This is a genomic window from Pseudoalteromonas sp. JB197 (genome assembly GCF_002332205.1).
GTDB classification, from domain to species: domain Bacteria; phylum Pseudomonadota; class Gammaproteobacteria; order Enterobacterales; family Alteromonadaceae; genus Pseudoalteromonas; species Pseudoalteromonas nigrifaciens.
In genome coordinates this window covers 1,787,819-1,903,161 of record NZ_NRGZ01000001.1, presented here as the reverse complement: position 1 = coordinate 1,903,161, position 115,343 = coordinate 1,787,819, and the positions used below count along the sequence as shown (strand labels likewise).

At 40.2% G+C, this 115,343-nt stretch carries 104 protein-coding genes, 1 tRNA gene, 1 other RNA gene and 9 pseudogenes (2 of these 115 running past the window's edge); 74 read left to right on the top strand and 41 right to left on the bottom strand.

Features of this window, described 5'->3' with window-relative positions; translation table 11 throughout:
- Positions 1-258 carry the 5' end (the start) of a TonB-dependent receptor gene (locus tag CIK86_RS09005; RefSeq protein ID WP_086993525.1) on the bottom strand. It extends 2,331 nt beyond the left edge of the window, so the window shows 258 of its 2,589 coding nt (coding positions 1-258); its start codon is at positions 256-258; the stop codon falls past the left edge of the window.
- 366 nt (positions 259-624) lie between these two features.
- Positions 625-1,104: an SsrA-binding protein SmpB gene (gene smpB / locus CIK86_RS09000; protein ID WP_011327534.1), complete on the bottom strand. Its 480-nt coding sequence runs from the start codon at positions 1,102-1,104 to the stop codon at positions 625-627.
- 147 nt (positions 1,105-1,251) lie between these two features.
- Between smpB and CIK86_RS08995 the strand changes: the two genes are divergently transcribed.
- The gene (locus tag CIK86_RS08995; protein WP_011327535.1) at positions 1,252-1,692 is read left to right on the top strand and encodes a type II toxin-antitoxin system RatA family toxin; all 441 of its coding nucleotides are present in this window, start codon (positions 1,252-1,254) and stop codon (positions 1,690-1,692) included.
- Positions 1,689-2,012: an RnfH family protein gene (locus CIK86_RS08990; RefSeq protein ID WP_011327536.1), complete on the top strand. Its 324-nt coding sequence runs from the start codon at positions 1,689-1,691 to the stop codon at positions 2,010-2,012. Before CIK86_RS08995 ends, CIK86_RS08990 begins: the two co-directional genes overlap by 4 nt.
- Positions 2,013-2,077: 65 nt before the next feature.
- Here the strand turns inward: CIK86_RS08990 and bamE are convergent, their stop codons facing one another.
- Positions 2,078-2,437: an outer membrane protein assembly factor BamE gene (gene bamE / locus CIK86_RS08985; RefSeq protein ID WP_086993523.1), complete on the bottom strand. Its 360-nt coding sequence runs from the start codon at positions 2,435-2,437 to the stop codon at positions 2,078-2,080.
- A gap of 112 nt (positions 2,438-2,549) precedes the next feature.
- On the opposite strand from bamE, the gene CIK86_RS08980 reads away from it, so the two are divergent.
- On the top strand, positions 2,550-2,864 hold the full coding sequence (locus CIK86_RS08980; protein WP_086993521.1) for a GIY-YIG nuclease family protein: 315 nt from the start codon (positions 2,550-2,552) through the stop codon (positions 2,862-2,864).
- Here the strand turns inward: CIK86_RS08980 and CIK86_RS08975 are convergent.
- The 4 genes from CIK86_RS08975 to ilvC form a co-directional block, all read right to left on the bottom strand.
- The gene (locus CIK86_RS08975) at positions 2,851-3,765 is read right to left on the bottom strand and encodes a M20/M25/M40 family metallo-hydrolase (RefSeq protein ID WP_254910705.1); all 915 of its coding nucleotides are present in this window, start codon (positions 3,763-3,765) and stop codon (positions 2,851-2,853) included. The genes CIK86_RS08980 and CIK86_RS08975 overlap by 14 nt on opposite strands.
- A gap of 63 nt (positions 3,766-3,828) precedes the next feature.
- Positions 3,829-4,968 carry a hypothetical protein gene (locus CIK86_RS08970; protein ID WP_254910704.1) on the bottom strand — a complete coding sequence of 380 codons (1,140 nt, stop codon included), beginning with the start codon at positions 4,966-4,968 and terminating at the stop codon, positions 3,829-3,831.
- An 86-nt stretch (positions 4,969-5,054) separates the two neighbouring features.
- Positions 5,055-6,974, bottom strand: a complete 1,920-nt coding sequence (locus tag CIK86_RS08965; RefSeq protein WP_086993517.1) for a methyl-accepting chemotaxis protein — start codon at positions 6,972-6,974, stop codon at positions 5,055-5,057.
- Positions 6,975-7,134: 160 nt separating this feature from the next.
- On the bottom strand, positions 7,135-8,607 hold the full coding sequence (ilvC, locus tag CIK86_RS08960) for a ketol-acid reductoisomerase (RefSeq protein ID WP_011327542.1): 1,473 nt from the start codon (positions 8,605-8,607) through the stop codon (positions 7,135-7,137).
- 136 nt (positions 8,608-8,743) lie between these two features.
- Between ilvC and ilvY the strand changes: the two genes are divergently transcribed.
- The 5 genes from ilvY (at position 8,744) to CIK86_RS08935 (ending at position 13,080) form a co-directional block, all read left to right on the top strand.
- Positions 8,744-9,649 (top strand): HTH-type transcriptional activator IlvY, encoded by a 906-nt coding sequence (gene ilvY / locus CIK86_RS08955; RefSeq protein ID WP_011327543.1) that lies wholly within the window; start codon positions 8,744-8,746, stop codon positions 9,647-9,649.
- Positions 9,650-9,877: 228 nt separating this feature from the next.
- A complete protein-coding gene (locus CIK86_RS08950) occupies positions 9,878-10,729 on the top strand; it encodes a MipA/OmpV family protein (RefSeq protein WP_086993616.1) in 852 nt (283 codons plus the stop codon).
- 1 nt (position 10,730) lies between these two features.
- Positions 10,731-11,105: a DUF3019 domain-containing protein gene (locus CIK86_RS08945; RefSeq protein ID WP_176359654.1), complete on the top strand. Its 375-nt coding sequence runs from the start codon at positions 10,731-10,733 to the stop codon at positions 11,103-11,105.
- Between the two features lie 14 nt (positions 11,106-11,119).
- Positions 11,120-11,812 (top strand): response regulator, encoded by a 693-nt coding sequence (locus tag CIK86_RS08940; RefSeq protein WP_086993515.1) that lies wholly within the window; start codon positions 11,120-11,122, stop codon positions 11,810-11,812.
- Positions 11,813-11,838: 26 nt separating this feature from the next.
- On the top strand, positions 11,839-13,080 hold the full coding sequence (locus CIK86_RS08935; RefSeq protein WP_086993513.1) for an ATP-binding protein: 1,242 nt from the start codon (positions 11,839-11,841) through the stop codon (positions 13,078-13,080).
- A 147-nt stretch (positions 13,081-13,227) separates the two neighbouring features.
- Here CIK86_RS08935 and CIK86_RS08930 read toward each other — a convergent pair whose 3' ends face one another.
- The 3 genes and pseudogenes from CIK86_RS08930 to CIK86_RS08920 form a co-directional block, all read right to left on the bottom strand.
- The gene (locus tag CIK86_RS08930; protein ID WP_086993510.1) at positions 13,228-13,449 is read right to left on the bottom strand and encodes a DUF3820 family protein; all 222 of its coding nucleotides are present in this window, start codon (positions 13,447-13,449) and stop codon (positions 13,228-13,230) included.
- Between the two features lie 264 nt (positions 13,450-13,713).
- Positions 13,714-14,004 (bottom strand): annotated as a pseudogene (locus tag CIK86_RS08925) (NAD-binding protein); the annotation flags it as partial.
- 244 nt (positions 14,005-14,248) lie between these two features.
- Positions 14,249-15,549 (bottom strand): annotated as a pseudogene (locus CIK86_RS08920) (cation:proton antiporter); the annotation flags it as partial.
- A 309-nt stretch (positions 15,550-15,858) separates the two neighbouring features.
- Here CIK86_RS08920 and CIK86_RS08915 point away from each other — a divergent pair.
- Entirely contained in the window at positions 15,859-16,602 is a 744-nt protein-coding gene (locus tag CIK86_RS08915; RefSeq protein ID WP_011327550.1) for a sporulation protein, read from the top strand.
- Between the two features lie 169 nt (positions 16,603-16,771).
- Positions 16,772-17,221: a GNAT family N-acetyltransferase gene (locus CIK86_RS08910; RefSeq protein WP_086993505.1), complete on the top strand. Its 450-nt coding sequence runs from the start codon at positions 16,772-16,774 to the stop codon at positions 17,219-17,221.
- 52 nt (positions 17,222-17,273) lie between these two features.
- Here CIK86_RS08910 and CIK86_RS08905 read toward each other — a convergent pair whose 3' ends face one another.
- The 6 genes from CIK86_RS08905 to CIK86_RS08880 all read right to left on the bottom strand — a co-directional run bounded on the left by CIK86_RS08905 (position 17,274) and on the right by CIK86_RS08880 (position 22,995).
- Positions 17,274-18,629: a sodium-dependent transporter gene (locus tag CIK86_RS08905; RefSeq protein WP_086993503.1), complete on the bottom strand. Its 1,356-nt coding sequence runs from the start codon at positions 18,627-18,629 to the stop codon at positions 17,274-17,276.
- A gap of 199 nt (positions 18,630-18,828) precedes the next feature.
- Positions 18,829-20,127: an ATP-binding protein gene (locus tag CIK86_RS08900; protein ID WP_086993501.1), complete on the bottom strand. Its 1,299-nt coding sequence runs from the start codon at positions 20,125-20,127 to the stop codon at positions 18,829-18,831.
- Positions 20,128-20,133: 6 nt separating this feature from the next.
- Positions 20,134-20,838, bottom strand: coding sequence for a response regulator transcription factor (locus tag CIK86_RS08895; RefSeq protein WP_011327554.1), 705 nt, complete (start codon positions 20,836-20,838; stop codon positions 20,134-20,136).
- Positions 20,839-20,850: 12 nt separating this feature from the next.
- Positions 20,851-21,237 carry a DUF3019 domain-containing protein gene (locus CIK86_RS08890; RefSeq protein WP_041454364.1) on the bottom strand — a complete coding sequence of 129 codons (387 nt, stop codon included), beginning with the start codon at positions 21,235-21,237 and terminating at the stop codon, positions 20,851-20,853.
- Positions 21,227-22,084, bottom strand: coding sequence for a MipA/OmpV family protein (locus CIK86_RS08885; RefSeq protein ID WP_086993499.1), 858 nt, complete (start codon positions 22,082-22,084; stop codon positions 21,227-21,229). The genes CIK86_RS08890 and CIK86_RS08885 overlap by 11 nt, the downstream gene beginning before the upstream one ends.
- A gap of 92 nt (positions 22,085-22,176) precedes the next feature.
- Entirely contained in the window at positions 22,177-22,995 is an 819-nt protein-coding gene (locus CIK86_RS08880; protein WP_011327557.1) for a hypothetical protein, read from the bottom strand.
- 113 nt (positions 22,996-23,108) lie between these two features.
- Between CIK86_RS08880 and CIK86_RS08875 the strand changes: the two genes are divergently transcribed.
- Positions 23,109-24,254 (top strand): serine hydrolase domain-containing protein, encoded by a 1,146-nt coding sequence (locus CIK86_RS08875; RefSeq protein WP_011327558.1) that lies wholly within the window; start codon positions 23,109-23,111, stop codon positions 24,252-24,254.
- Between the two features lie 5 nt (positions 24,255-24,259).
- The gene (locus CIK86_RS08870) at positions 24,260-24,781 is read left to right on the top strand and encodes a histidine phosphatase family protein (RefSeq protein ID WP_011327559.1); all 522 of its coding nucleotides are present in this window, start codon (positions 24,260-24,262) and stop codon (positions 24,779-24,781) included.
- Positions 24,782-24,857: 76 nt separating this feature from the next.
- Here the strand turns inward: CIK86_RS08870 and yhbY are convergent, their stop codons facing one another.
- The gene (gene yhbY, locus CIK86_RS08865) at positions 24,858-25,154 is read right to left on the bottom strand and encodes a ribosome assembly RNA-binding protein YhbY (RefSeq protein WP_011327561.1); all 297 of its coding nucleotides are present in this window, start codon (positions 25,152-25,154) and stop codon (positions 24,858-24,860) included.
- Between the two features lie 88 nt (positions 25,155-25,242).
- Between yhbY and rlmE the strand changes: the two genes are divergently transcribed.
- From rlmE to CIK86_RS08825, 8 genes are all read left to right on the top strand, one after another.
- Positions 25,243-25,872: a 23S rRNA (uridine(2552)-2'-O)-methyltransferase RlmE gene (rlmE, locus tag CIK86_RS08860; protein ID WP_011327562.1), complete on the top strand. Its 630-nt coding sequence runs from the start codon at positions 25,243-25,245 to the stop codon at positions 25,870-25,872.
- Between the two features lie 66 nt (positions 25,873-25,938).
- A complete protein-coding gene (ftsH, locus tag CIK86_RS08855) occupies positions 25,939-27,876 on the top strand; it encodes an ATP-dependent zinc metalloprotease FtsH (protein WP_086993610.1) in 1,938 nt (645 codons plus the stop codon).
- A gap of 97 nt (positions 27,877-27,973) precedes the next feature.
- The gene (folP, locus tag CIK86_RS08850) at positions 27,974-28,819 is read left to right on the top strand and encodes a dihydropteroate synthase (RefSeq protein WP_086993497.1); all 846 of its coding nucleotides are present in this window, start codon (positions 27,974-27,976) and stop codon (positions 28,817-28,819) included.
- Positions 28,820-30,169, top strand: coding sequence for a phosphoglucosamine mutase (glmM, locus tag CIK86_RS08845; RefSeq protein WP_011327565.1), 1,350 nt, complete (start codon positions 28,820-28,822; stop codon positions 30,167-30,169).
- Positions 30,170-30,241: 72 nt separating this feature from the next.
- Entirely contained in the window at positions 30,242-30,991 is a 750-nt protein-coding gene (gene tpiA, locus CIK86_RS08840; RefSeq protein ID WP_011327566.1) for a triose-phosphate isomerase, read from the top strand.
- Entirely contained in the window at positions 30,992-31,345 is a 354-nt protein-coding gene (gene secG, locus CIK86_RS08835; protein WP_011327567.1) for a preprotein translocase subunit SecG, read from the top strand.
- An 85-nt stretch (positions 31,346-31,430) separates the two neighbouring features.
- Positions 31,431-31,515: transfer RNA gene (locus CIK86_RS08830), tRNA-Leu, on the top strand.
- 245 nt (positions 31,516-31,760) lie between these two features.
- On the top strand, positions 31,761-32,558 hold the full coding sequence (locus CIK86_RS08825) for an SDR family oxidoreductase (protein ID WP_086993495.1): 798 nt from the start codon (positions 31,761-31,763) through the stop codon (positions 32,556-32,558).
- 95 nt (positions 32,559-32,653) lie between these two features.
- Here CIK86_RS08825 and CIK86_RS08820 read toward each other — a convergent pair.
- The 3 genes and pseudogenes from CIK86_RS08820 to CIK86_RS08810 all read right to left on the bottom strand — a co-directional run bounded on the left by CIK86_RS08820 (position 32,654) and on the right by CIK86_RS08810 (position 34,560).
- A pseudogene (locus tag CIK86_RS08820) lies at positions 32,654-33,528 on the bottom strand (IS30 family transposase).
- 236 nt (positions 33,529-33,764) lie between these two features.
- Entirely contained in the window at positions 33,765-34,010 is a 246-nt protein-coding gene (locus CIK86_RS08815; protein WP_011327603.1) for a hypothetical protein, read from the bottom strand.
- A 106-nt stretch (positions 34,011-34,116) separates the two neighbouring features.
- Positions 34,117-34,560 (bottom strand): hypothetical protein, encoded by a 444-nt coding sequence (locus CIK86_RS08810; protein ID WP_176359694.1) that lies wholly within the window; start codon positions 34,558-34,560, stop codon positions 34,117-34,119.
- 104 nt (positions 34,561-34,664) lie between these two features.
- Here CIK86_RS08810 and CIK86_RS08805 point away from each other — a divergent pair, with 104 nt between their 5' ends.
- Positions 34,665-35,048: a response regulator gene (locus tag CIK86_RS08805; protein WP_011327605.1), complete on the top strand. Its 384-nt coding sequence runs from the start codon at positions 34,665-34,667 to the stop codon at positions 35,046-35,048.
- Between the two features lie 174 nt (positions 35,049-35,222).
- Here the strand turns inward: CIK86_RS08805 and rpsT are convergent, their stop codons facing one another.
- The gene (rpsT, locus tag CIK86_RS08800; RefSeq protein ID WP_002958225.1) at positions 35,223-35,483 is read right to left on the bottom strand and encodes a 30S ribosomal protein S20; all 261 of its coding nucleotides are present in this window, start codon (positions 35,481-35,483) and stop codon (positions 35,223-35,225) included.
- 253 nt (positions 35,484-35,736) lie between these two features.
- On the opposite strand from rpsT, the gene murJ reads away from it, so the two are divergent.
- From murJ to CIK86_RS08725, 15 genes and pseudogenes are all read left to right on the top strand, one after another.
- Positions 35,737-37,317: a murein biosynthesis integral membrane protein MurJ gene (gene murJ / locus CIK86_RS08795; protein WP_254910748.1), complete on the top strand. Its 1,581-nt coding sequence runs from the start codon at positions 35,737-35,739 to the stop codon at positions 37,315-37,317.
- Between the two features lie 85 nt (positions 37,318-37,402).
- Entirely contained in the window at positions 37,403-38,329 is a 927-nt protein-coding gene (gene ribF, locus CIK86_RS08790; RefSeq protein WP_011327607.1) for a bifunctional riboflavin kinase/FAD synthetase, read from the top strand.
- Between the two features lie 29 nt (positions 38,330-38,358).
- Positions 38,359-41,187, top strand: coding sequence for an isoleucine--tRNA ligase (gene ileS / locus CIK86_RS08785; RefSeq protein ID WP_086997373.1), 2,829 nt, complete (start codon positions 38,359-38,361; stop codon positions 41,185-41,187).
- A 10-nt stretch (positions 41,188-41,197) separates the two neighbouring features.
- A complete protein-coding gene (gene lspA / locus CIK86_RS08780; RefSeq protein WP_011327609.1) occupies positions 41,198-41,698 on the top strand; it encodes a signal peptidase II in 501 nt (166 codons plus the stop codon).
- On the top strand, positions 41,695-42,135 hold the full coding sequence (fkpB, locus tag CIK86_RS08775; RefSeq protein ID WP_011327610.1) for an FKBP-type peptidyl-prolyl cis-trans isomerase: 441 nt from the start codon (positions 41,695-41,697) through the stop codon (positions 42,133-42,135). The genes lspA and fkpB overlap by 4 nt, the downstream gene beginning before the upstream one ends.
- Entirely contained in the window at positions 42,135-43,064 is a 930-nt protein-coding gene (gene ispH, locus CIK86_RS08770; protein ID WP_086997376.1) for a 4-hydroxy-3-methylbut-2-enyl diphosphate reductase, read from the top strand. Before fkpB ends, ispH begins: the two co-directional genes overlap by 1 nt.
- A gap of 47 nt (positions 43,065-43,111) precedes the next feature.
- Positions 43,112-43,528, top strand: a pseudogene (locus tag CIK86_RS08765) (alginate biosynthesis protein); the annotation flags it as partial.
- A gap of 106 nt (positions 43,529-43,634) precedes the next feature.
- A complete protein-coding gene (locus tag CIK86_RS08760; protein WP_086993120.1) occupies positions 43,635-45,074 on the top strand; it encodes an IS66 family transposase in 1,440 nt (479 codons plus the stop codon).
- A 5-nt stretch (positions 45,075-45,079) separates the two neighbouring features.
- Positions 45,080-45,703 (top strand): annotated as a pseudogene (locus tag CIK86_RS08755) (histidine kinase); the annotation flags it as partial.
- Positions 45,700-46,400 (top strand): annotated as a pseudogene (locus CIK86_RS08750) (LytTR family DNA-binding domain-containing protein). The pseudogenes CIK86_RS08755 and CIK86_RS08750, both read left to right, overlap by 4 nt.
- 142 nt (positions 46,401-46,542) lie before the next feature.
- Positions 46,543-47,103: a type IV pilus modification protein PilV gene (pilV, locus tag CIK86_RS08745; RefSeq protein ID WP_086993273.1), complete on the top strand. Its 561-nt coding sequence runs from the start codon at positions 46,543-46,545 to the stop codon at positions 47,101-47,103.
- Position 47,104: 1 nt separating this feature from the next.
- Positions 47,105-48,100 carry a PilW family protein gene (locus CIK86_RS08740; protein WP_011327615.1) on the top strand — a complete coding sequence of 332 codons (996 nt, stop codon included), beginning with the start codon at positions 47,105-47,107 and terminating at the stop codon, positions 48,098-48,100.
- Positions 48,088-48,591 (top strand): pilus assembly protein PilX, encoded by a 504-nt coding sequence (locus tag CIK86_RS08735; protein ID WP_086993274.1) that lies wholly within the window; start codon positions 48,088-48,090, stop codon positions 48,589-48,591. Before CIK86_RS08740 ends, CIK86_RS08735 begins: the two co-directional genes overlap by 13 nt.
- Before the next feature lies 1 nt (position 48,592).
- Entirely contained in the window at positions 48,593-51,766 is a 3,174-nt protein-coding gene (locus CIK86_RS08730) for a PilC/PilY family type IV pilus protein (protein ID WP_086993275.1), read from the top strand.
- Between the two features lie 19 nt (positions 51,767-51,785).
- Entirely contained in the window at positions 51,786-52,211 is a 426-nt protein-coding gene (locus CIK86_RS08725; RefSeq protein WP_086993276.1) for a type IV pilin protein, read from the top strand.
- A 6-nt stretch (positions 52,212-52,217) separates the two neighbouring features.
- On the opposite strand, the gene CIK86_RS08720 is transcribed toward CIK86_RS08725, so the two are convergent.
- The 3 genes and pseudogenes from CIK86_RS08720 to CIK86_RS08710 all read right to left on the bottom strand — a co-directional run bounded on the left by CIK86_RS08720 (position 52,218) and on the right by CIK86_RS08710 (position 54,616).
- A complete protein-coding gene (locus tag CIK86_RS08720; protein ID WP_086993277.1) occupies positions 52,218-52,754 on the bottom strand; it encodes a GspH/FimT family pseudopilin in 537 nt (178 codons plus the stop codon).
- 141 nt (positions 52,755-52,895) lie between these two features.
- Positions 52,896-54,032 (bottom strand): ISAs1 family transposase, encoded by a 1,137-nt coding sequence (locus tag CIK86_RS08715; RefSeq protein WP_008466968.1) that lies wholly within the window; start codon positions 54,030-54,032, stop codon positions 52,896-52,898.
- 62 nt (positions 54,033-54,094) lie between these two features.
- Positions 54,095-54,616: pseudogene (locus CIK86_RS08710) on the bottom strand (GspH/FimT family pseudopilin).
- Between the two features lie 160 nt (positions 54,617-54,776).
- On the opposite strand from CIK86_RS08710, the gene glnB reads away from it, so the two are divergent.
- Positions 54,777-55,115, top strand: coding sequence for a nitrogen regulatory protein P-II (gene glnB / locus CIK86_RS08705; RefSeq protein WP_011327621.1), 339 nt, complete (start codon positions 54,777-54,779; stop codon positions 55,113-55,115).
- A 60-nt stretch (positions 55,116-55,175) separates the two neighbouring features.
- On the opposite strand, the gene CIK86_RS08700 is transcribed toward glnB, so the two are convergent.
- On the bottom strand, positions 55,176-55,940 hold the full coding sequence (locus tag CIK86_RS08700; protein WP_011327622.1) for an outer membrane protein assembly factor BamD: 765 nt from the start codon (positions 55,938-55,940) through the stop codon (positions 55,176-55,178).
- A 141-nt stretch (positions 55,941-56,081) separates the two neighbouring features.
- Here CIK86_RS08700 and rluD point away from each other — a divergent pair, with 141 nt between their 5' ends.
- From rluD to clpB, 3 genes are all read left to right on the top strand, one after another.
- Positions 56,082-57,059 (top strand): 23S rRNA pseudouridine(1911/1915/1917) synthase RluD, encoded by a 978-nt coding sequence (rluD, locus tag CIK86_RS08695; RefSeq protein WP_086997198.1) that lies wholly within the window; start codon positions 56,082-56,084, stop codon positions 57,057-57,059.
- Entirely contained in the window at positions 57,059-57,793 is a 735-nt protein-coding gene (gene pgeF, locus CIK86_RS08690; protein ID WP_086997201.1) for a peptidoglycan editing factor PgeF, read from the top strand. Before rluD ends, pgeF begins: the two co-directional genes overlap by 1 nt.
- A 97-nt stretch (positions 57,794-57,890) precedes the next feature.
- Positions 57,891-60,467, top strand: a complete 2,577-nt coding sequence (gene clpB, locus CIK86_RS08685; protein ID WP_086997204.1) for an ATP-dependent chaperone ClpB — start codon at positions 57,891-57,893, stop codon at positions 60,465-60,467.
- A 48-nt stretch (positions 60,468-60,515) separates the two neighbouring features.
- Here clpB and CIK86_RS08680 read toward each other — a convergent pair whose 3' ends face one another.
- Both CIK86_RS08680 and CIK86_RS08675 read right to left on the bottom strand, forming a co-directional pair.
- Positions 60,516-61,841: an IS4 family transposase gene (locus CIK86_RS08680; protein WP_096317096.1), complete on the bottom strand. Its 1,326-nt coding sequence runs from the start codon at positions 61,839-61,841 to the stop codon at positions 60,516-60,518.
- A gap of 125 nt (positions 61,842-61,966) precedes the next feature.
- Complete coding sequence (locus CIK86_RS08675) at positions 61,967-63,514, bottom strand: PAS domain-containing methyl-accepting chemotaxis protein (protein WP_086995312.1); 1,548 nt, start codon at positions 63,512-63,514, stop codon at positions 61,967-61,969.
- A 427-nt stretch (positions 63,515-63,941) separates the two neighbouring features.
- Here CIK86_RS08675 and gshA point away from each other — a divergent pair, with 427 nt between their 5' ends.
- Entirely contained in the window at positions 63,942-65,519 is a 1,578-nt protein-coding gene (gshA, locus tag CIK86_RS08670; protein WP_011327627.1) for a glutamate--cysteine ligase, read from the top strand.
- Positions 65,520-65,652: 133 nt separating this feature from the next.
- The gene (locus CIK86_RS08665; RefSeq protein WP_058372888.1) at positions 65,653-66,264 is read left to right on the top strand and encodes a hypothetical protein; all 612 of its coding nucleotides are present in this window, start codon (positions 65,653-65,655) and stop codon (positions 66,262-66,264) included.
- 59 nt (positions 66,265-66,323) lie between these two features.
- On the opposite strand, the gene CIK86_RS08660 is transcribed toward CIK86_RS08665, so the two are convergent.
- Positions 66,324-67,592, bottom strand: coding sequence for a CNNM domain-containing protein (locus tag CIK86_RS08660; RefSeq protein ID WP_140391177.1), 1,269 nt, complete (start codon positions 67,590-67,592; stop codon positions 66,324-66,326).
- A gap of 61 nt (positions 67,593-67,653) precedes the next feature.
- Positions 67,654-68,460 (bottom strand): cytochrome c biogenesis protein CcsA, encoded by an 807-nt coding sequence (ccsA, locus tag CIK86_RS08655; protein ID WP_086995309.1) that lies wholly within the window; start codon positions 68,458-68,460, stop codon positions 67,654-67,656.
- Positions 68,461-68,712: 252 nt separating this feature from the next.
- On the opposite strand from ccsA, the gene ffh reads away from it, so the two are divergent.
- The 5 genes from ffh to rplS all read left to right on the top strand — a co-directional run bounded on the left by ffh (position 68,713) and on the right by rplS (position 72,315).
- A complete protein-coding gene (ffh, locus tag CIK86_RS08650) occupies positions 68,713-70,092 on the top strand; it encodes a signal recognition particle protein (RefSeq protein WP_011327632.1) in 1,380 nt (459 codons plus the stop codon).
- Between the two features lie 260 nt (positions 70,093-70,352).
- Entirely contained in the window at positions 70,353-70,601 is a 249-nt protein-coding gene (gene rpsP / locus CIK86_RS08645) for a 30S ribosomal protein S16 (protein ID WP_011327633.1), read from the top strand.
- 17 nt (positions 70,602-70,618) lie between these two features.
- Positions 70,619-71,155: a ribosome maturation factor RimM gene (rimM, locus tag CIK86_RS08640; protein ID WP_011327634.1), complete on the top strand. Its 537-nt coding sequence runs from the start codon at positions 70,619-70,621 to the stop codon at positions 71,153-71,155.
- Positions 71,155-71,922 (top strand): tRNA (guanosine(37)-N1)-methyltransferase TrmD, encoded by a 768-nt coding sequence (trmD, locus tag CIK86_RS08635; protein ID WP_011327635.1) that lies wholly within the window; start codon positions 71,155-71,157, stop codon positions 71,920-71,922. Before rimM ends, trmD begins: the two co-directional genes overlap by 1 nt.
- Positions 71,923-71,955: 33 nt before the next feature.
- Positions 71,956-72,315, top strand: coding sequence for a 50S ribosomal protein L19 (gene rplS / locus CIK86_RS08630; protein ID WP_011327636.1), 360 nt, complete (start codon positions 71,956-71,958; stop codon positions 72,313-72,315).
- 548 nt (positions 72,316-72,863) lie between these two features.
- On the opposite strand, the gene CIK86_RS08625 is transcribed toward rplS, so the two are convergent.
- On the bottom strand, positions 72,864-73,697 hold the full coding sequence (locus CIK86_RS08625; protein ID WP_086995304.1) for a mechanosensitive ion channel domain-containing protein: 834 nt from the start codon (positions 73,695-73,697) through the stop codon (positions 72,864-72,866).
- Positions 73,698-74,003: 306 nt separating this feature from the next.
- Between CIK86_RS08625 and tyrA the strand changes: the two genes are divergently transcribed.
- Entirely contained in the window at positions 74,004-75,137 is a 1,134-nt protein-coding gene (gene tyrA, locus CIK86_RS08620) for a bifunctional chorismate mutase/prephenate dehydrogenase (protein ID WP_086995319.1), read from the top strand.
- A 167-nt stretch (positions 75,138-75,304) separates the two neighbouring features.
- Here the strand turns inward: tyrA and dapD are convergent, their stop codons facing one another.
- The 3 genes from dapD to map form a co-directional block, all read right to left on the bottom strand.
- Positions 75,305-76,135 carry a 2,3,4,5-tetrahydropyridine-2,6-dicarboxylate N-succinyltransferase gene (gene dapD, locus CIK86_RS08615; RefSeq protein WP_011328697.1) on the bottom strand — a complete coding sequence of 277 codons (831 nt, stop codon included), beginning with the start codon at positions 76,133-76,135 and terminating at the stop codon, positions 75,305-75,307.
- A 9-nt stretch (positions 76,136-76,144) separates the two neighbouring features.
- On the bottom strand, positions 76,145-78,763 hold the full coding sequence (glnD, locus tag CIK86_RS08610) for a [protein-PII] uridylyltransferase (RefSeq protein ID WP_011328696.1): 2,619 nt from the start codon (positions 78,761-78,763) through the stop codon (positions 76,145-76,147).
- Positions 78,764-78,831: 68 nt separating this feature from the next.
- Positions 78,832-79,617 (bottom strand): type I methionyl aminopeptidase, encoded by a 786-nt coding sequence (gene map / locus CIK86_RS08605; protein WP_011328695.1) that lies wholly within the window; start codon positions 79,615-79,617, stop codon positions 78,832-78,834.
- Between the two features lie 271 nt (positions 79,618-79,888).
- Between map and rpsB the strand changes: the two genes are divergently transcribed.
- From rpsB to CIK86_RS08535, 14 genes are all read left to right on the top strand, one after another.
- Positions 79,889-80,617, top strand: a complete 729-nt coding sequence (rpsB, locus tag CIK86_RS08600; protein WP_011328694.1) for a 30S ribosomal protein S2 — start codon at positions 79,889-79,891, stop codon at positions 80,615-80,617.
- A gap of 103 nt (positions 80,618-80,720) precedes the next feature.
- On the top strand, positions 80,721-81,572 hold the full coding sequence (tsf, locus tag CIK86_RS08595) for a translation elongation factor Ts (RefSeq protein ID WP_011328693.1): 852 nt from the start codon (positions 80,721-80,723) through the stop codon (positions 81,570-81,572).
- A gap of 157 nt (positions 81,573-81,729) precedes the next feature.
- Positions 81,730-82,479: a UMP kinase gene (gene pyrH, locus CIK86_RS08590; protein WP_011328692.1), complete on the top strand. Its 750-nt coding sequence runs from the start codon at positions 81,730-81,732 to the stop codon at positions 82,477-82,479.
- 14 nt (positions 82,480-82,493) lie between these two features.
- Positions 82,494-83,051 (top strand): ribosome recycling factor, encoded by a 558-nt coding sequence (frr, locus tag CIK86_RS08585; protein ID WP_041454498.1) that lies wholly within the window; start codon positions 82,494-82,496, stop codon positions 83,049-83,051.
- 165 nt (positions 83,052-83,216) lie between these two features.
- Entirely contained in the window at positions 83,217-83,996 is a 780-nt protein-coding gene (locus tag CIK86_RS08580; protein WP_011328690.1) for an isoprenyl transferase, read from the top strand.
- 20 nt (positions 83,997-84,016) lie between these two features.
- Entirely contained in the window at positions 84,017-84,883 is an 867-nt protein-coding gene (locus CIK86_RS08575) for a phosphatidate cytidylyltransferase (RefSeq protein ID WP_086995301.1), read from the top strand.
- Positions 84,880-86,085 carry a 1-deoxy-D-xylulose-5-phosphate reductoisomerase gene (gene ispC / locus CIK86_RS08570; protein WP_086995298.1) on the top strand — a complete coding sequence of 402 codons (1,206 nt, stop codon included), beginning with the start codon at positions 84,880-84,882 and terminating at the stop codon, positions 86,083-86,085. The genes CIK86_RS08575 and ispC overlap by 4 nt, the downstream gene beginning before the upstream one ends.
- 1 nt (position 86,086) lies before the next feature.
- Positions 86,087-87,445, top strand: coding sequence for a sigma E protease regulator RseP (rseP, locus tag CIK86_RS08565; protein ID WP_011328687.1), 1,359 nt, complete (start codon positions 86,087-86,089; stop codon positions 87,443-87,445).
- 96 nt (positions 87,446-87,541) lie between these two features.
- On the top strand, positions 87,542-90,013 hold the full coding sequence (gene bamA / locus CIK86_RS08560; RefSeq protein ID WP_011328686.1) for an outer membrane protein assembly factor BamA: 2,472 nt from the start codon (positions 87,542-87,544) through the stop codon (positions 90,011-90,013).
- 11 nt (positions 90,014-90,024) lie between these two features.
- Positions 90,025-90,543, top strand: a complete 519-nt coding sequence (locus CIK86_RS08555) for an OmpH family outer membrane protein (RefSeq protein ID WP_041454497.1) — start codon at positions 90,025-90,027, stop codon at positions 90,541-90,543.
- 7 nt (positions 90,544-90,550) lie between these two features.
- The gene (gene lpxD / locus CIK86_RS08550; protein ID WP_086995295.1) at positions 90,551-91,573 is read left to right on the top strand and encodes a UDP-3-O-(3-hydroxymyristoyl)glucosamine N-acyltransferase; all 1,023 of its coding nucleotides are present in this window, start codon (positions 90,551-90,553) and stop codon (positions 91,571-91,573) included.
- A gap of 27 nt (positions 91,574-91,600) precedes the next feature.
- Positions 91,601-92,053, top strand: a complete 453-nt coding sequence (fabZ, locus tag CIK86_RS08545; protein WP_011328683.1) for a 3-hydroxyacyl-ACP dehydratase FabZ — start codon at positions 91,601-91,603, stop codon at positions 92,051-92,053.
- A 2-nt stretch (positions 92,054-92,055) separates the two neighbouring features.
- Positions 92,056-92,826: an acyl-ACP--UDP-N-acetylglucosamine O-acyltransferase gene (lpxA, locus tag CIK86_RS08540; RefSeq protein WP_011328682.1), complete on the top strand. Its 771-nt coding sequence runs from the start codon at positions 92,056-92,058 to the stop codon at positions 92,824-92,826.
- Positions 92,827-92,979: 153 nt separating this feature from the next.
- On the top strand, positions 92,980-93,369 hold the full coding sequence (locus tag CIK86_RS08535) for a septal ring lytic transglycosylase RlpA family protein (RefSeq protein WP_086995293.1): 390 nt from the start codon (positions 92,980-92,982) through the stop codon (positions 93,367-93,369).
- Here CIK86_RS08535 and cydC read toward each other — a convergent pair.
- Genes cydC through CIK86_RS08510 form a run of 5 tightly spaced genes read right to left on the bottom strand, consistent with a single transcriptional unit; the run spans position 93,366 to position 99,759 of the window.
- On the bottom strand, positions 93,366-95,105 hold the full coding sequence (gene cydC / locus CIK86_RS08530; RefSeq protein ID WP_086995290.1) for a thiol reductant ABC exporter subunit CydC: 1,740 nt from the start codon (positions 95,103-95,105) through the stop codon (positions 93,366-93,368). The two genes, CIK86_RS08535 and cydC, sit on opposite strands and share 4 nt — an antisense overlap.
- Positions 95,098-96,873: a thiol reductant ABC exporter subunit CydD gene (gene cydD, locus CIK86_RS08525; RefSeq protein ID WP_086995287.1), complete on the bottom strand. Its 1,776-nt coding sequence runs from the start codon at positions 96,871-96,873 to the stop codon at positions 95,098-95,100. Before cydD ends, cydC begins: the two co-directional genes overlap by 8 nt.
- Positions 96,863-97,027 carry a cytochrome bd-I oxidase subunit CydX gene (gene cydX / locus CIK86_RS08520; protein WP_011328678.1) on the bottom strand — a complete coding sequence of 55 codons (165 nt, stop codon included), beginning with the start codon at positions 97,025-97,027 and terminating at the stop codon, positions 96,863-96,865. The genes cydD and cydX overlap by 11 nt, the downstream gene beginning before the upstream one ends.
- A 12-nt stretch (positions 97,028-97,039) precedes the next feature.
- Complete coding sequence (gene cydB / locus CIK86_RS08515) at positions 97,040-98,179, bottom strand: cytochrome d ubiquinol oxidase subunit II (RefSeq protein WP_011328677.1); 1,140 nt, start codon at positions 98,177-98,179, stop codon at positions 97,040-97,042.
- A complete protein-coding gene (locus CIK86_RS08510; protein ID WP_011328676.1) occupies positions 98,176-99,759 on the bottom strand; it encodes a cytochrome ubiquinol oxidase subunit I in 1,584 nt (527 codons plus the stop codon). The genes cydB and CIK86_RS08510 overlap by 4 nt, the downstream gene beginning before the upstream one ends.
- A 335-nt stretch (positions 99,760-100,094) precedes the next feature.
- Between CIK86_RS08510 and lpxB the strand changes: the two genes are divergently transcribed.
- From lpxB to CIK86_RS08480, 6 genes are all read left to right on the top strand, one after another.
- Entirely contained in the window at positions 100,095-101,252 is a 1,158-nt protein-coding gene (gene lpxB, locus CIK86_RS08505; RefSeq protein WP_011328675.1) for a lipid-A-disaccharide synthase, read from the top strand.
- Positions 101,242-101,844 (top strand): ribonuclease HII, encoded by a 603-nt coding sequence (gene rnhB, locus CIK86_RS08500; protein ID WP_011328674.1) that lies wholly within the window; start codon positions 101,242-101,244, stop codon positions 101,842-101,844. The genes lpxB and rnhB overlap by 11 nt, the downstream gene beginning before the upstream one ends.
- A gap of 2 nt (positions 101,845-101,846) precedes the next feature.
- Positions 101,847-105,338: a DNA polymerase III subunit alpha gene (gene dnaE, locus CIK86_RS08495; protein ID WP_086995284.1), complete on the top strand. Its 3,492-nt coding sequence runs from the start codon at positions 101,847-101,849 to the stop codon at positions 105,336-105,338.
- 16 nt (positions 105,339-105,354) lie between these two features.
- A complete protein-coding gene (accA, locus tag CIK86_RS08490) occupies positions 105,355-106,314 on the top strand; it encodes an acetyl-CoA carboxylase carboxyl transferase subunit alpha (protein WP_011328672.1) in 960 nt (319 codons plus the stop codon).
- A gap of 138 nt (positions 106,315-106,452) precedes the next feature.
- Entirely contained in the window at positions 106,453-107,760 is a 1,308-nt protein-coding gene (gene tilS, locus CIK86_RS08485) for a tRNA lysidine(34) synthetase TilS (RefSeq protein ID WP_086995316.1), read from the top strand.
- On the top strand, positions 107,760-108,110 hold the full coding sequence (locus CIK86_RS08480) for a hypothetical protein (RefSeq protein WP_086995281.1): 351 nt from the start codon (positions 107,760-107,762) through the stop codon (positions 108,108-108,110). Before tilS ends, CIK86_RS08480 begins: the two co-directional genes overlap by 1 nt.
- Positions 108,111-108,200: 90 nt before the next feature.
- Here the strand turns inward: CIK86_RS08480 and CIK86_RS08475 are convergent, their stop codons facing one another.
- The gene (locus CIK86_RS08475; RefSeq protein WP_086995277.1) at positions 108,201-109,097 is read right to left on the bottom strand and encodes a GGDEF domain-containing protein; all 897 of its coding nucleotides are present in this window, start codon (positions 109,095-109,097) and stop codon (positions 108,201-108,203) included.
- A gap of 129 nt (positions 109,098-109,226) precedes the next feature.
- Between CIK86_RS08475 and CIK86_RS08470 the strand changes: the two are divergent.
- Positions 109,227-110,131 (top strand): annotated as a pseudogene (locus tag CIK86_RS08470) (cation:proton antiporter); the annotation flags it as partial.
- 28 nt (positions 110,132-110,159) lie between these two features.
- On the opposite strand, the gene CIK86_RS08465 reads toward CIK86_RS08470, so the two are convergent.
- Positions 110,160-110,921, bottom strand: a complete 762-nt coding sequence (locus CIK86_RS08465) for an IS5 family transposase (RefSeq protein ID WP_096317075.1) — start codon at positions 110,919-110,921, stop codon at positions 110,160-110,162.
- Between the two features lie 87 nt (positions 110,922-111,008).
- Here CIK86_RS08465 and CIK86_RS08460 point away from each other — a divergent pair.
- Positions 111,009-112,076: pseudogene (locus tag CIK86_RS08460) on the top strand (NAD-binding protein); the annotation flags it as partial.
- A gap of 38 nt (positions 112,077-112,114) precedes the next feature.
- Here the strand turns inward: CIK86_RS08460 and CIK86_RS08455 are convergent.
- Positions 112,115-113,260, bottom strand: coding sequence for a patatin-like phospholipase family protein (locus CIK86_RS08455; protein WP_011328667.1), 1,146 nt, complete (start codon positions 113,258-113,260; stop codon positions 112,115-112,117).
- Positions 113,261-113,432: 172 nt separating this feature from the next.
- On the opposite strand from CIK86_RS08455, the gene CIK86_RS08450 reads away from it, so the two are divergent.
- The 4 genes from CIK86_RS08450 to CIK86_RS08435 all read left to right on the top strand — a co-directional run.
- Positions 113,433-114,302 (top strand): DUF3014 domain-containing protein, encoded by an 870-nt coding sequence (locus CIK86_RS08450; RefSeq protein WP_086999367.1) that lies wholly within the window; start codon positions 113,433-113,435, stop codon positions 114,300-114,302.
- Between the two features lie 138 nt (positions 114,303-114,440).
- Positions 114,441-114,537, top strand: an RNA gene (ffs, locus tag CIK86_RS08445) — signal recognition particle sRNA small type.
- Positions 114,538-114,670: 133 nt separating this feature from the next.
- Positions 114,671-115,300, top strand: coding sequence for a TnsA endonuclease N-terminal domain-containing protein (locus CIK86_RS08440; RefSeq protein ID WP_062569899.1), 630 nt, complete (start codon positions 114,671-114,673; stop codon positions 115,298-115,300).
- Positions 115,293-115,343, top strand: the beginning of a protein-coding gene (locus CIK86_RS08435; RefSeq protein WP_086999364.1) for a Mu transposase C-terminal domain-containing protein. 1,773 nt of this gene lie beyond the right edge of the window; the window shows 51 of its 1,824 coding nt (coding positions 1-51); its start codon is at positions 115,293-115,295; the stop codon falls past the right edge of the window. The genes CIK86_RS08440 and CIK86_RS08435 overlap by 8 nt, the downstream gene beginning before the upstream one ends.

Here is a 115,343-nt window from a genome sequence, read left to right as displayed (position 1 = left end):
AGTACCGCTACCTGCAACAGGCATTCTTTCAAGCAACTGCTGTAGGTTGTCATAACCCATGTTATCAATATCGGCTCTACTGATAGATTGAACCGGAGAAGGGCCTTCCATATCAGAACGTTTAATACGAGAGCCCGTTACTTCAATGCGTTCTACTTTTTTCACTTCATCAGCGGCGTATGCTGTTGTTGTAAAGCCAGCTGTTAATGCCAAAGTAGCCCCTGCAATTAAGCTAGGGGTAAATGCAAATTGCTTCATCCTTTAAGTCCTTGTTAGTTTTGTTGAATTTGGTAGCTAAAAAAGCCCTCTATATTAATACCATGTAACAAAGGTGTTAGCAATTGCGATGTGGTGTGACTTTAGTCTGGGTGTTGCTGGTAAAATAGTCAGTGTGTTTTATTTACTTGGAGATAGAAGTTCGACGTAAAGCGGGGTTTTAATATAAATCTTGCGTTGCAATTAGTGGTAAGAATTAAATAGTTTAGTGAGCACTTATTTTGTAATAATTTATTCTTTTATTAACAGCCACTAAGTTGCAGTATATTTATGCAGTTTGGTTTAAAATTGTGCGTTAAATTATTTTAAAATAAATAAAAAAACGCCTAATAAATTAGGCGTTTTTATTTATGCTTTATGCTTCATTAAGCGTTCTTTTTCACGCGACCAGTCTTTATCTTTACCGTCTTCGCGTTTGTCGTGTAATTTTTTACCTTTTGCTAAATGAAATTCAAGTTTCACCCAGCAATTCTTCCAATACATAGCAGTAGCGATTAATGAATAGCCATCGCGTTCAGTCGCGCCTACTAAGCGATCTAGCTCGCGTCTGCTTAATAGTAACTTACGATAACGTAAAGGATCACAAATTACATGGGTAGATGCACTGTTAAGAGGCTGAATTTGGGCGCCTAATAAAAATGCTTCACCGTTTTTAAGATGGATATAAGTTTCAGTGATGTTAACTTTGCCAGCTCGGATGCTTTTTACTTCCCAGCCTTGGAGCTCTACACCCGCTTCAAACTTATCGTGTAAAAAATACTCATGTCGCGCTTTTTTGTTAAGCGCGATGGTATTGCTTGTCGATTTTGATGATTTATTCTTAGCCATAGTGCCCTATATTATACGTAATACGAGATGTTTTACATCGATTTTTTAATAATGCATTTAAAAGCTTAGTAATTAATTTAAGCAGCGTGAAAGTTTGGGGAAACGCGTAAAGCTTGCTAAAATTCCACCACACAGTTGGGAGTGAGTATGCCACAAATAAAAAAAAGTGCGCTGGTTATGTACAGCACTAAAGAGATGTTTGACCTTATTAATGATGTAGAAGCCTATCCTCAGTTTTTACCTAATTGCTCAGACTCAAAAATTATTAAGCAACACAATAATAGCATGACCGCGAGTTTAGAAATATCAAAAGCAGGTATAAAAAAGTGGTTTACCACAGAAAATACCTTTGTTGATGAGCAAACCGTGGTATTAAATCTTGTAGATGGTCCGTTTAAAATGTTGCAGGGGCGTTGGCACTTTCAACAACTTGACGCAAATGCTTGCAAAGTAGAGTTACAATTAGACTTTGAATTCTCGAGTAAGTTGATTGAGTTAGCGTTTGGTAAAATATTTAATGATGTTGCAAAAAATATGGTGAGTGCGTTTACTCAGCGCGCGAAACAGGTTTATGGAGCGAGAGTATGATTGATGTTGAAGTTGTATTTGCACTACCCGAAACAGCAACAAGCTTAACAATAGAAGTTGTTAAGGGAACAACGGTAGAACAAGCTGTTATTCAATCAGGAATTATCGAAAAACACCCAGAAATAGATGCTACAGCACTAACACTCGGTGTTTGGAATAGAACTGTAAAGCCTAATCAAGAGCTAAAAGAGGGGGATAGAATTGAAATTTATCGTCCTTTAATTGCCGATCCTAAAGATGCGCGTAGAAAACGAGCTGAAAAAGCGAAAGAAGAAGGGCGAGCAAATAAAGTAACCGGTGGCCGTCCTATAGAGCGATAGCATAAGGTTTTAGCTATTATAAAGGTGAGCTTAACTCACCTTTATAATTTTATAAGCGAGGGTGCTTATTGTTCGAGTGGAGTAGTAAAGTTTTCTGGCTGTTCGTAATCACCTGAAATAGAAGCAAGCTTTTCATTTTCAAAGTTAATAACCAGTGATTTGTACTGCTCGTTACTACGGCCTTTATTAAAGCTATATACATAACGCCAAGTGTTATTATCAAATGCATTTTCGGCGATAGGCTTGCCTAATACATAAACAACTTGCTCACGAGTCATGTTTACACGCAGTTTATCAACATCAGATTGCTCTAAAAAGTTACCTTGAGGGATGTTGATTCTGTATACCCAGCTAGAACACCCAGCTGCTGAACTAAGCGTTAAAGCAACGATAAGCCAAAGAGAAAAAGTTTTTAACGACTGCATTGTTAGTTGTGATCCTTATTTTTTATAATCTGCATGATACCGATTAGTCACTGAAGGTAAAACCCTTTTAAGCAATTGTTTTTTGTTAAGGGCATTAAGTTAAGGTAGCGATTTGACCACGGATAATCAAAAAAGTTTAAAATGCAGTGATCAGAGCTGCTTAAAAAAGCCATCTATCTGGTATTTGTATATAGTACAAACCCGCTACGGCCATTGGTATACGGGTATAACCACTAATGTTGAGCAACGTCTTGCTACGCACCAAGCGGGTAATGGTGCAAAAAACCTTAAAGGTAAAGGCCCACTTTTACTTATTCATCAGCACAGTGTTGGCAATAAAAGTGCAGCAAGTAAATTAGAGTACCAAGTGAAAAAATTATCTAGGGCTAAAAAAGAAGCCTATGTAGCATCATTTAAGGCGGGCTAAGTGGGAGTGGTGTTTTAGCAAGCTGGTTAATAAAGGCTTCTATTAATAGTACTGCATCAGTAAAAAGTTTGCTGTTAATATTCTCGGCGGTGTCATTACTTGTATGATGGGCACTGTCGTAGCCCATGCCAAAGTAAACATAAGGTATTTTTTGCCTTGCAAACGAATAGTGATCGCTCGCTTTATGCCAGTTTATATTTTTAGATTTTATATATCGGCTCATTTGTGCAGCGGAGTAAACCGGTTTTAATTTTACATTATTATTTTCAACGGCGGAAAATACGCTATTTAAGGTGTTTTTTAACGACCTAGAGGTTAATACATATAAGTTGCTACGATGCTTTTTAACCCCTAGCATGTCTAAATTTATGTTCATAATAACGCTATTTGGCTGCAGTGCTTTGGCAAAATACTTACTGCCATGTAAGCCGTTTTCCTCTGCATCTGTGGCTACAAAGGTAAGAGAAAAAGGCAGTGGCTTATCATTAAATACGCTTGCTAAATAAATTAAAGCAGCAACACCGGTGGCATTATCATTTGCTCCAGGATGCAGTTTTCCGCCACGTTTACCTAAATGGTCATAGTGTGCGGTAATAATAATACGAGTGGCTTTTTGTAATGGGTCGGTTGCCTTTGTTGCTGCCTCTAGAGCCCCTATGTTGGAACTAATAATATTAATACCGCACGCTTGGCTAAATAGGCCCGATTTATAGCAAAATGGCTGCTCGACCACATTGTTATTAACTTGGCTTAATCTGCGTTTTATATAGCTTCTTGTAAGCTCTGCGCTTTGAGAACCTGTTTTTCTACCTGCAAGTTGCTGGTCTGCTAAGTAATATAAATCATCAATAAGTAGCTGCTGCGCCGTTTTACTATTAGCAAAAGGACTTAAAAGCAGCAAAATAATAACGACAGTTAATTGTTTAATGGGTACCTACCTTTGCGGTTAATGATTGCAGCGCTTTTAACTTTGCGTCATAACGTTTTTTGTCATGTGTAAAATCAGCATTTTTCCGGCTTTGCGTAAATGGTACTTTGCTTGCTTTGTATCGCCCCACTGAAAATAAACTCGCGCCAAGCCAAAATGACTTTCGTGAAGCGTGGGGGATAATGCATACGCCTTTTTAAAGTGTTTGAGTGCTTTAGTATAATATTTATGTACGTACTCGGTATTACCAAGTGATATATGGTAATAAGGATTACTTTGGCGCTGCTTATCAAGCTGATTAAGTATTTGAGCCCCTTGCATCTCTCGCTCTGTAAGTAAGTACAACATAGCAAGATTACCTTGTGCAGTGTTGTTGTTTTTATCAAGATGAAGGGCATAATTATAAGCTTGCTCGGCTTCATTCAAATAGTTAAATCGCCTAAATAAAACACCTAAGTTACCCCATGCAACGCTAAAATTAGGGGCTACCTTAGTTGCTGCATTAAAGTAGCTATAGGCTAATTCATATTGCTTATTTATTAGCGCAGTAGCACCTTTATTATTATAAAACATAGCGGTAACAGTACTCTTTGATAGCCGTGTTGTTTTAAAGCGTGCTTGTCGGCTATTAGAATCAAAGTCGATAATTAAACGCTGATCTCGTTGGTAAAATAAAGTGCCAGCATCTTTTATTAGAGGTTGGCTATTAAGGCTTAAATTTATGTGTCCGGTTAATAAATTAACGCCTTGATCAAGTGCCCAATATTCAGGAATGTGCACTTTTTGAAATTGCGCTTTTAAGCCTAAGTGCTCTGCTAAGCTATACGCTAATATAGATAATGACAAACAGTTAGCGTTTAGATTTTGATAGCTTTGTGCAGCGGTTAAAGTGGCAGATGAGCGATAGGCAAGTGAGTCATCACCATTTTTTAATAAAAAGCTAAATATGCCTTGTGCAATATGTTGGGCTGAATTTTGACTGTTTAAATGAGAATCTAATTGCCGCGTTAAGCTGGTATCTAATTTAAATATTTCTGCTGGAGTTTCGATCTGTTGTAGCTTAAAGTTTGCTGGCTCAATGAGTTGCGGCAGCGCTAACTTTGGCGGTGAGCTACACGCACACAAAAAAAGTATAAAGCTAAATGATAAATAATATTTAAGTTGAGTGGCTTTCATATAACACCTCTAAGCAAAACTACTTACCAGTTAAGTGTAGTTGTAATTTTACTCAGAGGTATAATTTAAATGTTACAAAAAATGAGTTAGCGATTTGCCTCAAAAGTGGCAACAAGTGACGCAAGCGTTTGTGCGCTATTTGCTAAATCCCGAATAGCCTGCTCAGTATTTAATTGCTCATTCATCGACTTGTCGCTAATTTCACTAATTTGCTCAATATTACGTCCTACATCGGCTACTACATTACTTTGCTGCTCTGTTGCTGTTGCGATTAAGGTTGCCATATCATTAATTTGATTTGCTGTTTCTGTAATTGTATCAAGCAGCTCAACTGAGTTTTGCATTGCCCCTACACTTTGCTGAGCTTTACTTTTAGACTGACTAATATCGGTAACAACATCATTCGATATTTGGGTTAATTCTTCAATCATCGACTGAATTTCAGTGGTTGATTGCGAGGTACGATTAGCCAGCGCTCGCACTTCATCGGCAACAACAGCAAAACCGCGACCATGCTCACCCGCACGCGCAGATTCTATTGCAGCATTAAGCGCGAGTAAGTTTGTTTGCTCAGAAATACCTCTAATTGAGTCAACAATACTAGCAATATCAAGCGTTTTTTTAGAAAGTAAGGTTACTTGCTCTGTAATACCATCTATGTCGCTAGCAAGGGCTGCAATAGTCGTTTGGCTTTGCAGTACCTGTTGATGGCTTTTATTGGTGTTTTCGCGGCTACTATTTGTTAACTTTGCCGTGTTAGCGGCACTTTGTGCTATTTCTTGTACTGTTGCGCCCATTTCGTTAATGGCAGCAGCAACCGATATTGTTTGCTCTTTTTGCTGATCAATTGCTTGTGAGTTATGTTTTGCTTGCGCAAATACATGATCAGAGCTTTGGCGGATCCCATGGCTTTCATGGGCAACTTGTTTAATTGCAGTGTCTATTTTTTCGATGAATTGATTAAAACCATCGGTTAAATTATTTAGCTCAGGTTGCGCAGAGTAAGGCAGTCTATATGCTAAATTAGCATCGCCTGTGCCTAAACGAGAGAATAGCTCGGCTATTTTCGACAGTGGCGACGACAATGAGCGAGCAAGCAAATAACTAATACAGCTCGCTATAAGGGCGATAATTATAGTGAAGGTTAAAATTTGCCATTCTAATTTACTCACACTCGAAAACACTTCGCTTTTAGGTACTTGGGCTACAACAAAAAGGTCAGTATTTTTTATTGGTGTTGCAGCAACCAGGGTGTCTTCACCTGCTAAGTTAATTTCTGCCAATGAAAAGCCATTACTATTTAATAATTTATTATGTATATTTTCGCCGTACAGGGCATCTATATTTACTTTAGCCACTTTATTGGCGTCTTTGTGTAACTGGATCAAGCCATTTTTATTGGCAAGAAAAACAAATCCAGATTGCTCAATCTTAAATTGCTGCAGTAGCTTTTGCATATCGGTAATGCTTTTAGCAAGCCCTGCCAAACCTAAACCATTGGGTTGCTGATGGTTAATAAACATTTTTACATCGTTAGCAGATTCTTGATAAATACTGATGTCATAAGGGCGCTTTGACTGTTTAAATGCGAAAAACCAGCCATCTGCGGCATCGTTTTTTAATACGCGTAAAAAGCCATTTTGGTTCCAGTATTGTGCGGTGTCTCTATTTGCCCATGATGCAGTAGCAAGATCGTACTGCTGTACTAATCTATTTAACTCATTAAGAAGTTGAGAGTCGTCCTCGGTGGCTGAATTTGCCCAATCAATCAGAAATACATTTGAAGAAAGTTGTTCTGCGGCGCCTAAAAGCTCGTTTATTTCGCCACCAATATGGTTACTAATAGTTTGTAACTTGCTTGGAAGTTCAGACTCTATCATGCGCTTTTCGATGATATCCTCTGCGTTATGTAACGATGTTAAGCCTATGAGCGCGGCAACACAGATTGCTATAACACTGCCTAAAGCGGTGATTTTTTGAGTAATAGAAAGGTTTTGTATCATCATAAGGGTAATTTTGTTTACAACTGAACCAAGTAGGTGATTATTTTAACACATTATATATTTTGAGCGAGTGATGAATAGCGCGCCATACAGGTACGAAAAAGCCCACCGCAAAAGCAGGTGGGCTTGGTTTCTAACAAGTGAAACTTAGATTAACTTGGGATTAAACTATTTTTTTCATTGCTGACATGTAACCGCGTAATGTAGCGCCTACTTTTTCAACAGGGTGTTCACGTAATGCTGTATTAATTTGAATTAGCGTTTGGTTGTCTACTTGATTACTATGCTCACCTAAGCCTTTACCAATTACGTCGGTGTCAATTTTTTGCATAAAGTCTTGTAGCAAAGGTAAACATGCGTGGTTATATAAATAACAACCATATTCAGCCGTGTCCGAAATTGTACGGTTCATTTCAAATAACTTTTTACGCGCAATGGTATTAGCAATCAGTGGCGTTTCATGTAATGACTCATAATAAGCCGACTCTGCAATAATGCCTGCGGCAGTCATGGTTTCAAATGCAAGCTCTACGCCTGCTTTAACCATAGCGACCATTAAAATACCGTTATCAAAAAATTCTTGCTCAGCAATTTCAACATTGCCCGCTGGGGTTTTTTCAAAGTGAGTTTCGGCTGTTTCTGCGCGCCATTTAAGTAAGTTTGCATCATCATTATTCCAGTCTTCCATCATGGTACGTGAAAAAGTACCATCGATGATGTCATCTTGATGTTTGTTGTATAGTGGGCGCATAATTTGTTTTAGTTCTTCGCTTAATTCAAACGCTTTGACTTTAGCTGGGTTTGAAAGACGGTCAAGCATATTGGTTACGCCGCCGTATTTAAGCGCTTCGGTAATTACTTCCCAGCCGTATTGAATTAGTTTTGAGGCGTAACCTGCATCAATGCCTTTTTCAATCATTTTATCAAAACATAAAATAGAACCGGTTTGTAACATGCCACATAAAATGGTTTGCTCGCCCATTAAATCTGATTTTACTTCAGCAATAAATGACGACTTAAGTACGCCGGCTCTGTGGCCGCCAGTACCTGCAGCATAGGCTTTAGCTTGAGCTAAACCATGGCCTTGTGGGTCGTTTTCTGGGTGTACAGCAATTAGAGTTGGTACGCCAAAGCCACGTTTGTATTCTTCACGCACTTCAGAGCCTGGGCATTTAGGTGCTACCATAATAACGGTAATGTCGTCGCGTACTTGCATACCTTCTTCAACAATATTAAAGCCATGAGAGTAGGCAAGGGTTGAGCCTTGTTTCATTAGTGGCATAATTGCGTTTACCACTGAAGTATGTTGTTTATCAGGCGTTAAATTTAATACTACGTCGGCAGTTGGAATTAGTTCTTGGTAAGTGCCTACAGTAAAGCCATTTTCAGACGCGTTTAAAAATGATTGACGACGTTCACTAATGGCCGAGTCACGCAGCGTATACGACACATCTAAACCAGAATCACGTAAGTTTAAGCCTTGGTTTAAGCCTTGTGCGCCACAGCCTACAATAACCAGTTTTTTACCTTTAAGAGCATCAACGCCGTCAGTAAACTCGTCTGCGTTCATAAATTCACATTGGGCTAATTGCGCCAATTGTTCGCGTAAGGGTAAGGTATTAAAATAATTCGCCATGTTAGTGTCCTATTGATTCAGTTTGTTAGATGCATTGCTGTTGCTTTGCTTAACTCAACCATATGAAAAATCTTTTCTTGCGTAAACTGATATATTTGCATTAGAGTGTTTCATAATATGAAATACTGAGTTGGTTATGGATCACAAGCATTTAAATTACTTTTTAGCGTTGGCAAAAACATTGCACTTTTCGCGTGCCAGTGAACTTTGTCATATTAGTGCGCCGACATTGAGCCGTAATATTAAGCAGCTTGAAAGCGAAGTGGGGGTAATGCTATTTTTACGTGATAACCGCAGTGTAAAACTAACCCGCGAAGGGCTGGCATTTATTGACTACGCCACATCCACATTGGCTAATTGGCAGCGCTTTAAAGCGAACCTAAAAGAGCCACAGCAGTATATTTATGGCAACGTGAGTATTTATTGTTCAGTAACCGCGTCGTACAGTTTTTTACATCATATTTTAGAGCAGTTACGCGCTCAACATCAGCATATAGAAATTACCCTAAATACCGGCGATCCTGCGCTGGCAATAAACCGTGTTTTAGATGGCCACGAATCTATGGCTATTGCTGCTAAGCCAAATAAGTTACCTGCACAAATTGCCTTTGTTGATATTGGCTATTCACCGCTGGTATTTATTGCGCCTAAAATTGCGTGCTCAATTACGCAAAAACTTGCTAGTAATACACCTAGTATAGATTGGTCAGAGCTTGAGTTTATTGTGCCAGAGCAAGGGTTTGCTAGGCAACGCTTGGAGCAGTGGTGGCGAAAAAATAATATTCAGGGAAAAATTTATGCACAAGTAGCGGGGCACGAAGCGATGGTATCTATGGTGAGCCTTGGTTTTGGTATAGCAATGATCCCTAAAATAGTTTTAGATAACAGTCCACTACAAGACAAAGTACACGTTTTACAAACAAATACACATGCACCTAAAGGTATTGATATTGGCTTGGCAGTATTACATAAGGAATTAAACGACCCGGCTATAAGTGCCTTGTGGAATATAGCGCAAAATATGGGTGAAAAAATAATTTAATGCAATACACTTACTAAGATTGCTCTTAGTATAAAAGCCCAGATAGCGTAAGCCTTTAATCTACCGCTCCTCTATTGCCTATCAATAGAGCTGTTAGGCTAAGTATATAAGCCGCAAAGTAATCATAATTGTATAAAAGTTGTTAATGATTGTAACTGCCTAGAGCTTGTTCTCAATGACCTTGCTACTATGGATAAATGGCCTTTTTATATATGTACGATGAACACAATGCGGTTTTATTTTATAATAATATTATTAATCTCTCTTTCGTTTAATGCTCAGGTATTAGCGCAAAGTGACGAGCCTGTAGATGCACATATATCTACAGAGCAACTGCATTTAAGTATGAGTATAGGGGCGGGAGTAATAACTAATCCATTATATGGTGCAGATAATATTCCGTTGGTGATCATTCCTCAAATAGCCTTTTATGGCCAACAGTGGTTTTTTGATAATGGCCGAGTTGGCTACTCGTTTAAACAAACGCAACAGCATAGCTTAAGCCTAGTAACAGAATTAAACCCAGAGTCGCGTTTTTTTATTGATTGGCACCCGCAAAATATATTCGCGCTAAAAAGTGCTAGTTCAAATAATCAATTTACCCAGTTAGAAACAAATACCTCGCCTCAGCAAATAAATATTAATAATATTAGTAAGCGTAAGCTCGTTTTAGATGCAGGTATAAGTTACTCCTTTGTAGCTGAGCAGCAGATGTTATCCGTGCAAGCATTGCACGATGTAAACTCTGCTTATAATGGTTGGCGAGCTGCAATCCAATGGCAGTACCATGGGCAAGTAGGTAATTTACAATTAAAGCCCACTGTGGGAGTTAATTATAAGTCTGCGCAATTAAACGACTATTATTACGGTTTAAACAGCGATGAAACACTGTTAGGTAAAATAGTAGTTGGTAGTAGTTGGCAACCTTATGCTAAAATCGATGCCCGCTGGCCCCTTAGCAAGGCCAACGCTCTTCGTTTTCATTTAGCATATTATGACTATTCGGCTATGGATAGTAGCCCGCTGTTTGAACGTCATTATTCAACGACTGCCTTTATAGGATTTGAACATACTTTTTAATATGAAGTATTTAATCTTTTTTGTGTTTATTTCTTCACTACTTAGTGGCGTTAGCGTGGCGCAAACAACTCTTGATGTATCTCCTAAAGTTTGTGTTGTCTCTGAACAGCATGATTTTTGCGATCTCAATTTGCAATTTAAATGGCAGCAGGCAGTGGTTAAAGATGTGTGTTTGTATCAACAAAATACGCAAATACGATGCTGGCAACAGCAAGGTTCTGGTCAGTTTAGCTATAAAGCGCGTGTTCAGGTGGAGACCATATACTCCCTGATCAATCCTCACACTGGTGACTCACTTGCGAGCGTACTCGTTGAAGTACAAAGTGCCCATACTAAAAAACAGTATCGGCTGCGTTCACCGTGGAGCTTTTTTTAATTTAGGAGTAGTAAATGCCAAAAATATTACTTGTTGAAGATGATCTTGGTTTACAGCAATTAACCAAAGATTACCTCGAACATAATGGCTTAGAAGTTGACGTACTAGATCGTGGTGATGAAGTATTTGCTTACCTTGAAAGTAACCCCGTCGATCTGATCATTTTAGATGTAATGCTGCCAGGTAAAGATGGCTTTAGTGTTTGCAGACAAGTACGTGATAAATACACCACTCCTATTTTAATGTTAACGGCCAAAGGTGAAGACTTTGATCAAGTAATAGGGCTAGAGCTTGGCGCTGATGACTATGTTATTAAACCGGCTGAGCCACGTGTATTATTAGCAAGAATTAGCGCATTATTACGCCGTGGGCAACCTAATTTAAAAGCCACCGAAGAGCTGCAATTTGGCGATTTATCTATTGATAAAACCAGCCGTATTGTTAAATTGTCGGGCACAGAAATAGTCCTAACCTCACATGAATTTGAATTACTTTGGCTACTAGCATCAAATGCTGGAGAAGTATTGAGCCGCGAACATGTGCACCAACATATGATAGGGCGACAATACGATGGCCTAGATCGCACCGTAGATGTACGCGTTTCAAGAATTCGCAAAAAACTGGGCGATAACAGCGACAAACCTTATCGGATTAAAACTGTTTGGGGACAAGGCTATTTATTTGTTTCTGACGCGTGGGATATGTAATTAATGCTTAGTGTTAAGCTGCATTAATGGGCAAACTGTTTATAAGCCTGTATGTGTATATTATTGTCTCGTTATTTATTGTCAGCGGGGTAATTGAACAACTTTGGCCATATGAAGAGTCGCAGCAGCAGGTGTTACTCGACGATGAGTTTGGCCAGTCTTTGTGGCTATTATCGCAAACCCCTAATGGGCTTACAAAGCTAAAAAACCATTTTTCTAGCCAAGTGATTACTCAGCGCGATTTAATATTACCCGCCGAGCAACAAGCTCAGCTATCTAAAAACCACTACCTTTATTTATATGACAAACAACAGCGCATAGTTTGGTATGTTCAACTTAACACCACACAACTATTACAGGTTGGCCCTATAGGGGGGGCAGCTAAGCCCGTTGGCTCTGTTTTACCCTACTTATTGCTGTTATTAATAGTAGGCATTCCTGTTGGTTTATGGAGTTTTTTACTGTGGCGAGACTTTGCTAAGCTGCGTAATGCATGCGAGGCCGTAGGTGGCTCACAGGATTTTCAATTAACCGATAGCTCTAAATCATTTTTTTTACCCATAACGGGCACCTTGCAAGTAATGCAGCAGCGAATTGAATTTTTATTAACCGCGCAGCAAGAGCTTACTTCATCGGTGTCGCATGAATTTAGAACGCCACTGGCACGGTTAAAATTTGCCATTGCAATGCTTCAAGACCGAATGCTTGATGATAAAGCCGAAAAATATTTAGCTAATATGCAAGTCGATATAAATGAACTTGAAGCACTGGTTTCTGAAATGCTTGAGTATGCACGTTTAGATTCACAGCAACCGAGTTTACAGCTAATCAATTGTAATTTAGTGGCAGTGGTTAAAACGGTGGTTGAAAAACTCAGTTTTGATACGCGAATAAAGTTAAGCACTACATTGCCCAGTGAACTGAATTACCGCTGCGACAGTCATTTTATGGCGAGAATAATGCAAAACTTGGTAGGTAATGCTTTAAAGCATGCCAATAAAAGTGTGCAAATAACCTTATTAGCGCAAGCTAATAATATAGTTTTTATTGTTGAAGATGATGGCAATGGTATTGCTGAAGTTGAGCGTGAAAACGTATTTAAGCCATTTACTCGATTGGATAAAAGTAGAGATAAAAAAACCGGTGGGTTTGGCTTAGGATTAGCCATTGTGAGTAAAATAATTTCTTGGCATCAAGGTCAGTGCACAATTGAAGATTCAAGCTTGGGTGGGGCTAAATTTATTGTCAGCTTACCGATTAATAAATAGCCGTTTTTAATACATAAATAAAAAGTACGCAGATAAAAAACACTCAATAAAAAAGCGCCCTTGTTAACAAGGGCGCTTTTTTGGGTTTTAATCAAAATCAACAAGTAGCAAAGTAATAGACAGCCCCTTTATAAAAAAGTTCTTAATTTAATTATTTTTCTTTTCTAGTAATGGCATTAACATTTGCTCTAGCCCATTGAGCTTTATCTCATACATCATGGCGAGTTGGCTGCCTAGCTTTGAGTCGGGAAACCCTTGTTGTTTAAACCATACTAAATAGGGCTCGGGTAAAAGCAGTAAAGGGCGGCCTGCGTACTTTCCAAAGGGCATAATAGTATTAACGGCAATTTTTAGCTGTGTAGGATCCATTGGCTTTAAAGGTTTTATAAAACATAGCTAAGTGTAAGGTATATTAAAGAGATAAAATAGGCTGTGACGGGCAAGTAACAGCCTATTTAACGAGGGAGCAGGCCCTCTGGATTAATATATTTTATTAGCAAGCCCTTCGTTAGCTGGAGTCTAATTAGGGGCAGGTGCTTGCGCTAATATTTACCAATAGTCTTTAGTTTACCTGCTTTTTTCTATGTTAGATAATTAGCTTGTAAAAGAATGTAAATTCAAATTAGTGCTGCTTTACGAAAATAATTTTTGTTTAACGTGCTCAGCAAAACCACTACCGGCTTCTAAGTAAAAGTTATAGGTAGAATTTACACCCATTTCTTCTAACTCTTTTTGCTGATCAGGGTAGTTAGCAATAGCGGTAACTTGCCCTTTATAACCCGATGCTTTTAATTGCTCTAACGCAAAAATATTTTGCATATGCTGTGGCATTGTTAGCATGACCATTTCAACACGAGAGTGATTTACGCGCTGCCAAAAGTCAGGGTCGGTTGCATCTGCTATTAGGGCCTGTTTATCTTTCGAGGTTAAATTTGCAGCAGTGTGTTTGGTATTTAGGCAAGGCAGAGCCTATGTAGTGTGGTTATTCCCCATAAATAGGCGATAACGCAGCATAAATACCAAACACGCGCTGCCTGAAGGTTCGTCCTAGGGACGATTAACTCTTTGTTGCTCGGCTTTTACTTAGCCCACTAGGTTACAAACCTCGCGCCACGATTAAATCGTCCTTAGTTAGAACAAATTTTAATCCTGAAAGGTCAACAGGCCCTAATACATTTCTTCCGCGTTTTATGTGCTTATCAACTACTTCAGGCTTTATGTCTATACCTGCAACTAGCTGTGGGTGCGTAGCATTTATTGTTTCATAAGCACCTGTGCCAATTCTGCCCATGCCAAATATAACAATTTTAGTGTCGTTAAGGTTAACAGGCAGTTCTTCGGATAAACGAGTTTTACTTTCAAACTTTAGTAGCCAAGGCTCTATTTTTGCGTAAATTTCGTTAGAACGCTTATTTAAAGGGGATGCAATAATAAAAGTAATTGATACGGCAATTGCAATAACGGCTAACCACTCAGAGGTGATCATGCCTGTAGAGGCGGCTACAGCGCAAACTATTAAACCAAACTCGCTATAATTAGCTAAACTAAAAGTGGTTAGCAATGAGGTGCGAGCACGTAAGTTAAACATGTTTGTTAGCACATAATATAAAAACGTTTTTATTGGTAATACTAACACCAATAATAATGCGGCAAGTAATGAGCTGGTGGTAAGCTCTGCGTTTAAACCTATTGTTAAGAAAAAGCCAACCAATAAAATATCTTTTAAATTAAGTAATGACTTAGAAAGTTCACTGGCCTTTTTATGAGCGCAATCATCATACCTATTATTAATGCCCCTAAATCACCTTTTAAACCAACTAGCTCAAATGCATGATAACCAGCCACAAGTGCAAAGAAAAACCCAAATAATGGCAGGAGTTCGCCGTGTTTAGAGCGGTTTAGTATCCACCCCATAACTGGGCGTACTAGCGGCAGTGAAATAATAAGTACCAAAGCCCAAATATTAGGGATTTTACCTGTGCTAATAGCTAAAAATACCACGGCAAAAATATCTTGCATAACTAAAATACCAATGGCTACTTTTCCGTGTAAGCTGCCCATTTCACCGCGTTCTTCTAACACTTTAACAGCAAAAACGGTACTAGAAAAACTCAATGCAAAGCCAACTAATAAAGCGCTTTGCCAGCTCAAATCAACAAATAATGGCAGTGCAAATAGGCTAAGTAATAGCATAAAGCCACTAAATAACGCACTACTCAAAATAATATGTAAAGTAGCAGAAGCCCACACTTGTGGTTTCATTAAACTATTTACTTTTAGCTTTAAACCAATACTAAATAATAAAAGCGTAACGCCTAAGGTAGCAATGGTGTTGAGTAATTCGGTGCTTTTATAGCCCGCTAAATTAAGCGCGAATCCCGCAAGTAAAAAACCGATAAGAGGAGGGAGCTTTAGCTGATAAACAGCAAAGCCAAACACAAACGCGGCGGCAAAGTAAATTAGTTCCATAATTATAAATATCACTTCATTGGGAGGTTTAGTGTAACGAAAAATCAATACCATTGAAAATAAATATACAAATACTCACCATTTTATTCATACAATAAGTCCTTCATAAAAGATTAGGCTTAAGCGCCGTTTAATCAAATACTTGCTCTGTTGCGTATGAAAAATGGACATTTAACACTTATTTAATCGTAAACAGCATGTAAATAGTAGTTTTTCACTGACAAGAGCATTTAAATGTGGTTAAGATGCGCTAACGACGAAGTTTAAGTTAGAGCACATTATAGAGCCGCTCAGCTTAAGGAGAAAAATATGTTTAAAAAGATTTTAGCATCGGTTGGTATTGGTGCCGCCAAAGTAGACACTATTTTAGAAACAGAGCACCTTCAGCCTGGGCAATTATTTAATGCGCAAATCGTTATTACAGCTGGTGATGTAAGCCAAGAAATTGCAGGGTTAGATTTACTATTAATGACGCGAGTTAAAGCATCAAATGAAGATGGTGACTATTTTACCAACCACGTTATAGAGCAGTGGCGCATTACAGATATAGGCACGGTAGAGCCAGGGGAAGTTAAAACGATTCCTTTTCAAGCACGGTTGCATTCAGAAACACCTATTACTGAAATTAATGCAGGGTATAACCAATCTTATGTTTGGCTTGAAACTGGGCTGGACATTGATTTAGCGCTTGATCCAAGTGATAAAGACCATTTACATGTGTACCCCAATGAAGCTGTTAAAACGTGTATGCAGGCCATGGAAAAGCTAGGCTTTAGCCTAACTAAAGCTGATGTTGAAAAAGGCCATTTGCGCGCATCAACGTTTCAATCAGTGTCTGGTTGTTATCAAGAGCTAGAATACAAGCCTAACAGCCGCAGTTTATTTGGAGTGAAAGAAATTGAATTATCATTCATTCCAGAAGCACATAAAACCCATGTGTTAATTGAGTTAGATAGAGCATTTAAAGGCGATGGTTATGTAGATTTAACCATAGAGCACGACCATGTAAATCTCTCGCAATTATGCGATCAGTTAGAGCGACTATTTACCTAAGGTAGATAATTACTTAAAACAAACCCAGCTTATGCTGGGTTTTTGTTTTAAGCCATTTTATTATATAGCATAGCGGTTAATTAAGCCCCTAGCTGCATTACTGCTATTATGCCTAGCCCTAATAACGTATAGGCTTTTATGTCTATTAGAGCCAACGACAGGAGTTACAATGGCGTTTAAATGTGAAACTTTTACTGCGCTCAATACGCAAACCTTATTCTCCATAATGCGTGGGCGCGTAGAGGTATTTGTAGTTGAGCAAATGTGCCCTTATCCAGAGCTTGACGATAATGATATAGCACCAAGTACCTTGCATATTTACACTGTGAAAAATAATACGCTACAAGCTTATGCTCGATGCTACGAAAAAAACGCAAAATACAGTGCGATCGGTCGCGTGTTAGTCACTAAAGAGGAGCGAGGCAGAGGATTGGCTCAGCAATTGGTTACAGAGGCCATTAATTGCTGTAAAAGCCAATGGCCAGAACGTGATATTTATATTGGTGCACAAACGTACTTACTGGAGTTTTATCGCTCATTCGGATTTGAAAGTATTAATGCTGAATATTTAGAAGATGGCATTGCTCATCAAGATATGGTTTTACAACTAGTACCTTGATTAAAAAAGCCCACAATGTGGGCTTTTTTGTTGTTAAGAGCAGAAACTAACTTTAGCTTAATAATGAATGTAAAAATACCAGGCCTATCGCCAGTGGGCATACAAACTTAGTGTACCAAGGCCATACTTTCCAAAATAAGGTATTGTGTACTTCAGGGTTACCTTCTTGAATGGCCTTTAGTAATGAGCCTCTTGACCAAATCCAGCCTACGTATATACAACACATAAGACCTAATAATGGCTGTGCCACTTTAGTGGTTAAGGTGATCACTAAGCCAAACAGTAACTCTAAGTTACACACTATCGTGATGCTCACTAGAGTGATTAATGCACCAATTACCCAAGTGGCCTGTAAGCGAGACATTGCAAAGCGTTCTACCGTATAAGATACCGGCGCTTCGAGCATTGAAATAGAGGAGGTGAGTGCTGCAATGCTCATTAGCGCAAAAAACGCAAAGCCAACAAATAACCCCATACCACCCATACCATCAAAAAGTGCAGGTAATACTTGAAATACTAATGTGTCTTCAGAGAGGAGCTTTCCGGTAGTCGGTGAGAAAATCTCAATCCCTTGTGCTTGTGCTACATACATAGCAGGAATGATTAATAACCCTGCGACAAAAGCAATAAATACATCAATAAGCGTGACATAAGCACCTAACGAAACTAAGTTCTCTTTTTTACTAATATACGAGCCATAAATAATCATCACACTGGTACCTAGTGATAATGAAAAGAATGCTTGCCCTAGTGCACTAACTAACAAGTTAGCATCAAAAATAGATGAGAAATCAGGTACTAAATACGCCTTTAAGCCTTCAATAGCGCCATCTTGGGTCATTACATAAATAATTAACGCAAATAAAATGCTGAGCAAAGCAGGCATTAAACGTTTTGACCATTTTTCGATTCCGTTTTCAACGCCACGACTAATAATAGCAACGGTTAGTACAATAAAGATCATAGTGAAAATGATGTTTCTGCTAAGTGACTGTTCACCTAGCCAAGCAGATGCAGAGTTTGCGCCCACTAACGTTGTAATAGGTTCTGCTGTTGCACTTAGCATCCAACCAGCAACAATGGCATAAAAGCTTAAAATAAAGCCAGCACATAAAATACCGCCAAAACCAACCGCAAAAGAAAAATGTTTTTGCCAAGGTTTATTAGATATTTTTCTAAGTGAAGAAACCGCATTTGCTTGGCCATGACGACCAATCATTAGCTCCGCCATTAAAGCAGGATAAGCCAAAAAGAATGCCAGTACTAAATACGCAATTAAAAATGCGGCACCACCATTACTTGCGGTTTGTGTAGGGAAACCCCAAATGTTACCTAAACCTACAGCAGATCCTGCGGCGGCCATTATAAAACCAAAGCGAGAGCTAAACTCGCCTCTTACTGCACTCATATTATTGTACTTCTCTATTTTGTGACGGCGCAGACAATCTACTGGAAATGTAAAAAAATAAAAAGTGCTAATTTGCTGATCTAGCACAATTACTTTATTAAACTCTGTGTTATGAACATAGATTTTAGTTTAGTAACTTAAAACTAAAAATTAACAGCTTGATATTGTTTAATAATTGTTAATTTACAGTGTGTAGCCTTTACTTTACACTAGGGTGTTGTTGAGCTATTTTCAGGGTAAAACAAGCTCCACCTAACTGCTTACTTTTGCCTGCATAAACACGGCCGTGATGCCAGTCAGCTACTTTTTCAACAATTGCTAATCCGAGGCCATAACTTTTATCAGCTCGATTGCGGTGATTGTTTTCGCGAAAAAAAGGGCTAAATACTTTGCTAAAGTTTTCAGCTGCTATGCCTGGGCCATCGTCCTCTACGGTAATAATAATATGTTGCTCATTGACAGTGGCACTTACATAAATATGTTGCAGGGCAAAGTCGCAGGCATTATTAATTAAATTAGTAACGGCTCTGGCAAGCCAATGTAAGTCGGCATAAATAACATCGTTACTACTATTAAGTTGCACACTGAGTTTGTGGGAGTCTAATTTAGGCGATAGCTGCGCTAAAATATCTTCAAAGTAGCTGCGCATATGGGTTGCAGAGTAGGTTAAGCGGTTGGCATTTTGTTCTAGCGTGGCAAAGGCTAGGTAGCTTTTTAGCATAGACTCCATATGGTCTAAGTCATTTTCCATGCGGGTTAAATATTGCTTCACTTTTGGCATGTCATTGCTATCTATTGCAGCATCTAAACCAAATCGCAGGCAAGCTATGGGGGTGCGAATGTCATGGGATAAACTCGAAGCCATTAGCTTATTTTCAGCAACCAGCTTTTCTATTTGACTCGCCATACGGTTAAAGGTGAGCTCTACATCTTTTATATACGTGAAATGAGAGACTTTGATACGAGTTTTAACATCACCCGATGCAAATTTTTTAGCTGCTTCATTTAACACGCTCAAGCGTTTGGCTAAGGGATAAATAATAAAGCCCATAAATACACACAGCCCAGCGTAAAATAATAAGGTTAGAATAATATCGTCGCGTTGCTCTGCTTCAAATGAGTTATCGAGGCGCATAGATAAATGATAAGGGCTTAATGCTTGGTTGCTATAAAGCATATGAAAACCCTGTTCGCCCTCTAAAATTAACCCACCATGGGTTTGCATTTGCATAAGTAAGGCTGAGCTAAGCGCTAAAGTGTCGTTTAGCTTATAGGTAAGCGGCAGGCTAAAGTCGTTGGCTAACTTTGTAACATAATTACTGCGCTGTGCAGGGGGGAGAGTAGTAAGCTGCTTGCTAAACCCTGCAATCATTTTACTTTGCATGCTAAATTCGTCTAAAGGGGCGTGTGTATTTTGACTAAAAGCGTCAATAAGCCAGCCTAAAACAATAATCGAAAGCAGTGCGCTGCTAAGCAGTGCAATATAAAACTTTTTCATTTGTAGCTACCAAGCAGTGGCAACGAGTAAATAACCTCGTCCCCAAATTGTTTTAATTTTTTCAGGGTTTTGCGGATCGTCATTAAACTTTTTACGTAGCGCAGAAATAAGCACATCAACACTTCTATCAAGGCCGTCGTACTCGCGTCCTTTGGTTGCTTTAAACACCGCATCGCGTGATACAACTTGCCCTGCGTTACTGGCTAAGTAATGCAGCAATAAATACTCAGCGCTAGATATATTTATATCGATATCGTTAAGTTTAACGCTTCGCGACTCACTATTAATGCTCAAAGCCCCTACATTAATAATACTATGCTGTTTATGAGATTGGCTGCTTTGGGTGGTGAGCCTAAGGGCTGACTTTATTCTTGCTAGTAATGCACGAGGGCGTACCGGTTTCATTATGTAGTCACTGGCACCTACCTCTAAGCCAATCACTTCATCCATTTCGTCATCACGAGCTGTTAGCATAATAATAGGAGCTTGATAAAAGCTACGTAGCTCGCGACAAACGCTTATGCCGTCTAACCCAGGAAGCATAATATCAAGTAGTATTAACTGCGGTTTCAAGGTTTTAACTTGGCCAACAACTTCATCACCGCGATGACAAACATGTACACAATAGCCTTGTTCTGTTAAATATTCAGCCACCCATTGTGCCAAAGAAATATCATCTTCAACGAGTAAAATAGTACCGTAATTATCCATAAGACTTCCTTATTAAAACAATCGCCAACGGCGTTTTTTCTGCCTGTTTTGATAAACCCACTGTAACTTTACTTCAGTGGTGGCTATGACTTTTGCAGTATTACTATCAAATAATTCAAATGATAAGCTCTGCTCAGAGTCAAATGCATAATTAAAAACGCCGTGTTGCTGCTTAAGCCAACATTGCATAATATATTTTGAGGTAGCGTCTCGTAAGCAGTAGTTACCTATTGTGGGCTGCTGCCATGATAAAACCACTTCAGTATAACAGTGGCGGCCTTCACGTAGTGCCACGCAGGTATTAGGTATTGCACTAAGTGCGGTTACCTCTTGGGGCACCTCGGCGAGTAAACTGCCAGGGTAAGCTAATAGTAAATAACACCAGCGTCTAAAATACATAACGCACGCCTAGCTTGGCTTTGTGTTGGTACCCTTGAGAAATAATAGGGCTGTCGTCAATTTCTTTAGAAAATAAAGTCGTTAACCAGCCGGCTAAAAACACCCAGTCTTGGTTAAGCGGGTACTCAGCATGAAACTCAAGCATAATGCTGCTGCTGGCATTGGTTTTATAGGCAGGACGCAGCAAGGTAACTTCACTTTGCTCAATACCAAAATAATAGTTAGTAAAGTCAGCAGAGTAGGCACTAAAGCCTATGCCTGAGCGAAACTCCCAGTTACGCCAAGGTTGTATTTTGCTAAAAAAAGAATTAAATACCCAGCCATTGTGGGCGTTTGAAATATCATGCAAAAATTCAATAGAAACCTGTGAGCCATCAAATCTGTGGGTAAATCTAAGGCCTGTATTAAAGTCATACTTACGCTTTTTAATGCCGCGTAATTCCTCAACCACACCATTGTTATAAAACCCCAAGCCTTTTTGACCAAACCCAGCTTGGGCGTTAGCACCGATTATATCGAGCTCCCAATTATATTTGTTAATTAGACTGTAGCCTATAACAAGGCCGCCGCTGAGTTGGTTATGGTCATAATCGAGATAAAAGTTATCAAAAGAAACCGCAAGGCTGAGATCTAATTCAATACCATCGTCATAGGAGTCCATGCCGATAAGGTAAGAGTCTTCAATATAATAACCAGTACCGGCGCTCCAGTCCCATGCAAAGCCTTGAATAGGCTCTAAGGTGTTATCAGCATAATAGCGGTTACTGGCAGTACTATGGGCACTAAATACACAGGCAAATAATAAGCAGGTGTAACATAAAAAATAGCTAAGTATTGAGTGCTTCATCCTTGGAACCTAAATAAGTAATGGTTATAAAGCGTAGTATATTGTTAAACGTTCCTTTAAACCTGTAAAAAAATGTAGTGTTTAACTTACGCTTATATCACTTTAATTTTGTCGATTAATATACTGCTTAAATAAAACTGCATCATTGGTGCTAAAGCACTTATTTCTGTGCGAGTACACGGGCCTTGCACTTTAGTCAGTGTGCTAAGCTTGCTCATTGTATTATATTTAGGAATAGTTACCTTTGTATTTGCCTCGGCACGTGCTAAACGTGCTTGTTCGGTATTTTGCTGGTGGACAAAGGCGACTACTTCAAGTTCATTAGTGATTTTTTGCTCTTCGGTAAAGCTATAAATCAGTGATTCACGATGAAAGCTAGTGCTATCTAAAGATGATTTTGCAAACCAAACAACATCACCAGAGGCTTTATGCGTTAAGCGCATGCTAACTTGCGCTAAAATAGTTGCACACTGCTGGGTTGGAAATTGCTGTGCAACTTTAGAGTATAGAGCATAAGGTTGTTTGGGCTGATTTAACGTGTATTTACTATCATCGGTAAACGACAGATCAACTTGATGAATAGCAAGTGTGTAATCACTATCGTTTTTAGTAGTTACTTTTAGTTGTTTGTCATTGAGCGCTTGGCTTATTTGCGCCAGTAAAGTGTCGGTTACACTTACTCTGTCGGTAACAATTTTAACCGTTTGGTTTTTCATTACTTTATGAGCTGGTAATTGCACTGACTTTACTTTAGGCGAGGTGTGTTGTGCCTCATACTCCAGTTGGTATGTCTGACTTTTTAACATTGGCTTTAAGGGCATTGCCAATGGCTCAGCAGGCTGATTTGTTGTTGTGGTTATAGCGCAACCCGATGAAAATAATATAAAAAGTGGTACAACTAAAAAACGCATAAATACTTCACACTCAGTAAAAGGCCAATAATCAACATATTGTACGTTAGTCTTGACAAAAGTTCATGATATTATATGCATAGAAGCAATTAAAAAAGAAAAAACAGCCACCGATGAAGTACCTTAATTACTCGATTTATTACCTGCTCGCCTTTTGTATTTTAATAACCCACTCAGAGGTTGCTGCAAATGTAGATCCAGATTGGCCTGCATTTGTAAAAAAATATGGGCGTTACGCAGAAAAAAAGCTTAAACGAAAAGGTATACCTGGCGCGGCTTTATCGATTGTTAATATGCAGTCGAGTGATTATATTCATACCATGGGCTTTACCAAAGTGGGTAGCTCTCAAAGGGTTAATCAACATACACGTTTTAGATTAGCATCAGTGTCTAAAACCTTTGCAGGATCGTTAGCTGCTAAGCTTGCAAGTGAAGGGGAAATAGATTTATACCAACCTATTAGCGACTATATTCCTGAATTTGCTAACACCGACTACAAAGATAATTTAAAGGTTTATCATATTTTAAGTCACTCTAGTGGCCTAGTTCCCAACGCCTACGATAACCTAATTGAATCACGAATGAGTTATCCAGATATTGTTGAAAAGCTACTTACGGTAGCGCCCATATGCGATCCTGGGCAGTGTTATGGCTATCAAAATGTGATGTTTAGTTTAATTGACGATGTAATTTTAAGGAGTACTCATAAAAGTTACTCTCAGTGGCTAAATGACGCTATTTTTACGCCCTTAAAAATGCATGACACTAGTTTAGGCTACGACGCTATGGTGCAAGATAAAAACTACGCATTTCCACATGTAAGAGGGAAAAAACGTTGGTATAGCGCTAAGCTGAAAAAAAATTATTATAAAGTAGCCCCCGCTGCAGGCATAAATGCCAGTGCCGCCGATATGGCAATATGGCTAAAGGCGCAATTAGGTCAGTACCCAAATGTATTATCGCTCGATGCATTAGCGGTACAAACACGTCCCTATACGCATACCAAAAAAGAGCAATACCGACGAGTATGGAAAGGTCATCTTAGTGAGGCTTTTTATGGGCTAGGTTGGCGAGTATATAACTACGATGATGAAACCCTTTATTACCATAGTGGTTGGGTACAAGGCTATCGCACCGATTTAGTGGTTTTTCCTCATTTAAATGTGGGTTTTAGCTTAATAATAAATGCCGAAACTGGGGTGATAAATGAACTTACAACAGAGTTTATAAATAGAGTGCTTAAATATAAGCGAGGCTAAAAATCATGATTAAAGATAAAAGGCTTTTAATCTTGGCGCTACTGGTTATGGTGTTTAATAGCCAATTTGTATTTGCCGCCCCAGATAAGATTTATTTATTTCGCCACAGTGAAAAACAAGCCGGTAAAAACCCGTCGCTTACAGTGCTTGGCGCACAACGTGCACAGTATTTGGTACAGTTAATAAAACAACATAAAAACGTGCAGCTATTTAGCAGCAATTATAAGCGTACATTACAAACAGCAGCGCCAATGGCTACTTACTTAAGCACTACAGTAAAAATGTATGATGCAGCTGATTTAGCTTCACTTGAAAGTAAACTACTAAAATTACAGGGTGTTGTAATTGTTGTAGGACACAGTAATACCACGCCTGAACTTACGGCACTGCTTTCAAAAGGTACGGTGAGTGCTATGTCTGAAGATGAGTTTTCGCGCTATTACATACTAGATAAAATACGCGATAAAGCCCCAAAAGATGCACCACAATATAGGGTCAGTGAACTCACTATGGATTTTAATCATTAATTTAAAAGTGACAGATAATAAAAAACCAGCGGGTGCTGGTTTTTTTATATTACCGGGTAAATCCTACAAGTAGTGTTTAGCCACGCGGTAATTTAATTTTTTTCTCTTCACTTTGGCGGTAAAGCACAATAGTGTGACCAATTGATTGTAATTTAGTTGCACCAGTTTCACGCACAATTGCTTCAAAAATGAGCGCTTTAGTTTCGCGATCATCAGTTGGAACCTTCACTTTAATTAATTCGTGAATTTCTAATGCGCTTTGAATTTCTACTACTACGCCTTCGGTTAAACCGTTAGAACCTAGTAAAACTACAGGCTTGAGGCTATGTGCCTGACCTTTTAAAAACTGCTTTTGTTTGTTTGATAATGTCATGTTTATACAAATTTTGCTGAATATGGCTTGAATTAAGGGTATTCTACCGCCATCTAAAGAATATTACTAATTAGTTGCGTGTTAATTTATGACAAATAAAAAACAGTCAGCCAGTTCACAGCGATGGCTGAAAGAACATTTTGATGATAAATATGTTCAAGAGGCGCAAAAAAAAGGTTGGCGTTCTCGAGCTGTTTTTAAATTAGATGAGGTCCAAAGTAGAGACAAGTTACTCCGCCCAGCAATGACTGTTGTTGATTTAGGGGCTGCACCGGGTAGTTGGTCACAATACTTGGCAGAAAAAGTAGGAGATAAAGGACAAGTTATAGCGTGCGATATCCTCCCTATGGATTCATTAGCGGGTGTTGACTTTTTACAAGGCGACTTTCGTGAAGAAGCAGTGTTAAGTGCATTGTTAAAACGTATTGATGGCAAAAATGTTGATGTGGTACTCTCTGACATGGCACCAAATATGAGTGGTAACAATTCAGTTGATCAAGCTGGTAGCATGTATTTGGTCGAGCTTGCACTGGATATGTGTAATCAAGTATTAAAGAAAAATGGTGCATTTATTGTTAAAGTATTCCAAGGTGAAGGCTTTGATCAGTTCTTGCAAGATGTACGTAATAGTTTTAAAACAGTGAAGATACGTAAACCAGATGCCTCGCGCGCCCGTTCACGGGAAGTATATATAGTAGCGACTGGATATAAACTGTAGTACAGTTGTTGGGCGTTTAGTTGAATTTAAATTAATTGGATACAAGAGGTTAACCCCTTGAGCGATATGGCAAAAAATCTAATACTCTGGCTGGTTATTGCAGTTGTGCTGATGTCAGTATTTCAGAGCTTTAATGGCGGCGATCAAGTAGATCGTCAAACAAGTTATAGTCAATTTGTTAAAGATGCCCGCAGTGGCTCTATACAAGAAGTGGCAATTGAAAGTACCAGTGGCACAATTACAGGTACTAAAACCAGTGGCGAACGTTTTCAAACGATTATGCCTATTTACGACAAAGACATTTTAAATGATTTGTTAAAAAGTAACGTCAATGTGAAAGGGGTTAAACCTGAAGAGCAGTCATTTTTAGCAAGTATATTTATTTCTTGGTTCCCAATGATACTGCTTATTGGTGTGTGGATATTTTTCATGCGTCAAATGCAAGGCGGTGGCGGTAAAGGCGCAATGTCGTTTGGTAAGAGCAAAGCGCGCTTAATGAGCGAAGATCAAATTAAAACCACTTTCGCCGATGTTGCTGGCTGTGATGAAGCAAAAGAAGATGTATCAGAATTGGTAGATTTTTTACGCGACCCATCAAAATTCCAAAAATTAGGTGGCAGCATTCCTAAAGGCGTGTTGATGGTTGGTCCTCCTGGTACAGGTAAAACGTTACTTGCTAAAGCCGTTGCTGGTGAAGCAAAAGTGCCGTTCTTTACTATTTCTGGTTCGGACTTTGTTGAAATGTTTGTTGGTGTGGGCGCATCTCGCGTACGAGATATGTTCGAGCAAGCTAAAAAAGCATCACCCTGTATTATCTTTATTGATGAAATAGATGCTGTAGGTCGTAAACGTGGTGCTGGTATGGGCGGCGGTAACGACGAACGTGAGCAAACGCTAAACCAAATGCTAGTAGAAATGGATGGTTTTGGTGGTAACGAAGGTATTATCGTTATTGCTGCAACTAACCGCCCAGACGTATTAGATCCAGCCTTACTTCGTCCGGGTCGTTTTGACCGCCAAGTTGAAGTTGGCTTACCTGATATTCGTGGTCGTGAGCAAATACTTAAAGTACATATGCGTAAAGTGCCATTAGGCGACAACGTTGAAGCGGCTGTAATTGCACGTGGTACACCGGGTTTTTCAGGTGCTGATTTAGCAAACCTAGTAAACGAAGCTGCACTCTATGCGGCACGCGGTAATAAACGTGTTGTTAGTATGGCTGAGTTTGACGCTGCTAAAGATAAAATCATGATGGGCGCTGAGCGCAAGACCATGGTGATGAGCGAGCAAGAAAAAGCCATGACAGCGTACCACGAAGCTGGCCATGCTATTGTTGGTCGTATGGTGCCAGAGCATGATCCTGTTTATAAAGTATCTATAATTCCACGTGGCCGTGCGCTAGGTGTAACTATGTACTTGCCTGAACAAGACCGTGTAAGCCATTCGAAAGAATTGCTAGAGTCGATGATCTCAAGCCTGTATGGCGGACGTATCGCAGAAGCACTTATTTATGGTGCAGATAAAGTAACCACGGGTGCTAGTAACGATATTGAACGTGCGAGTGATATTGCCCGTAAAATGGTAACGCACTGGGGTTTAAGTGAAAAACTTGGACCACTACTTTACGCAGAAGATCAAAACGATATGTACATGGGCGGTGGCCGCTCTATGAGTATATCGGACGAAACAGCTAAAATTATCGATAGCGAAGTACGCTTATTATCAGATCGTAACTATCAGCGAGCAGAAGCGATATTAAAAGAAAATATCGATATTCTACACGCAATGAAAGATGCGCTGATGAAGTACGAAACGATTGATGCTAAGCAAATTGATGATTTAATGGCGCGCCAAGAAGTTCGTGAACCACGCGATGCGCATGACCGCCATGAAAAAAAGCCAGTTAAAGAAGATGTTTCAGCAGAAAAATTAGTTGATGAAGATCAAAAACCAACTGATGAAGCTAAAAAAGATGGAACAAACCTTGATGACAAAGCTGAATAATCGTTAAAATAGCTAAACTAAAAGCCCCGAACCTCGGGGCTTTTTTGTATCAAACGTATAAAATAAACTTCAGCTAATTCAAACAAAAAAGGTCATCATGAATAATTTATTAAACTTGCCTCGCAAACGTACACTAAGTTTGGCAAATCCAGTAATTATGGGAATACTTAATGTTACTCCCGATTCTTTTTCAGATGGCGGGAAGTTTATAGACCCTGATATTGCGCTGCAGCGTGCGCTGCAATTGTTAGACGACGGGGCGCAAATTATAGATATTGGCGGAGAGTCGACTCGCCCAGGTGCTCCTGATGTGAGCCTTGAGGATGAATTAGCACGTGTAATACCAGCGATTAAAGCAATTCGTGAAAACAGTGATTGCGTTATATCTATTGATACCAGCAAAGCACAAGTAATGCACCAAGCTATTTTAGCTGGGGCCGATATTGTTAATGACGTACGTGCATTACAAGAAAGCGACGCACTGAACGTAGTGGCGCAGTTTCCTGATGTTGCGGTGTGTTTAATGCATATGCAAGGCCAACCTCGCAGCATGCAGGCAGCGCCACACTATGACGATTTATTTACAGATATAAAACAGTTTTTTAGTCAGCGTATTGCTGCGTGTAAAACAGCGGGGATTAAGCAAACACAACTTATTCTTGATCCTGGCTTTGGTTTTGGTAAAACACTCAGCCACAATTACCAACTACTGGCGCAGTTTAATGACTTTAATCAGTTTGGTTTACCGTTGTTAGCGGGATTATCGCGTAAGTCGATGATTGGCAACTTATTAAATAGAAATACAAATGAGCGATTGGCCGGCAGTTTAGCGGGCGCATTAATCGCAGCACAAAATAGTGCGCATATTATTCGTGTACACGACGTAAAAGAAACCGCAGATGTACTTAACGTACTACAAGCCTGCAAACAAGGAGTACTTTAAATGAAAGAAAGAAAATATTTTGGCACCGATGGTGTACGCGGGCTCGTGGGTGAGCATCCTATAAATCCTGAGTTTGCAATGAAACTAGGTTGGGCTGCGGGCCGTGTCCTATCAGAAAACGGCACTAAAAAAGTGATGATAGGTAAAGATACCCGCATTTCAGGCTATATGTTAGAAACCGCATTACAAGCAGGGTTAATTGCAGCAGGAATCGATGTTGTATTACTGGGCCCTATGCCAACCCCTGCGATTGCTTATTTAGCACAAACATTTAGAGCCGAAGCCGGCATAGTAATTAGTGCATCGCACAACCCGTATTACGATAACGGCATAAAGTTTTTTAACTGTCGCGGTTTAAAGCTTGATGACAAAGTAGAGCTTGAAATTGAAGCCATGCTTGATGAACCAATGACTTGTGTTGAGTCAGATAAACTAGGTAAAGCGAGTCGCTTAACTAGCGCTGATGGTCGTTATATCGAATTTTGTAAAAGCCAATTTCCACAAAGCTTGTCGCTTGAAGGATTAAAAATTGTACTCGATTGTGCCAATGGCGCAACTTACCATATTGCCCCATCAGTAATGCGCGAACTAGGTGCAAATATAATCACGCATGCGTGTGAGCCCAATGGTGTAAATATTAACCATGAATGCGGCGCTACTCACGTAGATACCCTAAAACGTAAAGTGCTTGAACATAATGCAGATGTGGGCATTGCCTATGATGGCGATGGCGACCGTGTAATGATGGTTGATCATAATGGTCGTGTGTTTGATGGTGATGACTTAGTGTATATTATTGCCTGCCAAGCAGCGCAAGATGATAATTTAGGTGGTGGTGTTGTTGGCACTGTTATGTCAAACATGGGCCTTGAAAATGCATTGAAAGCCAAAGGTATTGAATTTGCACGCAGTAAAGTAGGCGACCGTTATGTAATGGAATTACTACAACAAAAAGGCTGGACTATTGGCGGCGAAAGCTCGGGCCATGTATTAAACCTTGATTTAATTAGCACCGGCGATGGCATTATTTCAAGCTTGCAAGTACTAGCTGCTATGGTTGCGCAAAATAAAACATTACAAGACTTAGGTACTGGTTTTACTAAGTACCCAATGAAAATGATTAACGTACGTTACACCCCAGGTACAGATCCGACAAAAGCGCCTGCAGTATTAGCTGCAGTAGCAGAGGTTGAGCAAACTTTAGGTGAAAAGGGGCGTGTGTTACTACGTAAATCAGGCACTGAACCTGTTGTACGTGTTATGGTTGAGGCCGAACAAGAGAAGTTAGTAATCGACAGCGCAGAAAAAATAGCCGCGGTTGTTGAATCTATGAGCAAACAAACTGATTGATAACAATAACCTCTTGTAACTTTGGGCGAGTCGAGTTAATATCTCGACCGCTTTCTCATGTGGAGTGGAAAAATGGCAGCACGCAAGGCGATGGTCGCAGGCAATTGGAAAATGAATGGCTCTTTAGAGCTGGTTAAACAAATGTCTGATGCTATTAACAATGTTAAATCAAACGAGATAGACATTGTTTTATTTCCTCCGTTTCCGTTAGTGTCAGCAATGATAGCCAGCGGTGTTTCAACGGGAACTCAAACTGTGTCAGAAAATACCCCCGGTGCATTTACCGGTGAAGTTGATGCACAACTTATTAAAGAGTTGGGCGCCCAATATGTATTAGTAGGTCACTCAGAGCGCCGTAGTATATACAAAGAAAGCAATGATGTCGTAGCTGCAAAATTTGCTCGCGCACAACAAGTTGGTTTAACGCCAATTTTATGTGTTGGAGAGAGCGAAAGTGAGCAAGAAAACGGTAAAACAGAACAAATAGTTGCTGCACAAATTGATGCAGTAATTGAAAAATTAGGTGTAGCAGCACTCAAAGATTCTGTGATAGCATATGAACCCGTTTGGGCCATAGGCACAGGTAAGACTGCATCGCCAGAACAGGCACAAAGCGTTCATAAATTTATCCGTGACAAAATCGCTTCATTAAACAGCGATTTAGCACAAGGGCTAACCATCTTATATGGTGGTAGCGTTAACGAAAAAAATAGCGAATTATTATTTGCACAAACAGATATAGACGGCGGCCTAATTGGTGGCGCAAGTTTAAAAGCAGATTCATTTACTGCTATCTGCAACAGTGCAAAAGGGACCGTATAAATGTACGAAATTTTACTAGTAGTTTATTTAGTTGTAGCTTTAGCGCTTGTTGGAATGGTTTTAATCCAGCAAGGTAAAGGTGCCGATATGGGTTCTTCATTTGGCGCGGGTGCTTCGTCAACTGTTTTCGGATCATCAGGTGCAGGTAACTTTATGACTAAAACAACGACAGTTTTAGCTTCTGTGTTTTTTATATTAAGCATAGTACTGGGCAACCTTACTGCAAGTCATATTAAAAAGACTGATGAATGGGAAAACCTTGAAGCAGCACCCGCTTTAGAAACAGTTATTCCTGTTGAAGAAGATGTGCCAGTTACATCTTCGAAAGAGCAACGCTCTGACGTACCAAATTAATTTAGCGTAAAAGCTAAAACGTTAAACGATTTATACTCCTCAAATAAATCATAAAGTTTAACACCTAAGCGCAAGCTTAAAAAATGCGGATGTGGTGGAATTGGTAGACACGCCACCTTGAGGGGGTGGTGCTTTAGGGCATGGGGGTTCAAGTCCCCCCATCCGCACCAAATTTAAAACCCAGTAACTAACGTTGCTGGGTTTTTTGCTTTTAGCTAACGTTAACCTTTATTACCACAAAATCTCCTCACAAAATCACTTATTTAATCTAACAACAGATGCTTTTAGAACACACATTATTACTTGTGTAATCAGTTATGTAGCATTTTCATATAACAATAAAATCCTTGGTCCATTTAAACTATGCCGCAATGCTAAATTGATGCTAAGTTAAATAAAAAATAGGAGATAATTTGTGTCAAAAGTAGCGTTTATTTCAGGTGCAAGTAGAGGTATTGGTCGTGCAACAGCCATCGCATTTGCAAAAGCAGGCTATCGAGTAGCAATAACAGCTCGTGAATTAGATAGCGAGGTAGCACAGCAAAGTACGCAAGGGAGTTTAAAACAAACAGCCCAAATGATGGAACAATTAGGTTGTGAGGTCATTGCGCTAAAAATGGATTTACTTGATTTTAACTCCGTTGCTAGTGCTCTAAAGCAGGTGTTTGAACACTTTGGTAAAATTGACGTGGTTGTTAATAATGCTATTTATCAGGGGGCTGGCCTTAATGCTTCTTTACTAGATATAACGCAGCAAACGCTTGAAAAAGTTGCTAGAGGTTACATAGGCGCGCCAGTGCAAATAGCACAAGCTGTTTTACCAAGTATGTTAGCGCAACAAAGCGGTTGTATAATAAATATAACCTCGGGAGCGGGTGAAAAAGATCCGCCTATTCCTGCATCTAAAGGGGGCTGGGGTTATGCATACGGTGCAGGTAAGGCTGCAGTGTCGCGACTGTCGGGTATTATTTGCCGTGAACATGGTCATCAAGGTATTCGCGCTTTTACAGTAAACCCGGGAGTTGTTAACACTGAAACGCTAAGAGCGACTATTGGCGATCAGGGTATTAAAGGCTTGCAGCAGGCTGTAGCCGAACCGGATGAAATAGGTAATGTATTGTTATGGATTGCAGATAACTCTGCAGCAGATGAGCTGCAGTACAGTACCATCTCCGCACAAAAGTTAGCGCGCGAGTTAAACCTACCTAAATAATCGAACCTCATATAATCTTGCTGCTTTGTGCTAGGTCAATTAAGCGCAATTACAGCAAGGTTATAATTCTCGAATTCAAGTATTAAGTGCAATCATTATGCAGCCACCAGTATTTCTGATTGCCCCGTAAATAATTCATGAGGGGTTTTATACCCTCTTGTTTTTCTTGGCCGATGGTTGAGCTTATCAACTGCCGCCTGTATCTCTGCTTCACTTAGCGCCATAAAGTCAGTTCCCTTGGGGAAGAAGCGTCTAAGTAAGCCGTTGGTATTCTCATTTATGCCCCGCTCCCATGATGAATAGGGATGAGCGAAATACACATCAGCTTCTAATGCTTGTGCAACATGCTCATGGTGAGCAAACTCTTTTCCATTATCTAACGTCACGGTAATAACCCTATCTTTATATGGTGTCATACACTTGATCAGCGCATCGGCTGTTATTTTCGCATGCTTGCTTTCAATTCTGTGAACGACTGTATATAACGTTTTACGTTCAACCATTGTGACAAGCGCATTTTTACGCCCTTTACCTATCACTGTATCGCCCTCCCAATCACCAATCCTAGACTTTGAATCCACAATACTTGGGCGTTCATCAATGCTGACTCGATTAACTATCTGTCCACGTTTATCATAGCTTCCATAGCGTTTTTTATACTTTTTACATGCACGAGTGAGTGTCTTATGTAGCTTGCCACCACGAGCCTTGTCTCTGTAAATATATTAATCCAGTGAGTGACGTCCTCTGTTAACTTACTTGCTTTGAAAGATGACGTACGTCTTTGTACAGCAAAGTTATTGGCTTGGTTAGGCCGATAGCCTTTAAGTCCTTTATTGCGTTTTAGCTCTCTAGAAATAGATGACGGTGAACGAGTTAGTTCTTCAGCTATCTGCTTTTGGTTATTTCCTGCTTTTATTAACGCGTAAATCTGGTATCTTTCTTCTTGTGTCAGCTGTTTATATTTCATTAAAGCAATTTCCTTTGGCGAGAAAATGGCCGAATTATAACAGCTGGCCATCTAATCTGAGAAATTGCACTTATTATCCGAATTTAGGGTTGTAAAGTAGTAACTATACGGCGTTAATTCAGTTGCAGTTAACTATCGTAATGAGTTAGCAGTAGCTGCAATCAGCTTGGTTGTTAAATATTAGGCAAAAAAAAGCCCAGCTAAGCTGGGCTATAAAATATTCTAAGGAGAAGTGCTTAATTTTGGGTTACAGTAAATTGCCCAAAAGTATAAACTTTAAACAAATAAAATGTATTGATTAACACCAAACTCATATTCGAAACAATACTCGACGACATAAGATCTAAGCTAAATGATAAAAATAGCAAACCACAGGCACTAACCGCGGCAATACGCAGTAATGTGAGTTGGTTAATAAAGAAAGCACCTAAACCTAGTGCAAGTAATATCGTGTTTAAAAGCCAATCTAGCTCGTTTAGCATGGTAGTTTCAATAGTTCATTTGTTGAAAAAAGGAGCGCCATTATGTTGATCTTTTGCACACCTTTCAACCAAGTAATTTTAAATTTTCAGATTAGTTTTTTTAATGCTAAAAGAAAGCTTTTATTGCCGCAATAACGCCATTATCGGCAATTACTTTATATTTTTGACAGCTATTTGAATTAACCGTATCAGTACATAAATAAAGTACCTTACGCTTACTGTCTAGCTGTGGCTGTAAGTTTGAATCGAGGAGCCTTGCGCCGTAACCAAATACCCCCGGCCAATAAATGCTATTACTCACCATACCTAATTTATGATAACTAAGCAGTGTAGGCTTAGGGATTATAATTATTATAAATAGTAATAGTCCAAGCGTGGCCAGCAAGCTGCTTTTAGACTTTTGCGCTGCTTTATTGTTAGCGCTTGTATTAGCACTTTGTTTAATATTATTAGGCTTTGTAGTCGTACTGCGGTTTTGCTTGTTTTTTGTTGTTTTTGTACTTCTAGATGATTTACCTAGTAATGATTGTTTTTTTGTATTTGTAGACATAAAGCAAATCTGGCCTTTTTGGTGTAGTTCTCTATAATAAATAACTGTATTTAAAGCAAATGATAGCATTTGCAAACATTGCTTTTAGCCTATAAGGATCAAATATGAACACGCAGCTTGCAATTTTAATCGTTGACGATGTTAGTACTGTGCGCAGCTTTTTAAGCCAAACATTGATGCATTTAGGCATAGAAAACGTAAAAGAAGCATCAACTGCCGCACAATGTATTAATGAGTGTCGTGCTGCAAATTATAACATGATTTTTTTAGATATAGAGTTGCCTGATGGCGATGGTAAAGAGTTAATTGAGCAAATCAATCAACTGAACCCAGAAACAAACGTGGTTATGGTGTCGGCGCACTCAGGGGTTGAAAATGTAAAAGATGCGATTGATAAAGGAGCCAAGGGTTTTGTGGTAAAGCCTTTTTCTCCTAAAAAAATAGCAGCTATGCTGAAAAAGTTTTATCCCGAGCTAGAAGGGGTTTAATAACTTACGCACCATTTTATTAAAAGCGTTTATTTAAGCGCAACTGCTCTAAACAAGAATATGTGATGATTGTGCTGTGTGAATTGGCTACATACCTGTTTAATGCTGTAAATATTTAATATAAAGCAAAAAAAAACCGGCCAAGGCCGGTTTTTATATTCTTGCAAAAACAAATTATAGTGCTTTAATTTTAGCAGCTATGCGGCTCTTATGACGAGCAGCTTTGTTTTTGTGAATTAGACCCTTAGTTGCGTAACGGTCTAGGATAGGTGTAGCAACAGAAAAAGCTTGCTGTGCAGCTTCTTTATCACCAGCTTCAATAGCTACGATTACTTTTTTGAAGTAAGTACGCATCATTGAACGACGACTTGCGTTGTGCTGACGGTTTTTTTCGCTTGTAATAGCGCGTTTTTTTGCAGACTTGATGTTAGCCAAGGTTTGCTCCTAACAATCTTAAATAAAGCTTAAATTAAAGGCCGTGGAATATGCCTGTTTTTATCATGAATGTCAATTTAATTTTGACAATCCAAGAAAAACTGCTCCTTATAACGAACATCAATTTGCCGCTCTAGCAGTTAATATCGACATTGTAACAAAGCATGAGGATTCAGCCTAGTGCTTTAAAGCGATTTATAAAAAAGACTATGGCATAATTACTTATCTTAATGATTTTTAGTGTGGGTTTGCGGTGTCAAAAGGTTTATTTCGCTCCGGTATGATTGTTAGTTGTATGACAATGATATCGCGTATTTTAGGGTTAGTTCGCGATGCGGTTGTTGCAAATCTCTTGGGAGCCGGTGCTGCGGCCGATGTTTTTTTGTTTGCTAATCGAATTCCTAACTTTTTACGTCGTTTATTTGCAGAAGGTGCGTTTGCTCAAGCATTTGTACCTGTATTAAGCGAAATAAAAGAGCAGCAAGGCGACGACAAGGTTAAACTTTTTGTTGCGCAAGCAGCAGGGACCTTAGGCACTATTTTATTAATAGTGACTATTGTAGGTGTGGTTGCGTCTCCGGTAATTGCTGCACTATTTGGTACAGGTTGGTTTATAGATTGGTGGCAAGGCGGCCCTGATGGCGAAAAGTTTGAACTTGCCAGTGCATTATTAAAGCTGACATTTCCGTATTTGTTTTTTGTAAGCCTTGTGGCGTTAAGTGGGGCGGTTATGAATGTATATAACCGCTTTGCTGTGGCTGCGTTTACCCCAGTGTTATTAAATATATCTATTATTGCGTGTGCTATTTTTTTACATGACCAATTTTCGGTAGGTGCATATGCATTAGCTATCGGTGTATTTATTGGTGGTGTGGTGCAATTACTGTTTCAGTTGCCTTTTTTATATCGGGCAAAAATGTTGGCGCGGCCGCGCTGGGCTTGGCAAGACGAAAATGTAAAAAAAGTACGTAAATTAATGCTGCCTGCTTTGTTTGGAGTCTCTATTAGCCAAATAAACTTATTGCTCGATACCGTTATTGCTTCATTACTCATGACCGGCTCAATTGCTTGGTTATATTACTCAGACCGTTTAATAGAGTTTCCGCTGGGATTATTTGGTATTGGTATAGCAACGGTTATTTTACCGGCACTGTCAAAATTACACAGTAGTAAAAAAAGCAGCGATTTTCAGCATACCTTAGATTGGGGGGTGCGTTTTGTAATATTTTTGGGCCTGCCTGCTATGATAGGGTTAATGATTATTAGCCCACTTATTATTACTGTGTTGTTTGATCATGGTGCATTTAAAGAAGCGGGGATTGATCATGTTAAAGCGGTGAGCTTAGGGGTAATGGCTTATTCGGTTGGTTTAGTCAGCTTTATGCTAATAAAGGTATTAGCCCCTGGATTTTACGCCCGCCAAGATACTAAAACCCCAGTGCGCATTGGTATTATTACCTTGGTACTTAATATGGTGTTTAATATAATGCTTGCGCCTTTTATTGGCTATTTAGGATTGGCATTAGCTACTTCAATGTCGGCAAGTTGTAATGCATTTTTGCTTTACAGGCAGCTTAAAAAAGAAAATGTGTATCAGTTTTCGTCAATGAGCTTATATTTTACCCTTAAATGCTTTGTTGCAAGTATTGTTATGGGGTTACTGGTTTGGTTTACCAGCGAGCAGTATAGTTGGACGACTTGGCACTTTAGCGAACAGGTTATTTTACTCCTAGTGTTGCTAGCAATTGCAGGGTTAAGTTACTTTACGCTGTTATTTTTGATGGGTGTGCGACTAAATACGATAAAAAGTGTAGCAATTACTGAATCGAACTAAAAAAAAGATTATAATCGGCAACTCTGCAACTTCATTCAATTTTGAGTTGTGAATTAATAACTCGCTTAAAAAGGCATTGGGTGGCATGGAGTTAATTAGAGGTATACACAATATTCGCTCACAACATTTTGGTTGTGTGCTTACTATTGGTAATTTTGATGGTGTTCACTTAGGTCATGCTGAAGTATTAAAAGGCTTACTTATTGATGCTAAAGCAAATAATTTACCTAGTACGGTAATGTTGTTTGAGCCTCAACCACAAGAGTTTTTTGCTAAAAGTAATGCGCCAGCGCGTTTAACTCGCTTACGAGATAAACTGCTATTGCTCAGCGAGTTAGGTATTGAACGAGTTATTTGTATTAGCTTTAATCAGCAATTTGCAAATATGCATGCAGAGCAATTTGTTAGTGATATTTTAATTAAAAAGCTAGGCGTTAAAGCATTAACGGTTGGTGATGATTTTAGATTTGGCAAGCAGCGACAAGGTAATTTTGACTTACTAGTAAGTATGGGCAAACAAGCGAGCATGGATGTTAAAAGCACCGCGAGTTTTCGCCAATTAAATGCTAGAGTAAGCAGTACTTTAATTCGTGAAGCGCTTGCCGCTGGTGATTTAAGCACTGCAAAGGTAATGCTTGGTCACAACTATGCCATTTCGGGGCGTGTTATACATGGTTGGAAACGTGGCCGAGAGCTGGGTTTTAGAACCGCAAATATAGCGCTTAAACGTCAAGTTTGCCCGGTAAATGGGGTGTTTGCTGTGCAAGCAACCATAGCAGGGAAACAAGTTTATGGGGTTGCCAATATAGGCAATAAGCCCACCTTTAATGGAACTCGTGCCTTATTAGAAGTTCATCTTTTTGATTTTGCACAAGACATTTATGGACAATTTATGCATGTGGAGTTGATTAAAAAACTCCGCGATGAGAAAAAATTCGAGACATTAACACAATTAACGGCGCAAATAGCAACTGACGTTGCCGCCGCTAAGCAGTGTTTTGGTTTAAATTAGGTAGCCGATAGATACGGAATGTAGGATTAATGAGCGACTATAAACATACTTTGAACTTACCGGAAACACCGTTTCCAATGCGTGGCAATTTGGCACAACGTGAACCAAAAATGCTTAAAGCATGGTATGAAGACGACCTATATGGTCAAATTCGCAGTGCTAAAAAAGGTAAAAAAACCTTTATTTTGCATGATGGACCTCCGTATGCAAACGGCGATATCCATTTAGGCCATTCAGTAAATAAAATATTAAAAGATATTATTGTTAAGTCTAAAACCTTATCTGACTTTGACTCGCCATTAGTACCTGGTTGGGATTGTCATGGTTTACCAATAGAATTAATGGTTGAGAAAAAAGTTGGCAAGCCAGGCGTTAAAGTAACCGCGAGCGAGTTTCGCGAAAAGTGCCGTGCATACGCTAAAAAGCAAGTTGAAGGTCAAAAGGTCGACTTTAAACGTTTAGGTGTGTTTGCCGATTGGGACAAGCCTTACTTAACCATGAACTTTGATTTTGAAGCGAATGCTATTCGTGTACTTGGTCGTATTATTGAAAAAGGCCATTTACATAAAGGTGCTAAGCCCGTGCATTGGTGTACCGATTGTGGTTCTGCTTTAGCCGAAGCCGAAGTTGAATACCAAGATAAGCAATCACCAGCCATTGACGTACGCTTTATTTTTAACGACCAAGACGCAGTAGTAAGTGCGTTTGATTTAGCCGATGGTCATAAAGGTATAGGTAAAGTTGGTACTGTTATTTGGACTACCACGCCGTGGACACTACCGGCTAACCGCGCAGTAGCAGTACATGCAGAATTAGAATATGCACTAGTACAAGTTGAAGATGAAGGTAAGCAGCAACGCTTAATTTTAGGTTCAGAGCTCGTTAAAGATGCCATGGACCGTTTTGGTTTTAATAACTTTCATGTATTAGGTTACGTTAAAGGCGCGGCACTTGAAAATTTACAAGTAGCACATCCATTTTACGACTTTAGTGTTCCTGTAATTGTAGCTGAACATGTTACGACTGACTCAGGTACGGGTGTTGTACATACGGCTCCAGGACATGGTCAAGAAGATTTCGTGGCTGGACTTGAATACAAACTAGAAGTGGCTAACCCGGTTGGCGCAAATGGTGTGTACTTACCAGACACTGAGTTATTTGCCGGTCAGCATGTGTTTAAAGCCAATGCGAGCATTGTTGAAGTGCTTAAAGAGCATGGCGCATTAATGCATCACCATGCTATTACGCATAGTTACCCACATTGCTGGCGTCATAAAACGCCAATTATTTTCCGTGCTACACCGCAGTGGTTTATTAGTATGGATCAGGCTAATTTGCGTCAAGATTCATTAAACGAAATTAAAAACACGCAGTGGTTACCAGAGTGGGGCGAAAGCCGCATTGCAAACATGGTTGAGGGTCGTCCAGATTGGTGTATATCACGCCAACGCACTTGGGGTGTACCAATTGCATTGTTTGCTGATAAAGACACCGGTGCTATTCATCCAAATACGCAAGAGTTAATTGAACAAGCAGCCCAATTGGTTGAAAAGTCAGGTATTCAAGCATGGTACGATTTAGACCCAGCGACACTGTTAGGTGAAGAAGATGCTAAGCAATACATGAAAGTGCAAGACACTCTCGATGTATGGTTTGACTCGGGCGTATCGCATGCGTGTGTTGTTGATGCGCGTGAAGACTTAACTGGTCCTGCCGATTTATACCTTGAAGGTTCTGATCAGCATCGTGGTTGGTTTATGTCGTCTATGATGACATCGGTCGCTATTAACGGCCATGCACCATACCGCCAAGTACTTACTCATGGTTTTACCGTTGATGAAAACGGTCGTAAAATGTCTAAGTCGTTAGGTAATGTTATTTCACCACAAAATGTGATGAATAAACTAGGCGCCGATATTTTACGCTTGTGGGTTGCCTCTACCGATTACACTGCAGAAATGACGGTATCGGATGAAATATTTAACCGCTCAGCAGATCGTTACCGCCGAATTCGTAACACTAGTCGTTACTTATTAGCTAACCTAAATGGCTTTGATCCAAAAACAGATCAAGTAGCTGTTAATGATATGGTTGAGCTTGATAAGTGGATTGTTGGCCGTGCAGCACAATTACAAACAGAAATTTTAGCTGCCTACGATAGCTACCAAATGCTGTTAGTAACGCAAAAGCTAATGAACTTTTGTACCGGTGAGCTTGGCTCGTTCTATTTAGACGTAATTAAAGACCGCCAATACACAGCTAAGAGTGACAGCCACGCACGTCGTTCTTGTCAAACAGCGCTGTACCATATTGCTGAAGCAATGACGCGTTGGATGGCACCAATTATGAGCTTTACTGCTCAAGAAATTTGGGAAGCATTACCGGGTGAGCGTAGTGACTACGTATTTACATCAACCTGGTACGAAGGCTTACAAGCTCCTACTAACAGCCAATTTAGTAACGATGATTGGTTAGAAATTCTAACAGTGCGCGATGAAGTAAACCGCCTATTAGAAGCTGCACGTAAAGAAGAAGTGATTGGTGCAACGCTCCAAGCAACTGTTAATTTATATACAGGCAAAGCGCTCGCAGCTAAATTATTAGCACTTGGCGACGAGCTGCGTTTTGTATTTTTAACATCAGCAGTAAACGTAACCGAAGTTGATAGCCAGCCGGCAGATACACAAACTACCGAAATTGATGGTCTTTATATTAGTGTTGCTGCAACCGACGCACAAAAGTGTGAGCGTTGTTGGCATTATAGCGCTGATGTAGGTGTTGAGCCTGCTCACCCTGAAATTTGTGGACGCTGTGTAAGCAATGTTGACGGTGAAGGCGAGCAACGTCAATTCGCTTAGGAGTTAATTAGTGAGCAAACTAGCCCAAAAAAGTGGTTTAGTGTGGCTATGGTTAAGTCTACTGCTGTTAGTAGTAGACTTTGCTAGTAAAACACTTGTTGTAAGTAGTATGGCTTATCAAGAGTCGATTAATTTACTGCCTGTTTTTAGTATTACTTATGTACATAACTACGGTGCAGCTTATAGTTTTTTAAGTGATGCAGGTGGTTGGCAACGTTGGTTTTTAAGTGCTATTGCAATTGCTATTAGTGGATTGCTGGTGTGGTGGTTAAAACGCCTGCCAGCAACCAATAAAGTATTATGCGCTGCCTATTCATTGGTACTTGCCGGTGCAATTGGTAACTTATACGACCGTATTGCATACGGTTATGTAATTGACTTTATACACGTATTTTATAAAAACTCACATTTTCCGGTATTTAATGTTGCAGATTGCGCTATTTGTATTGGTGCAGCATTATTATTATTTGACGCCTTTACAGGCGAAAGTCCGAAGGAGCATAAAGCATGAGCCAAGCTGTAATTGGTGAAAACTCACAGGTTATTTTTCATTTTTCTATTAAGTTAGAAGATGGCTCTGCTGCCGACTCAACCAAAGTGCATAACAAGCCTGCTAAATTAACTATGGGCGATGGTAGCTTAACAGCTAACTTTGAAAAGTGCTTATTAGGCTTAAACGCAGGTGAGAGCAAAACCTTTGAGCTAGAACCAGAAGATGCATTTGGTCAGCCAAATCCAGATAACATTTACTATGTTGATCGCAGTAAATTTGGCCCAGAAACCCCAGCTAAAGTAGGCGCTATAATAGCGTTTACTCAGCCTGATGGTACCGAGCTTCCGGGTTTAGTACGCGAAGTGCAAGGCGAGTCGGTAACGATTGATTTTAATCATCCGTTAGCGGGTCAGCGTTTAACCTTTGAAGTAGATATTATTGAGGTGCAAGGTTAATGGAAATATTACTAGCCAACCCACGAGGCTTTTGCGCAGGGGTTGATCGCGCTATTAGTATTGTTGAGCGCGCTTTAGATATTTTTGAAAAGCCAATTTACGTACGCCACGAAGTGGTGCATAACCGCTATGTGGTTGACGGCTTAAAAAGCCGCGGTGCGGTATTTGTCGAAGAGCTTGATCAGATACCTGACGACAGCATAGTTATATTTAGTGCGCATGGCGTATCGCAAGCGGTACGCACCGAAGCAAAGCGTCGTGACTTAAAAATATTTGATGCGACCTGCCCACTGGTTACTAAAGTACATATGGAAGTAACCCGTGCGAGCCGCAAAGGCATAGAGTGTATTTTAATTGGCCACCAAGGACACCCAGAAGTTGAGGGCACCATGGGGCAGTATGGCAATGACGAGGGCGGTATTTACCTGGTAGAAACCGTAGAAGACGTCGCTAAGTTGAATGTAAAAAATGCTGACAACTTATTTTACTGCAGTCAAACAACGCTCTCGGTAGATGATACTGCTGATGTAATTGATGCGCTGCGCGCTAAGTTCCCTGCTATTGATGGGCCGCGCAAAGATGATATTTGTTATGCAACGCAAAATCGTCAAGACGCCGTTCGCGACTTAGCCGACAAAGTAGACGTGTTGTTAGTGGTTGGCGCTAAAAACAGCTCGAACTCAAATCGTTTGCGTGAACTTGCCGATAAAATGGGCACTAAAGCTTATTTAATTGACGATGCCACAAACGTGCAAGAGTCATGGTTTACTGGTATTAATGCTGTTGGGGTAACCGCAGGAGCATCAGCACCTGAAGTGTTAGTGCAACAGGTTATAACCCGCTTAAAAGAACTTGGTGGCAATCAAGTTACTGAAAATCCTGGCGAAGAAGAGAACATTGTATTTGCTGTTCCTATTGAGCTGCGCTAATCTGAATTAAATATATATTTAATTAATTAGCTTAAAAGGGAGCCGTTATGAGCAAATCGCCACAAGTGGATGGGTTGCTTTTTTCGGCTCTTTTTAATGAGCGAGGCGTACTTGCCTCATTAGTTGTATCGCAAGTTGTTGCTATTGTTCTGGCTTTTGCACCCAATGTAGAAGATGATATTTGGCTTCGCCTTGGAATAATAAGCTTATTTTTACACTTAATAGTGTTAGTCAGTACCTCTTCTTTATACTTCTGTAGATTTTTTTTACAAAAACGTACTCAAACTTTTTAGTTAAGTTTGTTTTTTGTCTTTTTTTTATTATCTACATGCATTTTTAGTATTTTATTCTCTCATTTTGCTTTTGATATAGATGATACAAATAGCCTAATTTATTTCATACTTCGTAATTGTATTATAGTGGCTTTACTGACTGCTTTATTCGTCCAGTTTTTATTAATTTATTGTAACTATTCACCAAGACAAATTATTTTCTAAGGATCTTTTTTAGCTATTGACTGATCCTGCCAGTATGCCAAGCTAGAGCTATTACCCTATCGCTCTAGCTTTAATGAATTTAAACAGCATAAATATCACTGAAATAGTTGAGCAAACTAAAACTCAGTTACAAGAAGATAAAACACTCTCGCCAGCGTTGAAGATGTCTATTGAACTCATTCTTGTTGTCGTTGTTATGCTAGCTAGTAAATTAGGACTTAATAGTCAAAATAGTAGCATTCCTCCATCAAAAGATATCAACCGTACAAAGCCAACGAGAGAGAAGTCAGAAAAATCAGCTGGCGGACAAAAAGGCCGAGTAGGTAAAACGCTGACTCAAACAGAAACACCTGATGAGGTACAAGTCATTTTAGTTGACCGAGATTTTTTACCTAAAGGTCACTATCGTGAGGTGGGTTTTCAAAAGCGACAAGTCGTCGATATAGATATCAGTAAAGTGGTGACCGAATACCAGGCTCAAATCCTTGAGAATGAGCAAGGGAAGCGGTTTGTTGGTGAATTCCCCCAAGGTGTTAACGGTCCTATTCAATATGGTGTTGGTGTGAAAGCCCATGCGGTTTACTTATCACAATATCAATTACTCCCTTATAACCGCATTGAAGAATACTTTAGTGACCAACTAGGTATTCCGATCAGTGCCGGCAGTTTATTTAACTTTAATGAACAAGCAGCGGCACTGGTAAAGTCATCGGGCGCAGAAGGTATCATCAAAGCGGCATTACAAAGCCCGTATCAAACTTTGCATGTTGATGAGACTGGCATTAATATCGGCGGTAAACGGCGATGGCTTCATGGTGCATCAACGACTTGGTGGACTTATTTTTATCCTCATGAAAAAAGAGGAAAAATAGCGATGGATGAGGCCGGTATTTTACCGCACTTTACCGGTGTGCTATGTCATGACCATTGGAAGCCATATTATCAATATACCCAATGCCAACATGCATTATGTAATGCTCACCACATCCGAGAATTAGAAAGGGCTTGGGAGCAAGACGGCATGCAATGGGCGAAGGATATGCAAACCTTACTTAAAGAAATGAATAAAGCTCAAATAGATAATCCCGACCTAGATAAAGGGGCTAAACAGAAATATCGTGAGCAATATCAAAAAATATTGCTTCAAGGTGACGCTAAATGTCCACCACCAGATAAAAGTAGCCGAGTGAAAGGTCAGCGAGGCCGATTAAAGCGAACCAAATCCCGCGCATTATTGGAACGACTAAGAGATTATCAAGATGATGTTTTACGTTTCATGATGAGCACTGGCGTGCCATTTACCAACAACCAAGGCGAGAATGATATTAGGATGACCAAGGTTCATCAAAAAATATCGGGGTGTTTTAGAAGTAAGCAAGGAGCTGAAATGTTCTGCTTGCTGAGAAGCTATTTATCGACTTGCAGAAAACAATATGTATCTGCAAGCCTAGCCCTTGAGTTATTATTCAAAAATCAGCTGCCTGATATATTCATTTCAGATGAGGCTGAATAGTTACAATTTATTTTGAAAAAGAGCAGCAAACTAAAGCGCTTGCCCGCGCAGAGCTTGATGCATTACAAGCACGTATTCGCCCACACTTTTTATATAACAGTTTAAATACCGCTGCAGAGCTTACCCATCATGATGCAACCGCAGCTGAGCAGGCTATTTTAGCCTTAGCTGCTTTATCGCAAGCGGCAATGCGCTCAGGGCAAAGTGTGCCATTAGAGGACGAAATAACCCTTAGCAAGCAATATGTTGCACTAGAAGCATGGCGTTTTGGTAACCGCTTAAAGCTTGATTGGCAAATACCCAATGAGCTTCCCGCGCTTAATATTCCCTGTTTAACTTTGCAGCCTTTAATTGAAAATGCCGTGTGCCATGGCGTAGAGCCTAGCGAAACAGGCGCTGTCATTAAAGTTGAGCTGCATGTTACAAGTGGCTATTTAACTATTATAGTCACTAACCCAATAGCCGTGGCAACCACAAATACTCGGCCAAGTAACGGCATGGCGCTGGAAAATATTCGTCAACGACTTAATATTTATTACAAGGGTAAAGCGCAGCTCACTATTGCTAATAAAAATGGCGTATTTAGAGTGAAAGTAGTGATCCCTAAACATATTGAGAGTCAATTATGAATGTAATTATTGTTGATGATGAACCCTTAGCTAGAGCGCGTTTAGTACGTTTATTGGCGGCTCAAAATATAGTTGTACAAAATGAAGCGAGCAATGGCACAGAAGCACTTGCGTTAAGTAAAGTAAACCAGCCTGACTTAGTGTTTTTAGATGTTGATATGCCGGGTATTAATGGCTTGGAGGTAGCAAGTGAGCTTAACAAACTTGCAGTTCCACCCGCCATTGTATTTATTACCGCCCACCCTGAGCACGCGCTAGACGCATTGCAATTAAATGCGGCGGGTTATTTGGTAAAGCCTGTATCGGCGCAATCATTACAAAAAGTAGTTGAACAACTTGGGCGCTTAAATAAAGTACATATACAAAAACAACAAACAACAAAAATTACGTATCAGCTCGCGGGCACATTAAAAAGTATAGAAATGGAGTGTATTTATTATTTTGCTGCTGAAGAAAAATATACAAAAATGGTATTTAAACGGGGCAGTGCGCTTATAGAGCAAAGTTTAAAACAATTAGAAACCCTTTATCCCACACATGTTTTAAGAGTACACCGCAATACGTTAGTAAATAAAAAAAGGTGGTTGCTCTGCACTCATTAAGTAGCGGTAGCCATGCTATTGAACTACAAAACTGCAAAGAGCTGTTAGTGGTTAGCCGCCGTGAGTTAAAAACAGTTAAATCTAGCTTGTGTTAACTCATTTACTATAAAGCTATTTTGGCAAAAACAGTGTTTATTAACCGTTTATCAACAAAATCAACCGTTAGTCTTAGTAGTTCTTGAATCTATATTTTATTTGCATACACTTATAATCAGATAATATTTATTTGGTTTTATTATGTATTCACCCCCAATTAAGCGACGCAAAGGCTTCACTTTAATCGAAGTACTTATTGCTTTTATCATCCTCAGCTTTGGTTTGTTAGGCGCCGTTGCACTGCAAGCAAAAGCCAAACAAGCCAGTTTTGACTCTATGCAGCGTGCTGCCGCTGTGGCTTTAGGTAACGACATTATTCAGCGAATTCGAGCCAACGACAGTCCTCAGTTAGCTACTCATTATAAACAAACATTAACCAGTGAAACGCCAATAGCGTCGTCAACTACGTGTTTTTCCGGTTCATGCACTGCGGCGCAAATCGCGTTACTCGATATTGAACAGTGGAAACGCGCCATTCGTGCTCGTGAAAATACCGGCTCATTAGATGATGCGACTGTGTGTATAAACCCGGCAGGAGTGGCCGGCACTGGCGGTAAAGCATTTAATTTAGAGGTAGTAATCTCCTGGCAAGGTCGTCAAGAGTTTAAAGCAAGTGATGCAACAGGAGATGTTAGCTGTGGTACTGCAGATAAAAAGCGTCGATTAGTGGTATTAACTAGCTATATTTATGTGAGGAGCTAGCATGAAACAAACAGGTTTTACGCTCATAGAAGTAATGATTTCGCTATTTATAGGTGGGTTAGTACTCGGTGGCGTTATGTTTACTTATATTGGTATGAAGGTAACTACTAAAGACACTATGACCATAGGCGAGCTTCAAGAGTCAGGGCGCTTAGCAATTAATATAATGCAGCGCGATATTGAGCAAATTGGTTTTTGGGGAACCTATTATGAAGATTCATTTACAGCTGGAAACACATCAACTTTACCAGCTCCAACAAACGATTGTTTTGAAGGCTTAAATAACGGCAGCTTTCCAGATTTAGCCAGCAGCAGTAATTTTAGAACTATATATGCTAAAACGGCTGATGGTACAAAAGAACTGAATTGCATTAATAACCCGATAAAAAAAACCGATATTCTTCAGCTTAAATTTTTGCAAGGAAATCAGCTTACGGTAGAGGCAGGGACTAATGAAACACAAATAAATCAAAATTACTTTATTGCCGAACAAGAGCAAGCACAATTTGTACGCGGAGTTGTTGATCAAAGTACATTAAATACAAATGCGACAGTATGGCCTTATAGCCATCATACTTATTATATTACTGAGCAAACATATACAGTAAATAATCAAAGCTTGACTGTACCAGCGTTAATGAGAGAGCGTTTAGTAGCGGACGAGGTAAGAGCAGAGACTATTATGGAAGGGGTTGAAAACATGCGTTTTGTATTTGGTTTAGACACTACCAATGATAGCCGAGTAGATACTTACCGCAGCATTAACGACATGACTTCCACAGATTGGGAAAATCGAAAAGGCATTTTAACCGTACAATTATTTTTATTGATTAGAGCATTGCAACCCGATCCTGGAGTTAAAATTAAAAATCAAAAATATATACTGGGTGAAGATAGCGATAAACGAGAGCTAACATTTACCGATAATTACAGACGTACGGTATTTACTACCACTATTCGTTTAAATAATGTGGGGGCTAACTTATGGCGCATTTAAAAAATATACCGAATAAACAGCGGGGTGTAGTGCTTATTACAGCATTGATAATGGTAATAGCTGTAACAGGCATCGCTGTAACATTAATGAGTAGTAGCACTATAGATATTAAAATCACCAATGCAGCTCAAGAGCGTGAAGTTGCTGAAAATGAGTTGATTGGCGAAGTGCAGCGGATGATTTCGGGCGAAGCAAATAAGGGGGCAGGCAATCAGTTTTTTTTAACCCCAGACGAAGTAACCAGCATTGCATCAGGCGATGAGAGTGGCATGGTAATAGCTAAGCATAATGACATGCAAAGTAAAATGATTAACTTAAATAAAGGGGCACTCAATTTAGAATGCCCACGCCGATTTAATTTTACCGCAGGAGTATCCTGCAATATGGTGCAAGTAGCTACCACTATAGAATATGGTTCAAAAAGTAAGCATCAACTAACCATAGTTACTGGTGTAGCCCAAGAAATGGCTAGCACAGGTAAGGGGATTTAAAATGAAGTTTAAATTAATTGTAGTTATAGCCTCATTGATGAGCTTAACTATTAATATGTCAGCAAGCGCTGAAGATATAGAGCTTTATGTAAATCATAATGTAGAGACTAATGAAAAGCCACGGGTCATGATGATTTTTGATACATCTGGAAGTATGGCCTGGGACGTTACTGATGGTAAGCAATGCTATAAAAGAAATAGTGATGGTTTCTATCAAAGTGAGTGTTTTAAAAGTAAAGCGAGTTACACTTGGTACCAGCAGTGTTATAAATCAGTGAACGGGTATGCAGAGCCTATATGTGAAGATAGCCGCTTACAGGTTGCACAAAATGCGATAAAACAATTAGCAAATGACAACGAAGATATTGATTTTGGACTAATGCGTTTTAATGGGGATAACGGTGGTTATGTTTTAGCAAGAGTGGGGGCCGATAAAGTAATTTTATTGAATAAAATAGATGAGTTGCCAGCAAATGGTGCAACGCCTTTGACTGAAACATTATGGGAAGCTTATTTATACATAACAGGACAAAAAGTATATTACGGTACTAATACAAACGAACGTGACAAAACAGCCGAATCTTCTGGGTATTATAAATCGCCTTTTATCCCAGTTACCGGTGAGCCACTTAGATGTGATAACAGTATTAATATTATCTTAATGACTGATGGAGACCCAAGTAATGACTCCAACAGAAATGATGATATTTACGATCTTCATCGCGACTATTTTTCTGAAAACCCACCTGTTGTTAGTAATAGTTATTTAGCAGCCCTAGCTAAAATAATTCATGGTACTGATGATGTGGAAGTCGATTTATATAAAAACACTAAGAATGTACTTGATATAGGCCGTGTATTTCCTATTGGCTTTGGTACAGGTATGAGTAATTCGGGTAAAAATTTACTTACTGAAACTGCTGATTATGGCGGTGGTCAATATTTGCATGCAAATACTGCTGCGCAGTTGTCTGATGCACTTAAAAATACAATTTCGCGCATTCGAGAAGTGAACGACAGCTTTTCATCGCCTTCTGTAGCGAGTAACAACGTAGATCAAACCCGTAGCCGCGATGCGATTTACTTTGCGATGTTTTATCCCGAAACCGGTGCGCGCTGGCGTGGTAATTTAAAAAAGTTGAAAGTTTCGGGTGATCAAATAGTTGATTCAAAGGCTAAGGGAGCGCTGGATGATAATGGCTTAATTAGCAAAGATGCAAAAACGTTCTGGCTGCCAAGTAATCAGCCTGCTGATGGTAATGCAGTAGCGCAGGGTGGGGTTAATTTACATTTAACTACTTTAGATACCCAAAGCCGTAACCTATATACCGAGAACCAAGGAGCGCTTGTTAAATTTAGCCCTACAGTGGTAAGTGATATTCTTAATACGACTCCAGATAATACACTTAGCTTAGCAAGTGATGATATAAAATGGGCGATGGGGGTTGATGTTGATGATGAGGACAGAGACGGCTCAAAGCAAGACCAACGACAAGATATTTTTGGCGATCCGCTGCACTCTAAACCTGTAGCAATTGATTACGGTAATGATGACGTTCGTTTGCTTATTGGCACCAATGCTGGCTTTTTACATATGTTTAAAGACGCAGGAAATACAGTGAGTGAGAGTTGGGCGTTTATTCCCTCTGCGCTATACAAGATTATTAAACCACTGCGTGAAAACCAGGCTGAAACTAAAGTTTATGGCATGGATGGAGCAATCAGTGTTTATTTTAGTAATAAAAGTTTAAACGGTGAAGGATTAAATGACGGCATTATAGATGCAAGCAAAGGCGATGAAGTATGGGCTTTTGCAGGAATGCGCCGTGGTGGTAAAAACTACTATGCACTAGATATTACAGCACCAAATGCTCCGAAAAAACTCTGGGATAAACCAATTGAAGGCGGGAAAGGTGACTTTACTGAACTTGCTCAAAGTTGGTCTAAACCACAAATAGCCTACATAAAAGCATTTGGCGATAAGCCTCTGCTGGTATTTGGTGCTGGTTACGATACAAATAAAGATGCTGCTATTCGTAGTGAGGATAAGACTGGCCGCGGTATTTATATTGTTGAAGCTAAAACAGGTAAAAAAGTTTGGGCATTAACACCCGGTGAAAATGGCTTTACAGGCAAGCACAGTATTGCAGCCGATTTAACCACACTCGACTCTGATTATGACGGCTATATAGATAGAATTTATGCGTCAGATACAGGTGGTAATATTTGGCGGATTGATATGCCGGGCAGTGATACTAGTGAGTTCAGCCATTTTAAATTAGCTGAGCTAGGTAGTACAAGTGCTACCCAAGATAGGCGTTTTTTTTACAAGCCATTAGTTGCGCGCACTATGTTTAGTAAAGTGACTCAAACCACCGGCGAAAAAGGGGAAGTAGTTACCACGCGCTTAGATACTCCTTACGATGCCATAGTTATAGGTAGTGGTAATCGCTCTAAACCGACTGATACTAATGAGCAAGATCAGTTATTTATGATTCGAGATGAAAATACAGTGACTAAGTCATTTAAAACAAGGGCACCAGCAACAATCAAGGCATCTGATTTAATGCTGATGAATAGCGACCCATTTGGTAATTTATTAGACGATGTAGATGGGTTTATTGAACTAGAGGCTGATTTAGCTAAAGTTAAAGGTTGGCGATATGAATTAGCAACCGGTGAAAAATCACTTGCCGCAGCTACAGTTGTGGGTGGAGTGGCTTATTTTACCTCGTTTACTCCGGCTTCAGATACAGCAACAGTAAATCAGTGTTCACTTAGTGGTGGTGGAGGCTCACTGTATGCGTTTCATTTACATTACGGCACTAAGGTATACGACGAGCTGAAATTTTCGACCAGTTATGACGTACCCGATACCCCGCAACTGTACTTTGGTGAAGGACCGTCGTGTGCTGATGGCAATGGTGATGGTAAATGTGACGATAACCCGACCGTTGATGTAAAACAGGAAAGCCAATTTTATTTAATTGGCCCGGGTATAAAAGGTAAAGATGCTCAAAACCCAATGAGACCAGTGGATGTTATTGGGCCGGGGTTAAAAGTAGTAGACGGAAAAATACAATTAGTAAATAAGGAGTCTGTCGGTTTTGGTTTTAAAACCCAGCAAACTTACATTTATAAGCGCGAAGAAAACGACGAAATCAAATCTAATTAAGATGATTAAGGGTGTTTAAATGAATAAAAAGCAACATGGATTTACCTTAATTGAGCTGATGATAGCAGTTGCTATCGTCGGTATACTTGCAGCAATTGCATTGCCTAATTATACAGAGTATGTGAAGCGTGCTTCGCGCGCAGAGGCAGTTGCTGCATTATTAGATGCAGCTAATAAGCAAGAGCAGTACTTTGTAGATAACAGAGAGTATACAGAATTAGCGAGTGATTTAGGGATTCAAAGTAAAACAGAGAATGGGCATTTCGAATTAGCGATTAAAGTAGTTGATAAAAATACTTTTACAATCACAGCAAAACCTATTGCAGGGCCGGTAAAAGGAGATGGTGATTGCACTGCACTATCTATAACTGATATAGGTACTAAAGGTGCGCAAGGAGCAAAAACAAACGAAGGAAAGGATATTGACTATTGTTGGGGAAGATAATTAGAGTTACCTTTCCTGGCATTTATCAGTCGATTTAATACGTATTCTGCCAGTTTGACTTACAGATAAAGCCAATCCTTCGAGATTGGCTTTATCGCTATTAGGGCAATATATAAAAGTCCCATTTTGAAAACCATTTAATGAACCATCGGGTCTAAAAGTAAGTGCCTCGCGGGGGTACTCTAAGCTATCAAACTCATGGGTGTGTTCAAAGGTGCTTAACATTAGCTCATCGTTATTAAGAGAGGTAGATTTATCGTTGTCGATAAATAACGATACTTGCTCCCCCCAATCCTCCTTTTCACATTCATTGTTTTTTAACGCGCATAAAGTAACGTATGTATCGTTTTCTATGGCGTAAAGGCGAGCAAAGTTTATATTGCGATATAATAAATTAACCTGGTTATCAGCGCGGTTTAACGCCAAAAAATCGGGTAAAAACCACATAGAAAATAGACTAATAATAGCAACAATAGCAATTGTTACCATTACTTCAATTAAGGTTATACCACGGGGTTTTGTTGAGTATGTGATTAACTTCATCCCTGAAGTCCTAAATCGAGAAGTGATTATTTTAGTTTAGTAAATAATCAAAAAATAACAATGTACAGTTCGATTTTTTAACTGCACTTTTGTGAGGTATCACCAAGATAAAAAGCAGTACCAGAGGCTGATACGTCACGGCTAGCGCATTTTAATCCCAGACTCTAACAGGGTTGAGCGGTAATCATCGTCTAGCCCTGCCATTTTCTTTTTCCTCGCCATACTTGCTGACTTAGATGCATCTTGTTTAAAAAGCGCCATGGCTATCTTTCGCATTACATTAAACATTAATGGCCCTTGAAGTTTGCGTATTCTCGATTCATCTTCTCTGAAGTTCATATCAAGCATCCAATGCATGCTTTCAACCTGCCAGTGACTGCGTACCGCATTGAGTGCTTGCGCTGCATTTAAGTCTAATGAACTTATATACCAGCGTGTTTCAGTGGTATCCGACCCTGCCGACTTATCATGAACTTCAGCCCTGACCTTAATAATACTCGTTAAGCCAGGCCAACGATAATCCTTGCCTAACCAGCTTTTATCTATAAGTAACTGCTGGCATGTACGTGTTTCAACACGCCCATGTCCTGAGCTTATTTCGGTATGTTCATCACAATTATGCTTAGTTAACCTTTCACGCTCGCACTTGTGCCACCACGCTTCTAGTTCCTTTTGCATGCCTGAATGATTACCTTTAAGTGCAAGAATATAATCTGCTTTTTGTTGGATGATTTGTTTTGCTATTTCTTGTTGGCATCCCATCGCATCTAACGTAATGATACTGTTTTCAATATCGAGCAGGGTGAGTAATTCTGGTATTGCGGTGATTTCATTTGTTTTATTATCAACAGCCGTCTGCCCAAGCACTAACTGGTGTTGGCAACTCCATGCACTGACCGTGTGTAAGGCACTTTTTCTGTCTTTTGTGGTAAATGAACGCCGTGCGGTTTTGCCATCGATAGCGATGATATCTGCACCTGTGGTTTCAATCAGTGATGATATCCAAGATTGAAATGCCCTTTCTATTTCATTTGCTTTTAACCGACACATGACGCGCGCAATCGTGTCATGTTTTGGAATTCCTGCGTTGAACGTGCCGTATTTTTTTAACCAATCAAGTTTTAGGTGCCCAAAGTCTTCAATATCTTCCCATCCTTCTGCACCAGAGAGCACAGCGCTAATAGCAAGGAGAAGAATATCGATAAGTTCATGCTTTTTACAACGTTCAATGCGAGGATCTGTAATTGAATTAAAATGTTTCAGAAAAGTAGTGCTCATATTTATGCGACCAAGTAATTATTATGCCTTGATCTGATCACTACTTGCTCTATAAGTTCAATTTATAATGATCTTGCCGTGGCTGATACGTTAAGTGCTTTATTATTCTCGCTATCGGCATTGGGGCAATATATAAAACTACCTGAGCTTGTGGTAATACGGCCACTGGTGTTAAAGCGAAGGCTGTTAACTTTATCGCTATATTCCACTTTATCATTTTTAGGTACGGCCTGCATTACGCGCAATAGGCTATCATTATCTTTTTTGTAGTCGCCATCACGATCAGCATCGACAAATAAAATAACACTACTCGTAGCTCCCCATTAGCTTTGACAAGTTAAAGTTGGTTGACTGCTTGCAACATTAGCGCTAGAAGCAGGACATACAACCACTATCTCATCGGTGCTTGCCGCTTGCGAGCGCGCATAACTAATATTACGTTTTAGTTCTAATAAAAAGTTCTCGGCGCGGTTGTCCTCTAGCATGTCGCTACTGTTCCACAATGCAATGGTGGCAATAATACCTACAATAGCTACGGTCACCATCAGCTCGAGTAAAGTGAATCCGTATTGTATTTTTTTCATTTTGATCCCGTAGGTTACTTATTGTTTTAGTATAGCTATTTTTATTAGCATAATCATAGCATGACAGATTGTTTTATCACCGTAATACAGTCACTTTGTTTGCTATGAGCCTTGTGATTGTCTAAAATCGAGGCAACTGTAGCTTTAAAAAGTAATTAATATGAAAAAAATAGAAGCAATCATTAAACCTTTTAAGCTTGATGATGTGCGTGAAGCCCTATCGGAAGTAGGCATTACAGGTATGACAGTAACTGAAGTTAAAGGGTTTGGGCGTCAAAAAGGCCATACCGAGTTGTATCGTGGTGCGGAATACATGGTTGATTTTTTACCTAAAGTTAAATTAGATATTGTACTGGGCGATGATGATGTTGACCGTGCAATTGAGGTAATAATTAAAACGGCACAAACAGGAAAAATTGGTGATGGTAAAATATTTGTCACTGAAGTTGAGCGTGTTGTGCGTATTCGTACTGCAGAGGAAGATGAAGAAGCGATTTAAGCTTTATTACAACAAGTACACTAAAAAGGCGCTTACTCAAGTTAGTAAGCGCCTTTTTAATTATTTATTTCTGCTGTTAAAAATTCGTGTTTGTTTAGCATCTTCGCTAAGCTCACTTAAGCCTAGCTTATCGTAGCTTTTTTCCATCATTTCAAGTGCAGAGTTTAAGTAGCTGCTTTGCGAGTAATGTTCTACTACAAACTTACCGCGGTTAGCAGCTGCTAAGTAGGCTTCACGTTCATAATAGTAAGTGGCCACTTTTAGCTCATACCTTGCCATACGGTTTAACAACCACACTAAACGACGTTTTGCCTCTGGGGCGTAGTCACTTTGTGGAAAGCGCTTAACTAACGTTGATAAATCGGTAAAGGCCACACGTGTACGGTTAGCATCGCGGTCAGCTCTATCAACACCAAAATATTCTTGGAATGCGTTTTTATCGGCTTTAATGTTAACTAATCCACGCATGTAATACATGTAGTCTAAATCTTTATGATTTGGGTTTAAGCGAATAAAGCGGTCGATTGTTGCTAATGCTTGCTCGGTATTACCCGACTGGTAATGCGCATACACTAAATCCATTTGTACTTGTTTAGAAAATGGGCCAAACGGGTAGCGAGAGTCAATTGCACTTAAAAGTTCAATTGCGCGTGCATATAAACCAGAATCTAAAGTTTGCTTGGCATCTTCATACAAAGCGTGAGCCGATTTATTAGGTACACGTTGAATGTCTTCTTGGTCAGGAGCCGACGAACAAGCACCTAAACTAAGCACTGAAACTGAAAAAACAATGGCGAATGCACGTTTCCCTATTTTATTTATCATTTTATTTGTTACCTTCGTTGTCTACGGCTAGGCCAAGTCGGTAAAACCGAGTAAACTATGCGTATTATATTATGCTTTTATTAAAAGCGATTCTAACCCAGTCGAGCAAAGCTTGCACTGGTAAATTGGGTAAAATTACTAATGTCAGAGCAAATTTCTCTTCAAGCCAACGTTCCAACCGATTTAGGTGGTAAACGTCTAGACCAAGTATTAGCACAATTGTTCCCTGATTATTCACGATCAAGGATAAAAACGTGGATTTTGGATGATAAAATCACCGTTGATGGCGAAATATTCAACACACCGCGCACTAAACTGCTTGGTGGTGAAGTACTTAATGTTGAAACAACCATTGAAGCACCTCGTGAATACATAGCGCAAGATATCAAATTAAACATTGTTTATGAAGATGATGATATTTTGGTAATTAATAAACCTATGGGCTTGGTAGTTCATCCTGGTGCAGGTAATCCAGATGGCACAGTGCTAAATGCATTGCTACATTACCACCCAGAAATTATTAATGTACCTCGCGCGGGCATTGTGCACCGATTAGATAAAGACACTACTGGCCTTATGGTGGTAGCTAAAACTATTCCGGCACAAACGCATTTAGTAACCGCACTGCAAAAACGTGAAAATTTCACGCGAGAATACGAAGCGCTTTGCAATGGCACAATGACCGCTGGTGGCATGGTTGAAAAGCCTATTGGCCGCCATGCAACGCAACGTACGCATATGGATGTACATGAACAGGGTAAGCCAGCGATTACGCATTACCGTGTTGCTGAAAAGTTTCGTGCTCATACACGTTTACGTTTACGTCTTGAAACCGGTCGTACTCACCAAATACGTGTGCATATGGCTTATTTAAATCATCCGCTTATTGGCGATCAGTCTTATGGCGGCCGTCCGCGTCCACCTAAAGGGGCAACGCCTGAGTTATTTGAATTGCTGCGTAGTTTTAAACGCCAAGCATTACATGCGGTTAAATTAAGTATTGCGCACCCAATTACGGGTGAAATGATGACATGGCAAGCACCTATTCCAGATGACATGGTTGCTATGACACTGGCACTGCGTGAAGACACAAAAGCTAATCCTGACATAGATAGATAATGCAGTTTTTATCAGCAGCATGGCAAGTCCCTATAACAGGTGTGAGTACATTAAGTACCACACGTGTAGGCGGTGTTTCAGAAGCGCCGTTTAAGAGTTTTAATTTAGGGCTGCATGTTGGTGATAATAAACAACAGGTATTAAAAAATCGTGCTTTGTTGGATAAGCATTTGCCAAATAGTGCTGTATGGATAGATCAAGTTCATAGTGGCGATGTACTCATTGTTGATGAGCAATTTAAATTTAACGCTCACCATCAAGGAGATGCACTATATACACAACTCGTTGCTCAGCCTTTGGCAATAATGACCGCCGATTGCTTGCCCATTTTACTTGCCAGTAACGATGGAAAAGAAGTAGCTGCCATACATGCTGGCTGGCGTGGATTAGAGCAAAGTGTAATTAAAAATACGCTAAACTGCTTTAATGCCAAAAAAAGTGAAATAAGTGCCTGGTTAGGTCCCGCAATAGGGGCTGATAAATTTGAGGTAGGTAGCGAGGTGTTTGCATTGTTTAATGCCCAAAACCCTTTGTTTGCCAAAGCGTTTAAAGCGTGTGCAAACCAAAAGTACCTTGCCGATATTTATCACCTTGCACGTATTCAATTGCGTCAATTAGGGATTATAAATATTACCGGTGGTGAGCACTGTACGGTTTCTCAAACTGAACAGTTTTTTTCGTACCGACGCGACGGCCAAACCGGACGCATGGCAAGTTTGATCTGGCGCAAATAATTGTTTATTTTATTGAGTATATTTTCCGCAGCACCTTGAACAAATCACTAAGCATACCCATTATTTAAGCAATGAGTTTTATTAATAGGTAACCCCAATGCGTTTAGATAGATTTACCAGTAAATTCCAGTCTGCGCTTTCTGATGCGCAATCTTTAGCCCTTGGCCGCGATCATCAATTTATTGAGCCGGTACACTTAATGTATGCTTTGTTAAAGCAAAGCGGCTCAAGCGTGCGCGCGTTATTAGCGCAAGCAGGTGTTAGTGCTGACGAGCTTAATACTAAGCTATCCCAAGAAATAGAAAAACTATTTAAAGTGGAAGGCGTAGGCGGCGATGTGCAGCTATCGAACAACACTATATCCTTGATCAACTTATGTGATAAGTATGCGCAAAAGCGTAAAGATAAATATATTTCTAGCGAACTGTTTGTATTAGCAGCCTGCGACGATAAAGGCCCGCTGGGTAATATTTTTAAAACCTTAAATATCACCTCCGACAAAATAGAAACGGCCATTAATGCTGTGCGTGGTGGGCAAAAGGTAGATGATCCAAATGCCGAAGAAACACGCCAAGCACTTGAAAAATACACCATAGATTTAACCGAACGTGCAGAGCAAGGTAAGCTTGATCCGGTTATTGGTCGAGATGATGAAATTCGGCGAACAATTCAAGTTTTACAACGCCGAACTAAAAATAACCCAGTGTTAATAGGTGAACCAGGTGTAGGTAAAACCGCGATAGCCGAGGGTTTAGCACAGCGTATTATTAATGGTGAAGTGCCCGAGGGATTAAAAAACAAGCGGGTACTTTCGCTTGATTTAGGCGCGCTGGTGGCCGGTGCTAAATACCGTGGCGAATTTGAAGAACGTTTAAAATCAGTATTAAATGAACTGGCTAAAGAAGAAGGCCAAGTGATTTTATTTATTGATGAAATACACACTATTGTAGGCGCAGGTAAAAGTGATGGCGCAATGGATGCAGGCAATATGCTAAAACCGGCGCTTGCCCGTGGCGAATTACATTGCGTAGGTGCAACCACCCTTGATGAATATCGTAAATACATTGAAAAAGACGCCGCCCTTGAGCGTCGCTTTCAAAAGGTATTGGTAGAGGAGCCTTCGGTTGAGGACACGATTGCTATATTACGTGGCCTAAAAGAGCGTTACGAGCTACATCACTCTGTAGAAATTACCGATCCTGCTATCGTTGCAGCTGCGCAATTGTCGCATCGTTACATTAGTGACCGTCAATTACCCGATAAAGCGATTGATCTTATAGATGAAGCGGGCTCTTCTATTCGTCTACAAATAGATTCAAAACCAGAGTCGTTAGATAAGTTAGAGCGCCGTATTATTCAATTAAAACTTGAAGATAACGCACTCGCCAAAGAAAAAGACGAAGCAAGTTTAAAACGCCGTACTGAAATGCAAGAGCTGATCACCGAGCTTGAAGGAGAGTACAATGAGCTTGATGAGATATGGACTGCCGAAAAAGCATCTTTACAAGGCACTCAAGTTATTAAAGCTGAGCTAGAACAAGCACGACTTGATTTAGATGTAGCTCGAAGAGCCAGCGATTTACAGCGTATGTCGGAGCTACAATATGGCCGCATACCAGAGCTTGAGCATAAACTTGATTTAGCATCGCAAGCAGAAATGCAAGAAATGACCTTGCTAAAAAACCAAGTGGGCGAAGATGAAATAGCCGAAATACTCTCTCGTTGGACCGGTATTCCAGTATCGCGGATGCTACAAGGTGAGCGAGAAAAACTATTGCAGATGGAAGAAAAGCTACATGAAAAAGTAATCGGACAAGATGAAGCCGTTGTAGCGGTAGCTAATGCTATTCGCCGCTCACGTGCAGGGCTTGCCGATCCTAATCGCCCGATTGGCTCGTTTTTGTTTTTAGGCCCAACCGGGGTCGGTAAAACAGAATTAACCAAAGCACTCGCCGGCTATATGTTCGACACCGAAAGTGCCATGGTGCGCATTGATATGTCTGAGTTTATGGAAAAACATTCAGTAGCACGTTTAGTTGGTGCGCCTCCTGGGTATGTTGGCTACGAAGAGGGCGGGTATTTAACCGAAGCCGTGCGTCGTAAACCTTACTCAGTTATTTTATTGGACGAAATAGAAAAAGCACACCCAGATGTGTTTAATATTTTGCTACAGGTTTTAGATGATGGACGTTTAACCGACGGTCAAGGACGCACGGTTGATTTTAAAAATACCGTTATCATCATGACCTCAAACTTAGGCTCAGATATAATTCAAGAGCAAGCGGGTAATAACGATTACGTTACTTTGAAAGAAAAAGTAATGAATGTATTAATCAATGAGTTTAGACCTGAGTTTATTAACCGTATTGATGAAACCGTTGTTTTCCACCCACTGGCTAACGAGCACATTAAAGAGATTGCTGATATTCAGTTAAGTAAATTACGTGAGCGTTTAACGCAAATGGGTTATTTACTCGAGATAAGCGACGCTGCTTTAGATCGTATTGCCGCAAGTGGCTTTGATCCGGTTTATGGTGCGCGTCCGTTAAAACGAGCTATTCAACAAACGATTGAAAATCCATTAGCACAAAAATTACTCAATGGTGATTATATGCCAGGCAGTGTTGTTGTAATTGATGCAAATGACGACGGTTTAGTGTTTTCAAGCCGTTAAGCGTTATAAAGTAAAAACGAAAAAGCCGCTAACATAGCGTAATGCCAGTCAGTTAACACTGACTGGCTTTTTTTTATAGGGATATTTAGATGGTTTCTTTTTCACACATCGTGGAAAGCTGCGCTCATGACGCCTTGTTGGTAACTGAAATAGCGTCAGCGTTTCTAATAAATGCTCATAGTGTTTTGGTAAATTTCCCGGACTTGTCAGTGGGATAGTTAACAGAAATACATTGATATGTCTTGAACAATGAGAAAAACTCAGTTGATTTGGCCATACTTCCAGTAACTCTGCTGCCTCACGCATGGCTATTCTTATAATATTGTAGGCAATTAGTAACCCCCACAATTCTTGCCTTATCATATCCGGCCTTTTTGAGCGTAGGATATAGTTTGAGTGCAACATTGTTTGTTTTATTTCTCGATATCCTATTTCTATTTCCCAGCGATGCATGTACAAATCAGCGATTTCTTTTGATGGGTAACGCATTACATCAAGCATTGATGTAAGAATCTGATACTGCTTATTATTATGCGTGTAAGTAAGCAGCCGAGCTTCTATAAACTCTGGCAAGTCAGTAAACTTTTTTCGCGCTTGGGGCGATGTTTTAAGACGCACTAACTGGTCATTTTTACTCATTTTCTTTATGGTATCAACCGTTAAGCCTTTTCTGACAGGTATCATCCAGTGTCTTTCAGTCCCTGCTTGATGCCAACGATGCAAAAGCCCTAATGAATAATAACCGCGATCAAATAAGGTTAATGAGTTATCCGGTGTACCTTCAATGAGCTCTTCAGCGAGTGTCATTTGCCCTTGATGTTGCCCGTTAAAAGTACAATTAATGAGTTGATGGCTCGTTAGCTCCATGTGGCATACCATCCGAATTTGCGGATAGGTATTTTCACCATACTGGGTTGAGCCACACCCAAATACGTCTTTATTCTCTGGCGTATCATGTGTACGAAAAACAACGCCATCAACAGCTAATAGATTTAAGCCACAAAATGTATCGAAGTGGGCATGATTATAATGCCGTGACGCCATCATCTTGAAGACCTGCTCGACAGCATCTTCACCTAAGCGTTGTCTCGCTTGAACCATGGCACTAGGGGCAACTAGTTTCCCTTTACCTGGTAAGGCGATGTCCATTTTAGAGGCTATATCCCAAACAGATTCATGACGAAATAAACTCATACCAATCACAGACCAAACGACAGCATCGAGTGGTAAGCGACGTTTACGAACGGTGGCGACACCCGATTTTTCAAAAGCTTGGTTAAGTAATTCGGGATCTAAGATGCCAGATAAGTTATCAAGCGCTGTAAATTCCTCGGCAGATGAGAAAGTGGTCGAAAGAGCTGTTTGAATATCCATAAAAAATCCGTAATTAGCGAAACTAATTACGGATTATTCACGATCATTTAGATCGGTCAACCGATCAATTAACCTTAACTGATCGGCATTAGCTAACATAGCGGCTTTTTTATTTGTGCTGACAATTAAATTTTAAAAGTAAGCAGTAAGTCGTTGATCTTTCTTGAGCCTTCAACTAACTCAGCAGCGCCCCTGGCAACATTAAAACTTAAGTTTAAATTATCATCACCTAGGTTTTTAATCTGCTCTACATTAGTACCTATGTCGTGGCTCACTACTTGTTGTTCTTCTGCAGCAGCCGAAATACCAGTAGCGAGTTGCGCTATTTCGCTAATTTGAGTGAAAATGCTATCAAGCTCTTGCTGTGTTTGCGTTGTAGTATTTACACAACTGTCGGCTTGTTGCTTCGTGTTTTGCATTATTTTTGACCAGCTAAACAAGGTGTCTTGAATTTCCTTTATTGAGCTGTGAATTTGCGCAGTGGCATTTTGTGTTCTTGATGAAAGCGCTCTTACTTCATCGGCAACTACAGCAAAACCACGGCCATGTTCACCTGCTCTTGCAGCTTCTATGGCAGCATTTAGCGCAAGTAAGTTAGTTTGCTCGGCAATACCTTCAATTTCACTCATTACTTGGCCAATTTTATCGGCTTCTGAAGCTAGGCTGTTAGCGGTTGTTGCTGCTTGCTCTACCTGAACGGCTAAATCAGAAACCATGGCATTATTATCGGCAATGTGTACTTTTATATCGGAGCAACTTTGATAAGTAACACTTACTTTATCGGCAGTGGTGCAGGTGTTACTTGATATTTCACCTATGGTCGAACTCATTTGCGCCATTGCAGATGCTATTTGCTCAAGCTGCGAGCCTTGCGATGAAATGCCTTGCTCTGTGAGCGTTGACTGTTGATCTAAATTTAAAGCAATATCATTAAAGCTTAAGGTAGAGTCTTTCATACGCCCCAGTACAGTGCGTAATTTAGCGCTTAGCATTTGCTCTCTGTAATCACTAATACTGTGAGGGTGTCGGCCACTATAAATATAACGAGATATAGAATCGGCTTGTTGTTTTTGCTGCTTTAATATTCTTGGTGTTGTTATTAGCTCATCATAGTTTAAAGCAAGTATAACTAAGCAAACCACTAAGCTAATTAGTGCAATAGCAAATGAAGCCCATACAGCAGTTGCAACTAACCAACATAATAAAGCAAATACACTTAAGTTTTGTCTTAAACTTGTGCGTTCGCGCCAATTAAAGAATGACTTTTTAGAATTTACTTTACTGTAAAATAGTTCTGCACGGCGTTTTAACTGTGGGCTTAATTTGGTTCTTACAGATTGATAACCAATTAATTGGCTGTGCTCAAAAATAGGAGTTACAAATGCATCAACCCAGTAATAGCGGCCATCTTTACAACGGTTTTTAACTGCGCCGCGCCAAGAGTGGCCTTGCTTTAATGTTTCCCACATTTCTTTAAATGCAGCTTTTGGCATGTCAGGGTGGCGTACTATATTATGGTTCTTACCCATAAGTTCTGCTATATCATACCCGGCTATAGTACAAAACGCTTGATTAGCATAAGTAATCACTCCGCGTAAGTCAGTTGTTGATACCAGTTCTTGTTGTTCTTCGAAGGTCACTTCTTCATTTGTTAAGCTTTGATTACGACGCATATTATTCTTTAATCATCCTTTGTAATACTTATTATTATACTTGCTTATATAAAGCGGTAGTAGGGTAATCCCATTATGAAGGTCACTCAGTTTATTTATTGCCTGTATTTGTGATCTAAATCAAGATTAAAGTTATATAAGCTATATATAACATACCAATATGGGACTAATACAGCTAATGGTTAGCTAATTATTTATTTTAGTACGGTTAGTTTTTGTTTTGATAAGATAAATAATAGTGCAAAGCAATTGTATATTTTGTATAGCAATGGCAAGATTATCGTTTATGGCGTTAAATAAAGCGTGTTTAAAGCAAAGCAGATACAATAGAACTATAAATAGTATTTTTTCTTAGTATTTATCTTGAGTATAGGTAATTAGACCCCATAACCTTATGATTAAGCCACTTGGCTCGAGGAAGTATTTTTTGGCAACACATGATCTAACAAACGCGCTTGACGCTCTTTCAGTAACGCAGCATAAACATGCAATTAACGGAATAAAACGTGGTATTGAGCGTGAGTCACTAAGAATCAAAAGTGATGGCGTTATCTCTGCACAAAAACACCCAGAAGGGGTGGGCAGTGCGCTTACCAATGGCCAAATTACGACCGATTTTTCAGAGTCGTTACTTGAATTTATTACCCCAGTTAGTGAATCGTCCACACAAACGCTGCAGCAATTAAAAGACTTACAAAAGTTTACCCTAGAAAAAATGGGTGACGAATTACTTTGGCCTATTAGTATGCCGTGCTTTATTGAACATCAAGACGACATAGTTATTGCGCAATTTGGTAGTTCAAATGTAGGGCAAATGAAAACACTTTACCGTGAAGGGTTAAAAAACCGTTACGGCAGTATGATGCAAGCTATTGCTGGTGTGCATTTTAATATTTCGTTTCCAGATTCATTGTGGCAGTCATTACATACGCTAAAAAATAGCGACCTTAGTTTAGAGGATTTTATATCTGATGGTTACTTAGCGCTTATTCGTAATTTTAAACGTGAATTATGGCTGATCAGTTATTTGTTTGGTGCATCACCTGCTTTATGTAGTTCGTTTTTACAGGGCAGAAAAACCGATTTACCATTTAAAAAGCTAGGTAAAGGCACCTTGTATTTAGAAGTAGGCACTGCGCTGCGCTTAGGTAACTTAGGTTACACCAATAGCGCACAATCATCACTGCGTGTAATGTATAACTCGTTAGATGAATACGTAGCTGGTTTGAAAAAATCAATCAACACACCTTCAGATATTTACGGCAACCTTGACGATTACACCAGCGAAAATCCAAAACAGTTAAATAAGAATATTCTGCAAATAGAAAACGAATTTTATTCGCCAATTCGCCCTAAACGTAATGCTAAAAACGGTGAAACACCAACAGATGCACTACTTAGAGCCGGTATTGAATATGTCGAAATTCGCGCATTAGATGTTAATCCATTTAGTGAAGTGGGCATAGATATAGAGCAGTTCCACTTTTTAGATGTGTTTTTAACGTATTGTTTATTAAAAAGCTCACCGGCAATGGATTGGGAAGAGCAAACACGCAGCACAGAAAATCTTGATACAGTAGTAAATAAAGGGCGAGAAAAAGGCCTTGAACTTAATTACTTTAATCAACCGCGTACCCTTCAATCTTGGGGTGAAGATATATTTTCGCAATTAAGTGAAGTGGCAAAATACATGGATACTGCCTACGGCGTTAGTTATTATTCAAGTACTATTGAGCGCATGGCAACTTGGATTAATAACCCAGGACTTACATATTCTGGGCGTTATGTAGCTGAGTTAGAAGCTTCAGGGCTAGATAACGGCCATTATGCGCTAGCAATTGCTGAAAAGTATAAGCAAAGCCATCAAGCTGCAGACTATCAAGTGTTTTCAAAGCAATGGTTAGAGGAGCAAGTTACACGCTCTAACGACGCTCAGCGTGCTATTGAGCAAAGTGACTCAGTATCATTTACCGCATTTTTAAATGCTTATTTTGATCCTAAATAAATAGTTAGTTTTAAGCAAAAAAAACGCAGCTCAAGGTAGCTGCGTAATTATTTTAGGGAAGAAACAATGCTGCTCTGCTGCATTGTTAAAATCAGACTACTGATTTTTGCAAAAGTTCAGCGAGATAAACCAAATGAAAAAAAATGTAGTTGTTTTATCATTAGCGCTTAGTTTAGCCGGTTGTGCCACCGCTCCACCAAAGCAGCCTGATGATATTTGTAAAATTTTTGAAGAAAAAAGAAGTTGGTACTTTGGTGCCAAAGATGCTCAAGAAAAATGGGGCGCTCCCAAGCACGTACTTATGAGCATGATGTACCAAGAAAGCTCGTTTAAACATGACGCAGCTCCACCAATGCAGTATTTCTTATGGATTATTCCTACCGGTAGAGCAAGCTCTGCTTATGGCTACTCACAAGCAAAAACGATGACCTGGTCTGATTATATTCGTGAAAGTAAGAATAGTGGCGCCGATAGAGACGACTTTGATGATGCTATCGACTTTATGGGCTGGTTTGCTTATAAAACCCATAAAATAAACGGCGTATCTAAATGGGATGCCTACGGTCAGTATCTTAATTATCACGAAGGGTGGGGCGGTTACAAACGCGGTACTTACAAAAAGAAAAAATGGTTAATGGGTGTGGCTAATAAAGTAAAACACCGTGCGAGCCGTTATGGTGCGCAGTTAAAGCGTTGTGAAGCAGATTTAAATAAAGGTTGGTTAGAGCGTTTGTTTTTTGGCTAATAACATCTGTTGTATTTATTTAGTCTACAAAAAAGGAGCCAATTGGCTCCTTTTTTAGTTTATTTTTTACGTTTTTTCGGCTGTATTTTAACCAGCTTTATCATGTTTTCTTTTACTTCAAGTACTTCAATAGGGTAGCCGGCAATACGCAAACTTAAATTGGCATCAGGAATGTTTTCTAAATACTCAACTATTAAGCCGCTGAGTGTTTTAGGCCCGTCGAGTGGAAACTCCCAGCCCATTTCTTTATTTAAGTCGCGCACGTTAGCACCGCCATCTACAATGCACGAGCCATCGGTTTGTGTGGTTACTTCTTCGCTTGGCGTACGAGTTTGGGTGGTGGTAAAATCGCCTACCACTTCCTCAAGTATATCCTCTAGGGTAACTAAACCTTGAATGTCGCCATACTCATCTACCACCAAGCCAATACGCTCTTTAGATTGCTGAAACTTTAATAGCTGCGTATTTAGTGATGTGCCTTCAGGAATGAAATAAATTTCACGTACAGCGCGTAGCAACGATGGTTTATCAAATTGCTCTTTTGTAAGTAACCTAAGCGCATCACGCGAATGAATAAACCCCACCGCGTCATCTATGTTATCTCTATATAACAATACACGCGTATGTTGTGCATGAGTCAGTTGGCGGCTAATAAGTTTCCATTCATCGTTAATATCTATGGCCACAATTTCGTTACGTGGGATCATAATATCTTCAACTGTTACTTGTTCTAAATCTAAAATTGAGGTCAACATGCTTTGGTGACGCGCAGGGATAAGTGCACCAGACTCATTAAGTACTGATTTTAGCTCTTCTTTACTCATGCTGTGCTCATCTATTTGTGCCGCACTAATACCAAATAACCGCAATATGCCGTTGGTTAGCCAGTTAATAACAACGACAAATGGGAAAAGGATTTTTAGTAATCCTTTAAGCACAACAGAACTTGGGAAGGCAACTTTTTCAGGGTAGAGAGCAGCAAGTGTTTTTGGGGTTATTTCTGCAAAAATAAGCACTACTAAGGTTAACGCACCTGTTGCCACAGCAATACCTAAATCACCGTATAAACGAATACCAATAATAGTAGCAACTTGTGCAGCGGCAATATTAACTAAATTATTGCCGATTAAAATTAAACCAATGAGCCTATCCGGACGACTAAGTAATTTACTGACACGTTTAGCAGCGCGATGATTCTCTTTGGTGAGATGTCGCAGGCGTATACGATTGATTGACATAATTCCGGTTTCTGAGCCAGAAAAATAAGCAGAAAAAAGTACCAAAAAACCTAAAATGATAAACAAGGTACTGGTCGATATGGCGTCCAACGATGGATCCTTTTATTATAAACTAGCGTGTATTAGGCTAGAGTGAGTTAGTAGAGTCAAGTTAAAATTTATTTAGAATAACTTCTTGTATAAAACGACTGCCAAAATAAGCCAGTGTAAGAATAAAAGCAGCAACCATAATAGCAATAACCACAGGTTTACCACGCCAGCCTTTTTTCATATGGCCAAGCGCAATCACAGCAAAAACACACCATGCAACAAGCGATAATATCGTTTTATGGATAAATTGAGTAGCGAACATACCATCGAGAAATACAAATCCCGACAATAGTGCCAAAGTGAGTAATATAGTACCTAAGTTAACCAATTGATACAGTTGGCGTTCAACCACCATTAGTGGTGGTAAATGGCTGTGTACAATAGCTAAATCTTTACGCTTTAAGCGCTTATCAATAAAGTAAAATTGTACGCCATATAAAGTAGCAATAATTAAAATGCAGTAAGCGAGTAATGATAACGAAATATGGGTTACTAAGCCCACATCAACATCAATACTTTGCAGTAAAATATGGTGTGGTATAAACAAGCTTGCCATAGTTAGTAGTGCAGCAAAGCCGTACACGACCGGCAATAATAAGGTCGCCGGAAACTTTAACGATACCGTAGTGACAGAAATCACAATAACCCAGCAGGTTAAAAGCGCCACATTGACAATACTTAAATCTTGTCCGTCTGCTCTAAAAACCGAATTTACTAACAACAGCATGTGCGCCAAAATAGCCACAGTACTCAATATAATAGTTAGCTTTTGGCTAGGGCCTTGTTGATGAAACAACCGTGAGAGCACGTAAGACGTTGCTAACACATAAAATAAACTGGCAATAATAGTTAAGCTAATAATCAGCATTGTGCTTGGGCCACTTAATTTGAGTCAAATAATTAATGATTGTTATATAGCCATTGTATTTTATAGCAAAGCAAATGCATAGACCTTAAAAAAAGAAACTCAACAAGCTGCACTTGAACACTGTATTGTAAGACACCATTTACGGTATACTGCTTTTAATTGAAATTTAATAATATTAATTCTATTAATATAGCGCACAGAGTTAAAGGCGCTTTAATTGGATTGGTATAAACGTCTTATCGGAACCGTAATATGTTTGAGAATCTCCAAGAACGATTAGGTAAAACCTTAAAAAACATTAGTGGCCGTGGCCGCCTAACAGAAGAGAATATTAAAGACACTCTTCGTGAAGTGCGCATGGCATTTTTAGAAGCCGATGTGGCGTTGCCCGTTGTTCGCGATTTTGTAAAACAAGTTAAAGAGCGTGCGGTAGGTGTTGAAGTTACAAAAAGCTTAAGCCCAGGCCAAGTATTTGTAAAAATAGTACGTGAAGAACTCGAAAAAGCCATGGGTGAAGCCAACGAAGAGCTAAGCCTAAATGCACAACCCCCTGCTGTTGTTATGATGGCGGGTCTGCAAGGTGCTGGTAAAACCACCAGTGTTGCTAAACTGGCTAAGTTTTTAAAAGAGCGCAAGAAAAAATCAGTACTTGTAGTAAGTGCCGACGTATACCGCCCTGCAGCAATTAAGCAACTAGAAACGCTCGCTGCTGAAGTGGGTGTTGATTTTTTCCCAAGTGATATTTCGCAAAAGCCGGTTGATATAGCAACCGCAGCTATTTCTCATGCGAAAAAGAAATTTATTGATGTGGTATTAGTCGATACTGCAGGTCGACTGCATGTTGATAGCGACATGATGGATGAGATTAAAAATCTTCACAAAGCAATTAACCCAATCGAAACCTTGTTTGTTGTAGATGCAATGACAGGTCAAGATGCGGCAAATACAGCTAAAGCATTTGACGAAGCCCTGCCACTTACCGGTGTTATATTAACAAAAACCGATGGTGATGCGCGTGGTGGTGCTGCTTTATCTATTCGTCATATTACCGGTAAGCCAATTAAATTTATGGGTGTGGGTGAGCGCATTGATGCACTTGAGCCTTTCCACCCTGACCGCATAGCATCACGTATTCTAGGCATGGGTGATGTACTTTCATTGATCGAAGAAGTCGAAATGAAAGTAGATAAAGAGCAAGCTGCCAGAGTCGCTGAAAAAGTATTTAAAGGCGCTGGTTTTACCCTTGATGACTTTGCGGATCAACTTAAGCAAATGAAAAACATGGGCGGCATGATGTCGATGCTAGATAAATTGCCAGGTATGTCTAACTTACCCGATGCTGTTAAAGGCCAAATGGGCGATAAAACCTTCATTCAAATGGAAGCCATTATTAGCTCAATGACAAAAAAAGAGCGCGCCCGCCCAGAAATCATTAAAGGGTCACGTAAAAAACGTATTGCAGCAGGTTCTGGTACGCAAGTACAAGAAATTAATAAACTACTAAAACAGTTTACCCAAATGCAAAAAATGATGAAAAAAATGAAAGGCAAAGGTGGCATGACCAAAATGATGCGCGGCATGAAAGGTATGTTACCGCCGGGAATGATGGGTGGCGGTGGCCCTAAATTTTAAAGTTGAGTTTAACGTAGCTTAAATGTAACGATATAAAATATATGAAAAGGAGCAAATGGCTCCTTTTTTGTTGAATAAATTATGCGTGCTAAACGCTATTAACGCTAATTTAAAGTTGGGATCACGCTTTAACCTACTAAACTGGCTTTTAGCATCACTTCTTACTTGCATTGTTGCTAAAAACTCGTACAATTCCCCAGCTCCCCATTCTGGGGAGTAAATCTTATTAATGAAAACAGTCAATCTTTATAGAGGACGGTATGGTAACTATTCGTTTGCAACGTGGTGGCGCTAAAAAACGCCCTTTCTATCAAATTGTGGTTGCGGATAGCCGTTTCTCGCGTGACGGTCGCTTCATCGAGAAAGTAGGCTTTTTTAACCCAATTGCTGCAGGTCAAGAAGAAAAAATTCGTTTAGATTTACCACGTGTTGAACACTGGGTAGGTCAGGGCGCGTCTCTTTCAGATCGCGTAGCTAAGTTAGTAAAAGACGCTCGTAAAGCGGCTTAATAGGCGTAAGTGTAACCATGAGTCAAGAGAACACCTCATCAATAATTGTCGTAGGAAAGCTCGGTGCCCCGTATGGTATAAAGGGCTGGCTTAAGGTACATTCATTTACTGATGATCCCGCAGGGATCTTCGATTTCAGCCCGTGGTTGATAGGGCAGCAAGGTAAATGGCAGACCTTAGAAGTGGTCGACTGGCGTCGCCACAACAAAGGCTTTATCGCTAAATTTGCGCAAGTAAACGATCGAGACGAAGCAGTGGCTTATACCCACGCAGAAATCTCAATGGATTCAGCGCAATTACCAGAACTCCCGCAAGGTGAGTTCTATTGGCGAGATCTCATTGGCATGTCGGTTGTAACTGATAAAGGTTACGATTTAGGCATTGTTGATGACCTAATGGAGACAGGGTCAAATGACGTACTGGTTGTTAAAGCAAACAGTAAAGACGCATTTGGTCAAGCAGAGCGTTTAATTCCGTTTTTAACTGATACAGTTATTATCGAAGTTAAACACGACGCAAGAGAAATTACCGTAGACTGGGATCCAGGGTTTTAATGACGCAAACGAGTTCATTATGGGTAGGGGTGATAAGCCTTTTTCCTGACATGTTTGACGCTATTACAGACCAGGGTGTTACCGGTCGCGCAGTAAAAAGTGGCTTAATTGATTTTAACTGCTGGAATCCGCGAGACTACGCTTTAGATAAGCATAGAACCGTGGACGATCGTCCTTACGGGGGCGGACCAGGTATGTTAATGATGGTTGAGCCATTAAAAAAAGCGATTGCCGAGGCTAAAAAAGCTGCAGGTGATGGTGCTAAAGTAATTTATATGTCCCCACAAGGGCGCAAACTAGATCAGCAAGGAGCTAGCGAACTCGCAAGCTCTAAAAAACTGATTTTGATTGCCGGTCGCTATGAAGGTATAGATGAGAGAATAATAGAGTCATACGTTGACGAAGAATGGTCAATTGGTGATTTTATTTTGAGTGGTGGTGAACTACCAGCCATGACATTAATTGACGCAGTAGCGCGATTAGTGCCTGGCGTATTAGGTCATAACCAATCAGCAGAACAAGACTCATTTTCGGATGGCTTGTTAGATTGTCCTCACTATACACGGCCAGAAACATTGGACGACAAACAGGTGCCTGCTGTATTGCTCAGCGGAAACCACCAAGAGATAGCAAAATGGCGGCTTATGCAGTCATTAGGCAGAACTTGGCTACGCCGTCCTGACTTGTTGCATAACCTAGCTCTGACTGAGGAGCAAGCGGTATTACTCGCGAAATTTCAGCAAGAGTACCAAAAAGCTTGTGGCTAGAAGACAGTTACACCTAGGAAAGTGAGAAACATAATGGCAAAAGTAAACCAAAATATTATTAAAGCGCTTGAAGATGAGCAGCTTAAAACAGACGTACCTGCATTCGGCGCTGGTGATACAGTAGTTGTACAGGTAAAAGTAAAAGAAGGTGCTAAAGAGCGTCTACAGGCCTTTGAAGGTGTTGTAATCGCTAAGCGTAATCGTGGTCTTCACTCAGCCTTCACAGTTCGTAAAATTTCGAACGGTGAAGGCGTTGAGCGTGTATTCCAAACGCACAGCCCTCTTATTGATAGCGTAACAGTTAAGCGTCGCGGTGCAGTTCGTCGTGCTAAGCTTTACTATCTACGTGAGCGTTCTGGTAAATCTGCACGTATTAGAGAAAAACTTAACTAATACGCGCTGTTTATCAACGCAAAAAAACGGGTTGCATCCTTCGGGTTGCAACCCGTTTTGGTTTCTATAACATAAAATTTCAGGCTAAATACTAAAGCTTAAACCACAGCTGTCGGACTAGGAGTCGCACTGTCGTAATATTCACCAGTATAGTTAGGCTTCCTTTATTGCTAAACACAAAGTGCACCTCGATAAATTTTTATCAATATGTGTTTTAAACACCTTTTCAACTTACCCGCAGAATACGTAATAACCCAATTAACGCCAGTATGAGCATAACTTTGCTCAAGCAAAACTTAAGCTAAATATACCTAAGCCAAATAAAGCACAGAAAATAAAAATTTGGCAGATGAATTATAGTATTTAACCTTGAGCTCAGGTTATTTAAGGAAGTAGGGTGATGAAAATAGCTCAAAAAGTGGAGCCAAGTGTAACTAGGTATAACTTGAAGGGGTATTGGATGGGCAGTAAGGATTGCGGTAAGGGCGCTTTATACGACCTTACCGCGACTAAGTTATTAGGCTAGTTGAACCTATGCACAATACAAATTACTTAACGTTATGAACATGTACATCGCGTTGTGGGAAAGGAATAGAAATACCTTCTTTATCAAACGCTTTTTTCACTTTTTCTTGCATATCCCAGTAGTAAGGCCATAAGTCACCTGTTGCAACCCAAGCGCGAAACATTAAATTAACTGAGTTATCGCCAAGGCTGGCAACACAAATACGTGGTGCCGGATCTGTTAAAGAGCGCTCGTCTTCTTCAAACAGGCGTTTTAAGATAGCTTTTGCCGTATCTATGTCGTCGTTATACGAAATTCCAAAGGTCATATCACAGCGGCGTTTGTCATAAATACTTACGTTCACTAATGTCGCATTCGATAGGCTACCGTTTGGAATAACAATGCGGCGGTTATCGAAGGTATCTACTACTGTGTATAAAATTTGAATTTCGACGACTGCGCCCATAAAGCCCTGTGCTTCGATAGTATCGCCAACCTTGAACGGTTTAAAAATTAGCAACAGCACACCGCCAGCAAAATTAGCTAGACTGCCTTGCAGTGCAAGACCTATTGCCAGGCCTGCAGCACCAATCACCGCGATGAACGAGGTGGTTTCGATACCTACCATAGAGGCCACCGAAATAAGCAGCATAATTTTCACTACAGCGCTAATTAAGCCACATAAAAACTTGTTTAGTGTTGGATCTTTTTTGCCTAGTCGATTATCTAAAACCTTAACAAAGCGGTTGATCAGCCATAGGCCAACCAGTAAAGTAATAATAGCGAGCACAAATTTTGGTGCGTAAGTCATAACGAGTGATATGGCTTGGTCTATTAATTGTGAAGCGTCTACATCTGTTCCTAAAACTTCTTCCATTTTATGGATCCTGTTTATTTTAATTACTATATGAATAATATAAGAATAAACGTGATAACTCTACTATGCAACAAATGCAGGCTTTTTAGCTTGCTAATTTACTTTTATTGACTGCGGCTTTTAGGGTAAATAATTAATATTTACTTTAAAGGTATTCGTTGCTTCTTAAAGTATTGTTTTTCAATTTAACCTTTTACTTATTTAGTCTTTTATCAGGCTATTGATCCTGTTAGTATTTATCGTATTGATTAGTTTACTTTAATGTAAACTTAAGTTGGCGTTTTTGCTTTTTAAGGTGGTATGCAAGTGGCGGATATAAATGATTTAGCCCAGTTAAGAGTGGGTATTGATGAGTGCGATACACAGTTGGTGGCACTGCTGGCAAGGCGTAATTCGCTTACTCAAAAAATTGGCGCAATAAAGCAGCAAACTGGTGCGCCACTTCATGCACCCGATCGTGAAGCTGATTTATTAGCTGCAAGGCGCCAAGAAGCAATTAATCAGGGAGTAAGCCCAGAGTTAGTTGAAGATATTCTTAGGCGTATGATGCGCGAAGCGTATCAGAATCAGCAAGCTAAACTTGCATGTGCTGCACCGCATTTATCACCCATTGTTATTGTGGGTGGGCAAGGTGCTATGGGGCAATTATTTGCTAAGCAATTTCAGCGCTCTGGTTACGAAGTAAAAACCCTTGATAAGCAAGATCAAGCAAACGCTGCAGCAATTTTAAAAGGCGCTAAATTAGTACTATTAAGTGTACCTATTAATGCGTTAGAAACTGTAGTTGCTGAACTACCTAAGTTAGATGAAGGCTGTTTATTGGTAGATATAACATCGGTTAAGCAAGCGCCAATTAAAGCACTAAAAGCAGCGCATAGCGGCCCAGTTGTAGGGTTGCATCCTATGTTTGGCCCAGATATTTCGCACTGGGTTAAGCAAACAGTGGTGGTGTGTGAAGGGCGTGACCACGATGTTGCAGAGGGCTTGTTAGCACAGTTGCAAGTGTGGGGTTGCCAGCTAGTTGAACTTGATGCGAAAAAACATGACGAAGCAATGCAAATAATTCAGGTAATGCGCCATTTAACCACCTTTGTATATGGGCAGTTTTTAGCAAAACAAAGCCATACATTAGCGGAGTTACGCAGCTGTTCATCACCTATTTATCAATTAGAGTTAATGATGGTTGGGCGCTTATTTGCGCAATCGCCAGAGTTATATTCAGATATTATGTTAGCGCAATTTGATAACGTAGAGAGCTTACTGGCGCAGTATCAACAGACTTTTGCAGACACACTTAAAAAGTTAAAAGCAGGAGATAAGCCCGCGCTTATTGATGCCTTTGCTGATGCAAAAGCTTATTTTTCAGATTCGACAGCGCACTTTTTAACCCAAAGTCGCAGCCTGTTAAATAAAGCGAATGACGCAAAAGTGCTAGATTAAAACGGATAAAACAAAAAAGGGCTTAATTAAGTAATGCCACTCGCTGTTAGGTGAGTGGCATTATAAACTCTGGGCTTAGCGCTTTTAAATGTACGATTAAAGTATAGCTAAAACACTTAACTTTAAAGTGTCGTTGGGTTTCGCTGCGCTCTACCCAACCTACTTAACTATTCATCATCAATTGAGCGAAGCAGGGCGTTTATGCCTACTTTTTCGCGTGTTTGCTGATCTACTTTTTTCACTATAATTGCAGCGTACAGGCTGTGGCTACCGTCTTTTGATGGTAGTGCGCCAGGGACTACTACTGCGCCTGCTGGTACGCGGCCGTAGTGAATTTCACCGGTTTCACGGTCATAAATACGGGTACTTTGGCTGATGTAAACGCCCATTGAAATTACCGCGCCTTCTTCAACAATTACACCTTCTACTATTTCAGAGCGTGCGCCAATAAAACAGTTGTCTTCGATGATGGTTGGGTTGGCTTGTAATGGCTCTAAAACGCCGCCTATGCCTACGCCACCCGATAAGTGTACGTTCTTACCAATTTGTGCACACGAGCCTACAGTAGCCCATGTATCAACCATGGTGCCGTCGTCAACGTATGCGCCAATGTTTACATACGATGGCATAAGTACCACGTTTTTACCTACAAAGCTGCCTTTACGCGCAACAGCATTAGGCACTACGCGCATGCCGCCTTGTTTAAATTGCTCCGGCGTGTAGTCGCTAAATTTAAGTGGTACTTTGTCGTAAAACTGATTTACGCCATCGTCCATTGCTTGGTTTTCGCGAATACGGAACGACAGTAAAACCGCTTTTTTAAGCCATTGATGTACTACCCATTCACCCGATATTTTTTCAGCAACGCGTGCTGCGCCACTGTCTAGCAGGTCAAGCGCGTCAATAATGGCTTGCTTTACTTCAACAGATACAGTGCTTGGGCTAATGCTATCGCGGTTATCCCAGGCGTTTTCGATCATCGTTTTTAAATCTGACATAGTGTCCTCTTATTCGGTTTCTGCGTTGAGTTTTTTACGCAATGCTTGATGAATTTTGGCTTGTTCTTCGTCTGTAAGTGCTTGGTACTCGTTATTAGAGACCACGAAGAAATCTTCTGCGCGCTGCCCCACTGTGGTAATACGCGCAGCGTGTATGTGTAATAAGTGTGCTTGAAAAACTTCGGCTATTTTAGTCAATAAACCGGGTATATCAATTGCTTGGATTTCAATTAGGCTGCGATCTTTACGCGGATGCGGGCGCAGCACAATTTTAGGTTTTATATTAAAGTCTTTAAAGCGTTGCGAGCGATTCTTTTTAAAGCGAATTTTTTTACGCGGCTCAAACAAGGCTTGCTCTAGGGCGCGTTTAATTGATTGTGCTCTGCCACTGGCAATTGGCTCGCCATTTACTTCTAAAATAACAAAGTTAAATAGTACGTAGCCATCTTTGGTGGTAAGTACTTGCGCGTGCTGTATTTGCGCCTTTTTAGAACCAATAACACTCACTAAGCGGGCAAATAAAGGCCCAGAGTAAGGGCTGTATACAAATACTTGGGTGCCACCGTGCATCGCTTTATTTGATACGATAACACTCGGTTGACTTAAATCTTCGCTATTAACTAAATGCTGGCTGTGCCATGAAATTTGCTGTTCGCTAAAAGCGGTAAAGTAATTGGCTTTAAAGCGGCTCCAAATTAAATCAATTTGGTCTTCCATGTAGCCTAAGTTGAGTAATCGCTGTTTAGCTTGATGCTTTTTGTCGCGAATTTGGTCGCGTTGATCCATTGGATTTTCAAGCCCTAAACGCAGTGCGTGTTGCGTATGTAAGTAAAGCTCACGCAGCAGGGTGTTTTTCCAATCGTTCCATAAATTGTCGTTGGTGGCACGTATATCGGCAACGGTTAAGCAATATAAATAATCAAGTTGGCGCTCTGTTTTTACTCGTGTGGCAAAGTCTTTAATAACTCCAGGGTCGTTTATATCTTTACGTTGTGCGGTAACCGACATAAGTAAATGATTACTAACCAGCCATGCGATTAGTTTACCATCGGCGACAGAAAAGGCATGTAACTTTGCAAAGGCTAGTGCGTCAACAGCGCCCAGCTCTGAGTGGTCGCCACCACGGCCTTTGGCTATGTCATGAAATATACCCGCTAAATAAAGTAGCTCAGGTTTATCCATACGAGTGACTATTTCACTACAAATAGGAAATTCGCTGACACCGGTTTTATCAAAGTACTGATAAATATTATTTATTAATCTGTGGGTGTGCTCATCTACTGTGTAGGCATGAAATAAGTCAAATTGCATTTGCCCAAATATGTTTCGCCACTGCGGTAAATAAGCAGCCAGCATGCCGTGTTTATGCATTAAGGTAAACGCACGGCCCATACCATTGGGGTGCTTTATAAGACGTAAAAAAGCTTCGCGACAGGCAGCGTAATCTTGTAAGTCGCCCAGTAAACGGCGGCGCACTTGGCGAATAGTGCGGATAGTGCTGGGATAAATGTGCGTTATTTCTGGGTTGTCGGCAATATGCTCAAATAACATAAAAAGCTGATCGCGCCTAAAAAATACCGATGGGCTTTTTACTTTAATTTGATTGCCAATACGCTCAAAATTGCGATCTAGCTCTTGAATAATAGGTTGATGGTGTTTTGGCGAAATACTTTGTTCAAAGTACGCCAGTAGCATCAGGTTTAGTTCGCGTACGCGGCTCATTATTCTAAACAAACGCTTCATCATGCGCTCAACTGACGATTTACCATCGCTACCAAACCCCAGAATTTCGGCGGCTTGCGGTTGGTGATCAAACAGTAAGCGGTTTTCTGAACGCCCAGCAGCCAAATGCAGCGCAAAACGAATATTCCATAAGTTTTCTAGGCACTCTGAAAGCTCTTGAAACTCTTCGTGAGTAAGGTAGCCATGGCTAATAAGCTCTTGTAGGGTTTCTGCTCTAAAGTGTTTTTTAGCAACCCAAATAATGGTTTGCAGATCGCGCAGGCCACCGGGGTTTTCTTTTATGTTAGGTTCGAGATTATACGCTGTGCCGTGGCATTTTCGGTGGCGTAAATGTTGCTCTTGTACTTTGGCTAAAAAAAACTCATTTGAGCGCCACACTGGCGTGTCAATTATGTGGTTTTTTAGCTTTTCAAATTCTATATGATTACCAAAGATAAGCCGGCTTTCTAATAAGCTGGTGGCAAAGGTAACGTCTTCACGCTTTTGCTCTATGGCTTGCGCTATAGTGCGAACACTGTGCCCAATCTCTAAATTGAGATCCCAAAGCATGGTAACAAACTGACCTATTTTTTCGCTGATTTCAGCGTTTGGTTGTTGTGTTACTAGTAGCAAAAAGTCGATGTCGGAATAGGGGTGTAATTCACCTCGTCCATAACCACCTACGGCTATAAGTGCTAGGTCGGGTTCGTGCGCTAAATCATAAACATGAAACAGTTTGATCAGCAAACGATCTATGAATTCAGCCCTGGCATTAATTAAATTACCAACCGGTTGTTTAGAAAACTCATTAAAAAGCCATTTATAAAAATAGCTAGAACAATCGCGATAATCACTAAGTTGCTCTGCGTCGCTAAGCAACTTTTTTACTTTGTTGGGTAATGCCACCGGGGCTGATTCCTTATTTATACGAGTTCATTTTGATAAATAAATAGCTATCAAGTTGAACGGGTATTTTAATGCTCAATGATCCTGTCGATTGTATCATCTGATCGTAGCGTTAAAATTTCAACACCATTTTCAGTTACTAACAAAGTATGTTCCCACTGGGCTGACAAGCTACGGTCACGTGTAACCACAGTCCAATCATCTTTAAGTAGTTTACATTGGCGTTTGCCCGCATTGACCATAGGCTCAATAGTTAAACACATGCCGGCTTTTAATACTTCGCCAGTACCTGCTTTGCCATAGTGCATTACTTGTGGCTCTTCGTGAAACCCTGCGCCAATACCATGGCCACAGTATTCACGAACAATTGAGTAGTTGAAGCTTTCAGCATATTTTTGAATTGCTTCGCCAATATCGCCTAAACGCACACCTGGTTTTACCATTTTAATGGCAATGTAGAGGCTTTCTTGTGTTACTTCTGCAAGGCGTTTACCTTGAATGTTAGGGGTACCAACATGGAACATTTTAGAAGTGTCGCCGTGGTAGCCATCTTTAATTATGGTAACGTCAATATTAATACTGTCGCCATCTTTTAATGGCTTTTCGTTTGGAATACCATGGCAAATAACATGGTTTACAGAGGTACAAACTGATTTTGGAAAACCATGATAATTTAATGGAGCAGGGATTGCTTGTTGCACATTAACAATATAATCATGACAAATTGTATTTAGCTCATCGGTGGTCACGCCCGGCACTACATATGGGCCGATCATTTCAAGTACATCTGCCGCTAAGCGCCCAGCTACGCGCATTTTCTCTATTTCTTCAGGGGTCTTAATAATAGCGCTCATTGAAGCTCCAAAGTTGAGTTTTTAACATTTATCGTCGCACAATTTTTGCACGCGATGTTGAGTATTTAATTTTAATATGGTATAAAGCGCGCCGTCTTTTTACAAATAAATTCTTTAATGATTTTTTGTATTTAAGGCAAACACAATTTTATTTTAACACACACACGTATCGTCACATACACTTGGGTGCATTAGAAGTTTAAATACTTCGGTGTTGGTGCTATGGGATATGTGGAGGCCTAACCCTAAACAACTATAGAGGATCTATAAAATGGCAAACGTTTCAATGCGCGATATGCTTCAAGCTGGTGTTCACTTTGGTCACCAAGCACGTTACTGGAACCCTAAGATGAAGCCTTTCATCTTCGGCACACGTAACCGTGTACATATCATCAACCTTGAGCAAACTGTACCAATGTTCAACACTGCACTTAAGTTTTTATCTGGTGCTGCTGCAAACAAAGGTAAAGTTCTTTTCGTTGGTACTAAGCGTGCAGCAAGCGAAGCAGTGAAAGAATCTGCAATCGCAAGCGACCAGTACTATGTAAACCACCGTTGGTTAGGTGGCATGTTGACTAACTGGAAAACAGTTCGTCAATCAATCAAGCGTCTTAAAGACCTTGAAATACAAAGCCAAGACGGTACTTTCGAGAAGTTAACTAAGAAAGAAACGTTAATGCTTAACCGCGAAATGGAAAAGCTTGAGAAGAGCCTTGGCGGAATCAAGAACATGGGCGGTCTTCCAGACGCGCTTTTCGTTATTGATGCTGACCACGAGCACATTGCTATCCGTGAAGCTAACAACCTAGGCATTCCGGTTGTTGCAATTGTTGATACTAACTCGAACCCAGATGGCGTTGATTTCATCGTACCTGGTAACGATGATGCTATCCGTGCGGTAAGTCTTTACACTAACGCTGTTGCAACTGCGATCACTGAAGGCCGTGAGAACACACTTGTTGCTCAAGCTGAAAAAGACGATTTCGTAGAAGCTGAGTAATTAGCTGTCTTCAAGTCTTCATCTTTTAAAGGTGAAGACTTGCTATTCTTGTAGAGCGGGTAACCCGCTTATCTAAACCTGATTCAGATTTGAGGAATTACTAATGGCTGTAACTACTGCCCTAGTTAAAGAATTACGCGAGCGTACTGGCGCTGGCATGATGGATTGTAAAAAAGCGTTAACTGAAACTGATGGCGACATCGAGTTAGCGATTGAAAACATGCGTAAAAGTGGCGCGGCTAAAGCAGCTAAAAAAGCAGGCAATATCGCTGCTGAAGGCGCTATCATTATCAAGAAAAATGGTAATGTTGCAGTGCTAGTTGAAGTTAACTGTCAAACAGACTTCGTAGCTAAAGACGTAAGCTTTTTAGCGTTTGCTGATAAAGTAGCAGAAGCTGCAATTGCAGACACTGTGACTATCGAAGACTTACAAGCTAAGTTTGAAGAAGCACGCGTTGAGCTAGTAACTAAAATTGGTGAAAACATTAACGTACGTCGTCTACAGTACATCACAGGTGAAAACCTAGTTGAGTACCGTCATGGTGATCGTATTGGTGTTGTTGTTGCTGGTGTTGCTGATGAAGAAACACTTAAGCACGTTGCAATGCACGTTGCTGCATCAAGCCCTGAGTACTTAACTCCTTCAGACGTTCCTGCTGATGTTGTAGCTAAAGAACAACAAGTACAAATCGAAATCGCGATGAATGAAGGCAAATCTGCTGAAATCGCTGAGAAGATGGTTGTTGGCCGCATGAAAAAATTCACTGGTGAGGTTTCTCTTACTGGTCAAGCTTTCATCATGGAACCTAAGAAAACTGTTGGCGAAATTCTTAAAGAGAAAAACGCAACAGTTACTAGCTTCGTACGTGTAGAAGTTGGTGAAGGTATCGAAAGAAAAGAAGAAGATTTTGCTGCTGAAGTTGCTGCACAAATCGCTGCTGCTAAAGCTAAATAAGATTAACTATTTGTGTAGGGAGTAAAAAAGACATGCAATTAATGTGTTATTTGCTTTTGCTTCACAGCTAGAAATTCTTTAAAATAACCGCGCTTTTATGTTTAACATAAGCGCGGTTATTTTTTATCCATTTTTTATAAAAGTTGGCCCCAATACTATGACTATCAATCGTAAACCTATTTTTAGACGCGTTCTTCTCAAATTAAGCGGTGAAGCTTTAATGGGAGATGAAGGCTTTGGCATCGACCCTAAAGTGTTAGACCGCATGGCTCAAGAAATTAAAGAGCTCGTAGAGCTCGACGTAGAAGTGGGTTTAGTTATTGGCGGTGGAAATTTTTTACGCGGTGGCTCGTTAGCAGAAGCAGGCATGAATCGTGTTGTTGGCGATCACATGGGTATGCTTGCAACCGTAATGAATGGTTTGGCAATGCGTGATGCGCTGCATCGTGCATTTGTAAACTGTCGTTTAATGTCGGCTATTCCACTTCATGGTATGTGTGATGCGTACAATTGGGCTGAAGCAATTAGTTTATTAAAAACGGGCCGCGTAGTTATTTTTGCAGCCGGTACGGGTAACCCATTTTTCACTACCGACTCAGCAGCCTGTTTACGTGGTATCGAAATTGAAGCCGATACGGTAATTAAAGCGACTAAAGTAGATGGCGTTTACAGCGATGACCCAGTTAAAAATCCAGATGCGACACTTTATCGTCATTTAAGTTACAATGAGATAATTGAGAAAGAATTGAAAGTAATGGATTTAGCGGCATTTACATTAGCACGCGATCATAATATGCCATTGAGCGTATTTAATATGAATAAATCAGGCGCATTAAAACGTGTTATTATGGGTGAAGAAGAGGGAACCCTTATTTCTTCACAAGCCTCAGATGAAGTAATTAAATAGATTAGGATTAAACTGTGATTAACGATATTCAAAAAGATGCGCAAGAGCGCATGCAAAAGAGTGTAGCAGCACTGGGCAGCCAGTTATCTAAGATTCGTACTGGTCGTGCTCATCCTGCATTGCTAGATGGTATTATGGTGTCGTATTATGGCTCGCCAACACCGTTAAACCAAGTTGCTAACGTAACAATTGAAGATTCACGTACACTGGCTATTGGTGTATTTGATAAGTCACTTGCGCAAGCGGTAGAAAAAGCAATAATGGCATCTGACTTAGGTTTAAACCCTATGTCAGCAGGTTCAGTTATTCGTGTACCATTGCCAGCATTGACTGAAGAACGTCGTAAAAACTTAATTAAAATTGTTCGTGGTGAAGTTGAAGGCGGTCGTGTTGCAGTACGTAACATTCGTCGTGACGCGAATGGCGATTTTAAAAACTTATTGAAAGATAAAGATATTTCTGAAGATGAAGCGCGTCAAGCTGAAGAAGCAATTCAAAAGATGACCGATAAATTCATTAAAGAAATGGATACTCAATTAGCAGCTAAAGAAGCTGAGTTGATGGAAATCTAAGAAACTAATACGCTGCACTTGGGGTAATAGATTGAACCTATTGCAAGTAAATTCAACGCAGTTAGCGTTAAAAATAGCCACTTGAAATAGATTTATTATCCCGAGTACAGGTTAAATTTATTAGTTTTGAAACGCCGGCTGGGGTATACTAGGCGGCGTTTTTTTATGGAATACTCAATATTTATGGTTCTAGATGCTGACACAATTTCACAGCAATGTTTACCTAAACATGTAGCTATCATCATGGATGGTAACGGGCGTTGGGCGCAAGCCAGAAATAGACCGCGTGTGTTTGGGCATAAAAAAGGTGTGGACGCAGTTCGTCAATCTGTACAGTTTTGTACTAAATTAGGGATACAATCGTTAACCTTATTTGCTTTTAGTAGTGAGAACTGGCGTCGACCTGAAGACGAAGTAAAAACGTTAATGGAGCTTTTTTTATTTGTACTTAGTAAAGAAGTTAAAAAGCTGCATAAAAACAATGTAAAACTGACCATTATTGGAGACTTATCGCGGTTTTCTGAAAGCTTACGCAGTAAAGTAGATACTGCTCAAAAGCTTACAGCAAATAATACCGGGCTGCATTTAAATGTTGCTGCAAATTACGGTGGACGTTGGGATATGGCTAATGCTGCTAAACAACTTGCAGAGCAAGTTGCACAGGGGCAATTAGACCCAGCCGATATTACAGAAGAGCGTATAGCACAGTACATGAGTATGGCAGATCAGGCCGAGCCTGATTTACTAATTCGTACTGGTGGCGATGTCAGAATTAGTAACTTTTTACTCTGGCAAGCAGCTTACGCTGAACTTTACTTTACCGACACACTGTGGCCTGATTTTAATGAAGCAGCATTTGCTGAGGCCATAGCGTGTTACGTTGCCAGAGAGCGACGATTTGGTTGTACGGGCGAACAAATAAAACAATTACTCGCTCAAACCTAAATAGAATAAGGGTCATAATTTTGTTAAAACAACGCATTCTAACCTCACTCGTGCTAGCACCATTAGCGCTTGCTTTGGTTTTTTACACCCCACTGACATTATTTAGTTATTTTGCGGGTGCAATTGTATTAATGGGCGCATGGGAATGGTCTGCTTTTATGGGGCTGTGCAATAAACTTAAGCGCAGCGCTTTTGTACTTTTAGTTGCCGCTTTGCTAGCGTTACTAAACCTGCACTGGCCAATCGAATCACTTTGGCAAGATGGCAAATTGGTAGGTGATGCAAATTACTTATTTACGCTGTCGTTTGCATGGTGGATTGTTGCTAGTTATTTAGTATGGCGCTACCCAGAAATGGCTAAAGCATGGAACGAAGGCATAGTAATGCGCGGTATTGCCGGATTACTAACGTTAGTGCCTTTATGGTTAGCCCTAAATACGCTGCGCAGTGCGCAATATACCGAATCTAGTCATTTTGGCTCTATGCTTATTTTAATGGTTTTAGGAATCGTATGGAGCGCCGATATTGGTGCCTACTTTACAGGTAAAAGCTTTGGTAAGCGTAAGCTCATGCCAAAAGTAAGCCCAAATAAAACTATTGAAGGTTTAGCCGGCGGCGTTGTCGCTGCAGTTATATTTGTGCTTACATTTTGTCATTTTACCGACGTAGATTTAATTGTATGGCCAATTTACGCCATTATGACTGTGTTTATTGCCTTGTTTTCAGCGGTGGGTGATTTGCTTGAAAGCATGTTTAAACGCGAAGCAGGACTTAAAGACAGCGGTAATTGCTTGCCAGGACATGGCGGGATTTTAGATCGTATTGATAGCCTAACCGCAGCCGCACCTATGTTTGTAATGTGTTATGCGTGGACTTTGAGTTTATGAGTGAAAAGCAGCAACTGGTAATTCTAGGGGCTACAGGCTCTATTGGCCTTAATACCTTAGATGTTGTGGCAAGAAATACTCAGCAGTTTAGTGTTTTTGCATTAGCTGCTGGGAAAAATGCTAAAAAAATGGCTGAGCTATGTATTGCGCATCAGCCACGCTATGGCGTTATGGCAACACAAAGCGCTGCTAAGCAATTGTCGTTATATTTAAGTAATACGCCATGTAAAACGCGGGTAATGCATGGTGAGCAGGCTATGAGCGAGCTGTGTGGGCATCCAGAGGTTGATGCTGTCATGTCGGCAATTGTCGGTGCTGCAGGGTTATTACCGACGCTAAGCGCGGTAGAAGCCGGAAAAAAAGTACTGCTAGCCAATAAAGAATCTTTGGTAATGTCGGGTCAGTTGTTTATTGATAAAGTAAAACAACACAAAGCGACATTGCTACCAATAGACAGTGAACATAACGCTATTTTTCAATGTTTACCGTACTCTCTACAAAATGCGCAAGGCGATCAACACCTGCAATCTCATGGCGTAAGTAAAATATTACTTACCGGCTCAGGCGGCCCATTTTTAACCCGTGATATAAATACCCTTAAAGATGTAACCATAGCAGAAGCCGTGGCGCACCCTAATTGGTCTATGGGACAAAAAATATCGGTAGATTCAGCCACCATGATGAACAAAGGGCTTGAGTTTATTGAAGCTAAATGGCTGTTTAACTGCGACCCGAGTGATATTGATGTGGTTATTCATCCTCAGAGTATAATTCATTCTATGGTGCAATATCACGACGGCTCAATTTTAGCGCAAATGGGTAACCCTGATATGCGTACCCCAATTGCCCATGCATTAGCTTACCCTGAGCGCATAAATGCAGGGGTTAAGCCGTTAAACTTTTCAGATATTAGTGACTTTTCGTTCACTAAACCTGACTTTTCTCGTTACCCTAATTTACAACTAGCGATTGATGCGTGTAGCGCAGGGCAAGGCGCAACAACGACAGTGAATGCCGCAAACGAGATCGCGGTAAGTGCATTTTTAAATGGTGAAATTGGTTTTACCGATATATACACAATAAATGCACAGACTCTCGAAGCGGCCACGTACACCAATGTGCAAAGCTTAGATGAAATTTTAGAGTGCGATAGATTAGCGCGTTTAAGCGCATCGCAGTTTATAACAAAAGTGACGCATTAATATGTTCGATTTTTTTTGGAATCTCGGCTCATTTATTTTAGCGCTGGGCATTTTAGTTACAGTACATGAATACGGCCACTTTTGGGTGGCGCGTAAAGCCGGCGTTAAAGTGCTGCGCTTTTCTATCGGCTTTGGTAAACCATTGCTAAAATGGCGTGATAAATACGATACCGAGTACGTTATAGCTGCCATACCTTTGGGTGGTTATGTAAAAATGCTCGATGAGCGGGTTGATGAAGTACCTGCAAATCAGCGTCATTTATCGTTTAATGCTAAGTCGGTACAAGCGCGTATAGCGATTGTTGCTGCGGGGCCCGTTGCTAACTTTATATTTGCTATATTTGCACTTGCCGTTATGTATATGGTGGGTGTGCAATCAGTAAAACCTGTTGTTGGCAGTGTGGTTGAAGGCAGTCGTGCAGCGCAAGCGGGATTAATGCCTAGCCAACAAATTATTAAAATTGGTGATGATGAAATTACCACCTGGCAAGACGCAACCTTTGCGCTTATGTCGAGTTTAGGTGATAAAAGCGTTGCAGTAACTGTACGTAACGAAAACTATCAGCAGCAAACAAAAATGCTCAATTTAGACGGCTGGAAACTTGATCAGCAAGACGTGCCACCATTGAGCTCTCTAGGCATAGTACCATTTAGGCCACAAGCAACACTTAGTATTGCTGCGGTTACTAAAAGCTCTGCTGCAGAGCTGGCAGGGTTAAAAATAAATGATACTATTGTGGCTGTAAATGGCGAAACAATAAGCAATTGGCAGCAATTAGTTAATCTTATTACCCAATCGGCTAACAAATCATTACAATTTAGTGTAAAAAGACAAGACACTATAAAAATAATATCGGTAATACCTCAAGCTAGGGTTAACGCTCAGGGCATAGAGCAAGGCTTTTTAGGGGTTGCACCAATAGTAGAAAAATGGCCGCAAGGTTATATAGAAACTAGACATTATGGCCCGCTCGATAGTATTGTGCGAGGTAGTAAAGAAACGTGGCGATTAATTACCCTTAGCTTTGATATGATAGGTAATTTAATTACAGGCCAGATTTCGGTTAAAAATTTAAGTGGCCCAGTAGGCATTGCCGTAGGCGCGGGGACTAGCGTAAGCTACGGTTTCGTTGCGTTTTTAAGCTTTTTAGCACTGATCAGTGTTAACTTGGGTGTATTTAATTTATTGCCCTTGCCAGTGCTTGATGGCGGACACTTAATGTATTACATAATTGAACTTTTTCGTAAAAAGCCAGTCTCTGAAAAGACACAAGAGTTTGGTTTTAAAGTGGGTGCGTTACTACTCATTTTTTTAACATGTTTCGCTTTGTTCAATGATGTATCGCGTTTGTCGTTTTAACGTGACAATGACTAATTAGAACCACGATTGTACAGCTCGTAAATTTACTTTTCGATGCTAAGCGGTAATACAGTTGTAAAGGATAAATATAATAAAATGGCTATAAAAAAACATTTGGTAGTTTCAAGTTTATTGGGTGCAAGCTTTGCAGCCCTAGGCCAAAACTCCTTTATTGTTGAAGATCTCAAAGTTGAGGGTTTACAGCGTGTAGCACTGGGTGCTGCATTAACGCATATTCCTATTAACGTGGGCGATAATGTTGATGAGTACACGATTTCAAAAACAATCAAGTCTCTCTACCGCTCAGGTCACTTTGACAATATAAAAGCGCTACGCGACGGTAATAACGTTGTTTTTAAAGTAACTGAACGCCCAACAATTAGCTTTATTGAGTTTGATGGCAATAAAGATATTAAAGATGAGCAGCTTAATCAGTCACTTGATCAGCAAAATATTCGCCAAGGCGAGCCACTAGATAAAACCGTTATTGATAATATAGAAAAAGGCTTAACTGAATTTTTCCACAGTATTGGTAAATACAACGCTAAAGTTGATATTAGTATCACTAAACTGCCGCGTAACCGGGTTAAACTTAAATTAAAATTTGATGAAGGTGATGCTGCATCAATTCGTCAAATTAACTTGGTAGGTAATGAACTTTTTTCTAATGAAGAGCTATTACAACTGGCTGAGTCGCAACAAGACTTACCTTGGTGGCAGTTTATGGGCAGCGACCGCTACCAAAAACAAACCATTGAAGGCGATTTAGAAAAAATTCGTAGCTTTTATTTAGACCGTGGTTACCTACGTTTTAACATAGACTCTACCCAAGTGTCGGTTAGCCCAGAGCGTGAGTCTGTATACGTTACAGCTAACTTAACAGAAGGGGTTAAATATAAAGTTAAAGGTTTTGACTTTATTGGTGACTTACTTGGTCGCGAAGACTTAATTAAAAGTGTTATTCCACTACGAGCGGGTGAGTTATATAACGGCTCAGTGGTTACCTCTTCAGAAGAATTTATAAAAAGCTACTTAGCGCGTTTTGGTTATGCCAATGCTGAAGTACGCACAATTCCGCAAATTGATGACGAAAATCAAGAAGTACAACTAACCTTATCGGTTAACCCTGGTAAGCGTGTTTATGTGCGCCGGATTATTGTTGGTGGTAACCAAAGTACTGCAGATGAAGTGCTACGCCGCGAAATGACACAGCTTGAAGGCGCATGGTTATCTAACCAAAGCTTAGAGCGTTCAAAATTACAAATTCAGCGTTTACCTTATATGGAAAAAGTTGATTTTAACGTTGTGCCAGTCCCAGGTGTTGATGACCAAGTAGATGTTGATTTTACTGTAAAAGAGCAGTCGGCTGGTAGCTTTAATGCCGGCTTAGCGTACGGCTCATACCTAGGTTTACAGTTTAATATTGGTGTAACAGAATCTAACTTTTTAGGTACTGGTAATCAAATAGGCTTTAATATTAATACCTCGCGTGGTTCTGAGCGTGTGAGCGTGTCTTATACCGACCCATACTTCACGCCAGATGGCGTATCGCAAGGTAGCAGTATTTTTTACAGTAACTACGATGCAAGTAAGTTTAGTTTGATCGACTATAAGTCGAAAAGCTATGGATTGGGGACTAATATAGGCTTCCCAATTGATGCGGTTAACCGCATTAACTTTGGTGTTCGTTGGATTCAAGAAGAGCTTTCAGATATTGCAGAGTACGAGCAAACGCGTGTACTGCGTGAAACCTTCTTAGACCAAGACAACCCAGATGCTGGTTTTGACTTTACTAAATATGAGTTAAGTGCTGGCTGGTCTCGCGTTACGGTAAACCGTGGTTTATTCCCAACAGCGGGCTCACGTCAAACGCTAAACTTAACAGCAACAACGCCGAATTCTGACTTAAAATACTTTAAGTTAAACTATGATTCGCGTTTTTACTGGCCAATATCGAACGACCATCGCTGGGTGTTCTCAACCCGTGCGGCGTTAGGTTACGGTAATGGTTATGGCTCAACTAACGGCTACGACCAAGTACTGCCATTCCAAGAATACTTCCGTATTACTGAAATGGAACTACGTGGTTTTGACCGAAATACAATTTTACCACGCGCAATTGCACGTATACCGCAATCAATTCCGGGTACACCTTTACCAGACGGCTCAACCACAGGTAATATAGGCGGCTCATCTGAATTTGATGTGCTAGTACCACAAGGTCGAATTGGTGGTAATGCTAAAGCGGTAGCAGGTATGGAATTAATTGTACCTACACCGTTTTTAGATGAAGAAAATACCAGTTCAGTACGTACCAGTTTCTTTGTTGATGCTGCTAACGTATGGGATACCGAGTTTAACGTAGACCGTTACCAAAATTTAGCAGCCGATGAGCGAGCTAAATTAGATGATTACTCTGATCCAATGCGTTTTAGGGTTTCAACCGGTTTATCATTACAGTGGATCTCTCCAATGGGTCCAATGCTGATTAGTTTTGCGTATCCATTGCAAAAAGAAGAAGATGACGATACGAAGACCATCAGTTTTAATATTAGTAACAGCTTTTAAAGGAGTTTTTTGTGAATAAATTATTTAAATCAACGGCAGTAGCTGTTTTAGCAACACTTATGATGGGCACCTCGGTAAGTGCATTTGCACATAAAGTAGGTATTGTAGACATGCAAGAAATCTACAAGCAAATACCACAAATGGCTAAAATTGAGCAATCTCTACAAACTGAGTTTGCAGAGCGCCGTCAAGAGTTAGAAAAGCTACAAGGCGATATTCGCTTTGAAGCTGAAAAGTTCAAGCGTGAAAGTACCACTATGAGCCAAGCGCAAAAAGATAAACTGCGTGACAAAATTCAGGGTATGCAAAAAAACCTTGCTGAAGTAGGTCGTCCTCTTGAGCAAGAAATTAAAGCACGCCAAAACCAAGAGCTTGCAAAAGTGCAGGGTTTAATTATCAAAACAATTGAAGACATTGCTAAAGATGGCGACTTTGATGAAGTTAAAGTTAAAGATACAACTATTTACTTTAACCCTAAAAAAGTAACTGATCTTTCTAATAAAGTAGTTGCTGCAGTGAGTAAGAAATAATTAAGTTATGCAAAATTATACGCTTTCGCAAATAGCGGAACTTCTAAGCGCCGAGCTGCAAGGTGATGGCGCTTTAGAAATAACAAAAATAGCAACACTTGCACATGCCCGCTCAGGGCATATTGCATTTTTAGCGAATAAGAAATATCGCTCGCAACTTGAAGCGACTCAAGCCAGTGCTGTCATTGTTAGTGAAGCAGATGCTCCTTACTTTAACGGCAATAAACTAATAGTTTCAAATCCGTATGTAAGTTACGCCAAGCTTGCGCAATTAATGGATACGACGCCACGCTCTGCCGCAACAGGCATTCATCCAAGCGCGGTTGTTCACCCAAATGCGACAGTAAGTAAAAGTGCCGCTATTGGCGCTAATACGGTAATTGAAAGCAATGCGATAATTAACGATAACGTACAAATTGGTCCGAACAGTTTTATTGGTGAAGGTGTTAAAATAGGCTCAGGCACTAAGCTTTGGTCGAATGTAACTATTTATCATAATGTTGAAATTGGCTCAGATTGTTTGTTGCAAGCCAATAGCGTTATAGGTAGTGATGGTTTTGGTTATGCTAATGAGCGTGGGCAATGGATTAAAATTCCTCAGCTTGGCTCTGTTATTATTGGTGATAAAGTTGAAATTGGCGCAAGTACTACAATTGATCGTGGTGCACTTGACGATACTATTATCCATAGTAATGTAATTATTGATAACCAATGCCAAATAGCACATAACGTTGAAGTTAACTCAGGCACAGCTATTGCTGGTTGTACTGTACTTGCTGGTAGCGTCACCATAGGTAAAAACTGCCAAATTGGCGGCATGACAGCAATTAATGGTCACATGAGCGTCTGTGATGGTGTTATAATTACGGGTATGAGTATGGTGACAAAATCAATCACCGAGCCAGGTATCTATTCATCTGGTATACCTCATACTACAAACAAAGAATGGCGTAAATCAATCGCTCACTTGCGTAACCTTTCTGAAATGAAAAGCCGTATTAAAGCACTTGAGCAATTAAATAAGCCATAAACGTTGAACACTAATGAGGATGCTATTTTGGCAAACGAATTAAATAGCCTTGATATTCAAGAAATTTTAAGTTTATTACCGCATCGCTACCCGATGTTATTAGTTGATAGAGTAATTGACTTTACACCTGGCAAATCTTTGCATGCTATTAAAAATGTGACTATAAACGAACCCATTTTTACCGGGCATTTCCCAAATCAGCCAATTTTTCCGGGTGTATTAATATTAGAAGCCATGGCTCAAGCAACTGGGTTACTTGGCTTTAAAACGGTTGAAAACCGTAGCGAAAATGAATTGTATTTGTTTGCAGCTGTAGATAATGCACGTTTTAAAAAACCAGTACTTCCTGGTGATACTATGCATTTACATGTTGAGTTTTTAAAAGAACGTCGTAATTTATGGAAGTTTGCAGCAGAAGCAAAAGTCGATGGCAAGCTAGTATGTAGCGCCGAAATTATGTGTGCGAGAAGAGAGTTTTAATTGTGATTCATCCAACGGCAATAATCGAACCAGGCGCGACACTAGGCAGCAATGTTTCAGTGGGACCATATAGTTATATTGGCAATGATGTTGTCATTGGTGATAACTGTATTATTGAGTCTCATGTTGTAGTTAAAGGCCCATCAACTATCGGTTCTGGAAATCATATTTTTCAGTTTGCGTCGGTTGGTGAAGCATGCCAAGACAAAAAGTACAACAACGAACCAACATCGCTCACTATTGGTGACAATAATATTATTCGTGAATGCGTTACAATTCACCGTGGCACAATTCAAGATCAGGGCGTAACTATTATAGGTAGTAATAACCTGTTTATGGCCTATACCCATGTTGCTCACGATGCAGTGATTGGCGATAATGTTATATTTGCTAATAACGCCAGTGTAGCAGGGCATGTACATATTGGTGACTGGGTTATTCTTGCGGGCAACTCAGGTATACATCAGTTTTGTAAGGTAGGCGCACATGCATTTGTAGGCATGTATTCAGCTATTAATAAAGATGTACCACCATTTGTTACCACTATAGGTATACCTGCAGGTCCAGTTGCAATTAATACTGAGGGCATGAAACGCCGTGGTTTTCAAAGCGATGAGATAATGGCTGTACGCCGTGCTTATAAAGTATTTTATCGTAAAAGCCTAGGTGTAGATGAAGCAATTGAGTCACTTAGCGAAGATGCGCAAAAGTATCCAGCAGTACAGTTAATGATAGATTTTGTTAAAAGCTCAGAGCGCGGTATCGTACGATAAACGCCTTTTAGCTTATATAAAAAACCACCTAAGAGTAATCGATGGTGGTTTTTTATTGCTTATTATTTATAATTATTAGTGAGTAATTCAGGATCAGCTCAGGCAAGTAGCTGTAGGCTAGTTGCTAATTATATCAATTACATAAGCTATTAAATGATACTTAAAAAACTCACTGTTACTTTTATTGCTATTATCCTTGCAGGTTGTAGTAGTCAACCACTTGTAAAATCAAGCTCAGGGGAGCTGACACAGCTTGGCAAAGCATCATTTTATGCCGATAAATACCAAGGAAGAACCACCGCAAATGGCGAACGCTTTGATCAGCAAGCAGCAACGGCAGCGCATCTTAAGCTGCCCTTTGGTACTAAAGTGAAAGTAACAAACCTAGCAAATAATAAGTCGGTAATAGTGAGAATTAACGACCGAGGTCCTTATATACGCGGGCGTATTATAGATTTATCGAGCAGTATGTTTAAAAAGATAGCCGACCCTAAAGTCGGCGTTATTGATGTACAAGTTACCGTAATAGATAAAGCGAATTAAAAACGGATAGTAAGTGACGTGTAAGCAGGATCGCTAAGTAATTGCTGATGGGTGCCTTGTGCTATTACGCGCCCATCCTCTAACCAAATAATATTATCCATATGTTCAAGCAGGGCTGGATCATGGGTAATAGTAAGCACACTGGCGTTACTCATAACTTGCATAATGGCATGCATTACACTTTGTTTAGATTGATTATCTAGCCCTTCTGTTGGCTCATCAAGCACTAAAATAGCGGGGTTTTGCAATAAAGCCTGCGCAATCGCAATCCGCCTCGACTGACCTTGTGATACATTACGCCCACCGGTACCTAAGCGGGTATTTAACCCCGATTTTAACTCAGTAAACCACGGGCTAAGTTGTGCATGCGCTAGTGCATCTAGCATTTGCGCTTTAGTTGCATTAGGCGCTGCATAGCATAGGTTTTCTTTTAAAGTGCCATCAAAAATATGATGCTGTTGAGCCAAAATATTAATTAACCTTGCTCGATTATCATTACTTAATAAATGCAAATCAACGCAGTTGCCTTGCTCACTCAAGGTAATATTGCCTTGTTGCAGTGGCCATAAACCGGTGAGTAAGTTAACTAAGGTGGTTTTACCGCTGCCGCTTCTACCAACAATGGCCACTTTTTGCTGCGGCTTTAGCTCAAAACTCACGTCATTTAATGCTGGGTGTTTATCGTAACAATAACTAATGTTCTTAAGTGTTAGTGAGGGATTTTGCAAAGCCAAATTATTATTTATAGCGGCATCATATTGCGTATTAGCATTTGCGGCTTTATCTTCAAGCGTAAATAAACGTTCAGCTGCTTTTAACACATTTGGTAATTCAATAAACGCATTTGGCAGGAGTAACACACTCTCAAAGCTGGCGAGCACAAATAGGCTTAGCATTGCCAGCTCAACATTAACCATGGCATTACTGTAAACCAGGGGCGCTATGGTCACAATACTTGCGATCATGGCCAGTTGTACAACTAATAAGCTTAAACCATCGGTATTAGCCAGCGCCTTGTGGCGAATAAACAGTTGCTGATTATACTGCTCGCTTAAATCATCGCACTTAGCAATTTGCTGCTCCCGAGCTTGGTAAATACTTAGTTCTCTAAGGCCGGATAAAGTGTCGGAAAGCTCAGAGCGCAGCTGTGCACTTAACTGTGTTTCTTTGTGGCTGTTTTTATTTAATTTAGCGCTAAGAAAAGCAGGTAAAACGACGCCAATCAGAACAATGCCAGTAAAACAAATAAGTGCGACATCGGCGTTGTATGCCGACATAAACAGCATAATAATAGGCACGCTTAATAGCGCAACTAACATAGGTAATAATACGTTTAAGTAAAACTTATCTAGCGCGTCTACATCGTTTTGGAGCCGATTAACTAAATCGGCGCTGCGGCTCATTGCTAAGTCAACATTATTGAGTTTACTGAGGGTAGAGAACACACTAACGCGAATTTCACTTAGCATTAAAAACGTAGCATTGTGAGTTACTAAGCGTTCCCCATACCGTGATGCGGTGCGTACAATCGCTAAAAAGCGAATAGTACCCGCTGGAGTAAAGTAATTCATTTGTGTACCGGCAATACCGGCTGCCGCCATTGAGGCTAAAAACCAGCCCGATATAGCCAGTAACCCCACATTAGCAAGTACTGTAATTGTGGCTAAAAAGGTACCCAACAACATAGCTTTGTAGTGAGGACGGCACAGTTTTAGTAAGCGAATAAAATTATGCATGAACTGCTCCTTGCTGTGCTGTTTGCAGTAAAGTGGCAAACTCACCATCTTCAGCCGCTAAGCTATTAAAGCAACCTTGCTGAGCTATCTTGCCATTGTGCATTACAATAAGTTGCTCAGCATTTTTGACAGTATTGAGCCGATGGGCAATAACTAGCACTAAATTATTTTTTGCATAATCAGCTATAGCATGTTGAATAACTTGTTCGGTTTCGCTATCAAGGTGCGCAGTAGGTTCGTCAAGTACCAATACAGGTGCTTGTTTTATAAAAGCACGCGCAAGGGCAATGCGTTGCTTTTGACCACCAGAAAGTCCCTCACCTTGCTCGCCAATTAAAGTATTAAAACCATCAGGCAGTGCCTTTATAAAGCCCAAAGCGCCTGCTTGCTTTGCTGCATGCTCAAGCTCTTGTTGCGTTGCATTAGGCTTTGCTAATTTAATATTGGCAGCAATAGTGTCGTAAAATAACGTGGCTGATTGCGGTATCCACGCAATGTGGCTTTGTAATTGCCCAATATGTGCAGTACTTAAAATTTGCTGATTAATACTTATATGCTTAATGACCTCGGGGTGAAACCCCAATAAACAATCAAACAGGGTACTTTTACCCGAGCCACTGGCACCAACAACGGCAATTAACCCTTTGTTGGGTAGAGATAAGTTTATATTTTTTATTCCTTCGTCACTATTTGGGTAGGTAAAGCTAAGGTTATTAACTGTAATTGAGCTAATAGTAGCGCTAATTTTGTCAGTAGTGTGTTCGCTTTGTTGCTCAGGCAATGGGGCATTTAAAATTATTAGCATGTCGGCGGCGGCACTTATACCTTGCAAGCGCGCATGATAGTGGCTGCCTAATTGACGCAGCGGCAAATAAAATTCAGGCGCTAACAGTAAAACCACAAAACCAGTGGCAAAATCAAGTGTGCCAAAAAACAATCTAAAACCAATAATAACCGCCACTAAGGCCACACTAATGGTTGCTAAAAACTCCAATGCAAATGATGATAAAAAAGCAATTTTTAATACGCTAAGTGTTGCGTGTCTAAAGTCATCAGATATTTTAGCAATTTGTTTTAGCTCTAAGCGAGTGGCGTTAAATAGTTTAAGTTGGGTAAGCCCTTGTACGCGATCAAAAAAGTAATTTCCTAATACCGCCAGTTGTTGCCAACGTTGTTGATTAAGCGCTTCGGCTTTTGAGCCAACTAAAATCATAAAAAAAGGAATAAGCGGCGCAGTTAATAAAAATATTAGCCCAGCTTTGTAATCTGTCGGAAAAATAACGATTAATATAGCCAGCGGAATAAGCGCACTGTAGGCAACGCCAGGTAGGTACTTAGCATAATAATCGTGTAGCGCTTCTACACCATTGTGCAATGTATTGAGGGTAGCACCTTGGCCATGTTGCTCTACATAGCTTGGCCCAAGCAGGCTAAGCTTATTAAGTAGGGTTTGGCGCATTGCCGACTTTATTTTAAGTGCAGCATAAGCGCTAAAGCGTTCACTTAGTGTTAAAAATACCGCGCGCAGTAAAATAATACCGGCCAAAGGCCATAATAAGTAGGTGATTTCAGCCAAACTATACTGTTCAAAAATTACATTATGAATAGCTTGAGCAAGTAAATAAGCACCTGCAATCATGAGTAATGCGTTAACAGTACCCAGTGCAATGCTCAGCTTTAATAGCATTGCAGCGGGTTTACTTTGACGCTTTAAAAAAGCGCGCAAAGACTGCTGTTGCGCGCGATCAGGGCGGGTGTTAGTCGTCATTTTTAGTTGTGTTAGTCTCTTTTAATAAATCATGCATTACTTGCTCGTCATCAGCAATACTGTCTTTATTTTGCTGAAACTCATACCACATTACATTTATTACACCTAAGGTACAGGCTAAAAGTACACCTAAAATCCAAGCGAAATACCACATAGTTTAGTCTCCTTAGTAGCTACCGTGAGGGTTGTTTTCTATTTCTTCTACCGTAACGCGGCGCCACATTTTTACGTAACACCAGGTGGTGTAAGATAAAATAATTGGCACAAAAATAACTACGGCAACAAACATAACGTTAAGCGTCATATGGCTCGACACCGCATCCCAAATAGTTAAACTAATATTTGGGTTATTACTCGATGGCATAATAAAGGGGAACAGTGATACGCCTGCCGTCATAATAATGCCTATTAACATTAAGCTAGTTGAAGCAAGCCCTAATGCGGGTTTATTTAATTTAGAGAACAACAATGCACTGAGTGCCATTGCAAACGCTAAAATAGGGAAGGTCATAGTCCAAGGGCGCTCACTGTAATTAGTTAGCCAAGCACCTTGCGCAGTTGTAACTACTTTTGCCAGTGGGTCGGCATGGCTTTGTGTATCCGGCATAGATACAATTTGATAACCCGTTAAATTAGCAACCCAAAAACCAGCTGCTGCAAATAGCACAATAAATAGAATAAGTGCATAACGACCATATTGCCCTGAGCGCTCTGCAACTAAGCTAGCAGTACGCAATTGTAGCCACATACCTGCATGAGCTATTAACATAGTAATACTAATTACACCTACTAACAGTGCAAATGGGTTAAGTAGTGCAAAAAACGAACCTTGGTAACTTACTCGTAAAAAATTATCAATGCTAAAAGGCACACCTAAAAATAGGTTACCAAAGGCCACACCAAATACTAATGCAGGAATGGCACTACCAGCAAATAAGCCCCAGTCCCAGTTATTACGCCAGCGTTTTGAATCTACTTTACTGCGGTAATCAAACCCAAGTGGTCTAAAAAATAATGCAAACAATACCAGCATCATAGCAAAATAAAAGCCTGAAAAAGCCGCTGCATATACCATAGGCCACGCGGCAAATAGTGCACCACCGGCGGTAATAAACCATACTTGGTTGCCATCCCAATGCGGGCCAATAGTATTAATAACGGTGCGGCGCTCTGAATCAGTTTTACCCACTAGGCGCAGCAGCATAGCAACGCCCATATCCATGCCGTCGGTAATTGCAAAGCCAATTAGCAGTATGCCTATGATCAACCACCACAGCATTTTTAATGTTTCATAATCAAAAATCATGATTGCTCTCCTCTACCTTCAGTGGTGTTATTAGGTAGTTCAAAGTGATACTTACCGGTATGTAGTGAGCTTGGGCCTTGCTTAATAAAGCGTAGCATTAACCAACCTTCAACAATGGCTAAGCCGGTATAAAATACAATAAACCCAGTTAAGCTAATTAAAATATCGTTTACCGTTAGCGTAGAAGTTGCTAAAAAGGTTGGTAATATTTCAGAAATAGCCCAAGGCTGGCGACCATATTCAGCCACAATCCAACCAAATTCAATGGCTATCCACGGCAGTGGAATACTTAAAACAGTAGCCCATAACAGCCAACGTTTTTGCTCAATAACTCGCTGCGCGTTATAGTAAAAAGCAAGAATAAACACACCCAGCATTAATACGCCACAGCCAACCATAATACGAAAAGACCAAAACATTGGGCCCACTTTAGGAAAAGAGTCTTTAACTGCTTTTTGAATTTGCTCTTCTGTGGCATCTACTACATCAGATGTATAACGCTTCAGTAATAGGCCGTAGCCTAAATCGTCTTTTAGGGTGTTAAATTTAGCGACGTTTTCAGGCGTGTCATCACCAGCGCGCAGTTTTACTAGGTATTCGTACGCAATCATACCGTTACGAATTCGCACTTCGTGTTGTTTTTCTAGATCGTTAATACCGGTCACTTGCTCATCGAGCGAGCGAGTTGCAATAAGCCCTAATGCATACGGGATTTTTACAGCGCCGTGAGTTACCTGCTTTTCTGAATCTGGGAAACCTATAAGTGTAAACGCTGCTGGAGCTTCTTCGGTATGCCATTCTGCTTCAATGGTGGCCAGTTTTACTTTTTGCACTTCGCCTACTTCATAACCCGATTCATCGCCGAGCAAAATAACACAAAAAATAGAGGCTAAACCAAAGCCAGAGGCGACTGAAAACGAGCGTTTAGCAAAGGCTAAGTCGCGTCCTTTTAAAATATAATAACCACTAATACCGAGCACAAACATAGATGCAGCAACATAACCTGCAGATACGGTATGAATAAATTTAACCTGTGCTACAGGGTTAAATACCAGCTCTGCAAAGCTGGTCATTTCCATGCGCATGGTTTGGTAATTAAACTCGGCACCTACTGGGTTTTGCATCCAGCCGTTGGCAATTAAAATCCATAACGCCGACATGTTAGTACCAATTGCCATTAAAAAGGTAGCACCTAAGTGCTGGCGTTTAGAGAGTCTATCCCAACCTAAAAAGAACATACCCACAAAGGTCGATTCTAAAAAGAATGCCATTAACCCTTCAATAGCAAGGGGAGCACCAAAAACATCACCTACGTAATGGGAGTAATAAGACCAGTTGGTACCAAACTCAAACTCCATGGTAAGACCCGTAGCCACACCAATTGCAAAGTTAATACCAAACAATTTCCCCCAAAACTTAGTCATATCGCGATAAATTTCACGACCGGTCATAACATAAACCGATTCCATAATAACTAAGATCCAAGTCATACCTATAGTTAAAGGTACAAATAAGAAGTGAAAGAGGGCGGTAACAGCGAACTGCAATCGCGATAGATCCACAAAGGTTTCATCTATCATGTTTAGCTCCTAAATATGTGATGTAGTTACAGCACAAAGCAATAATTTGACGGGTGCGTTGGTTTTATAAGGTTTCAGTAATTACTGAAAGTTGCGTTAGTATTTACTTTTGACCATTTGAAGTCAATATTTATATTAGTAAAACTCAATATAAGCGGTTAGTGCTTAATCAGTATCAAAAGCATACAGTACCTGGGCTATTTTTAGCAAATTTAAGCACTTAGTTTTAAGCATTTAATCCAATACGAAAACGCGGTAAACTAGGTTCAATTAACGCCCAGAGCCTGTTAACCCATAAAGGCAAACAGGCCCTAGTTTACGTGTGAAAAAATCAAATGAATAAAGATCAAAAACAACTACGAATTGGTATTGTGGCAGGTGAACTGTCGGGCGATATTTTAGGTGAAGGCTTAATTAAAGCACTTAAAAAGCATTTTCCCGATGCGATTTTTGAAGGTATAGCGGGCCCTAAAATGCAGGCGCAAGGCTGTAACACGCTTTACGACATGGATGAATTGTCGGTAATGGGGTTGGTTGAAGTATTAGGGCGCCTACCACGCTTACTTAAAATACGTAAACAACTGGTGCAACATTTTATTGATAACCCACCTGATGTATTTATTGGCATAGATGCGCCCGATTTTAACTTGCGCGTAGAAAAACCCCTTAAAGACGCCGGAATTAAAACAGTACAATACGTAAGCCCCTCGGTTTGGGCATGGCGAGAAAAGCGCATTCATACCATAAGTGCTGCTACTAACTTAGTGCTTGCATTATTACCGTTTGAAAAAGAATTTTACGATAAGCACCAAGTACCTTGTACATTTGTAGGGCACACATTAGCAGACGATATAGCACTTGAGCACGACGATAGCAAAGCCCGCAAAGAGCTAGGTTTAAGCCCTGATGATAAAGTACTTGCCCTGCTACCTGGTAGTCGCGGCTCAGAAGTAGGCTTATTAAGCGAAACCTATATTAAAACAGCCGTGCAGTTACAAGCGCAAAACCCAGCACTTAAAATTGTGGTGCCATTGGTTAACGCCAAACGCAAAGCGCAGTTTACTGAAATTTTAAATGCTACTGCGCCAACGCTTAAAATTAGTTTGCTGGATGGGCAATCAAAACAAGCTATGCAAGCAGCCGATGCTATTTTATTAGCGTCGGGTACTGCCACACTTGAGGGCATGCTGTATAAAAAGCCCATGGTAGTGGGTTATAAAATTAAACCACTGAGCTATTGGATTTTTAAAACCTTATTTACCTTTAATATAAAGTATTTTTCATTGCCGAATTTATTGGCCGATGAAGAACTCGTACCCGAGTTTTTGCAAAGTGAGTGCAATGTAGCTAATTTAACGCAAGCACTTACGCCTATGCTAAATACCGATAACCAAGCATTAAAAGCACGCTTTTTAGCGATCCACAAAAAAATTAGGTTAAATGCCAGCGAACAAGCAGCCAATGCTGTAGCGGAGTTAATAAATGCAAATTGAACGACCCAATGTAGCCCTTATTGCCGGTGTTGACGAAGTAGGGCGTGGCCCCCTTGTTGGCGACGTAGTTACTGCTGCCGTTATTTTAGATCCCTCAAAGCCTATTGCAGGTTTAGCAGATTCAAAAAAATTAACGGATAAAAAACGCCAAGCGCTTGCCATTGAAATTCAAGAAAAAGCATTGTGTTACGCGTATGGTCGTTGCAGCCCAACAGAGATTGATGAACTAAATATTCTGCACGCCACTATGCTTGCCATGACTCGCGCAGTAGAGGGGCTAAGCACGCAACCTGAATTTGTATTTATAGATGGCAACCGCCTACCTAAGTTAACCATGCCAGCGCAAGCAATAGTAAAAGGCGACAGCTTAGTAGCCGAAATTTCAGCCGCTTCTATTTTAGCTAAAGTAGCGCGCGACAACGAAATGGTAGAGCTAGATAAACGCCACCCAGAATATGGTTTTGCAGGGCATAAAGGCTATCCAACCAAAGCGCATTTTGCAGCACTTGAGCAATATGGCGCAATAAAGGAGCATCGTAAAAGCTTTAAACCAGTGCAACGTGTATTAGCGCAAGCCAAGGGTGAGGCGTAAACATGGCAGCTCCAGATTTTGTTCACTTAAGAGTTCACTCTGATTTTTCGATGGTTGATGGCCTTGCCAAAACCAAGCCAATTGTAGCCAAAGCACAAGAACTACAAATGCCGGCAATTGCTATTACCGACCAAATGAACTTATGTGGCTTAGTGCGTTTTTACGAAACAGCCCACAGCACAGGTATAAAACCTATAGTGGGTGCTGACTTTTGGCTACGCAGCCCTGAGTTTGAAAACGAGCCAAGCCGCATTACTATTTTAGCAAAAGACAATCAAGGTTATAAAAACCTCACTTTATTAATATCTAAAGCATATCAGCGCGGGCATGTATTTCATCGCCCGGTGATTGATCGTGATTGGCTAATAGAACTTAAAGCCGGGTTAATAATACTCTCTGGTGCAAAAGACGGTGATTTAGGTAAAGCGTTATTAAAAAATAATCCGAGTGTTATTGAATCGGTTGTTAGTTTTTATAAACAGCATTTTAGTGATAACTACTACCTTGAGCTGGTGCGAACTAATCGACCGCTTGAAGAAGATTACTTGCACATGGCGGTAGAGCTTGCTGCTAAAGAGCAATTACCCGTTGTGGCCACTAACGAAGTGGTGTTTTTAAAACCAGAAAACTTTGAAGCACACGAAATTCGCGTGGCTATTTTTGATGGTTATACACTGGATGATAAACGCCGCCCTAAACGATTTTCAGAAGAGCAATACTTAAAAACGCCAGAGCAAATGGCTGAGTTATTTAGCGACATTCCAGAGGCATTACAAAACACCGTAGAAATAGCCAAACGCTGTAATGTAACGGTGCAGCTTGGCACTTACTTTTTGCCAGATTATCCGACCGGCTCACTTAAAATTGAAGACTTTTTAGTTAAGGTGTCACAAGACGGTCTTGAAGAGCGATTGCAGTTTTTATTTCCTGATGAACAAGAGCGTAAAGAAAAACGCGTTGAATACGATGAGCGTCTAGATATAGAGCTTGGTGTAATTAACGAAATGGGATTCCCAGGTTATTTCTTAATCGTAATGGAATTTATTCAGTGGAGCAAAGATAACAATATTCCAGTTGGCCCTGGGCGTGGGTCAGGTGCAGGATCACTGGTAGCCTACGCGCTTAAAATTACCGACCTTGATCCATTGGAATTTGACTTGCTGTTTGAGCGGTTTTTGAACCCAGAACGTATTTCAATGCCCGATTTCGACGTCGATTTTTGTATGGATAGGCGCGATGAGGTGATTGATCATGTATCGGCCTTGTATGGGCGTAACGCGGTATCGCAAATTATTACCTTTGGAACCATGGCGGCAAAAGCGGTAATACGCGATGTTGGCCGAGTATTAGGTCACCCGTACGGTTTTGTTGATCGTATTTCAAAAATGATCCCTGGCGATCCTGGGATGACACTTGCCAAGGCGTTTGATATAGAGCCACGCTTGCAAGAAGCCTACGATGGCGACAATGAAGTAAAAGATTTAATCGACATGTGTCGTATTCTCGAAGGGTGTACACGTAACGCCGGTAAGCATGCGGGTGGGGTAGTAATATCGCCCACCACAATTACCGACTTTGCTGCTCTTTATTGCGATGACGAAGGTAAGTTTCCGGTTACTCAGTTTGATAAAAACGATGTAGAAACTGCCGGTTTAGTTAAGTTTGATTTTTTAGGCTTACGAACGCTGACTATATTGCAGTGGGCGCTCGACATGACCAACGAGCGCTTAGCGCGCACCGGTAAAGAGCCGGTAGATATTAATACTATTCCGTTGGATGATAAAAAGAGCATTGAGTTACTACTGCGCGCCGAAACGACTGCGGTGTTTCAGCTAGAATCACGGGGCATGAAAGACTTAGTAAGGCGCTTAAAGCCCGACAGCTTTGAAGATATGATTGCTTTAGTAGCCTTGTTTCGACCCGGTCCGCTGCAATCGGGCATGGTAGATAACTTTATCGACCGAAAATTAGGCCGCGAAGAAATCTCATACCCCGATGCGCAGTATCAGCACGAAAGCTTAAAACCTATTTTAGAGCCAACCTACGGCATTATTTTGTATCAAGAACAAGTAATGCAAATAGCCCAAGTATTAGCAGGCTATACACTAGGCGGCGCCGATATGCTGCGCCGTGCTATGGGTAAGAAAAAGCCCGAAGAAATGGCAAAACAGCGTTCAACATTTGAAGATGGTGCGCGAAATAACGGCATTGACGGCGAACTAGCAATTAAGATCTTCGATCTGGTAGAAAAGTTCGCAGGTTATGGTTTTAATAAATCGCACTCCGCTGCGTATGCATTAGTGTCGTATCAAACACTGTGGATGAAAACCCATCATCCAGCAGAGTTTATGGCTGCGGTAATGTCGGCCGATATGGATAATACCGACAAAATAGTTATTTTGGTGGATGAATGTGAAAACATGAAACTCACCTTGCTCCCGCCTGATGTGAATGCTGGCGAGTTCAAATTTACTGTAAACCTGCAAGGCGAAATTGTTTACGGTATTGGTGCTATTAAAGGAGTAGGTGAAGCACCTGTAGATGCAATTTTAGAAGCACGCGCTAAGGGCGGACCATTTAAAGATTTATTTGATTTTTGTGCCCGTGTTGATTTAAAACGCTTAAATAAACGTGTAACCGAAAAACTTATTTATTCAGGGGCACTTGATCAGCTAGGCCCTGAAAAAACTCAATCAGGGCGCGCCACGTTATTGGCAAGCTTAAAAAGTGCCATGCGCGCCGCCGATCAGCACAATAAAGCAGAGTTATTAGGGCAAAGTGATTTATTTGGCTTATTAGCCACTGAACCCGATGAAGTAGAGCAAGCCTTTATTAAAGCCACAGGACTCACCGATAACGAATGGCTCGATGGCGAAAAAGAAACCCTTGGTCTTTATTTAACTGGTCATCCAATAAATCAATATCGCCGCGAGCTAAAATATTATACCAGTGGTAAATTGGTCGATTTACAGCCTACTAATCGCGATGTAGTATCTACAGCTGCAGGGCTTGTAATTTCGGCCAGAGTGCTAATTAATAAAAAAGGAAATAGGTGGGCATTAATAACTTTAGATGACAAGAGCGCCCGCATTGATGTACGCTTATATTCAGATGAGTTTGAAAAATACCAAGATATGCTCCAAGTTAATAATATTTTGGTGATATCTGGACAGGTCAGCTTTGATAACTTCTCTGGTGGTATTACAATGACCGCCAGAGAAATAAACACCATTGCTCAAGCGCGTGAAAAACGTATTAAAGCGATTAAAATGACGCTGAACATGGTGCAAGTCGAGGCAGGTTTCTTCGATAAATTACAAAAAGTACTCGAACCATATAAAATGGGAACGTGTCCGATCAAGGTTTATTACCAACGCCCAGATGCATTGGCGCAATTAACCCTAGGGATCGAATGGTGTGTTACGCCAAGTGACGACTTAATTCATAAGTTATCGCTAATGGCAGCGCAAGATGTAGAACTAGAATTTAACTAATTAGGTAGTTTAGAGCATGAGCCTCAATTATCTTGATTTTGAGCTTCCGATTGCAGAATTAGAAGTGAAAATTGAAGAATTACAAAATGTAAGCCGCGCTGGCGAATTAGACCTTGAATTAGAAGAGGAAGTCAGCAAGCTAAAAGAGAAAAGCGACCGATTAAAAGAGAAAATATTCTCTGAACTTGGCGCTTGGCAAGTATCACAGCTGGCACGTCATCCGTTGCGTCCTTATACTCGAGATTATATCGAGCGTATTTTTACGGAGTTTGACGAGTTTGCAGGTGATCGTACTTTTGCTAATGATCCGGCAATTTTAGGTGGTATAGCGCGTTTAGATGGCGAACCAGTAATGGTTATTGGCCAACAAAAAGGCCGTGGTACCGCTGAAAAAATTAAACGTAACTTTGGTATGCCAAAGCCTGAAGGATACCGTAAAGCATTGCGCTTAATGGAAATGGCTGAGCGTTTTAAAATGCCAATTATGACCTTTATCGACACCCCTGGAGCTTATCCTGGTGTGGGTGCTGAAGAGCGTGGCCAGTCAGAAGCTATCGCCCGTAACCTTAAAGTAATGGCCTCTTTAAAAGTGCCAACTATTTGTACGGTTATTGGTGAAGGTGGATCGGGTGGTGCGTTAGCAATTGGTGTTGGCGATCGTGTTAACATGTTGCAATACAGTACTTACTCAGTAATTTCTCCTGAAGGGTGTGCGTCTATTTTATGGAAAAGCGCCGATAAAGCCCCACTTGCAGCTGAAGCTATGGGTGTAACTGCTAAGCGAGTTAAAGAGTTAGACCTAATTAACAACTTAGTAGATGAGCCATTAGGTGGAGCGCACCGTAATTATGATGCTATGGCACGTAATTTAAAAGTGCGATTAAAGCGTGACTTAGCCGACCTACAAGCACTTTCGCTTGAAGAGATGCTTGATCAGCGCTACAAACGCTTAATGTCGTTTGGTTATTGCTCTTAAATTCTTTTAATAATTAGCAATAAATATTTAAAAAAGCCGCTTATGCGGTTTTTTTGTTTTAAAATGGCTAAAATCAAGTACCTAAAACTTAGTATTTTAAAATTATTGGCTAAATTATCTGGAGCTCAGGTTAAATTAATGCACACATCGCTTATTTATCAACAAGTAAAACAATCATTGGGTCAATATATTGAGCAAGGTCATAAGGTGTTTACTGTGGCACTTTCTGGTGGCGTTGATTCTGTGGTGTTACTGCATTTAATGCATGCTTTACGAGTGCAGGATCCTGCACTGCAAGTTTCTGCTATTTATATACACCATGGTTTGAGCCAGTATGCCGACGACTGGCAGGTTTTTTGTCAAACCCTGTGCAATGAGCTAAATGTGCCATTTCAAACGGCTAAAGTAAATATAGAGCAGCAGTCACGCACGAGCCTAGAGGCGCAAGCGCGCGATGCTCGTTACCAAGCATTAGATGAGCTAAGTCCACATGGCAGCATTATTTTACTTGGGCAACATTTAAACGACCAAATAGAAACCTTTTTACTGCGCTTAAAACGTGGCTCGGGTTTAAAAGGTTTAGGTGCAATGCAGCGCGAGCGCACTTTAACCAGCGGCCGATTATGTTTCAGGCCGCTGTTAGCGGTAAAACGCAGTGATATAGAAGCCTTTGCGGCGCAATATGCACTTAACCATGTTACCGATGATTCTAATACTGATGAGCGCTTTGAGCGTAATTTTATGCGCCAGCAAGTTGTGCCAATATTAGCAGCGCGCTTTAATGGTTTTGAACAATGTACCGCTCGCAGTATTAGTTTACTGCAGCAGCAACATGCTTTACTCAACGAATATACTCACATTGATTTAACGCAATGCGTTAATTCTCAGCAGGCGTTAAATATAAGTGCTATTGCCAAATTTACTCCGATTAGAACAGCCAATGTAGTACGTGCATGGCTAGAGCTATTTACTCATGTATTACCATCGCAAAAGCAGCTGGAGCAAATAATTAATCAGGCTATTGCAGCTAAAACCGATGCACAAATGCTTATTGAGCTTAGTGGTGGACAAATACGCCGCCATCAAGGGCATTTATATTTTGTTGTACCAAGCACGCAAATATTAAACAACATACTAATTACTCGCAGTGAGCTAAAGCTTGCCGATGGTCGCTTACTAAAAAAACACTGTGGCGTAGGAGTCAGAGCGCCAACTGCAGATGAGCAAGTAAGCGTGCGTTTTAATTGTAATAGTGCGCGCATCAAACCTTTAAAAAAACCAGGAAGTAATACGCTCAAGCATTGGTTTAAAGATGCAAAAGTGGCTCCTTGGCTGCGTGCTAATGTGCCGTTAATTTTTTATAATGATGACCTAGTACAAGTGGTAGGCTATTTTATAAGTGCTAACCATAGTGATGAAAACGGTATTTATTGGGAGTGTAAATAATGAGTAAGGAGCCGCATGTAGGCTTATCGTTAGTAAATAAAGCACCACAAGGTATGCTAATTACAGCGGTTATTGCTGTGCTTGCTAATTATTTTTTAACGCTTGATATAGTGACATTAGGCTGCGCTATAGCGGGTGGAATAGTGTGCGCTAGTATTTTACTGGCTTATTGGTTAGGTAAAGGTGGGCTGTTTTTTATTTTAGGAGTGAGTGTACCGCTGTTGTTAGTGTTATTTACGCCACTTGCTAGCATTGCTGCATTACTTAATTTACTCAGTGGTTTCTTTTTTGGTTTTTGCATTGCGTTGGTTATGTATAAGTTTTTATCGGCAAAGTGGTTGCCTAAGTAGGTAGACTTATTAAAACTACTTAGGCAGCAATAAAAAAGCCTAGCGGGGGAAGCTAGGCTTTTTTATTTACAACAATATTAATTGCTGTACTTAATATGCTTTGGCGCAATTTCGTCCCGCTGCTTTGGCTTTATATAAACCTTTATCAGCTCGCGAAAAAACATCGTTATCGGTGTCTTGGCTACTCGCTAAAGTAAAGCCAATACTGGTAGTAACTAAGTACTGCGCCATTATCTTTGAGTTTTTAACGCGTTGCATAATGCGCTCAGCTATTACTTTATTAGTAGTAAACTCAGGATCTTCAATTAGTATTGCAAATTCATCGCCACCAAATCTAAATACAGAGTCAGTGCCTCGAATAGAGCCATTAAGTACTAAGGCAAACTCTTTAAGTACATCGTCACCCACTTTATGACCAAAGTTATCGTTTACTTGTTTAAAACTGTCTAAATCAAGCAACATTAAACTAAATGGGCGCTGGTAACGGCGGCAGTTTTCAAGCTTTTGCAGTAAGGTGTCATTAAATTGACTTCTATTGCTTAGTCCCGTTAATGCATCTTTTGTGGCAAGTTTTAATACCCGGTTATACATTATCGCATTACGTAAAGGGTAGAGCAGCGCACTATGAAAATATTGTAGTTTTTGTTCTATGGCAACACTCAGCGGATATTTACTAAAGTATATTAGTTGCCCTAAATTATCATTTTCGACAATTAAATCAAAAGTATAAGAAAGCGTATCAATATCGCAATCAGGTGTTTGCACTGTACCTAGCGCAGACTTGAACTGTATACCTGAAAAATTTAGCAGTTGTTTTGCAAATTTTGCATAAATAGCTAATATATCTTCGAGTATTAAACTGGTTTGTAATTTTGCAGCTAGCTCTTGCGTTGCTGCCGGTTCATTTTTACGATAATGCTCAGCCGAAAACGGCAAAAACTCTCCGCGTCCAGCAATACGTTGTGTCAATATATGCACATTTTCCATTGATTTATTTCCCCCGAGTATATGATCTTATAATACCAAGCGAATTTTATGCCACATTTAAAAACTGGCCGATAAATTGGTGATTGCTATAGTTAAGCATGGCTGTTTTTATAAGTAACGAGGTAATATTTGCAAAATATTAATACTCAAATTTTTACTTTATTAGTCGCTGCTGTCTTATTTGTATGGATTTTTAAGCGCGTAGGGCTGCCTCCTATATTGGCTTATTTAGCAACAGGGGTTTTGGCGGGTAGTCACAGTGTTGGCTGGATGACGCAAACTCACGAAATGGATTTAGTAGCTGAACTAGGTATAGTATTTTTATTATTTAGTTTGGGGCTCGAGTTTTCTATTTCGCGCCTAATGGCAATGCGCAATATAGTATTTGGCTTAGGATCATTGCAGGTTGTAGTAACCAGCACAGTGCTTATTGTGATTTTATATTGCTTAAACTTTAGTTTGCTCACCAGTTTTACAATTGGCGTTATTATGATGCTGTCCTCAACTGCTGTGGTTGTTAAGCTATTAAAAGAAAACGGAGAGTTAAATAAACGCCGTGGGCAGCTCGCCATTGGAGTGCTTTTATTGCAAGACATTGCGGTTGTGCCTTTACTGATTATTTTACCTTTATTAGCCGCTACCGGATCGCAAAGTATTAGCTGGGCGTTAGCAGTAGCACTCACGAAAGGGGCGTTTGTTTACTACTTTGGGCTATAGGTAAATGGATTTTGCCTAAAGTATTTAATGAAATTGCGTTAGTACGTACCGACGAACTATTTATGCTTACCACTTTGCTGGTAGCTTTATTTGCTGCCTTACTCACCTACTCATTTGGTTTATCTATGGCACTGGGCGCTTTTTTAGCAGGCATGATGCTAGGAGAAAGCCATTATCGGCATCAGCTTGAGGCAGATATTAGGCCATTTAGAGATATTTTAATGGGGTTGTTTTTTGTCACTGTCGGCATGCAGCTCAATGTAATGTATGTGCTTAATAATAGCTTACTTATTATTGGCGCATTAGTTGGGTTATTAGGGGCTGTTGATCTTTGTAGTACATATATCAATCAGCCCACATTGGTAGCCACATCATAGTAAATGCTAAAGCGAGCATTGAATGATAATTTCGTTCAAGCTTTTCATACCGCGTGGCTATCCCTCTATATTGCTTAATACGGCCAAATGCATTCTCAACCAAGTGCCGATATTTGTACATGCACCAGTCAATATCTTCATTGCCTACTAAACTGTTGCCCTTACGTGGAATAACGGGTGTAGCGTTATTATCACGAACAAACGCTCTCAGTTTTTCACTGTCGTAGCCTTTATCTGCGACAACCATATTACTTGTTGGGCAATTAGCTACGAGTGACTCTGCATGGACGATATCATGCGTATTTCCACAGGATAATTCATAATAAACAGGCAACCCTCCGCTATCGACTGCAAGATGAATTTTCGTAGAATTTCCACCTCGGCTCTTTCCAATTGATTCATTGTCAGCAGTTCTTGCACCGCAACTCTGTTGATGAGCCCTGACAATACTGCCATCAATGAAGACCCAATCCATGTCCGCATCACGAGATAATGCGCGAAACAGTTCATTCAAAATCCCTTTTTTGGACCATAAATTAAACCGTCTGTAGATAGCACTCCAACGGCCAAAATCAGAAGGTAAATCTCGCCATGGAATACCTGTGCGCATCTTATACAGTATGCCTTCGAGCGTTTTTCTATGGTTGGGCTTATTATAAATTCGACCACTTAAGTACATTACTTTTGATAAGACATTCCATGTCCCGTCTGTTAACATTAATCTTGGCATGTAGGTTCGGTGTAAAGTTTTCTGGCGAATTCAATTATACCTTATCTTCATGCTGTTTGTTTTTCATACCACAAAGATCAACACGCCCTAGTATTAAAAATAGCGGTAATGGCAATAAGTGCTCAGCTAATGGGCGAGCGAAAACAAGACGCGCTAGCATGTGCATTTATGCTATGGCAAATGGGGGAGTTTGGTTTTGTACTTATAGCGCTAGGCGCTCAGCATCAGTTACTAACTAATCAGCAAGTATCGTTTTTAATTGCTTTAGGGGGGCTTTCTATGGCGCTTACGCCCTTTTTAATTGATAAAACACCTTTTATTCTAAAGCGTATTGGCGTGCTAGATCGTGCAAGCCAAGCGTGGGAAGGTGAACCTAAAAGCAGCACACTGTATAGTGATCATGTCATTATTTGTGGCTTTTCACGGGTGGGGCAAACGGTTGCACGTTTTTTAAAACCAGAAGCCATTGATTATATAGCAATAGAAAGTAATCCGATTTTAGTTCAAGAAGGTAAAGCGGCTGGTGAGCCTATATTATTTGGCCATGTTAAACAAAAAGATATTTTAAAATGTGCGGGAGTAGAGCGAGCACGTTTAGTCATTATTACCTTTACTGAGTTTGAGCAAACGCAAATAGTAATAGATGCAATCAAGCAAGTTGCCCCAGAGGTAAAAATACTAATAAGAACCAAAGACGACAGTCAGCTGGAGCGTTTAAAAGAACTGGGGGTTACCGAAGTTGTGCCAGAAACCCTTGAAGCTAGCTTAATGTTGGTTTCGCATGTTTTGTCTATGTCGGGGGTACCAATGAGCCGTATTATTCGCCGTGTTAGCACCGAAAGGCATAACCGTTATCAATTATTGCAACGCTTTTTTACCGGTGAGTACCTTGATGTAGACGAAGACGCGCATGAACGCCTTGAATACTTGCATGTAATAGCGCTACCCGATAAAGCTTTTGCGGTTAATAAAAGTATTGCGGCGCTTAATTTAGCAAAACGAAAAGTGTCTATAAAAGCACTGCGCAGACAAAATAATGAAATAGACAATCCATCAGATCACACTATATTACTAGCCAACGATATTTTAATACTGCAAGGTAAACCAAGGCGCGTAGAGCGAGTAGAGCATTACTTATTTGATGGTATTGAGTAAGTTACTTAGATGATGCAGGGCGAGCATGCATCAGCGCCCTAATCTAGCTCTAAAAACTTACGTATTTCAGGCAGCTTTTTCATGCCATCCTCATAACCAATTTGTATTAAATGTTGGGTATAACGTTTTTCAAATAATAAATAGCTGGTTAAACTCGATTGCGAATGTTTTTTAACCCCTATGATCCTAAGCAACACTTTAATTGCCCATGGCATATCGTCGTAGTACTGCGCGGCAATAGCATTAAAGTTTTGTGATGGGTTGATCACGCAGGTTTCTATGCGCTTAAGTTCTTGGTGTTTATCGCGAGCTGGCAGCAAGCCTAAGGTGCGGTTAATTCGCTCTAGCCGTTCTAAGTCAGATTGCATAGTGTCGGTAAACACGCTGTCGAGTAAATGCCCTGCAACCGAAGACAGCCCAGGGTAATGAGCAGAGTAACCCACAGGGTGTAACTCTTTAGGCTGCTCAACACCAATAATGAATATTTTTTCAGCGCCTAAATGTATTGATGGGCTTAGAGGCGATAACTGATGTATAGAGCCATCACCAAAGTAATGGTTATAAATATTTACACTAGGAAACACCATAGGAATGGCGCTCGAAGCCATTAAATGCTCAACATTAATACGCGTAGCGCGGCCCTCACGTTTAGCGCGTTGCCATGGTAGGCGTGTATTAGATTGATAAAACGCCACCGAGTCACCAGTGGTATAACTAGAGGCGGTAATCGAAAGCGCTTCTAAGTAATTGTGATGTAAATTGCGTTCAATGCGATGTAAATCTAATATTTCGTTTAATAATTTACGCAGTGGCCTATTGTTTAATAAACTCGCAGGCGGATGGTTTATATGTTCTGACTGAAAACTGGTTAAAATATTACGAGTAATATGACCAAATACACTTAAAAAATCACTTTTATACACCATAGAAGTAGAAAAGTTCTTCCATACAGACTCGAGCTTTCTAACTGCTAAGTGCGCGCAGGAGGCATAGCAAGCTAGCGCCGCAGAGTTTATAGCCCCAGCAGATGTACCATTTATTACTCTAAATGGCAGAGGCGCTGTTCTAGGCATGCTATGAGCTAATGCTTTAAGTACGCCTACTTGATAAGCAGCGCGTGCGCCACCTCCTGTTAATAGAAGGGCAACTTTGGGTTTGTTAGGATCAACTTGCTTGATTTTCATATAAGGGACTAAACTGTTCTACGTCTTTACTTTATTTATTTACTTTAAGTCTTTAAGCTAGAAGAATCAAAGGATACCTTAGCTGCTTTTAATATTATTTACTGTAAGCTATGAATTAAACTCATTTAGAATACTCTAAGTGATATTGCATTTTAATCTTAATGGAGTTCGTATGTCAGATAAACCATCAGCGTCAGATGTTCAAAAACGTCCACCTAATAACAATCTACTTTTTGCCATTATTATTTTAGTGGTACTCGTATGCGCCGCTGCATTTGTATTGCTTAAGCCAAGCAACGAGGCAGAAGTGCTTACTGAGGTTGAGCCAGCACCAGTAGAGCAGCCTATGATGGAGTTAAAGCCAGAGAATGATCCTGTTTTAGATGTTCCATCAGTATTGCCAGATAAACCACAAGATTATGAAATGCCAGCGCAGCGTGATGCCGAGCCAGCAGCCGTGCAATTACCACCACTTGATGAAAGTGATGCAGTTGTTGTAGCAAAAATGGATGAATACTTAAGTGATTCGGTAATGGAGCTAATGATTACCGATGATGTTATTCGCCGTGGTGTCGTGTTTGTTGATAATTTAGCAAAGGGCAAAGTTGCTACAAAACATACACCAGTAATAAAGCCAGAAGAAAAATTTAGTGTCACAGAAGGTGATATTTTAACTATCGATCCTAATAGTTATGAACGTTACACCCCGTATGTAAAAATATTTACTAGTATGAGCGCCGCGCAAGCAGTGCGTTTATTTGAAGAATATAAACCGCTTATTAATAATGCCTATACTGAAATTGGTTACGGCGATAATGAGTTTACTCAAACGCTTGAAGATGCAATCGACTTATTACTCGATACACCAGAGCCAGAAGGTAACTTACCATTACTGCGCGATTCAGTAACCTACCAATATGCATTTGCAGAGTGGGAGCAATTACCCGCTGCACAAAAACAGCTTTTACGTATGGGCCCAGAGAACATGAAAAAAGTAAAAGCGGCACTGCGTAATATTAAAGCGCAGTTAGAGAGCAAATAGTAAACATAAAACAGTTTAAAAGGCCGCGATTGTATATGAAGTATGCAATCGCACTTTCTTTTTCGATTATCCCTTGAATAACGTAGCAAAAGTAGAGATAATCCCTCCCGCGCCAACCAAGGCCCTCAATGGTAGTCTTATTGGTCCTCTCGCAACACTAGCAGGCGAACCTGGTCAGGCCCGGAAGGGAGCAGCCACAGTTTGTGACGTGTGTGCCGAGATGTGGCTGGTAAGACTGCCACCCAAATTCCTCATTTGGGTGTTGTTTGAAGTATAAGTTGACATATTTGTATTAAAAGATGGCATAAATTGGAAGTATAAGGTGGCATAGTCTAGTATTTAACCAAATGGTTAGATGGTTGACTCACATGTACAGAAGAAAACTCAAACACTCCCGTGTTAAAAACCTTCATAAATTTGCTAGTCAAAAAAATAAATCTACCTGTTTAGTTGAATCCTCTTTAGAATTTGATGCCTGTTTCCATTTTGAATTTTCACCATCAATAGCCGCATTTGAAGCACAACCACTCGGTTACGAATATGAGTTTGATAACCGTATTTGCCGTTACACACCTGACTTTTTACTTACCCACACAGACGGCACGCAAAAATTTATCGAAGTAAAACCACAAAGCAAAATTGCCGATGAAGACTTTCGTGCTCGTTTTATTGAAAAGCAAGCCATAGCCAAGCAAGATGGACGCGACTTAATACTGGTTACTGATAAGCAAATTCGTGTATACCCAACACTTAATAACTTAAAGCTTTTGCATCGCTACTCTGGCTTTCAGTCTTTAACAGACCTGCAATTATCTGTGCTAAAGCTTGTTCAGCAATACGGCTCTATCAAAGTGGGTCAGTTAGTTAGCTTTTTAAGAGTAACTGCCGGTGAGCTACTTGCTACGGTGTTACGTTTATTATCATTAGGGCAGTTATTTGCCGACTTAACTACAAATGAAATATCAATAGAAACAGCAATTTGGTCCAACAATGTTTAATGATGGTTTGTTTGATGACGAATTTAACCAGCCATTACCAAAA

Coding starts and splice junctions, on each gene's coding strand:
- smpB (WP_011327534.1), bottom strand. CDS start 1,104: ATGGCTAAGAATAAATCATCAAAATCGACAAGCAATACCATCGCGCTT.
- CIK86_RS08995 (WP_011327535.1), top strand. CDS start 1,252: ATGCCACAAATAAAAAAAAGTGCGCTGGTTATGTACAGCACTAAAGAG.
- CIK86_RS08990 (WP_011327536.1), top strand. CDS start 1,689: ATGATTGATGTTGAAGTTGTATTTGCACTACCCGAAACAGCAACAAGC.
- bamE (WP_086993523.1), bottom strand. CDS start 2,437: ATGCAGTCGTTAAAAACTTTTTCTCTTTGGCTTATCGTTGCTTTAACG.
- CIK86_RS08970 (WP_254910704.1), bottom strand. CDS start 4,968: ATGAAAGCCACTCAACTTAAATATTATTTATCATTTAGCTTTATACTT.
- CIK86_RS08965 (WP_086993517.1), bottom strand. CDS start 6,974: ATGATGATACAAAACCTTTCTATTACTCAAAAAATCACCGCTTTAGGC.
- ilvC (WP_011327542.1), bottom strand. CDS start 8,607: ATGGCGAATTATTTTAATACCTTACCCTTACGCGAACAATTGGCGCAA.
- ilvY (WP_011327543.1), top strand. CDS start 8,744: ATGGATCACAAGCATTTAAATTACTTTTTAGCGTTGGCAAAAACATTG.
- CIK86_RS08950 (WP_086993616.1), top strand. CDS start 9,878: ATGCGGTTTTATTTTATAATAATATTATTAATCTCTCTTTCGTTTAAT.
- CIK86_RS08945 (WP_176359654.1), top strand. CDS start 10,731: ATGAAGTATTTAATCTTTTTTGTGTTTATTTCTTCACTACTTAGTGGC.
- CIK86_RS08940 (WP_086993515.1), top strand. CDS start 11,120: ATGCCAAAAATATTACTTGTTGAAGATGATCTTGGTTTACAGCAATTA.
- CIK86_RS08935 (WP_086993513.1), top strand. CDS start 11,839: ATGGGCAAACTGTTTATAAGCCTGTATGTGTATATTATTGTCTCGTTA.
- CIK86_RS08930 (WP_086993510.1), bottom strand. CDS start 13,449: ATGGATCCTACACAGCTAAAAATTGCCGTTAATACTATTATGCCCTTT.
- CIK86_RS08915 (WP_011327550.1), top strand. CDS start 15,859: ATGTTTAAAAAGATTTTAGCATCGGTTGGTATTGGTGCCGCCAAAGTA.
- CIK86_RS08910 (WP_086993505.1), top strand. CDS start 16,772: ATGGCGTTTAAATGTGAAACTTTTACTGCGCTCAATACGCAAACCTTA.
- CIK86_RS08905 (WP_086993503.1), bottom strand. CDS start 18,629: ATGAGTGCAGTAAGAGGCGAGTTTAGCTCTCGCTTTGGTTTTATAATG.
- CIK86_RS08900 (WP_086993501.1), bottom strand. CDS start 20,127: ATGAAAAAGTTTTATATTGCACTGCTTAGCAGCGCACTGCTTTCGATT.
- CIK86_RS08895 (WP_011327554.1), bottom strand. CDS start 20,838: ATGGATAATTACGGTACTATTTTACTCGTTGAAGATGATATTTCTTTG.
- CIK86_RS08890 (WP_041454364.1), bottom strand. CDS start 21,237: ATGTATTTTAGACGCTGGTGTTATTTACTATTAGCTTACCCTGGCAGT.
- CIK86_RS08885 (WP_086993499.1), bottom strand. CDS start 22,084: ATGAAGCACTCAATACTTAGCTATTTTTTATGTTACACCTGCTTATTA.
- CIK86_RS08880 (WP_011327557.1), bottom strand. CDS start 22,995: ATGCGTTTTTTAGTTGTACCACTTTTTATATTATTTTCATCGGGTTGC.
- CIK86_RS08875 (WP_011327558.1), top strand. CDS start 23,109: ATGAAGTACCTTAATTACTCGATTTATTACCTGCTCGCCTTTTGTATT.
- CIK86_RS08870 (WP_011327559.1), top strand. CDS start 24,260: ATGATTAAAGATAAAAGGCTTTTAATCTTGGCGCTACTGGTTATGGTG.
- yhbY (WP_011327561.1), bottom strand. CDS start 25,154: ATGACATTATCAAACAAACAAAAGCAGTTTTTAAAAGGTCAGGCACAT.
- rlmE (WP_011327562.1), top strand. CDS start 25,243: ATGACAAATAAAAAACAGTCAGCCAGTTCACAGCGATGGCTGAAAGAA.
- ftsH (WP_086993610.1), top strand. CDS start 25,939: ATGGCAAAAAATCTAATACTCTGGCTGGTTATTGCAGTTGTGCTGATG.
- folP (WP_086993497.1), top strand. CDS start 27,974: ATGAATAATTTATTAAACTTGCCTCGCAAACGTACACTAAGTTTGGCA.
- glmM (WP_011327565.1), top strand. CDS start 28,820: ATGAAAGAAAGAAAATATTTTGGCACCGATGGTGTACGCGGGCTCGTG.
- tpiA (WP_011327566.1), top strand. CDS start 30,242: ATGGCAGCACGCAAGGCGATGGTCGCAGGCAATTGGAAAATGAATGGC.
- secG (WP_011327567.1), top strand. CDS start 30,992: ATGTACGAAATTTTACTAGTAGTTTATTTAGTTGTAGCTTTAGCGCTT.
- CIK86_RS08815 (WP_011327603.1), bottom strand. CDS start 34,010: ATGCTAAACGAGCTAGATTGGCTTTTAAACACGATATTACTTGCACTA.
- CIK86_RS08810 (WP_176359694.1), bottom strand. CDS start 34,560: ATGTCTACAAATACAAAAAAACAATCATTACTAGGTAAATCATCTAGA.
- CIK86_RS08805 (WP_011327605.1), top strand. CDS start 34,665: ATGAACACGCAGCTTGCAATTTTAATCGTTGACGATGTTAGTACTGTG.
- ribF (WP_011327607.1), top strand. CDS start 37,403: ATGGAGTTAATTAGAGGTATACACAATATTCGCTCACAACATTTTGGT.
- ileS (WP_086997373.1), top strand. CDS start 38,359: ATGAGCGACTATAAACATACTTTGAACTTACCGGAAACACCGTTTCCA.
- fkpB (WP_011327610.1), top strand. CDS start 41,695: ATGAGCCAAGCTGTAATTGGTGAAAACTCACAGGTTATTTTTCATTTT.
- ispH (WP_086997376.1), top strand. CDS start 42,135: ATGGAAATATTACTAGCCAACCCACGAGGCTTTTGCGCAGGGGTTGAT.
- CIK86_RS08760 (WP_086993120.1), top strand. CDS start 43,635: ATGAATTTAAACAGCATAAATATCACTGAAATAGTTGAGCAAACTAAA.
- pilV (WP_086993273.1), top strand. CDS start 46,543: ATGTATTCACCCCCAATTAAGCGACGCAAAGGCTTCACTTTAATCGAA.
- CIK86_RS08740 (WP_011327615.1), top strand. CDS start 47,105: ATGAAACAAACAGGTTTTACGCTCATAGAAGTAATGATTTCGCTATTT.
- CIK86_RS08735 (WP_086993274.1), top strand. CDS start 48,088: ATGGCGCATTTAAAAAATATACCGAATAAACAGCGGGGTGTAGTGCTT.
- CIK86_RS08730 (WP_086993275.1), top strand. CDS start 48,593: ATGAAGTTTAAATTAATTGTAGTTATAGCCTCATTGATGAGCTTAACT.
- CIK86_RS08725 (WP_086993276.1), top strand. CDS start 51,786: ATGAATAAAAAGCAACATGGATTTACCTTAATTGAGCTGATGATAGCA.
- CIK86_RS08720 (WP_086993277.1), bottom strand. CDS start 52,754: ATGAAGTTAATCACATACTCAACAAAACCCCGTGGTATAACCTTAATT.
- CIK86_RS08715 (WP_008466968.1), bottom strand. CDS start 54,032: ATGAGCACTACTTTTCTGAAACATTTTAATTCAATTACAGATCCTCGC.
- glnB (WP_011327621.1), top strand. CDS start 54,777: ATGAAAAAAATAGAAGCAATCATTAAACCTTTTAAGCTTGATGATGTG.
- CIK86_RS08700 (WP_011327622.1), bottom strand. CDS start 55,940: ATGATAAATAAAATAGGGAAACGTGCATTCGCCATTGTTTTTTCAGTT.
- rluD (WP_086997198.1), top strand. CDS start 56,082: ATGTCAGAGCAAATTTCTCTTCAAGCCAACGTTCCAACCGATTTAGGT.
- pgeF (WP_086997201.1), top strand. CDS start 57,059: ATGCAGTTTTTATCAGCAGCATGGCAAGTCCCTATAACAGGTGTGAGT.
- clpB (WP_086997204.1), top strand. CDS start 57,891: ATGCGTTTAGATAGATTTACCAGTAAATTCCAGTCTGCGCTTTCTGAT.
- CIK86_RS08680 (WP_096317096.1), bottom strand. CDS start 61,841: ATGGATATTCAAACAGCTCTTTCGACCACTTTCTCATCTGCCGAGGAA.
- CIK86_RS08675 (WP_086995312.1), bottom strand. CDS start 63,514: ATGCGTCGTAATCAAAGCTTAACAAATGAAGAAGTGACCTTCGAAGAA.
- CIK86_RS08665 (WP_058372888.1), top strand. CDS start 65,653: ATGAAAAAAAATGTAGTTGTTTTATCATTAGCGCTTAGTTTAGCCGGT.
- ccsA (WP_086995309.1), bottom strand. CDS start 68,460: ATGCTGATTATTAGCTTAACTATTATTGCCAGTTTATTTTATGTGTTA.
- ffh (WP_011327632.1), top strand. CDS start 68,713: ATGTTTGAGAATCTCCAAGAACGATTAGGTAAAACCTTAAAAAACATT.
- rpsP (WP_011327633.1), top strand. CDS start 70,353: ATGGTAACTATTCGTTTGCAACGTGGTGGCGCTAAAAAACGCCCTTTC.
- rimM (WP_011327634.1), top strand. CDS start 70,619: ATGAGTCAAGAGAACACCTCATCAATAATTGTCGTAGGAAAGCTCGGT.
- trmD (WP_011327635.1), top strand. CDS start 71,155: ATGACGCAAACGAGTTCATTATGGGTAGGGGTGATAAGCCTTTTTCCT.
- rplS (WP_011327636.1), top strand. CDS start 71,956: ATGGCAAAAGTAAACCAAAATATTATTAAAGCGCTTGAAGATGAGCAG.
- CIK86_RS08625 (WP_086995304.1), bottom strand. CDS start 73,697: ATGGAAGAAGTTTTAGGAACAGATGTAGACGCTTCACAATTAATAGAC.
- dapD (WP_011328697.1), bottom strand. CDS start 76,135: ATGTCAGATTTAAAAACGATGATCGAAAACGCCTGGGATAACCGCGAT.
- map (WP_011328695.1), bottom strand. CDS start 79,617: ATGAGCGCTATTATTAAGACCCCTGAAGAAATAGAGAAAATGCGCGTA.
- rpsB (WP_011328694.1), top strand. CDS start 79,889: ATGGCAAACGTTTCAATGCGCGATATGCTTCAAGCTGGTGTTCACTTT.
- tsf (WP_011328693.1), top strand. CDS start 80,721: ATGGCTGTAACTACTGCCCTAGTTAAAGAATTACGCGAGCGTACTGGC.
- pyrH (WP_011328692.1), top strand. CDS start 81,730: ATGACTATCAATCGTAAACCTATTTTTAGACGCGTTCTTCTCAAATTA.
- CIK86_RS08580 (WP_011328690.1), top strand. CDS start 83,217: ATGGAATACTCAATATTTATGGTTCTAGATGCTGACACAATTTCACAG.
- ispC (WP_086995298.1), top strand. CDS start 84,880: ATGAGTGAAAAGCAGCAACTGGTAATTCTAGGGGCTACAGGCTCTATT.
- rseP (WP_011328687.1), top strand. CDS start 86,087: ATGTTCGATTTTTTTTGGAATCTCGGCTCATTTATTTTAGCGCTGGGC.
- bamA (WP_011328686.1), top strand. CDS start 87,542: ATGGCTATAAAAAAACATTTGGTAGTTTCAAGTTTATTGGGTGCAAGC.
- lpxD (WP_086995295.1), top strand. CDS start 90,551: ATGCAAAATTATACGCTTTCGCAAATAGCGGAACTTCTAAGCGCCGAG.
- CIK86_RS08535 (WP_086995293.1), top strand. CDS start 92,980: ATGATACTTAAAAAACTCACTGTTACTTTTATTGCTATTATCCTTGCA.
- cydC (WP_086995290.1), bottom strand. CDS start 95,105: ATGCATAATTTTATTCGCTTACTAAAACTGTGCCGTCCTCACTACAAA.
- cydD (WP_086995287.1), bottom strand. CDS start 96,873: ATGACGACTAACACCCGCCCTGATCGCGCGCAACAGCAGTCTTTGCGC.
- cydX (WP_011328678.1), bottom strand. CDS start 97,027: ATGTGGTATTTCGCTTGGATTTTAGGTGTACTTTTAGCCTGTACCTTA.
- cydB (WP_011328677.1), bottom strand. CDS start 98,179: ATGATTTTTGATTATGAAACATTAAAAATGCTGTGGTGGTTGATCATA.
- CIK86_RS08510 (WP_011328676.1), bottom strand. CDS start 99,759: ATGATAGATGAAACCTTTGTGGATCTATCGCGATTGCAGTTCGCTGTT.
- lpxB (WP_011328675.1), top strand. CDS start 100,095: ATGAATAAAGATCAAAAACAACTACGAATTGGTATTGTGGCAGGTGAA.
- rnhB (WP_011328674.1), top strand. CDS start 101,242: ATGCAAATTGAACGACCCAATGTAGCCCTTATTGCCGGTGTTGACGAA.
- dnaE (WP_086995284.1), top strand. CDS start 101,847: ATGGCAGCTCCAGATTTTGTTCACTTAAGAGTTCACTCTGATTTTTCG.
- accA (WP_011328672.1), top strand. CDS start 105,355: ATGAGCCTCAATTATCTTGATTTTGAGCTTCCGATTGCAGAATTAGAA.
- tilS (WP_086995316.1), top strand. CDS start 106,453: ATGCACACATCGCTTATTTATCAACAAGTAAAACAATCATTGGGTCAA.
- CIK86_RS08480 (WP_086995281.1), top strand. CDS start 107,760: ATGAGTAAGGAGCCGCATGTAGGCTTATCGTTAGTAAATAAAGCACCA.
- CIK86_RS08475 (WP_086995277.1), bottom strand. CDS start 109,097: ATGGAAAATGTGCATATATTGACACAACGTATTGCTGGACGCGGAGAG.
- CIK86_RS08465 (WP_096317075.1), bottom strand. CDS start 110,921: ATGCCAAGATTAATGTTAACAGACGGGACATGGAATGTCTTATCAAAA.
- CIK86_RS08455 (WP_011328667.1), bottom strand. CDS start 113,260: ATGAAAATCAAGCAAGTTGATCCTAACAAACCCAAAGTTGCCCTTCTA.
- CIK86_RS08450 (WP_086999367.1), top strand. CDS start 113,433: ATGTCAGATAAACCATCAGCGTCAGATGTTCAAAAACGTCCACCTAAT.
- CIK86_RS08440 (WP_062569899.1), top strand. CDS start 114,671: ATGTACAGAAGAAAACTCAAACACTCCCGTGTTAAAAACCTTCATAAA.